The 115343-nt window shown below is 35.9% G+C and carries 105 protein-coding genes and 4 pseudogenes (2 of these 109 cut by a window edge); 16 read left to right on the top strand and 93 right to left on the bottom strand.

The features are described from left to right. From RTW14_RS04350 to RTW14_RS04445, 21 genes and pseudogenes are all read right to left on the bottom strand, one after another. Window positions 1–194: the 5' end (the start) of a hypothetical protein gene (locus RTW14_RS04350; protein WP_312648472.1), read on the bottom strand. 901 nt of this gene lie to the left of the window's left edge; 194 of the gene's 1095 nt are visible here — the first part of the coding sequence; the start codon lies at window positions 192–194; the stop codon falls past the left edge of the window. A 174-nt stretch (window positions 195–368) separates the two neighbouring features. After that, window positions 369–983: an RNA polymerase sporulation sigma factor SigH gene (sigH, locus tag RTW14_RS04355; RefSeq protein ID WP_312648473.1), complete on the bottom strand. Its 615-nt coding sequence runs from the start codon at window positions 981–983 to the stop codon at window positions 369–371. Continuing rightward, window positions 967–1722, bottom strand: a complete 756-nt coding sequence (gene rlmB, locus RTW14_RS04360) for a 23S rRNA (guanosine(2251)-2'-O)-methyltransferase RlmB (RefSeq protein ID WP_312648474.1) — start codon at window positions 1720–1722, stop codon at window positions 967–969. The genes sigH and rlmB overlap by 17 nt, the downstream gene beginning before the upstream one ends. A gap of 1 nt (window position 1723) precedes the next feature. Next, entirely contained in the window at window positions 1724–2209 is a 486-nt protein-coding gene (locus RTW14_RS04365; RefSeq protein WP_312648475.1) for a dihydrofolate reductase, read from the bottom strand. A gap of 114 nt (window positions 2210–2323) precedes the next feature. Beyond that, complete coding sequence (locus RTW14_RS04370) at window positions 2324–3229, bottom strand: ribonuclease Z (RefSeq protein ID WP_312648476.1); 906 nt, start codon at window positions 3227–3229, stop codon at window positions 2324–2326. A gap of 47 nt (window positions 3230–3276) precedes the next feature. Next, a complete protein-coding gene (locus RTW14_RS04375; RefSeq protein ID WP_312648477.1) occupies window positions 3277–3423 on the bottom strand; it encodes a hypothetical protein in 147 nt (48 codons plus the stop codon). Between the two features lie 218 nt (window positions 3424–3641). Continuing rightward, window positions 3642–4472, bottom strand: coding sequence for a thymidylate synthase (thyA, locus tag RTW14_RS04380; protein WP_312648478.1), 831 nt, complete (start codon window positions 4470–4472; stop codon window positions 3642–3644). Window positions 4473–4518: 46 nt separating this feature from the next. After that, on the bottom strand, window positions 4519–4716 hold the full coding sequence (locus tag RTW14_RS04385; RefSeq protein WP_312648479.1) for a hypothetical protein: 198 nt from the start codon (window positions 4714–4716) through the stop codon (window positions 4519–4521). Continuing rightward, a complete protein-coding gene (locus RTW14_RS04390; RefSeq protein WP_312648480.1) occupies window positions 4691–5125 on the bottom strand; it encodes a Mini-ribonuclease 3 in 435 nt (144 codons plus the stop codon). Before RTW14_RS04390 ends, RTW14_RS04385 begins: the two co-directional genes overlap by 26 nt. Window positions 5126–5202: 77 nt before the next feature. After that, the gene (gene cysS / locus RTW14_RS04395) at window positions 5203–6600 is read right to left on the bottom strand and encodes a cysteine--tRNA ligase (protein ID WP_312648481.1); all 1398 of its coding nucleotides are present in this window, start codon (window positions 6598–6600) and stop codon (window positions 5203–5205) included. Between the two features lie 104 nt (window positions 6601–6704). Continuing rightward, the gene (locus tag RTW14_RS04400) at window positions 6705–8000 is read right to left on the bottom strand and encodes a peptidoglycan DD-metalloendopeptidase family protein (RefSeq protein ID WP_312648482.1); all 1296 of its coding nucleotides are present in this window, start codon (window positions 7998–8000) and stop codon (window positions 6705–6707) included. A 339-nt stretch (window positions 8001–8339) separates the two neighbouring features. Further along, window positions 8340–8828, bottom strand: coding sequence for a peptidylprolyl isomerase (locus RTW14_RS04405; protein ID WP_312648483.1), 489 nt, complete (start codon window positions 8826–8828; stop codon window positions 8340–8342). Window positions 8829–8845: 17 nt separating this feature from the next. Then, window positions 8846–9361 (bottom strand): NUDIX hydrolase, encoded by a 516-nt coding sequence (locus tag RTW14_RS04410; RefSeq protein WP_312648484.1) that lies wholly within the window; start codon window positions 9359–9361, stop codon window positions 8846–8848. Window positions 9362–9377: 16 nt separating this feature from the next. Then, window positions 9378–9983 (bottom strand): trimeric intracellular cation channel family protein, encoded by a 606-nt coding sequence (locus RTW14_RS04415; RefSeq protein WP_312648485.1) that lies wholly within the window; start codon window positions 9981–9983, stop codon window positions 9378–9380. 3 nt (window positions 9984–9986) lie between these two features. After that, a complete protein-coding gene (locus RTW14_RS04420) occupies window positions 9987–11717 on the bottom strand; it encodes a proline--tRNA ligase (protein WP_312648486.1) in 1731 nt (576 codons plus the stop codon). A gap of 21 nt (window positions 11718–11738) precedes the next feature. Continuing rightward, entirely contained in the window at window positions 11739–12215 is a 477-nt protein-coding gene (ispF, locus tag RTW14_RS18730) for a 2-C-methyl-D-erythritol 2,4-cyclodiphosphate synthase (protein WP_334308162.1), read from the bottom strand. 9 nt (window positions 12216–12224) lie between these two features. Continuing rightward, window positions 12225–12875 (bottom strand): annotated as a pseudogene (gene ispD, locus RTW14_RS18735) (2-C-methyl-D-erythritol 4-phosphate cytidylyltransferase); the annotation flags it as partial. 4 nt (window positions 12876–12879) lie between these two features. Continuing rightward, on the bottom strand, window positions 12880–13983 hold the full coding sequence (locus RTW14_RS04430; RefSeq protein ID WP_312648488.1) for a PIN/TRAM domain-containing protein: 1104 nt from the start codon (window positions 13981–13983) through the stop codon (window positions 12880–12882). Between the two features lie 83 nt (window positions 13984–14066). Next, complete coding sequence (locus RTW14_RS04435; RefSeq protein ID WP_312648489.1) at window positions 14067–14540, bottom strand: CarD family transcriptional regulator; 474 nt, start codon at window positions 14538–14540, stop codon at window positions 14067–14069. A 135-nt stretch (window positions 14541–14675) separates the two neighbouring features. Continuing rightward, complete coding sequence (locus tag RTW14_RS04440; protein WP_312648490.1) at window positions 14676–16112, bottom strand: HAMP domain-containing sensor histidine kinase; 1437 nt, start codon at window positions 16110–16112, stop codon at window positions 14676–14678. 3 nt (window positions 16113–16115) lie between these two features. Then, entirely contained in the window at window positions 16116–16787 is a 672-nt protein-coding gene (locus tag RTW14_RS04445; protein ID WP_312648491.1) for a response regulator transcription factor, read from the bottom strand. A 239-nt stretch (window positions 16788–17026) separates the two neighbouring features. Between RTW14_RS04445 and RTW14_RS04450 the strand changes: the two genes are divergently transcribed. After that, on the top strand, window positions 17027–18376 hold the full coding sequence (locus RTW14_RS04450) for an APC family permease (protein WP_312648492.1): 1350 nt from the start codon (window positions 17027–17029) through the stop codon (window positions 18374–18376). A gap of 105 nt (window positions 18377–18481) precedes the next feature. Here the strand turns inward: RTW14_RS04450 and radA are convergent, their stop codons facing one another. From radA to RTW14_RS04495, 9 genes are all read right to left on the bottom strand, one after another. Further along, window positions 18482–19870, bottom strand: a complete 1389-nt coding sequence (gene radA / locus RTW14_RS04455; protein ID WP_312648493.1) for a DNA repair protein RadA — start codon at window positions 19868–19870, stop codon at window positions 18482–18484. A gap of 140 nt (window positions 19871–20010) precedes the next feature. Next, window positions 20011–21969 carry an elongation factor G gene (locus RTW14_RS04460; RefSeq protein ID WP_312648494.1) on the bottom strand — a complete coding sequence of 653 codons (1959 nt, stop codon included), beginning with the start codon at window positions 21967–21969 and terminating at the stop codon, window positions 20011–20013. Window positions 21970–22107: 138 nt separating this feature from the next. Then, window positions 22108–23115, bottom strand: a complete 1008-nt coding sequence (gene ansA / locus RTW14_RS04465; protein WP_312648495.1) for an asparaginase — start codon at window positions 23113–23115, stop codon at window positions 22108–22110. A gap of 12 nt (window positions 23116–23127) precedes the next feature. Further along, a complete protein-coding gene (gene asnS, locus RTW14_RS04470; RefSeq protein WP_312648496.1) occupies window positions 23128–24525 on the bottom strand; it encodes an asparagine--tRNA ligase in 1398 nt (465 codons plus the stop codon). 119 nt (window positions 24526–24644) lie between these two features. After that, window positions 24645–25562: a hypothetical protein gene (locus RTW14_RS04475; protein ID WP_312648497.1), complete on the bottom strand. Its 918-nt coding sequence runs from the start codon at window positions 25560–25562 to the stop codon at window positions 24645–24647. A gap of 127 nt (window positions 25563–25689) precedes the next feature. Beyond that, a complete protein-coding gene (gene lysS, locus RTW14_RS04480; protein ID WP_312648498.1) occupies window positions 25690–27231 on the bottom strand; it encodes a lysine--tRNA ligase in 1542 nt (513 codons plus the stop codon). A gap of 69 nt (window positions 27232–27300) precedes the next feature. Next, window positions 27301–27774 (bottom strand): transcription elongation factor GreA, encoded by a 474-nt coding sequence (greA, locus tag RTW14_RS04485; RefSeq protein WP_312648499.1) that lies wholly within the window; start codon window positions 27772–27774, stop codon window positions 27301–27303. A 78-nt stretch (window positions 27775–27852) separates the two neighbouring features. After that, complete coding sequence (dusB, locus tag RTW14_RS04490) at window positions 27853–28815, bottom strand: tRNA dihydrouridine synthase DusB (protein WP_312648500.1); 963 nt, start codon at window positions 28813–28815, stop codon at window positions 27853–27855. Window positions 28816–28901: 86 nt separating this feature from the next. Next, window positions 28902–29696: a type III pantothenate kinase gene (locus RTW14_RS04495; protein ID WP_312648501.1), complete on the bottom strand. Its 795-nt coding sequence runs from the start codon at window positions 29694–29696 to the stop codon at window positions 28902–28904. A 230-nt stretch (window positions 29697–29926) separates the two neighbouring features. Here RTW14_RS04495 and RTW14_RS04500 point away from each other — a divergent pair, with 230 nt between their 5' ends. Further along, window positions 29927–30328 (top strand): ferritin-like domain-containing protein, encoded by a 402-nt coding sequence (locus RTW14_RS04500; RefSeq protein ID WP_312648502.1) that lies wholly within the window; start codon window positions 29927–29929, stop codon window positions 30326–30328. Window positions 30329–30471: 143 nt separating this feature from the next. On the opposite strand, the gene RTW14_RS04505 is transcribed toward RTW14_RS04500, so the two are convergent. From RTW14_RS04505 to RTW14_RS04575, 16 genes and pseudogenes are all read right to left on the bottom strand, one after another. Further along, on the bottom strand, window positions 30472–30864 hold the full coding sequence (locus RTW14_RS04505; protein ID WP_312648503.1) for a biotin/lipoyl-containing protein: 393 nt from the start codon (window positions 30862–30864) through the stop codon (window positions 30472–30474). Window positions 30865–30966: 102 nt separating this feature from the next. Continuing rightward, the gene (locus RTW14_RS04510; RefSeq protein ID WP_312648504.1) at window positions 30967–31380 is read right to left on the bottom strand and encodes an OadG family protein; all 414 of its coding nucleotides are present in this window, start codon (window positions 31378–31380) and stop codon (window positions 30967–30969) included. Between the two features lie 11 nt (window positions 31381–31391). Then, window positions 31392–32933 carry an acyl-CoA carboxylase subunit beta gene (locus RTW14_RS04515; RefSeq protein ID WP_312648505.1) on the bottom strand — a complete coding sequence of 514 codons (1542 nt, stop codon included), beginning with the start codon at window positions 32931–32933 and terminating at the stop codon, window positions 31392–31394. Window positions 32934–33034: 101 nt separating this feature from the next. Beyond that, a complete protein-coding gene (locus RTW14_RS04520) occupies window positions 33035–34765 on the bottom strand; it encodes a hypothetical protein (RefSeq protein ID WP_312648506.1) in 1731 nt (576 codons plus the stop codon). A gap of 20 nt (window positions 34766–34785) precedes the next feature. Further along, entirely contained in the window at window positions 34786–36363 is a 1578-nt protein-coding gene (locus RTW14_RS04525) for a PucR family transcriptional regulator (protein WP_312648507.1), read from the bottom strand. A 9-nt stretch (window positions 36364–36372) separates the two neighbouring features. Further along, complete coding sequence (gene ftsH / locus RTW14_RS04530) at window positions 36373–38454, bottom strand: ATP-dependent zinc metalloprotease FtsH (RefSeq protein ID WP_312648508.1); 2082 nt, start codon at window positions 38452–38454, stop codon at window positions 36373–36375. A 111-nt stretch (window positions 38455–38565) separates the two neighbouring features. Continuing rightward, on the bottom strand, window positions 38566–40140 hold the full coding sequence (gene tilS, locus RTW14_RS04535) for a tRNA lysidine(34) synthetase TilS (RefSeq protein ID WP_312648509.1): 1575 nt from the start codon (window positions 40138–40140) through the stop codon (window positions 38566–38568). Window positions 40141–40162: 22 nt separating this feature from the next. After that, entirely contained in the window at window positions 40163–40738 is a 576-nt protein-coding gene (locus RTW14_RS18790) for a hypothetical protein (protein ID WP_442871561.1), read from the bottom strand. Then, window positions 40712–41992: pseudogene (locus RTW14_RS04540) on the bottom strand (ABC-F family ATP-binding cassette domain-containing protein); the annotation flags it as partial. The pseudogene RTW14_RS04540 and the gene RTW14_RS18790, both read right to left, overlap by 27 nt. Before the next feature lie 226 nt (window positions 41993–42218). Next, entirely contained in the window at window positions 42219–44609 is a 2391-nt protein-coding gene (locus RTW14_RS04545; RefSeq protein ID WP_312648511.1) for a M14 family zinc carboxypeptidase, read from the bottom strand. 118 nt (window positions 44610–44727) lie between these two features. Continuing rightward, complete coding sequence (locus RTW14_RS04550; RefSeq protein ID WP_312648512.1) at window positions 44728–46551, bottom strand: SpoIIE family protein phosphatase; 1824 nt, start codon at window positions 46549–46551, stop codon at window positions 44728–44730. Between the two features lie 212 nt (window positions 46552–46763). Beyond that, window positions 46764–48812, bottom strand: coding sequence for an S-layer homology domain-containing protein (locus tag RTW14_RS04555; RefSeq protein ID WP_312648513.1), 2049 nt, complete (start codon window positions 48810–48812; stop codon window positions 46764–46766). 86 nt (window positions 48813–48898) lie between these two features. Continuing rightward, a complete protein-coding gene (locus RTW14_RS04560; protein WP_312648514.1) occupies window positions 48899–49729 on the bottom strand; it encodes a TatD family hydrolase in 831 nt (276 codons plus the stop codon). Window positions 49730–49787: 58 nt separating this feature from the next. Further along, window positions 49788–50189, bottom strand: a complete 402-nt coding sequence (locus RTW14_RS04565) for a hypothetical protein (protein WP_312648783.1) — start codon at window positions 50187–50189, stop codon at window positions 49788–49790. Continuing rightward, complete coding sequence (locus RTW14_RS04570) at window positions 50170–51123, bottom strand: phosphodiester glycosidase family protein (RefSeq protein ID WP_312648515.1); 954 nt, start codon at window positions 51121–51123, stop codon at window positions 50170–50172. The genes RTW14_RS04565 and RTW14_RS04570 overlap by 20 nt, the downstream gene beginning before the upstream one ends. Before the next feature lie 14 nt (window positions 51124–51137). After that, a complete protein-coding gene (locus tag RTW14_RS04575; protein ID WP_312648516.1) occupies window positions 51138–52205 on the bottom strand; it encodes a bifunctional glycosyltransferase family 2/GtrA family protein in 1068 nt (355 codons plus the stop codon). Window positions 52206–52397: 192 nt separating this feature from the next. Between RTW14_RS04575 and RTW14_RS04580 the strand changes: the two genes are divergently transcribed. Beyond that, window positions 52398–52880, top strand: coding sequence for a flavodoxin family protein (locus RTW14_RS04580; protein ID WP_312648517.1), 483 nt, complete (start codon window positions 52398–52400; stop codon window positions 52878–52880). Window positions 52881–53044: 164 nt separating this feature from the next. Here RTW14_RS04580 and RTW14_RS04585 read toward each other — a convergent pair whose 3' ends face one another. The 7 genes from RTW14_RS04585 to RTW14_RS04615 all read right to left on the bottom strand — a co-directional run bounded on the left by RTW14_RS04585 (window position 53045) and on the right by RTW14_RS04615 (window position 60913). After that, entirely contained in the window at window positions 53045–53776 is a 732-nt protein-coding gene (locus tag RTW14_RS04585; RefSeq protein ID WP_312648518.1) for an MBL fold metallo-hydrolase, read from the bottom strand. Window positions 53777–53967: 191 nt separating this feature from the next. Continuing rightward, on the bottom strand, window positions 53968–54795 hold the full coding sequence (locus tag RTW14_RS04590) for a hypothetical protein (protein WP_312648519.1): 828 nt from the start codon (window positions 54793–54795) through the stop codon (window positions 53968–53970). A gap of 14 nt (window positions 54796–54809) precedes the next feature. Further along, window positions 54810–55364, bottom strand: a complete 555-nt coding sequence (locus RTW14_RS04595) for an RNA polymerase sigma factor (protein WP_312648520.1) — start codon at window positions 55362–55364, stop codon at window positions 54810–54812. A 153-nt stretch (window positions 55365–55517) separates the two neighbouring features. Beyond that, entirely contained in the window at window positions 55518–56732 is a 1215-nt protein-coding gene (locus RTW14_RS04600; RefSeq protein ID WP_312648521.1) for a DEAD/DEAH box helicase, read from the bottom strand. A 91-nt stretch (window positions 56733–56823) separates the two neighbouring features. Next, entirely contained in the window at window positions 56824–58800 is a 1977-nt protein-coding gene (metG, locus tag RTW14_RS04605; protein WP_312648522.1) for a methionine--tRNA ligase, read from the bottom strand. 52 nt (window positions 58801–58852) lie between these two features. Next, the gene (locus tag RTW14_RS04610; RefSeq protein WP_312648523.1) at window positions 58853–59467 is read right to left on the bottom strand and encodes a cytidylate kinase-like family protein; all 615 of its coding nucleotides are present in this window, start codon (window positions 59465–59467) and stop codon (window positions 58853–58855) included. Between the two features lie 114 nt (window positions 59468–59581). Beyond that, on the bottom strand, window positions 59582–60913 hold the full coding sequence (locus RTW14_RS04615) for an MATE family efflux transporter (protein WP_312648524.1): 1332 nt from the start codon (window positions 60911–60913) through the stop codon (window positions 59582–59584). Between the two features lie 206 nt (window positions 60914–61119). Here RTW14_RS04615 and RTW14_RS04620 point away from each other — a divergent pair, with 206 nt between their 5' ends. Both RTW14_RS04620 and RTW14_RS04625 read left to right on the top strand, forming a co-directional pair. Further along, window positions 61120–61668: a biotin transporter BioY gene (locus RTW14_RS04620; RefSeq protein WP_312648525.1), complete on the top strand. Its 549-nt coding sequence runs from the start codon at window positions 61120–61122 to the stop codon at window positions 61666–61668. 14 nt (window positions 61669–61682) lie between these two features. Continuing rightward, on the top strand, window positions 61683–62672 hold the full coding sequence (locus tag RTW14_RS04625) for a biotin--[acetyl-CoA-carboxylase] ligase (protein WP_312648526.1): 990 nt from the start codon (window positions 61683–61685) through the stop codon (window positions 62670–62672). Window positions 62673–62784: 112 nt separating this feature from the next. On the opposite strand, the gene RTW14_RS04630 is transcribed toward RTW14_RS04625, so the two are convergent. The 5 genes from RTW14_RS04630 to RTW14_RS04650 all read right to left on the bottom strand — a co-directional run bounded on the left by RTW14_RS04630 (window position 62785) and on the right by RTW14_RS04650 (window position 66659). After that, window positions 62785–63504 carry a 4Fe-4S binding protein gene (locus tag RTW14_RS04630; protein ID WP_312648527.1) on the bottom strand — a complete coding sequence of 240 codons (720 nt, stop codon included), beginning with the start codon at window positions 63502–63504 and terminating at the stop codon, window positions 62785–62787. Continuing rightward, complete coding sequence (locus RTW14_RS04635; protein ID WP_312648528.1) at window positions 63501–64067, bottom strand: PadR family transcriptional regulator; 567 nt, start codon at window positions 64065–64067, stop codon at window positions 63501–63503. Before RTW14_RS04635 ends, RTW14_RS04630 begins: the two co-directional genes overlap by 4 nt. A 155-nt stretch (window positions 64068–64222) precedes the next feature. Beyond that, a complete protein-coding gene (locus RTW14_RS04640) occupies window positions 64223–65254 on the bottom strand; it encodes a histidine phosphatase family protein (protein ID WP_312648529.1) in 1032 nt (343 codons plus the stop codon). A 19-nt stretch (window positions 65255–65273) separates the two neighbouring features. Beyond that, a complete protein-coding gene (locus RTW14_RS04645) occupies window positions 65274–66089 on the bottom strand; it encodes an adenosylcobinamide-GDP ribazoletransferase (protein WP_312648530.1) in 816 nt (271 codons plus the stop codon). Continuing rightward, entirely contained in the window at window positions 66090–66659 is a 570-nt protein-coding gene (locus RTW14_RS04650) for a bifunctional adenosylcobinamide kinase/adenosylcobinamide-phosphate guanylyltransferase (protein ID WP_312648531.1), read from the bottom strand. 124 nt (window positions 66660–66783) lie between these two features. Between RTW14_RS04650 and RTW14_RS04655 the strand changes: the two genes are divergently transcribed. Then, window positions 66784–67716 carry a DMT family transporter gene (locus RTW14_RS04655; RefSeq protein ID WP_312648532.1) on the top strand — a complete coding sequence of 311 codons (933 nt, stop codon included), beginning with the start codon at window positions 66784–66786 and terminating at the stop codon, window positions 67714–67716. A gap of 4 nt (window positions 67717–67720) precedes the next feature. On the opposite strand, the gene RTW14_RS04660 is transcribed toward RTW14_RS04655, so the two are convergent. The 10 genes and pseudogenes from RTW14_RS04660 to RTW14_RS04705 all read right to left on the bottom strand — a co-directional run bounded on the left by RTW14_RS04660 (window position 67721) and on the right by RTW14_RS04705 (window position 78596). After that, window positions 67721–70375, bottom strand: a complete 2655-nt coding sequence (locus tag RTW14_RS04660; protein ID WP_312648533.1) for an EAL domain-containing protein — start codon at window positions 70373–70375, stop codon at window positions 67721–67723. Window positions 70376–70522: 147 nt separating this feature from the next. Further along, a pseudogene (locus RTW14_RS04665) lies at window positions 70523–71371 on the bottom strand (nucleoside recognition domain-containing protein); the annotation flags it as partial. An 11-nt stretch (window positions 71372–71382) separates the two neighbouring features. Further along, window positions 71383–72987, bottom strand: a complete 1605-nt coding sequence (locus RTW14_RS04670; protein ID WP_312648534.1) for a recombinase family protein — start codon at window positions 72985–72987, stop codon at window positions 71383–71385. A gap of 26 nt (window positions 72988–73013) precedes the next feature. After that, complete coding sequence (locus RTW14_RS04675) at window positions 73014–73166, bottom strand: hypothetical protein (RefSeq protein ID WP_312648535.1); 153 nt, start codon at window positions 73164–73166, stop codon at window positions 73014–73016. A gap of 221 nt (window positions 73167–73387) precedes the next feature. After that, window positions 73388–75133, bottom strand: coding sequence for a methyl-accepting chemotaxis protein (locus RTW14_RS04680; protein WP_312648536.1), 1746 nt, complete (start codon window positions 75131–75133; stop codon window positions 73388–73390). A 216-nt stretch (window positions 75134–75349) separates the two neighbouring features. Continuing rightward, window positions 75350–75706, bottom strand: a pseudogene (locus tag RTW14_RS04685) (GNAT family N-acetyltransferase); the annotation flags it as partial. A 15-nt stretch (window positions 75707–75721) separates the two neighbouring features. Then, window positions 75722–75880 (bottom strand): hypothetical protein, encoded by a 159-nt coding sequence (locus tag RTW14_RS04690; protein ID WP_312648537.1) that lies wholly within the window; start codon window positions 75878–75880, stop codon window positions 75722–75724. A gap of 58 nt (window positions 75881–75938) precedes the next feature. Next, entirely contained in the window at window positions 75939–76559 is a 621-nt protein-coding gene (locus RTW14_RS04695) for a DUF2238 domain-containing protein (RefSeq protein ID WP_312648538.1), read from the bottom strand. Between the two features lie 81 nt (window positions 76560–76640). Continuing rightward, window positions 76641–77447: a hypothetical protein gene (locus tag RTW14_RS04700; protein ID WP_312648539.1), complete on the bottom strand. Its 807-nt coding sequence runs from the start codon at window positions 77445–77447 to the stop codon at window positions 76641–76643. A gap of 27 nt (window positions 77448–77474) precedes the next feature. After that, window positions 77475–78596 carry an anti-sigma factor C-terminal domain-containing protein gene (locus tag RTW14_RS04705; protein WP_312648540.1) on the bottom strand — a complete coding sequence of 374 codons (1122 nt, stop codon included), beginning with the start codon at window positions 78594–78596 and terminating at the stop codon, window positions 77475–77477. 199 nt (window positions 78597–78795) lie between these two features. On the opposite strand from RTW14_RS04705, the gene RTW14_RS04710 reads away from it, so the two are divergent. Further along, window positions 78796–78969, top strand: coding sequence for a hypothetical protein (locus RTW14_RS04710; protein WP_312648541.1), 174 nt, complete (start codon window positions 78796–78798; stop codon window positions 78967–78969). 132 nt (window positions 78970–79101) lie between these two features. Here the strand turns inward: RTW14_RS04710 and RTW14_RS04715 are convergent, their stop codons facing one another. The 4 genes from RTW14_RS04715 to RTW14_RS04730 form a co-directional block, all read right to left on the bottom strand. Continuing rightward, window positions 79102–79539, bottom strand: a complete 438-nt coding sequence (locus tag RTW14_RS04715; protein WP_312648542.1) for a DUF3955 domain-containing protein — start codon at window positions 79537–79539, stop codon at window positions 79102–79104. Further along, on the bottom strand, window positions 79536–80012 hold the full coding sequence (locus tag RTW14_RS04720) for an RNA polymerase sigma factor (RefSeq protein ID WP_312648543.1): 477 nt from the start codon (window positions 80010–80012) through the stop codon (window positions 79536–79538). Before RTW14_RS04720 ends, RTW14_RS04715 begins: the two co-directional genes overlap by 4 nt. 714 nt (window positions 80013–80726) lie before the next feature. Continuing rightward, window positions 80727–81851 carry a FeoB small GTPase domain-containing protein gene (locus RTW14_RS04725; RefSeq protein ID WP_312648544.1) on the bottom strand — a complete coding sequence of 375 codons (1125 nt, stop codon included), beginning with the start codon at window positions 81849–81851 and terminating at the stop codon, window positions 80727–80729. A 78-nt stretch (window positions 81852–81929) separates the two neighbouring features. After that, window positions 81930–82190 (bottom strand): FeoA family protein, encoded by a 261-nt coding sequence (locus tag RTW14_RS04730; protein WP_312648545.1) that lies wholly within the window; start codon window positions 82188–82190, stop codon window positions 81930–81932. A gap of 161 nt (window positions 82191–82351) precedes the next feature. Between RTW14_RS04730 and RTW14_RS04735 the strand changes: the two genes are divergently transcribed. Then, a complete protein-coding gene (locus RTW14_RS04735) occupies window positions 82352–82867 on the top strand; it encodes an O-acetyl-ADP-ribose deacetylase (RefSeq protein WP_312648546.1) in 516 nt (171 codons plus the stop codon). An 8-nt stretch (window positions 82868–82875) separates the two neighbouring features. On the opposite strand, the gene RTW14_RS04740 is transcribed toward RTW14_RS04735, so the two are convergent. Genes RTW14_RS04740 through RTW14_RS04755 form a run of 4 tightly spaced genes read right to left on the bottom strand, consistent with a single transcriptional unit; the run spans window position 82876 to window position 86261 of the window. Then, the gene (locus tag RTW14_RS04740; protein WP_312648547.1) at window positions 82876–83601 is read right to left on the bottom strand and encodes a succinate dehydrogenase/fumarate reductase iron-sulfur subunit; all 726 of its coding nucleotides are present in this window, start codon (window positions 83599–83601) and stop codon (window positions 82876–82878) included. A 1-nt stretch (window position 83602) separates the two neighbouring features. Next, entirely contained in the window at window positions 83603–85297 is a 1695-nt protein-coding gene (locus RTW14_RS04745; RefSeq protein WP_312648548.1) for an FAD-binding protein, read from the bottom strand. A gap of 12 nt (window positions 85298–85309) precedes the next feature. Next, a complete protein-coding gene (locus tag RTW14_RS04750) occupies window positions 85310–85855 on the bottom strand; it encodes a hypothetical protein (RefSeq protein ID WP_312648549.1) in 546 nt (181 codons plus the stop codon). 22 nt (window positions 85856–85877) lie between these two features. Next, window positions 85878–86261: a VOC family protein gene (locus RTW14_RS04755; RefSeq protein ID WP_312648550.1), complete on the bottom strand. Its 384-nt coding sequence runs from the start codon at window positions 86259–86261 to the stop codon at window positions 85878–85880. Window positions 86262–86425: 164 nt separating this feature from the next. Between RTW14_RS04755 and RTW14_RS04760 the strand changes: the two genes are divergently transcribed. Then, on the top strand, window positions 86426–86878 hold the full coding sequence (locus RTW14_RS04760) for a putative ABC transporter permease (protein WP_312648551.1): 453 nt from the start codon (window positions 86426–86428) through the stop codon (window positions 86876–86878). Here RTW14_RS04760 and RTW14_RS04765 read toward each other — a convergent pair. Next, window positions 86832–88229, bottom strand: a complete 1398-nt coding sequence (locus RTW14_RS04765; protein WP_312648552.1) for an alanine/glycine:cation symporter family protein — start codon at window positions 88227–88229, stop codon at window positions 86832–86834. The two genes, RTW14_RS04760 and RTW14_RS04765, sit on opposite strands and share 47 nt — an antisense overlap. 266 nt (window positions 88230–88495) lie before the next feature. Here RTW14_RS04765 and RTW14_RS04770 point away from each other — a divergent pair, with 266 nt between their 5' ends. The 5 genes from RTW14_RS04770 (at window position 88496) to RTW14_RS04790 (ending at window position 93362) form a co-directional block, all read left to right on the top strand. Continuing rightward, window positions 88496–89734 carry an ABC transporter substrate-binding protein gene (locus tag RTW14_RS04770; protein ID WP_312648553.1) on the top strand — a complete coding sequence of 413 codons (1239 nt, stop codon included), beginning with the start codon at window positions 88496–88498 and terminating at the stop codon, window positions 89732–89734. Window positions 89735–89859: 125 nt separating this feature from the next. Further along, the gene (locus RTW14_RS04775) at window positions 89860–90747 is read left to right on the top strand and encodes a branched-chain amino acid ABC transporter permease (RefSeq protein ID WP_312648554.1); all 888 of its coding nucleotides are present in this window, start codon (window positions 89860–89862) and stop codon (window positions 90745–90747) included. A 2-nt stretch (window positions 90748–90749) separates the two neighbouring features. Beyond that, a complete protein-coding gene (locus RTW14_RS04780; RefSeq protein WP_312648555.1) occupies window positions 90750–91826 on the top strand; it encodes a branched-chain amino acid ABC transporter permease in 1077 nt (358 codons plus the stop codon). Continuing rightward, a complete protein-coding gene (locus tag RTW14_RS04785; RefSeq protein WP_312648556.1) occupies window positions 91819–92658 on the top strand; it encodes an ABC transporter ATP-binding protein in 840 nt (279 codons plus the stop codon). The genes RTW14_RS04780 and RTW14_RS04785 overlap by 8 nt, the downstream gene beginning before the upstream one ends. Further along, complete coding sequence (locus RTW14_RS04790) at window positions 92658–93362, top strand: ABC transporter ATP-binding protein (RefSeq protein WP_312648557.1); 705 nt, start codon at window positions 92658–92660, stop codon at window positions 93360–93362. The genes RTW14_RS04785 and RTW14_RS04790 overlap by 1 nt, the downstream gene beginning before the upstream one ends. 329 nt (window positions 93363–93691) lie before the next feature. On the opposite strand, the gene RTW14_RS04795 is transcribed toward RTW14_RS04790, so the two are convergent. Beyond that, the gene (locus tag RTW14_RS04795; RefSeq protein ID WP_312648558.1) at window positions 93692–94120 is read right to left on the bottom strand and encodes a hypothetical protein; all 429 of its coding nucleotides are present in this window, start codon (window positions 94118–94120) and stop codon (window positions 93692–93694) included. Between the two features lie 896 nt (window positions 94121–95016). Continuing rightward, a complete protein-coding gene (locus RTW14_RS04800) occupies window positions 95017–96648 on the bottom strand; it encodes a phosphomannomutase/phosphoglucomutase (RefSeq protein WP_312648559.1) in 1632 nt (543 codons plus the stop codon). A 212-nt stretch (window positions 96649–96860) separates the two neighbouring features. Here RTW14_RS04800 and RTW14_RS04805 point away from each other — a divergent pair, with 212 nt between their 5' ends. After that, window positions 96861–97667, top strand: a complete 807-nt coding sequence (locus tag RTW14_RS04805; protein WP_331654397.1) for a hypothetical protein — start codon at window positions 96861–96863, stop codon at window positions 97665–97667. A 125-nt stretch (window positions 97668–97792) separates the two neighbouring features. On the opposite strand, the gene htpG is transcribed toward RTW14_RS04805, so the two are convergent. The 7 genes from htpG to murI all read right to left on the bottom strand — a co-directional run bounded on the left by htpG (window position 97793) and on the right by murI (window position 103998). Beyond that, complete coding sequence (gene htpG, locus RTW14_RS04810) at window positions 97793–99712, bottom strand: molecular chaperone HtpG (protein ID WP_312648560.1); 1920 nt, start codon at window positions 99710–99712, stop codon at window positions 97793–97795. A 193-nt stretch (window positions 99713–99905) separates the two neighbouring features. Next, on the bottom strand, window positions 99906–100775 hold the full coding sequence (locus RTW14_RS04815; protein ID WP_312648561.1) for an MBL fold metallo-hydrolase: 870 nt from the start codon (window positions 100773–100775) through the stop codon (window positions 99906–99908). Window positions 100776–101023: 248 nt separating this feature from the next. Continuing rightward, entirely contained in the window at window positions 101024–101419 is a 396-nt protein-coding gene (rpsI, locus tag RTW14_RS04820) for a 30S ribosomal protein S9 (protein WP_312648562.1), read from the bottom strand. A gap of 19 nt (window positions 101420–101438) precedes the next feature. Next, window positions 101439–101867, bottom strand: coding sequence for a 50S ribosomal protein L13 (gene rplM / locus RTW14_RS04825; RefSeq protein ID WP_312648563.1), 429 nt, complete (start codon window positions 101865–101867; stop codon window positions 101439–101441). Between the two features lie 226 nt (window positions 101868–102093). Beyond that, the gene (locus tag RTW14_RS04830) at window positions 102094–102408 is read right to left on the bottom strand and encodes a cysteine-rich small domain-containing protein (RefSeq protein WP_312648564.1); all 315 of its coding nucleotides are present in this window, start codon (window positions 102406–102408) and stop codon (window positions 102094–102096) included. Between the two features lie 42 nt (window positions 102409–102450). Beyond that, on the bottom strand, window positions 102451–103203 hold the full coding sequence (gene dapB / locus RTW14_RS04835) for a 4-hydroxy-tetrahydrodipicolinate reductase (RefSeq protein ID WP_312648565.1): 753 nt from the start codon (window positions 103201–103203) through the stop codon (window positions 102451–102453). Between the two features lie 15 nt (window positions 103204–103218). Further along, window positions 103219–103998 carry a glutamate racemase gene (gene murI / locus RTW14_RS04840; protein ID WP_331654398.1) on the bottom strand — a complete coding sequence of 260 codons (780 nt, stop codon included), beginning with the start codon at window positions 103996–103998 and terminating at the stop codon, window positions 103219–103221. 289 nt (window positions 103999–104287) lie between these two features. On the opposite strand from murI, the gene RTW14_RS04845 reads away from it, so the two are divergent. Then, on the top strand, window positions 104288–104908 hold the full coding sequence (locus tag RTW14_RS04845) for a hypothetical protein (RefSeq protein WP_312648566.1): 621 nt from the start codon (window positions 104288–104290) through the stop codon (window positions 104906–104908). Window positions 104909–104954: 46 nt separating this feature from the next. Here the strand turns inward: RTW14_RS04845 and RTW14_RS04850 are convergent, their stop codons facing one another. The 7 genes from RTW14_RS04850 to RTW14_RS04880 form a co-directional block, all read right to left on the bottom strand. Further along, the gene (locus RTW14_RS04850) at window positions 104955–106964 is read right to left on the bottom strand and encodes a methyl-accepting chemotaxis protein (protein ID WP_312648567.1); all 2010 of its coding nucleotides are present in this window, start codon (window positions 106962–106964) and stop codon (window positions 104955–104957) included. A gap of 170 nt (window positions 106965–107134) precedes the next feature. Then, on the bottom strand, window positions 107135–109150 hold the full coding sequence (locus tag RTW14_RS04855) for a methyl-accepting chemotaxis protein (protein ID WP_312648568.1): 2016 nt from the start codon (window positions 109148–109150) through the stop codon (window positions 107135–107137). A gap of 148 nt (window positions 109151–109298) precedes the next feature. After that, window positions 109299–110699, bottom strand: coding sequence for an MATE family efflux transporter (locus RTW14_RS04860; protein ID WP_312648569.1), 1401 nt, complete (start codon window positions 110697–110699; stop codon window positions 109299–109301). Next, the gene (locus RTW14_RS04865; RefSeq protein ID WP_312648570.1) at window positions 110680–111147 is read right to left on the bottom strand and encodes a YbaK/EbsC family protein; all 468 of its coding nucleotides are present in this window, start codon (window positions 111145–111147) and stop codon (window positions 110680–110682) included. The genes RTW14_RS04860 and RTW14_RS04865 overlap by 20 nt, the downstream gene beginning before the upstream one ends. A gap of 113 nt (window positions 111148–111260) precedes the next feature. After that, complete coding sequence (locus RTW14_RS04870; protein ID WP_312648571.1) at window positions 111261–112208, bottom strand: bile acid:sodium symporter family protein; 948 nt, start codon at window positions 112206–112208, stop codon at window positions 111261–111263. A 4-nt stretch (window positions 112209–112212) separates the two neighbouring features. Continuing rightward, entirely contained in the window at window positions 112213–113055 is an 843-nt protein-coding gene (panC, locus tag RTW14_RS04875) for a pantoate--beta-alanine ligase (RefSeq protein WP_312648572.1), read from the bottom strand. A gap of 285 nt (window positions 113056–113340) precedes the next feature. Next, a protein-coding gene (locus tag RTW14_RS04880; RefSeq protein WP_312648573.1) for a heavy metal translocating P-type ATPase crosses the window boundary here: on the bottom strand, window positions 113341–115343 show its 3' portion. It continues 574 nt past the right edge of the window; 2003 of the gene's 2577 nt are visible here — the last part of the coding sequence; the start codon falls outside the window, past its right edge; the stop codon is at window positions 113341–113343.

Genomic DNA, 115343 nt, shown 5'->3' on the forward strand with positions numbered 1-115343 from the left:
ACAGAATTTGCTCCATACCATTCTGCCCAAATTCCAGTAGACATTCCTAAGGTTAAAAATGCAGTATAAAGTCCATAAAATAGTCCTGAAATTATGCCAATTATAATACCTCTTTTAAAAAAACTTGATGATAACTTGTTTTTGGCTTCCAACAGATTTGCATCAGCTGTTCCAGCCATCAAAACATCCTTCATAAAAATCTCCCTTCATATCTTTTATATCTTTTTTAATACAAAAGTTATTTTAAGCCTTCCCCTATAGGGTAATGTCAACATTTTTTTTGCTTTTTTTCAAATTTCGACATTTCCTTATTTTGCATACAAAAAAATCTCGGAAAGTAATATTACTTTGCGAGATTTTCGTCTTTTTTATACCCCATTTAAATGGTTTTCTAATTTTTTCCTTATTCTCTGTAATGCATTATCTATTGATTTTGGAGATTTATCCATCAACTTTCCAATTTCATAATAATTTTTCCCTTGAAGAAATTCCACCAGCACTTTACTTTCTAACTCACTAAAAAAGCTTTTCCCCTGGTTTTCCAACCTCTCCATTTTTTCTTTCATTATTATAATAGATTCAGGATTTTCTTCAAAATTTGAAGGCAATGTATCTGCAATGCTTAAATCATTATTCTCATTAGAACTGTTATTGTCTATGGAAATTGACGTGTTCAAAGGGGAATATTTCATCCTAGTTGCTTGTTTAACTGCTGTTAAAATCTGCCTGTTTATACAAAGGTCTGCATATGTTCTAAAACTTGCATTTTTTCCTTCCTTGTAACTATGAATAGCTTTAAAAAGCCCAATCATACCTTCTTGCATCACATCTTCCGCATCAGCACCTGCAACAAAATAAAAATGAGATTTGTTCTTTATAACCGTCTTATACTTTCGAATCAAAATTTCTTCAGCAAGGTCATCTCTAGCCTGCGCTAATACTACAAGCTGTTCATCACTTAATTGACTATAATCTTCCTGCATCTCTTTGTTTTCTTACCTCACACATTAAAACCGCAGCAGCATTAGAAGCATTTAAAGATGTAATTTTGCCTACCATAGGTATGGACACAACAAAATCACATTTTTCTTTAACTAACCGACTTATGCCAAAGCCCTCGCTACCTATAACTATGGCTGCCGCACCCTTTAAATCCGTTTTATAATAAGAGTCACCATCCATATCACAGGCATAAATCCAAATACCTTTTTCCTTTAGGCTGTCTATGGTTTGTGCTATATTAGAAACTTTAGCACAAGAAACATATTCTACAGCTCCTGCAGATGCTTTTGCAACCACGTCAGTAATGCCCACCGATCTCCTTTTCGGAATAATAATTCCGTGAGCTCCACAAACTTCTGCCGTACGCATAATTGCGCCTAAATTATGGGGGTCTTCCAAATTGTCCAGAATCATTATAAATGGTGGTTCACCACGTTTTTGGGCAGTCTCAAGGATGTCTTCTACTTCACAATAACTATACAAAGATACATAAGCAACTACCCCTTGATGAGGACTACCATTTGAAAGCCTGTCTAATGTAGATTTATCCGCCATAGTAATGGGAATTTTCTTATCTTTTGCCATTCCCACAATTTTCTTTATAGAACCTTCAGCACCTTTACCTACAATCAGTTTCTCTATTTCTCTATCATTTCGTAATGCTTCCATCACAGGATTTCTTCCTACAATAATGTTGTTGTTTGTGTTATCTGTTTCCACACTATTTTCTCCTATATTCTGTAAATTTGTATTGTAAGCCCTTATGCTCCTGCATATCACTTTCCCAAACCAGTTCAACATCCTGACGTTTGTCAAGGTTTTCAAAATGTCTGTCAGCATCAAAAGTATTAAAGATCTTCGTTATAAAATATGTATCACACTTTTCCAGCATATCAGCATAAACCTTTGCTCCTCCAATAATGTACACATCATTTGAATCATATTGCTCTAATTCTTTAAATAGCTCCTCTTCAGAATGGCATACAGTGCAATCTGCAGTATACTCTTTATCAGAAGATAAAACAATATTTGTTCTTCCTAATAAAGGTTTCTGTCCAGGCAGTGACTCTAAAGTTTTTCGCCCCATCACCACAACTTTCCCAAATGTTTTTTCCTTAAAATATTTTAAATCATTTGGAATATAAGTAAGTAAATTATTATCCTTACCTATACCCCAATTGTTGTCCACCGCTACAATTATCCTCATGTATATTGCTCCTTTTATTTATAAATATATTCATATCTTGAAAATGCTATATTTATATATCTTATTTTTTAGAAGTATATCAACAAATGAGCTATGCGTCAAGTTGTCATCGCTTTAAAGGGTTAAGCGTATGCCATCATATGCTGCAATAGTTTTGGGGAAAATTTTACGTACATTATCAATGTATATTTCTGGTTTCGTCAAAGCGGGACTATAATGGGTGAGCCATAACTTTTTTACTGCTGCTTCTTTTGCAAGCTCTGCACTATCAGAATATATCATATGTCCTTTTTTAGATATCACATCATGCTTGTCCGTCTCGCCATACATTCCTTCGCTTATGAGTAAATCTGCGCCATATGCAAAAGGTATCATTGTATTCATAAGTTGCGTATCTGTAAAGTAGCAAACTCTAATAGAAGGTCTTTCACCATCCAATACTGCTTCAGGGCTTATGACACGGCCATCTTCTAATCTCACGCATTGACCTTCATGAAGAGTTTTATAATATATCTTTGGTATTCCAAGCTCACTGGCCTTTTGAGGATTAAATATTGGTTTACGTTTTGCTGTAATTCCATACCCAAAACAGGGAACACCATGATTTAGAGGTAAGTAAGAGATTGTTAATCCACTTTCCTCAAAATCTCCCGCTTCTTCTAATTCTTTTATTTTAAGCGGATATGGAAGAATCGGTGCAATTACAGTTAAAGACCTTATTATTCTTTCTAAGCCAACTGGCCCTACTATGGTAAGCGGCGTTGTTTTGCCGCTATTCCCCAAAGTAAGCAACAGACCCGGTAAACCTGCTATATGATCCGCATGAAAATGGGTAATCAGTAGCATGTGTAGATGACTGAGTTTGCATCGGGCTTTTTTAAGCGCTATCTGCGTACCTTCCCCACAATCAATTAAAAAACCTTTACCCTTATACTCCATCCAGCAAGAGGACAGCCATCTATTTTCCAAAGGCATCATCCCACCTGTTCCGGGTAAACACACATCTAATATTTTGCTCATCTACTGGCTCTCCATTTTAAACAATTCATCGCAATAAATTACTTTTACTATTTACTTTTTTCATTTTTACCGTTATGAACACCTATTTTATGTCCATTTATTATCCCTAGATCTTCATTTTCCTTCGGATTAATCTTTCTTAGCTCAGGATTGCTTTTTGGCCTGTCTTTCATTCTATTTTTGTTATTATCCATGGTATCTTCCTTTCGTATTATGACCTATCCCAATTTGTGAAGCAAATTGTCGGAAGGACAAATATATTATTAATATATACCCTTATTATTTATATATATATATAGATTTATTCAACCAATATGGCTCGCCACCTTGTGTAACACATGCTGGTATTTCTCTTTTGTAATGAAGGGAAATAAATAAACCGGCTTGTCACTAAGCCGGTTTATAACTAATCTTAAATCGCAATGGGTATATTTTTAATTTGAGGATTTTTTTCGTAATGCTCAATTTTGATATCATCTATTGTGAATTTATAAAAATCCTTAATCTCTGGGTTCAACGAAAATTTAGGTGCTGAAAACTGTGGTCTATTTATCATTTCTTCTATAACTGGCACATGGCGGTCATAAATATGTGCATCTGCAATAACATGTACCAACTCTCCAGCTTCAAAGCCACATACTTGTGCCAGCATATGTACTAAAATAGAATATTGGACAACATTCCAGTTATTTGCAGCTAAAATATCTTGGGAACGCTGATTTAATATAGCATTTAACTTATTTCCCGTGACATTAAAAGTCATGCTGTAAGCACATGGTTCTAAATTCATTTCAGTTAAATCGTGAAAATTAAATATATTAGTCAGTATTCTTCTTGAATATGGCGTATTTTTAAGTTGCCAAATAACGTTGTCTACCTGGTCCATTACCCCTTGAGCAAACTTATATTTCTGGGCCAATTGATAGCCATAAGCCTTACCAATGGTTCCTTGCTCATCAGCCCATTCATCCCAAATGTGACTGTTTAAATCTTCAATTTTATTTGATTTTTTCTGCCAAATCCATAGTAATTCGTCAAAAGCGGATTTTATAGCTGTTGGTCTTAAGGTCAGTGCAGGGAACTCCTCCTGCAAGTTATATCTGTTTACTACCCCAAAGCGCTTTATTGTATGTGCAGGGGTTCCATCCTCCCATTTTGCTCTAACAATTTGTCCCTCTGAAGAATATCCATTTTCTAATATGTCTCTGCACATATTTACAAATAATCCATCTGCTTTACTCATTCTTTTCACCTTTCAACATACTAAATCTAATTTTATTCTCTTGTTTCTACATTATAAAATATTTCACAATAATGCCGACAACTCCAAATACTATTATTGCTAAATATACTTTGGCGTCGGTGCTCCAGCCTCTTTGCGGATGCTCCCGATTGTATTCATCATTTTGTTTTCCGATTTCTCGATTAGTTAAGTAATAGTCCCATATGAAATCTTTAAACTTATTTCTTACTTTTTTTCCTGACATCACTAATCTCCGCCTTGTCTATCAGTGCTATTGCCTGATCAATTACCTCTTCCTGTCTTTCTATATTTCCTGACAAATATAGAAAGCCTACAAGAGCCTCAAACGCTGTTGCCAGTTTGTATGTAACAGGATCAGCATTTTGGGGCTTAGACGTTATTTTCTTATTTCTTGCACGTTTTACAAGAGTTTGTTCACTTTCAGTCAACGATCCCATCATCTTCTTTATAGCTAAAGCCTGCCCTTCAGCGCGAACAAACTTTACTGCCAATTTATTCTGTTTGTTTACATTAACAGAATCCTTTTGCAAAACGTATTTACGTACATATACCTCATATACTGCATCACCTATATAGGCTAGGGCTGTTGTGTTAATTTTATTTACTTCCATCTGTAAATCCTTATTCTTCACTTGCGCAAAATACCCTTTCTCAATATATCAAAAGGGTATTCTGGTTAATAGTCTTATTTGTTTAGTTCTACTGTCTACTATTCCTTTATAATCTGTACACCCTGAGGAGTATCTTTAAGCACAATTCCTTTTGCCTTTAAAATATCTCTTATTTCATCCGCTCTTCCAAAATCCTTATTCTTTCTAGCTTCCTGTCTTTGGTCAACTAGCGCCTGAATTTCCGAATCAACACTATCATCTGTTTCTTCCTGAAGCAGCCCTAAAACACTAGTAAGCTCTGTAAGCATATTCGATGCTTGTTTCGCAAATTCTTTTGAAGCACCATCCTTTACTGTTGTGTTAATTGATGTAATAAGCTCAAACACAGCAGTAATCGCATCTGCAGTATTTAAATCATCTTCCATTGAATTAATAAATTCCTGCCTGTACTTTTTAAAGTTTACAACTGATTCTTTTTCTGAATCAGTCATCAAATCAGCACCAGTTTCCATTAAATGCTTTAAGTTTGCCTTTGCATTTTGCATTCTTGCTAATCCATTCTTCGCCTGCTCCATAAGAGTATCGCTAAAGTTAATAGGATTTCTGTAATGCCCAGATAATAGAAAAAATCTCATAACTTCACCACTGTAAGTAGCTAAAATATCTCTTACCGTAAAGAAATTTCCTTTTGATTTAGACATTTTTTCATTATCGATTGTAATATATCCATTGTGCATCCAATAATTTGCAAAAGCTTTACCATTGTGTGCCTCAGATTGCGCAATCTCATTTTCATGATGAGGAAAAGCTAAATCTTGCCCCCCTGCATGTATATCAATCGTTTCTCCTAAGAACTTTTTCGACATAGCAGAACATTCAATATGCCAGCCTGGTCTTCCCATGCCCCACGGCGATTCCCATGCAATTTCATCATCTGTTTTTCTTGCTTTCCAAAGAGCAAAATCAAGTGGGTCCTGCTTCTTTTCACCAATCTCAATTCTGGCTCCTGACTCTAAATCCTCTATATTCTGCTTTGAAAGCTTACCATAATCTTTAAATTTTCTTGTGCTGTAATAAACATCACCATCAACTTCATAGGCATATCCTTTTTTAATTAAGTCCCCGACAAACTGGATAATATCATCCATTGTTTCCGTAACCTTTGGATGTACAGAAGCCTTCTTAACATTTAAAGCAGCAGCATCTTTATAATATTCTTTAATATACTTTTCGCTTACTTCTCCAGCACTTACGCCTTCTTCCCTGGCCTTGTTAATTATTTTATCATCAACATCCGTAAAATTCTGAACAAATTTTACGTTATTACCCCTATATTCCAAATACTTTCTTAAAGTATCAAATACTACAAATGGTCTCGCATTTCCTATGTGAAAATAGTTGTACACTGTAGGTCCGCAAACATATATTTTAATTTCATTTTCATCAATAGGCACAAATTCCTCTTTTTTTCTAGTTAATGTATTATATATTTTCATAGTGGCACTCCTTTTCATAATAACATAGGGCAGGTAAACCTGCCCTAAAATTATACAATATTCTTTATAAGTTGTATACCCATTTCACCACAATTAAAACAAGTTTAAATATAATTCATTGGGTTTTGCGCTGCACCATTTACTCTGACTTCAAAATGAAGTACATTACCAGTCGCATTGCCTGTACTGCCTACCGTTCCAAGCGACTGCCCTTTTACTATCTTATCTCCAGCGGAAACATACATGCTGTCACAATGTGCGTAATAAGTCTGAAGTCCACCACCGTGGTCTACTTTAATGATATTTCCATAAGATCCTGAATAACCTGCAAAAGTAACTACTCCATCAGCAGCAGCTCCAAAAGGTGTTCCTGCTGGATTACGCAAGTCCACTCCGGCATGTCTTCGGCTGCCTCTGCTTGCGCCATAAGCTGAAGAAACTTCAATATGACCCATAGGAGCACTCAATACATCACTACATTTTGCAGTACTTGCTGTATAAGCTGGAACAGCTGCTGTTCCTTTTAATGAAACCTGATTCTGAGGCTGAGTAACAATTTGTTCATTTAGAACATTAGAAGCTACGAGAATCCCATTTTGCTTAACTACTTGCGAAGTTACCTGCTTGCTGCCGCTTATACCCGCTGCCTTTACTTTTGACTGTCCAGTATACATAGAACTAGTTTCTTCGAAAGTCGTCTCATATGGTATTGTCTCGGTTGCTACTACAGTTTCTGTTGTGGTAATAGCCATAAATGGTTTTGATTCATACAGATTAACTACAGAACCTATTTGTAAACTTGAAGAAGTTATTCCGGGATTCATCTGTTCCAGTTCTTCAGGTGATACTCCATTTTTAATAGCGATATCCCATACTGTATCTCCACCCTGAACGATATACGTCTTAGGTGTTGCCGTTCCTTTTAAAATATAATCAACAGCATCAGCAACATTCATAACCCAAGCTGGGTCACCACCTACCGCCTTAGCGTCATATGGGTCCCATCTAAATTCTTTATCAAAAACAACATTTGCATTAGGGTCAGTTTTATTAGTTAAATAGTATTCTTTTACGCCTTCAAAAACTGCATTGGCATCTTGTTCAGTATCCACTGCTAATATTGTCTTGCCTCCAATGCTTATAAGCCACTGTACATCATTTGTACCTTTTTCAAGTACAATACTTTGCTCTTGAACGACTCTGCCATTTCCTGTCTCTGCAGGTGTTCCTATATTCACCATAGGTGTTACAGAAAGAATAGTAGCAAGTGCTAATACTCCAACAACACCACCGGCTGTTATCTTTTGTTGTTTTGAAAAAATCTTTGTTGTCTGCTTTATTTTTTCAAAAGTAAAATTATCCTTCATCATACTAATAGTATTCCTTATTTTTCTATTCATATTCTAAATTCCTTTTTTCCTTGCTAGTTTCAGCGAGTTTTATCTATTATCCCCTTTCAAAAGAGATGTTTTTTGTTTAATCTCCAATAGCATATTATTTTTAGCTACTTCGTAATGTTACAGTATTGTTACAGAAAAGTCAACCCATATAGGTATTTCTTCACATAAGCTTCAAATTAACAAACCCATAACTGTGTTGAAATTCCAACATAGTTATGGGTTTGTTAATCAAGAATTATTTAATTTTGTAATGTTGCTTATAATACCAACATATTACAATATTGTAACAATTACATCACTTATTTGCGGTATTTAACGTTTTGGCACTATAGAATATTTTTATTCCACATCTTCAACAGTCACTTTTTTCATCATTTGTTTTTCTTTTGGCTTATCCGAAAAGTCTCTTTTCACACTTACTATTTTATCAGCGACTTCAATTCCATCTGTTATTTTTCCAAAAGCAGCATACTGTCCATCCAGATGAGGTGCATCTTCAACCATGATAAAGAACTGTGATCCTCCTGAATTAGGATCCGCTGCTCTTGCCATAGATAAAACGCCCTTCGTATGTTTTAAATCATTTTGAAAACCATTACCTGTAAATTCACCCTTTATCGTATGTCCTGGGCCGCCCATTCCTGTTCCTGTAGGATCTCCTCCCTGAATCATAAACCCAGGAATAACTCGATGGAAAATAACACCATCATAGAATCCATCCTTTGCTAAAGTTTCAAAATTTTGTACAGTCTCTGGTGCTATCTCAGGGTAAAGTTCCCCCTTCATGATATCCCCATTCTCCATTTCAATTGTCACTACCTTTTTCATACATTTCTCTCCTTTTATTACCTTAATTTAAAGCTATCATTATTTTGGTCTCGCTTTTTTAAAACTGATAATACTTTTGTTTCTATATGTCCCTCAAACTTTTCTAAACCAAAAAAATAATCCATAAAGTCCCAAAGTTCTCCCCTTAAATAGTCAGGATACACATTGTTTAATTCCTTTAGTTCTTCTTTCGAAACAAATTTCACTTCCTTCATAACCTGTTCCTGCCCAAAAAGTTCTGGATCATATCCAAGTTCCAGAGCCCCTCCACAGACCTTGGCAAGAAAGAAATTAACAAATCGCTGCCCTCGAGTTTCCGAAACTTCCTCTACATGCCAAATCATTTTTTCGATTTCCACATCAAGTCCAGTCTCTTCTTTTACTTCACGTACAGCAGCCTGACGTGCATCTTCGTTTTCCTCAATAGCTCCGCCAGGTACCATCCAGATATCCTTATCTTCGTGATGTTGCCTAACCATTAGTATCTTCTTTTCATCATCAAATATTACTACACGCACTCCGCCAGCCCACATACCTGCACTCCTATTCTTACTTTGCAACCTTTTTAAGATGTAAATTAAATTTCATAGATATTAATCTTGTAGCAAATGTTACACCAAAGGAGGTATATACTGCAACATATTTTCCAAAATAAGGGTATATTATCATAAAAATTATTGCCCCTAGAATAGATGCCACTGCATAAACTTCCTTCCTAAAAACATAAGGTACATCTCCACACATAGCATCTCTTATAACGCCGCCGCCTGTTCCCGTTAAAACGGCTAATGTAATAACTACAAAAGGCATATAAACATCATTTACCAATGCTACTTCTGCACCTATGGCCGTAAAAGCCGCCAGGCCAATCGCATCACAAAACATAACTACATTCTGATATTTTACAATCTTTCTATAAAAAGCTATTACAATAGCAGTTGTTACTAAACTAATGATAATATAAAGAGGATTAGCTAAAGAAACCGGCACCGGGACATTTATTATAACATCTCGGACTATTCCCCCGCCAACTGCTGTTATTACTGCAAAAATTGCTATACCGTAATAATCCAGTTCTTTATCGATAGCGACTAATGCTCCTGCTGCTGCAAATGCAACAGTCCCAATTAATTCCATTAGAGAAATGAATTCCATTCCTTATTTCTCCTCATTAACCATTTTAATTGCTCTAGCAATAGCATCGTCAGAAGAAATTTCTTCCTTATCTGCTTCCCTTCTAAGCTTATATTCAACCTGCCCGTTAACAGCGCCTCTACCTACTGTAATCCTAACTGGAATTCCTAGCAAGTCAGCATCTTTGAATTTAACTCCAGGTCTTTCATTTCTATCGTCAAGAAGTACTTCCACTCCTTCACGCAATAATCCTTGGTAAATACCCTCTGCGACCTCAGCCTGTACTTTATCATCAGGATTAACTAATGTAACAATTACATGATAAGGGGCAACTGACATCGGCCAGATAATACCATGTTCATCGTGATGCTGCTCAACGATTGCGGCTAAAGTTCTTGTAACACCTATTCCGTAACATCCCATTACAATAAACTGGTCCTTCTGATTCTCATCCTTATAGTAAGCGCCCATAGATTCACTATATTTTGTTCCTAGTTTAAAGACTTGTCCAACTTCAATGCCTCTGGCATGCTTAACAGGCGCGCCACATACTGGACATGGGTCTCCAGCCTTAAGCATCTTAATGTCTGCAACGATATCCGCCTTATAATCTCTTCCATAGTTTACATTCTTTAGATGGTAATCCACTTTGCATGCACCTGCGCAAAGATTTTTAAGTCCTGGTAATTCACTATCCACTACAATTTTACAATCATGCAGGCCTACCGGTCCAGTAAATCCACCTACGCATCCAGTAACCTGTGCCATCTTAGCTTCATCTGCAAATTCAATTGCATGCTCTGGAATGTTTAAAGCATTTATAAGTTTTATCATATTTAATTCTCTATCGCCTCTTACAAAAGCTGCAACATAACCATTTTCATCGCCATTGTCATCATAAGTTACAAATAAAAGAGCTTTTATGGTCTGGTTCTGATTCATCTTCAAGAAATTTGATACTTCTTCAATAGTTTTTGTCCCAGGCGTATGAACCTCTTCAAGTTGCAATTCTGCTACATTTGCTTCAGAAGCGGCATCTACACACAAAGCTTTTTCAGTAGTTGCTGCCATATCACAATTCTGGCAATAAGCAATTTCGCTTTCTCCAACTTCTGACAAAGCTGTAAATTCATGAGAATTGCTGCCTCCTATAGCTCCTGTATCGGCTTCAACAGGTCTAAAGGTCAATCCACATCTCGTAAATATTTTTTCGTAAGCATCATACATATCATCATAACTATTATCTAAATCTTCATAAGTCTTATCAAAGGAATAAGAATCCTTCATAATAAATTCTCTGCTTCTCATAAGTCCAAATCTTGGTCTTGCTTCATCTCTATACTTTGTCTGAATCTGATATAGATTTAATGGAAGCTGTCTATAAGAATTTACATCCGTTCTGACAACATCCGTAAAAATTTCTTCATGGGTTGGTCCCAGGCAGAAATCCCTTCCATTTCTATCTTTTAATCTCCAAAGTTCAGGTCCATATTTAAACCATCTGCCAGATTCCATCCAAAGTTCTGCTGGTTGAACTGCGGACATGTGTATTTCCTGTCCACCTTTTGCATCCATTTCCTGTCTGATTATATCTTCGATCTTTCTTATGGAACGCCAGCCAAGAGGCATAAATCCATAAACTCCTGATACCAGTTTTCTGATCATCCCTGTTCTTAGGAGCAATATATGACTAGCAATCTCAGCTTCATTTGGCACTTCTCTTAAAGTTTTTAAATGCATTTTAGATAGTTTCATTTTCTATAAGCTCTCCTTCAATTATTTATTCAATATGCATACAGCTTCTGAAGCAATACCTTCTTTTCGTCCAGTAAAGCCCAGTTTTTCTGTTGTTGTTGCTTTTACATTCACTTTATTATGACTTATTTTTAAAGTTTCAGCAATATTTATTTTCATATCATCTATAAAAGGTGATAGTTTAGGTGCTTGTGCTATAATGGTTGCATCTATGTTACCAACACTATATCCTTTACTCTCTAAAAGTTTTGAAACATACTCCAATAGCTTCATGCTGGAAATTCCTTTATATTTTTCATCTGTATCAGGAAAGTGCCTTCCGATATCGCCTAAAGCCGCGGCACCTAGCAATGCATCCATAACCGCATGCACCAAAACATCCGCATCCGAATGTCCAAGCAAGCCTAACTCATATGGTACTTCCACACCACCTAAAATCAATTTTCTATTTTTCTCAAATCTATGTACATCATATCCCGTACCAATTCTAACTTCCATAGGCATATCCTCTTTAGTGGTAATTTTAATATTACTGTACTCCCCCTCCACTACATACACAGGGATTCCAACTCTTTCTACTAAGACAGCATCATCTGTACCATAGTAATTTTCTTCAAAAGCTTTCTGATATGCTTTTAAAATCAATTCTTTTTTAAAACCTTGAGGGGTTTGTATGCTTCTTAGCTGATTTCTTGGTAATGTGGTTTCAAATACCCCATTTTTTTCAACAGTCTTTATGGTGTCTTTAACAGGCACAGCAGCAGCTGCTGCCCCTTTTTCTATAGTCTTTTCTATAACCATATTTATAATCTTTTGAGTTACAAATGGCCTTGCCGCGTCGTGCACTAAAACATAGTCAATATCCTCAGGCAGTATTTTCAATCCATTATATATGGAATCCTGGCGCTCTGCTCCGCCAACGGTTACTCCCCTATACTTATCTATGCCCTCCAGCAGTTCCCTTGTTCTATCCATATAGTCTTTTCCTGTAACGACAAAAAAGCCGTCAATATACTGATTCTGGCTAAAAGCTAAAGCAGTCTTAACAAGCACAGGCTTACCTTCTATTTCTAAAAATTGTTTTGGAATACCGCTGCTCATCCGTTTTCCAGATCCAGCAGCGGCTATTATGACAACTATTTTTTTATTTTTATACATACATTTATCTCTTAGGTTTTGCAAAAATCATACGTCCCGCTGATGTCTGCAATACGCTGGTTACAGTAACAGTTATAGTCTGTCCAATGTATTTTCTTCCTTCTTCTACAACAATCATAGTTCCATCGTCAAGATATGCAACAGCTTGGTTGCTCTCTTTTCCTTCTTTAACCAGAAAAAGCTTCATATCCTCTCCCGGAAGAACAACTGGTTTTAAAGTGTTTGCCAGTTCATTAATATTTAAGACCTTAACACCTTTTATTCCTGCAACCTTATTCAAATTAAAATCATTTGTTACAACTTTGCCATTCATAATTTGTGCAAGCTTTAAAAGCTTAACATCAACTTCTGGAATCTCATCTAGAGATTTTTCTGCAGTAGTATTGTAAATTTCAATACCATAATCCTCTTGAATCTTATTTAAGATATCAAGACCTCTGCGTCCCCTGTTTCTTTTAAGTCCATCAGAAGAATCCGCAATATGTTGCAGCTCCAGTAATACAAACTCAGGTATTACGATATTTCCTTCAATAAATCCAGTTTTCATAATATCTGCAATTCTTCCATCAATGATTACACTTGTATCAAGAATCTTAGGAGTTGCATCTGCCTGCTTATTTTTTGATTTTGATGATTGTCCACTTTTGCTTTTTGCAAGCCACGCACTTGTTACATCCTTAAATCTTTTAGTAGCAACAATAACACCCAAATAACCCATAATAAGATAAGTGATAATGGTTAAAATAGTCCCCATATAAAAGAACTGTATCGTTGCATAAATCTGGCTTACTAAGAAAGCTATAATCAAGCCTACAATTAATCCAAATGTCCCCGATGCAATGTCATTTGTTGAAACCCCTTGCAAATCAGACTCAATCCCCTTTGCAACCTTAATACTGTGTTTTCCAAGACTTGGTGTTGCTCTAAAAAATATAATTCCAAAAATAATAGCAAAGCATAACGCAGTTATTGCTAACTGTGTTTCTGTGAATTCACTTTTTAAAGAAGTTCCTGATAAGCCATAAATAAATTCACTCAATAAGAACACACCATATCCCACAATGGCACCAATAATAGTTAATATTATCCTTATTAATTTCTTCAACATTCTTTTCACCCCCTTTCAAATTTGTTTTCCCCCACCTAAATTTTAAGGGTTATATAGCTTAAGATATTATTAATAAGCGAAAATTAAATTGCTTCATTAATAATATCATTAGCTTCATTTTGTTCAATGTCTCTAACCAAAATAATTTCACTAAGTAAAATCTGTTTTGCGTTAGACAGCATTTTCTTTTCTCCCGTAGACAGTTTCTTTTCTCTATCCATACGAACCAAGTTTCTAACCACTTCGGCTACTTCAACAATATCGCCTGTCTTCAGTTTATCCATATTTTCGCGGTTTCTACGGTTCCAATTGCTAGGCATATCGCTAGAGTCCTCTCTTAAAATAGAAAGAACCCCCTTTAGCTCCTCTTCAGAGATAATCTCGCGCACACCAACACTGCTGCATGATTCTATAGGAATCATTACTTTCATATCCCCACAAGGCAGCTTCAAGATATAATATTTTCTTATTTCCCCAAGAATTTTCTTTTCTTCTATTTTTTCAATAACTCCTGCACCGTGCATTGGATACACGACTTTATCTCCTATGGTATACATAACATTCCCTCCAATATATGCTTCTAGTATATATTAAAAATTCGGTTAATGTCAAGTACACAAATTTTTTAGTTTATCACACTGCTTTTTTTATGTCAATAATAAAATCGTTAATTTTTTTGCAAAATTTTAGGTTCACTTATCCAGCTCAAAATAAAAAGTACTGCCCATCCCTTCTTGGCTTTGTACACCATAACGTCCATTATGAAGCAGAATAATCTCTTTGACAATGGACAATCCCAGTCCAGTGCCTTTTGCTTCCCTTACATGATGTGTGCTGGCTTTGTAATATCTATCCCAGATTTGATCAATCTCTTCAGCCGCTATTCCCATACCATGATCAGATACTTCGCATCTTGCTACTCCATCCATTTCTAGTATCCTGATTACAACTTCTTTATCTTTGCCACAATATTTAATGGCATTATTTAGCAGGTTTGATATAACTCTTTTAATCTTATTTTCATCCCCATTCACTTCGACTTCATTTTCCGGGCATTCAAGGATAAACTTATACCCATCACGGCTTTCATAGATACCAAAAGCACTGATGATACTTTGTGCTGCCTCTGAGAGATTAAATTGATCCTTCTCAACGGGTGTAACATGGGTCTGCAATCTTGAGAGAGCAAGCATATCACTAACAAGTAAATTTAATCGGTCTGCTTCCTCAATAATCACCTCCAAGTGTGCCATTCTTTTTTCAGGGTTATCACCTGAAAGATCTCGAATCATTTCTGCATAAGATTTAACCATCGTCAGAGGTGTTCTTAAATCATGAGAAACATTTGCAATTAAGTCTTTTCTTAAGGCATCTGTCTTCTGTAATTCTACTGATGTCATGTTTAAAGTATCCGCTAATTGCATGATTTCTGTGTAATGCCCACCTTCAAAGGATACGCCATACTCCCCTGCGGCCAATTTTTCTGCAGACCTTGTTATATTCCGTATAGGTTTAGATATCCTTTTGGACAAATAAAGAGAAATACAAAATGCCAAACATAGAGAAATAACAGTGACATAGATCAACTGATTTCTCAATATTCCTACAGTAGAATCCACTGGGAACAATGGGGAGAAAATATACAAGATTACCGTTTCATCTTCTGAATTTTCCAGATAACTGGCATATGCCAAAGTTTTCCTTTGTCCATGCCCATCAGGACTCTTTTCTGGAATAATAATAGAAGTGCTTTTTCGGTTACCTTCAACTAACAGTTTTCGTACAGTATTCATCTCAGGTAAATACATATAAGTTGGCATTCTAGCCGACTCATTACCAGGTGAAAACAATATGGCATCATTTGTTTCGATTTGAATGTACATATCGTTTGTAACAGATAAGGATCTTATCGTTTCTATGAACCCTTCCTTGCCGTATTCTTCTGTGATTTCATTTGCTACTCTGTTGGTCTGTGCAATCTTCATCTCTTGATAATACGTATTTAGAAACAAAATTTGCAAAAGCCATAATAGGGATAATAGAAATGCAGCAAATAAGACAAAATACGCCCACAATTTAAAATTAATGCTGTTTTTATCAAATTCTATTCTTGGTATTTTTACGTTCATAATTTATGCCTCAAATTTATATCCTACACCTCTTAAAGTAACAATAAAATCGCGGTATGGTCCCAAATTATTTCTCAGATTTTTTATATGTGTATCTATTGTTCTATCATCGCCAAAGAAATCATATCCCCAGATGTCAGATAGTAATTTATCTCTTGACAAAGCTAGATTGCAGTTCTTTGTTAGATAGAATAACAAATCATATTCCTTTGGTGTTAATTCAATTTTTTCGCCATCCACCAAAACTGTTCTTGCTGGAATATTAATAGCTAGCCCCTTAAAATTAAGTACATCTTGTTCAGCAAGCTGAACAGAAGCTTTTCGTGCAAGTACCGCATGCACTCTTGCCATTAGTTCCTTTGGACTAAAAGGTTTTACCACATAATCATCTACCCCCAGTTCAAATCCAAACAGCTTATCATATTCCTCTCCTCTGGCCGAAAGCATTATTACCGGTGTATCCTTAAATTTTCTAAGTTCCTTACAGGTTGAAAATCCATCCAGCTTAGGCATCATTACATCCAGAATAATTAAATCATATTCATTCAATTTACAAAGACCTATAGCCTCCATTCCATCTGCTGCTTCATCAACTTCATATCCATTGAATTCAGCATATTCTCTTATTACTTCTCTAATTTTTATTTCATCATCGACTATTAATAGCTTACTCATATTATACCTCTTTTATTATTTTCACTCATTTATTTCTTTCACGTCATACTTTTAAAATACATTACTAATATACTAAACACAAAAAGTGATAGCTATGTGATAATAATGAATATATTATATGTAATTTTATCATATCTTCTAATTAAATGTATAAGATTTTTATTGTTTATTTAACCTTATAGTGCTAGAATAATTTTTGTTATTATAACTATTTTTCGAATAGAAAAGAGAGGTTGAAAATGGGAACTGAATTAAAAGAGAAATATGGGCTTATTACGGCTATAGCTATGGTTGTAGGCATAGTAATAGGTAGTGGTGTTTTTTTCAAAGCAGAAAAAGTGCTTAATGCCACAGGCGGGAATCTTCCTCTTGGTATTTTAGCTTGGGTAATTGGAGGTCTAATCATGATTGCCTGTGCGTATACTTTTGCAGTTATGGCAACCCGATATCAATATGTAAACGGAATTGTAGACTATGCAGAAGCTACTATGGGGAGCAAATACGGTTATTACGTGGGTTGGTTTATGGCATTAATTTATTACCCTACATTGACCTCGGTTTTAGCCTGGGTCTCTGCCCGATACACATGCGTATTATTTGGATTTGATATTGTTGGCGGGGAATGCATGACGATTGCATGTTTCTTTTTAATTGCCAGCTTTGCTTTAAATTCATTATCACCTGTAATTTCTGGTAAATTTCAAGTTTCAACAACAGTTATTAAATTGATTCCATTATTCTTAATGGCTATTGTTGGTACTATTGTGGGTCTTACAAATGGTATGACTGCCCATAACTTTACTACTGTCGTAAAAGAGGTAGATACCTCAAATGCACTATTTACAGCAGTAGTTGCTACCGCTTTTGCTTATGAAGGGTGGATTATTGCTACTAGTATTAATGCAGAATTAAAGAATTCTAAAAGAAATCTTCCTATTGCTTTAGTCTGTGGAACTTTCATTATCATGGCAGTATATATCCTTTATTATGTAGGTCTTGCTGGAGCTGTCACTAATGAAGTAATGATGGCTGGTGGTGAAGCTGGTGCCAAACTAGCATTTGAGACAATATTCTCGGATATTGGTGGAACTCTTATCTTCATCTTTGTAATTATTTCTTGCTTAGGCACATTAAACGGACTTATGCTTGGCTGTACAAGAGGTATTTATTCAGTTGCTGCTAGAAATCAGGGGCCTAGGCCAGAAATTTTCAACCAAGTTGATAAAGTTACAAATATGCCAACAAATTCATCTGTTTTAGGTTTACTTCTGTGTGGTATTTGGTTACTATTCTTCTATGGAGCAAACCTTACAACTCCTTGGTTTGGATTTTTCTGCTTTGATTCATCAGAACTTCCAATCGTAACAATTTACGCGTTGTATATTCCTATCTTCTTTATGATGATGGTAAAAGAAAAAGATTTATCTGCATTTAAGCGTTTTATTATGCCATCCCTTGCACTTGTCGGATGCGTATTTATGATTATTGCTGCATATTTCTCGCATGGCAAAGCTGTCTTTGCATATCTAATCGTGTTTGCTGTCATAATGGTTATAGGTGCAATATTTAGTAAACAAAAAAATATTTAAATAAAATATTCTACAACAAAAGTGCCATCTTTAATACAGATGGCACTTTTCCGTTGTAATCCTTAGGTCACATACATCGTCTATTTGCAATGTAATGCTATTTATCTATGAGAACTGAGCAATAGCCTCTCTAATGTTTGCCACACCAACAAGCTTTATATTTTGTGGTGGTTCTTTAATTGCCCGTTCATTCTTCTTTGGTAATATCACCCTTGAGAACCCCATTCTACTAGCCTCTCTTACTATTTTGTCACAGTTCTGTACCGATCTCAAATCTCCAGTAAGACCAATCTCTCCTAAGGCTAACGTCTTCCCTGAGCCAGTCAGCCCTTTATAGGAAGAGTATATGGATAGAGCCACTGCTAAATCTGTTGACGTTCCCTCAGGTTTTAACCCTCCAACGACATTAACATAAACATCCTGATTTATAAGAGACAGTCCCGCTTTTCTCTCTAAAACAGCAAGCAGCATGTTTAGCCGGTTGTTGTCAATGCCAATCGCAGTCCTTCTTGCAAAACCAATATTGGTAGGGGCAGTTAGCGCCTGGATTTCCAAAAGTAATGGTCTCGTACCTTCATAAACTGCTGTAGCTACCGCTCCTTCTGCTCCATCCTCCATTCCCTCTAGGAAAGTCTTTGATAGATTCTCAATCTCTATTAATCCATCTTCCATCATTTCAAAAGCCCCAATTTCACTGGTAGTCCCAAACCTATTTTTAAATGATCTGAGTATTCTCAGTTCCTGATTTCTTTCTCCCGAAAAATTCAAAACACAGTCAACTAAGTGCTCCACTATTTTAGGTCCTGCTAAGTCACCTGACTTTGTTACATGAGCCACTATAAAAACCGGAATATTTCTTACTTTTCCTAACTTCATCAGTTCATTTCCACAGGCCCTGACTTGTGAAACGCTGCCTGGTGCAGAATCAAGTTGTGCAGAATACATAGTTTGTATAGAGTCTATAATTATAAATTCTGGTTTTAATTCATCCGTAACCGCTAAAATATTTTCTATATTCGTTTCTGCTAATAAAAATAAATTCTGTATATCACATTTGCATACTCTGTCGCCACGCATTTTTATCTGTTCTTCAGATTCTTCACCAGAAACATATAAAACTTTACCATATTTATCAGCAATATTTGAAGCCGCCTGTATTATAATGGTTGACTTACCAATACCGGGCTCTCCTGATATTAACGTGAGGGAACCTTTAACAAGTCCGCCGCCCAAAACACGGTTTAGCTCACCTATACCCGTGTCAATTCTTGAGAAATTTCCTGATTTAACCTCAGAAAGTTTTGTAGCTTTTACTCTTTGAACAGCATTACCATCCGCTGACAGCGCCGCTCTGCCTCTACTGTCATTTTCATTAATAGGTACAATTTTCTCCTCTACCATCGAATTCCATGCCCCACAAATACATTGTCCCATCCATTTTGCACTTTCATATCCACATTCCTGACATATAAATACAGTTCTTGCTTTCTTCATCCTTTTTACCCCTTTGTCTTTCTCGTCAACCTTAGTAATGTTTTTAATATTTTATTATTTGCATAAAATTATATTCAATATATTGGAATAAAAAGGGAGCAAATACGATTTGCTCCCACATTTTATTTAATTTATATAGGCTAAGCTTCTGCTTCTGCTTTATGTTTTGCAATAATCTTTTCAGCTAAATGAGTAGGTACTTCCTCATACCTCTCAAATCTTTGTATAAATGAACCCCTAGCCTGAGTCATTGCTCTTAGCGATACTGCATAATCAAATATCTCAGCTTGAGGTGCCTCAGCAAGCAGTTTTTGTCCTCCACCCTGAAGTGGTTCCATTCCCAAGATTTTGCCTCTTCTTTTGTTCATATCCCCCATTACATCACCCATATATTCATCTGGAACTGTAATTTCCAGATGAATTACAGGTTCAAGGAGACAAGGTTTTGCTTCCACTATACCCTTTTTAAATGCTAAGGAAGCTGCAATCTTAAATGCCATTTCATTTGAATCAACATCATGATATGAGCCATCATAAAGTACGGCTTTTACATTTACAACTTTGCAGCCAGCAAGAGGGCCCTTTTGCATAGATTCAATCAATCCTTTTTCAACTGCAGGCACATAATTCTTAGGAATCGATCCTCCGAATAGCTCTTCAGCAAATTCAAATTCTTGTTCAGATGGTAAAAATCTAATATGAACATCACCATATTGACCAGCTCCACCTGACTGTTTCTTATGTTTTCCCTGAACATCTGAATGGCCTTTAATGGTTTCTCTATAAGCAATTTTTTGCGGCACTGCCTTTACAGTAACACCAAATCTATCCTTAAGTTTTGCAATAATAATGCTTAACTGAATCTCACCCTGTCCACCAAGCAGTGTCTGATGGGTTTCTATATTTCTTGTTATGATGAAAGATGGATCTTCCTCTCTAAGTTTATTTAAACCGGTTCCCATCTTTTCTTCATCAGCCTTATCCGCTGCCTCTATCGCAATGAAATATGAAGGCTCTGGAAAGTCTAACGGTAAGTATCTAATAACATCGTTTTTATCACATAACGTATCACCAGATAATGTGTACTGCAGTTTGGCTACAGCAACTATGTCCCCAGCTTCAGCATAATTAAGTTCTAGCTGGTTTTTTCCTCTTAGGAAGAAAAGTTTTCCTAACTTTTCAACTTTACCAGTTCTCTCATTTAAAACTTCAGTACTGGAATTTATCTTCCCTGTAACAACCTTCATAATTGAAATCTTACCTACAAATGGGTCAACAATTGTTTTAAACACAAAGGCAGACATAGGAGCATCAACTATAGACGTTCTTTCTACATGTTCATTGTTATCATTAAAGCCAAAATATGGGCCATGTTCAAACGGCGTAGGAACATAGGTAATTAATAAGTCCATTAGCCCTTCTATTCCATGCCCCAGTGAAAATGCTGAAGAACATACGGGAACGATAACTCCATCAGCAATGCCATGTCTTAAACCTCTTTTAATTTCATCATCAGTAAAAGCATCTCCGTTAAAATACTTGTCCATTAAGGCGTCATCCGTCATAGCAATGGCTTCCTTAAGACCCTCATCTATTTCTGCAGTAACAGGCCAGCTAAATGGAATGAGTGTATCTCCAAATTTTGCTTTTAATTCATCAAAGGTTTTGTAATAATCAAACTCGTCTTTATCTCTTTTATTTATAACAATAAATCTTGGTTTCTTATATCTTTCGCAAGCTTTCCATGCCTGTTCAGTTCCTACCTGAATACCCGCACCTGCATCTACTAGAATTACAGCAGCTTCTGCCGCTCTTAATGCAGCATTTACTTCACCTACAAAATCCAAATATCCTGGGGTATCAATAAAGTTAATCTTGCTATCTTTCCATTCAATAGGAACAACAGAAGTGTTAATTGAATAGCCTTTTTCAATTTCCATTTTGTCGTAGTCAGATACTGTATTTCCGTCTTCAACTTTACCTAATCGGTTAATCACGCCTGTCGCCAATAAAGCTGATTCCAGAAATGTAGTTTTACCACATCCACCATGTCCAACAAGTGCAACGTTTCTAATAGTATCGCTCGTATAGCCCTTCATAAATAAGCCCTCCCAAAATTATTTTTTGATAATGCATTGCCGTGTATACACGGCTCATTACATCCTCATTATAACATTGGAGTTTATATATGGCAAATAAAATCGTCAGAATATTTGATTTGTCTGACGATTCGACTTTTATCGAGTTAATTCTCCTCGAATATCACTTTCCATTAACAGTCTTATTTCTTTGGGTTCATAATGTTTGCTTAATAAATAATATAACTTAGTAACTGCAGCTTCTACAGTCATATCGAAACCACATATGGCCCCTGCTTCAGCAAGATGTTTGCTGGTCTCATATTGACCAATTGTTGCTGCTCCTTTATGGCACTGTGTACAAACTATTATATATGTTCCGTTGGATTTAGCCTTCTGAAGCATTCGAATCATAGAATCATCGTTTTGTGGTATATTTCCTGCACCAAAAGCCTCAATAACAATGCCCTTCAGCTTTTCTGTCATAATATTTTCAAAGATTTCAAACTGTATCCCAGGAAAAATCTTAAGAACTGCAATCTGATTATTTTTGAAGGTACAAAAATTTAATTCTTTTGCTTCTGTTCTAACTCGTTCCTGATTAACTGAAATGTTTACACCAGCTTCTGCTAAAGGCCCATAGTTTGGAGAGTCAAAAGCTATAAGCATATCAGAGCTTACCTTCGTAGAGCGGTTGCCTCTTATGAGTTTTCCGCCAAAATAAATGCAAACTTCTGGAATATTATAATCTGCTGCTATAATCATGGAAGTTATGAGATTTTCTCTTGCATCACTTCTAACCTTACATAGAGGGATCTGAGACCCCGTCAGCACTACAGGCTTTGACAAGCCCTGCAGCATAAAAGACAAGGCTGATGCAGTATAAGCCATGGTATCCGTTCCATGCATTACCACGAATCCATCATAATCACAATAATGTTCTCTTATATCTTCTCCTATCTGGTTCCAGTTTTCAACTGTGATATTAGAGGAATCCAAAAGCGGCGTATATTCAATGAAATCATAATCCGGCATCTCTGGCTCTTTGAACTCCTGTATACCTCTCAGTGTTTTTTCCATATATCCAGGAATAGGAGCATACCCAAATTCTGTTTCTTTCATTCCAATGGTTCCGCCTGTATAAATAATACAGATTTTCTTCTTCAAAGTCTTTCTCCTTTAGAATTCAGCCGTCTTTGGAGTTCTAGGGAATGGCAGTACGTCTCTGATATTGCTCATACCAGTTACATACATAATAATTCTTTCAAATCCTAAACCGTATCCTGCATGCTTAACTCCACCATACTTTCTTAGATCCATATACCACCAATAGTCTTCTTCCTTAAGTCCGAGTTCCTTCATTCGAGCTGAAAGTACATCATATCTTTCCTCTCTCTGGCTTCCGCCGATAATTTCACCTACACCTGGAACCAGAAGATCACAAGCAGCAACGGTCTTGTTATCCTCATTCAATCTCATATAGAAAGCCTTAATTTCTTTTGGATAGTCTGTTACAAATACAGGCTTCTTAAATATCTCTTCTGTAATATATCTTTCATGCTCTGTCTGTAAGTCAATCCCCCATTCCACTGGGTATTGGAATTCCTTGCCTGATTTAAGCAATAAGTCAACTGCCTCAGTATATGAAATACGTGCGAAATCATTGTTGACAATATTGTTTAATCTGTCAGTTAGACCCTTATCAACAAAGCTATTGAAGAATTCCATTTCTTCAGGTGCATGCTCAAGAACATAATTAATGATATATTTAATCATAGCCTCAGCTAAATCCATGTTATCTGTTAAATCTGCAAATGCTACTTCTGGCTCAATCATCCAAAACTCAGATGCATGTCTTGCTGTATTGGAATTTTCTGCTCTAAATGTTGGTCCAAAAGTATAAATATTTCTAAATGCCATAGCAAAAGTTTCTGCCTCTAATTGTCCACTTACAGTAAGGCTAGTTTCCTTACCAAAGAAATCCTCACTGTAATCAATTTTTCCTTCTTCTGTCTTTGGAAGATTGTTCATATCTAAAGTGGTAATTCTGAACATCTCTCCTGCCCCTTCGCAGTCACTTCCTGTAACAATTGGAGTATGAACATATACGAAATTCTGGTCCTGGAAGAACTGGTGGATAGCATAAGCAACTAAAGATCTTACTCTAAATACTGCTGAAAAAGTGTTGCTTCTAGGTCTTAAATGTGCAATTTCTCTTAGAAATTCAAGACTGTGTCTCTTTTTCTGAAGTGGATAGTCCGCTTCAGAACCGGCTTCCACAACAACTTCTATTGCTTTAACTTCAAAAGGCTGCTTTGCTTCTGGGGTTAATGTTAATACACCTCTAACCATAAGTGCAGCCGCAATAGGTGCTTTAGCCATCTGGTCAAAGTTATTAATGATATCCTGTTCATATACAACTTGAACAGACTTAAAAAATGAGCCATCGTTCAGCTCTATAAATCCAAATTTATTTGAACTTCTATTTGTTCTTACCCAGCCTCGGATTACCACTTCTTTTCCAGCATGTGCATCCGTGTTTCTGTAAAGCTCTCTTATCTGTATATCTTTTCCCATTTTCTCTAAACTCCTCGTTCTTTCTCGAGGCCTTAAGGCCCATATAAATCTATTGTAAATGAAAAAAGCCCCTTATGCAAGGGGCTATCATTTTAAACTTTAAAATTAATCCTACTGCGCTATTTTGTTTTGGTTTCTTCAGCCACAACTTTTCCTGTGCCTAAATCGATTTTTAATAAGACATAACTTTCTCCATTCATATCCAGTTTCCTACATCCGATTGAAAAGATGTCACCAGCTATAGAGGGTTCTGAATCTACAAAAGCTCCCACGCTGTTCTTTTTCATATTGAAATAGTAATCCCCCTGAATTTGATTCTTCAAACTGTATTCACATTCCGACTGTCCACGTTTTCTTATAACAATTCTATAATTATTGTCGAAAGTAGTTGTGGGGTACCCCACATAGTATTCTTTCCCGTAATAATAATCCATGCCTGTCGCCCGAGGCAATGTGGTGCCAATTACTTTGTCGGAAATAACGGGTCGGAAAGGATGCCCGCTTTCAATCCGCAAACCACTCTTTTTATCATATGAGTATTCCCAGCCGAATTCCTCGACAGCAAACCTCCATGTCAGTGGGAAATAGGTTACACCACGAAAATTAAGAATAGGATATTCTTCTTTCTGATTATTAAGATATTTCTTTGGATTTGTAGTATTTAACGCAAGACCATATTCAGCAACTGTAGCAGTACAGCGTTTTTGATTGGAAGTCTTAGTTGAAATAATTTTCAATTCCTTAGCCTGCTCTTCTGCTACACCAACAAACAAAACACTTTTATTACCATAGCCACGGCTTTCTTGATACCAATTGGCTTTGATCCCTAAAAACCTTGCATAGTCATATTCCATTGGAAAATACGTAATATCCTTATATAGAAGCAGAGGATATTGGTTATACTTACTCTCCATCGCCTGCCCATTGACGGTAATCAGAAACTCTGGAATCGTAACTGTCGCAGACTTTGCATATGATGCCGTTGAGAACAGTATCATGCATAAGATGCACATTAGTAAAATGCGTTTCTTTTTCATTGTGTATCCCCTTCCTCTAATGCTTAAAAATGTCGATGCAATAGGTGATTGTGAAACATCAGGAGCCACTTACATCTACAATTAAAACGAGCCTGCATCATCAAGATTGCAAGCTCGTTAGGGTTCGTTATTTATCTATTGGTTTCATCGTTGGGAACAGAATAATGTCCCTAATTGATGGAGCATCTGTTATAAGCATAATAACTCTGTCAATACCAATGCCAAGACCGCCTGTAGGTGGAAGACCTACTTCAAGAGCGTTTACAAAATCTTCATCCATTGGATGTGCTTCGTCATCCGTACCATCGTCAAGCTGAGCCTGTTGCTCCTTAAATCTTTCGTACTGATCGATTGGGTCATTTAATTCAGAAAACGCATTCGCAATTTCCCAACAGTTTACATAAGCCTCAAATCTTCTCGTAATTCTTGGATCTTTAGGATCTCTCTTTGCTAATGGTGAAATTTCAACTGGATGTCCCGTAATGAATACAGGTCCGTCAAGATATCCCGGTACATCTTCACAGAATTCTTCAAACATTTCTGCTAAAATCTTACCTCTTGTCATACTCTTAACGTCTTCCTTATCCATCCCCTGCTTGATTGCTGCCGATCTTGCTTCTTCATCCGTTGCAATTGCAGCAAAATCCACACCTGTAATTTCTTTTATAGCATCAGCCATATTTAATCTTCTCCAAGGAGGTGTCAAGTCAAATTTCTTCCCCTGATATTCAATGAGCATGCTTCCAGTCGCTGCCAAAGCTGCCTTTGAAACAACCTGTTCAGTAACTTCCATCATAGTGTCCATATCAGCATATGCCATATAACATTCCATAGAAGTAAATTCAGGGTTATGGTTTCTATCCATTCCCTCATTTCTGAACATCTTACCCATTTCATATACTCTGTCAAGCCCACCAACGATTAATCTCTTTAGGAATAATTCGTTTGAAATACGCATCTTCATATCTAAATCAAGCGTATTATGATGAGTGTCAAATGGTCTTGCATTTGCTCCACCAGCAATAGTAGTCAAGATTGGTGTATCTACTTCAAGATATCCATAATCATTTTCAAGAACGTCTTTGATTGCGTGGATAATCTGTGAACGTTTTACAAAAGTGTTTTTTACCTCAGGATTTACAATAAGATCCACATATCTTTGGCGGTATCTCTGATCTTGGTCCTTTAATCCATGGAATTTATTAGGAAGTACCTGTAATGATTTTGAAAGTAATACTATTTTTTCAATCTTAATGGAAATCTCGCCGTGCTTAGTTTTGAAAATTTCACCTTCAACACCAACAATATCACCGATATCATAAGTTAAGAATATTTCGTATTCCTCAGGTGTAATAGCATCCTGTCTAACATATCCTTGAATTCTTCCCTGTTTGTCCTGAATGTCAATAAAGGAAGCCTTCCCCATATGTCTGTTAGCCATCATTCTGCCAGCACATGATACTTTTTTGCCTTCCATTTCTTCAAAGTTGTCTTTGATGTCCATGCTATATGCCGTTACATTCCAGTTTTCAATTAGAAACGGATTTCTGCCCATATCCTGAAGTTTTTTAAGTTTTTCTCTTCTTATTAATCTTTGTTCATTAAGCTTTTCTTCTGAAAGTTCTTCTTCAACTTCCGGATTTACATTTCTGTTTTCTTCTGTACTCATAGTATACCTCTTACATCTTCTCTATATTACGAAGCCTGATATTCAGACCCCTATCTTATAATATTTGAATTACTTATATATATCTAAAATTTCGTAATGCATAAGGCCATCAGGAACCTGAATTTCAACTACTGTGCCAAGCTTTTGTCCCATAAGCGCACCGCCTACAGCAGATTCGTTTGAAATTTTCCCCTCGAATGGATCTGCTTCTGTGGAACCAACTATTGTATACTCAGTTTCGAGGCCAGATTCCTGGACCTTAATTTTGACTTTTAGTCCAAGGTTTACGTGATCTTTGGGCATTTCATTTTCATCTATAATTTTTGCTTTACGAATCATTGTTTCAAGCTTATGGATTCTTTCTTCCAGATCTGCCTGTTCATTTTTCGCAGCATCATATTCCGCATTTTCAGATAAGTCACCATAGGAAATGGCTTCCTTTAATCTTTCTGAAACCTCTTTACGTCTTACAGAAACTAGCTCTTCATGCTCTGCTACAATCTTATCGTAGCCTTCTTTGGTTAGCAATATTTCTTCTGCCATATTTCCAATCTCCTTTCGACCTATTGTCGTATCGTAACATTATACTCTGTAGCGTATGAAAAGTCAATAAAAACCACCTCAAACCAACTGCTCCAAAAGATTATTTATTTCTTCAAAAGTATTCTTTTGATTTATTTCCGCACGCAAATGAGCCGACCCTTTAATCCCCTTTAAATACCATGCAATGTGTTTTCTCATTTCACGAACGGCAACATACTCTCCTTTTTCTGCAAGTACATATTGACATTGTTTGTTTATTATGTCCAATCTTTCAATTATGCTAGGCGGTCCCGGTTTTTCATGTCCATTCCAAAGTGCTGATGCCTCCCGGAAGATCCAAGGATTTCCCTGAGCACCACGGGCAATCATGACCATATCACAACCAGTTTGCTCAATCATACGTAAAGCATCCTCTCCAGAGAAAATATCACCGTTTCCAATTACAGGAATGTTTATGGCCTGTTTAACTTTTGCAATCATGCCCCAATCAGCCTTACCCGTATAATATTGCTCCCTGGTTCTTCCATGAACAGCTACCGCTGCTGCTCCTGCGGCTTCAGCTGCCTTTGCAACCTCAACTGCATTAATCGATGCATCATCAAATCCAATTCTAATCTTGACAGTAACTGGTTTCTTTGCTTCTGCTGCAGTAACTTCAATCAGCTTATAGATTAGTTCCGGATTCTTAAGGAGAGCCGCCCCCTCCCCATTTCTTACAATCTTAGGCACTGGGCACCCCATGTTGATATCTAATATAGCATTAGGTCTATCTGCTAATTTCCTTGCAGTATAAGCCAATATTTCTAGTTCGCTGCCAAACACCTGGTATGCCACAGGCATTTCATCCTCATAAGTTTTTAATAAATTATCCGTATTTTTGTCTTTATAATAAAGACCTTTCCCGCTAACCATTTCTGTATAGACCATAGACGCACCCATTTGCCTGCAAATTCTTCTAAAGGAAGAATCTGTAACCCCTGCAAGCGGTGCAAGCAGAAACGGATTTTCAAGCTTCACGTTTCCAATAACTAAATCTTTCAATTATTACCTCTCTAATTTAAAAGGCTGACCCAAGATGATTGCAACAAACCACATTAAGACAGCCCCCTTTTTTCATATATATCTAATTACTTTTTATGACTCTTATTTTTTTCATATATTAATTCTAAACCTTCAAGTGTAAGCATCTTGTCTACATGATCAATACAATCAATGCCCTGCTCAATTAAAGTAGCAAGTCCACCTGTTGCAACAACCACAGCTTCTTTATTGTCTTTAGATAAAGCTGCCAATTCTCTTTTCATCTTCTTGGTAATATATTCAACCATTCCCATATGCCCATAAACCAAACCTGACTGCATGCTCTCAATCGTATTCTTACATATGACATGACCAGGTTCTTCCAGTTCAACTTTAGGCAATTTTGCTGTTTTTTCAAATAAAGCATCTGAAGCAATCTTTACTCCAGGTGCTATGGTTCCTCCCAGATATTCTGCATTTTCTGTTATGGCACAAAATGTTGTAGCGGTACCAAAATCAATTACTACAAGCGGTCCACCATACTTAGCATATGCTGCAACAGCATTTACTATTCTATCAGCTCCCACCTGTTTTGGATTATCATATTTAATGATTAAGCCTGTCTTTATACCAGGCCCAATAACTATTGCCCTTTTATTAAAGTACTTCATCGATAAATGCTGAAGTGTGTACAACACTGAAGGAACTACTGTAGATATGATTACATCCTTTACTTCCTGAGTATCTAGCCCCTCATAGGTAAATAGTTGGTTAATCACCATACCATATTCATCAGCACTTTTGTTATTATCTGTTTCAAGTCGCCAGTTCTGAATTAATTGTCCATCTTTAAATACACCTAATACTATATTTGTGTTTCCTACATCGAATGCTAGTAGCATGGTCTTTCTCCTTTGCTCATGCGTCAATTAGTCCGGTTTCCCTAAGGCGTAATGTCCTGCCACATCAGGATAACCACGGCTTTCTATTGGTAAAATTTTAACTAGATTAGTATACATTTAAACGACTAAAAATACAACAAATTTTGATAAAAAATGTCTCCTGCATGAAAATACTTTTCATTCATATATTGTACTGTATGTTTATGCTCTAAAAAAAAGGAGGGATTTTTTTGGATACAACATTAATTGAAGAACTACAAACTTACATAAAAGCTGAGCTTGGAGATGCTGAATTATACCGTGAGTTGGCGCAAATGGCCCCTGATGAAATGGAAATGAACTTGATTATGGAAATGGCTGCAGATGAGCAAAGCCATGCTGATGAATTTAAACTCATTTATAAAGATTTAACAGGGGAGATTTATCGTCCTAATATACCACCTGTAAAATTAAATATGCCTTACGCTGATATTCTTCGAGACCGTATTATTGACGAAAGTGGAGATTTCCGAAAATATATGCATGCACACCAAGAATACTTTAACAATGAAGCACTGAGAGAGGCCTTTTTCAACGCTGGAGTAGATGAAAATGTTCATGTAGTAAGATTATTGAATTTTTTAAACCAATAAATCTAATTACAAAAAACAAGCATAGCTCTTTTCTTCTTTTAAAAGTTATGCTTGTTTTAATTTTTACCCCATTTGTTATCGTCTAGTTGTGGGTAGCACCACCACAGCTAACCGTTTACAACTTTAAAATTTAAGTAATATACTTATTTAATTGTAACTAAAATGTCACTTGTATTGACTGAAGCGCCCTTTGTAGTCTGGACTGTATCGATCGTTCCATCTGCTGGAGCTAAAATCTCATTTTCCATCTTCATTGCTTCTAATATAATAAGAATATCTCCTGCTTTTACTACCTGACCTGGTGTAACTTTAACTTCAAGAACCGTTCCCGGCATTGGTGCAGTTATTGTCTGAGCACCAGCTGCAATAGGAGCTGCTGCAACGGTCTCTTTTGGGGCTGTTTGAACTGCTACAGGAGCTGGAGCCGCAGGTGCAGGTCTCACAATTGGTGAAACAACAGGAGTTTCACTTACCCCTACTTCCTCAACTTCTACCTCATAAGTAGTCCCATTTACTTTTATATTATATTTCTTCATTTTATAATCTCCTTTAATGACCTTCCAACAATTTGTATAACAAATTGTTGGAAGGTCAGATGCTAAAAAATCATAAATCTTATTTCATAGATTTTTATCTGCTTAATAAACCTTCCTGCTTTCAAGACATTCAGCCATTCCTGCAGTTGCCCATGCATTCCCAGCAATTCTTGTAATCCTTCGCACTACAAAGTTACCGGAGGAAAGTCCTAAATTCCCTTCATATGCAGCAATAGCTGCTGTAATAGCTGCAACCAATTCAGCATCGTTTATAATTTCATCCTGACCTACAATTGAATCCGCCACATTTGCAGAGTTTCCTTTAACAGTTGTTTTTTGTGCCTTATTCATAAACTTTGACATTACAACTATAACTGCCCATAATAAGACTAACACTATAAAAGTAATTCCCATCCCCATACAGGTAGTAATTAAAGAGCCCATAGCTTTTTCACTTGTCGTTAATGACTCAAATAAAGCAGGGTCAGCAAACTTCTCCATTAATGATAATTCCATCATGCCACCTCCTAAAGCGGGATATTTCCATGCTTCTTAGCAGGTAATGATTGTCTCTTGGAACTTAACATATCAAATCCGCTAATAATCCTCTGTCTAGCAGTTGCTGGTTCAATAATATCATCAACGTATCCCATTTCAGCCGCTCTGTAAGGATTATTAAACATTTCTTCATATTCAGCAATTTTTTCTTCCCTCTTTGCCATAGGATCTTCTGCATTCTTGATTTCTTTCTTAAATACGATATTGGCAGCACCAGCAGCACCCATAACAGCAATTTGTGCAGAAGGCCAAGCCAGAACTAAATCTGACCCTAATTCCTTATTGCACATGCCAATATAAGCTCCGCCATATGCTTTTCTTAAAATCATAGTGATTTTCGGTACTGTAGCTTCGCAATATGCATATAGCATTTTTGCTCCATGTCTGATGATTCCTCCAAACTCCTGATCTTTGCCAGGCAGGAATCCCGGAACATCTTCAATAGTAAGTACTGGAATATTAAAAGCATCACATCTTCTAATAAATCTTGCAGCTTTATCTGATGCGTTAATATCAAGGCAGCCTGCACCAAAATTAGGCTGATTTGCTATAACACCAACTGTACTTCCGTCTAAACGGATGAAGCATGTAATAATGTTCTTTGCGTAAAGAGGCATTACGTCATACAGCTTTCCCTCATCAGCAAGCTTATTAATAATTTCATACATATCATAAGCCTTATTAGGATTCTCCGGAATTATATCATTAAACTCTGGAATTAATCGGTTAGGGCTATCATTTGTTGCATATATAGGCGCAGTTTCTAAATTATTTGATGGCATGTAGGATAGTAATTCTCTAACTTGCAGCAATGTTTCAGTGTCATCTTTTCCAATAAAATGAGCAACACCACTAATTGAATTGTGCGTCATTGCCCCGCCTAAGGTTTCTGATGAAATATCTTCACCTGTTACAGTTTTTATTACTTGAGGTCCAGTTATAAACATCTGGCTGGTTTGATCTACCATAAATATAAAATCTGTAATTGCAGGCGAATAAACAGCACCACCTGCACATGGGCCCATAATGACTGATATCTGAGGAATAACCCCAGAAGAAATTGTGTTATTATAGAAAATCTTACCAAAACCAGAGAGTGCATTTACGCCCTCCTGAATTCTGGCTCCGCCTGAATCGTTTAACCCAACAATAGGGGCCCCCATTTTTAAGGCCATATTCTGTACTTTTACAATTTTCTCTGCATGATATTCTCCAAGTGATCCCCCTAGTACAGTAAAATCCTGTGCATATGCAAATACAAGTCTTCCATCTACCATACCGTAACCAGTTACAACTCCGTCTCCTGGGGCTTTTTTACCTTCCATATCGAAATTGTGGCATCTGTGGGACACAAATACATCCATTTCAACAAAACTATTTTCATCAAATAAAACGTTTAGTCTTTCCCTTGCAGTCAATTTTCCGCTTGCGTGTTGGGCATCAATTTTTTTCTCCCCTCCACCCATAGCGATTTCTGCTTTGAACTTTAACAGTTCATCAAGCTTGTTCATATATATTTCCTCCTTAACGAATAAAAGTAGGCTTTTTTTAATAGTAGCGCAGTATACACCAGAATAAATATATCTCATATTTTGGTTTTTTGCAATAGGCTTTAGTCTTTATATAATAAGTCTGCCAATTCGATTAATTTCTCTGTTGTTTTTTCAGATACTTTACAATTTTTGGGCAATATTATAAGTATCCCATTTTCTTCTGCAAAATCTCTACCGGAGGCAACACCAATAATCTCTCCTCCTGCCATAGCCTTACCTCTATATAGAGAAATAGGCACCGATATTTTAGTATTATATGTATCTTTTCTCACGAAATTACTATAAACTTGGCTAACCGTCCTAGAATTATTCATGGCAACATAAACATATCTTCCAGAATCCATAGTTATAGTACTTGCTCCCAGTTTTTTTACAGTCTCCGCCAATGGAACTATTACATTGCCGCTAACTGACTTCTGAGGAGACATCAGCTCGTCACCAACAGAATAACTTCCATTCATGCCATTATTAAAATAATAATATTTTCCTGCTTTTGCTATGAAGGATTTTGATAGAATTCCAACCATTTCTTCATAGTCTTTTTCTTTCTTCATTTGTGACATGACAGCTTCAAATTCAGGAAGCTTCTTCAAAGACTTTAGCCTATAATCATATTTCTTATCTAAAATCCTAACTTTTCCTGCATTTTTCGTAAGAGTATAATTCATGATATGTAGTGGTTGTAAGGCTTTCTCAACTGACGTTCCTGAGATATCCCAAAGTTCTATGGTAAGCTCATGAGCTTCAGATGCAGAATCTTCAATTTCGGCAAGCCTCTCTTCAAGTCCCTTTCCATCCAGTTTATACTTCAATGCTTTATAATCAAGATTACCATGAAGTTTTATGCTTCTTACTTGATTTGTTTGTAATGTGGCATCAGTAAGCTTAATTTTTTTGCCAGCCTCATCCGTCTGCATTAGATAATATTCAGCTTCATACCCTTCAATTTCAGACGGCTTTAAAGTACTGGAGTATATGCCATAGGCGCCTTTTGAAAACTCTTCTTTTGCCTCCTCAACGGTATACACAGGGTGAGTATACACCTTGATACCCTCCTTTGACAGTTTCTGAGTCAACCCCTTTACCCAATAATCTTTTCCAATCGTAACTGCATATATATCATTTTCCTTTATAAACTTTAGAAGCTTATTATAGTCAATTTTATCTTGCATATATAATGTAAATATAATATCGTCATATCCAAGAGCTGATACGGCCTCAAATTCACTATAATCGTAAATTTGAGGAATCATGCGGTCTACATAATCAGGGTACTTATTAGCAATGGTTGTAAGTAACTTTATATTATCCCCCTTCGTATCTGTTACAATCCGTACTTGTGGGTTATTGTCCAATATCTTTGTAAGCTTATCAAATGTTAGCGATTGAAATTTGCCACAAATCAGTTGATCATTGAACTGTTTTTGGGTCAATTTTATGTCAAATTTTCTTCCCAAATAGGTTGTTACCGTTCTATCCCAGTCATGTAGCATGATTATTTTATTATCCGATGAAAACTCCATGTCTAATTCTATTACTTTAAACCCATTGGCTATGGATTGCATGACTGCATCATAGGAACTGGAGGTGTCAAAGCCTTCTACTGTACCCCCACCATGAGCAATCATTTTTTCATAAATTCTTTGAGGTTTTTCAACTTTTGATGGAGGCTGCACGCCTTCTTCATTAGATTGTCCAAACGCTAAAGTAGTAGCCATTGCCAGGGCAACAGCTACTACAGTAATTTTAGTTAAATATTTTCTTGATATTTCTAAGATTCTACTACTCATTTTACTATATTTATTCCTCGTTAACGAACAACTCGTTCCAATCTCTTAAGTGCTAGTGCAATGGTTAATCCTGGAATTACACGATTACCTGTTATTTCTACATCAAGCACTTCGTTAATCTTTTTCAATCGGTACTGTACTGTGTTGGTATGTATGCCCATAAACTCTGATGTCTTAGCACTATTCATACCTGCATCAAGTACAAAGGTTTCCAAAGTTTCAAGTAACTGTCTGCCCTTGTTTTCTTTTGCTTCTTTAAACGGTTCTAAAAGTTCAATATAATTCTTTTTAACATACCCACCCTGAAGCTGTATGTTGATGCAATTGCTTACAAGCGCAAGTTCGTATTTTGTAAATACTCTCTTATAGGGAAATACATTCTGAACAAATCCCCATGATTCGCTAATTAAACGATAAGCATCGGCTGCTCCTTCTATTCCGTCTAACCCAGTTACATGAAAAATTCTTACTGTTTTTTCTTCCTTCAACTTATTAAACAAGCTAATACAGCTGGCTCTTTTTGCTGAAGTTATTTCTTCACCCTGTATTTTTCTGTTTAAGATCATACCATAGGTTTCTTCACCTTCAGTAATCTTCATAATTCCTAAATCTTGTTCCTTCTCGAAGTTCATTAGGACTCTAAAGCCTTCCTCATTTTCTATGCCACGGGCAAAGAAAACACTTAAAATATCATCACTGTTGATTCCAGCCTCTTCTTTAAGTGTATATGCCAGACTCTTATTGCCCCGTCGTAATGCTTTGATAAATTCTGCCCGTGCATCTCTTTCTGGCGTATATTTCCACATACCCATAGCTAGTTCAATAATTTCAGCTAACTTTGTAATTTCTCCCGCAGAGTAAGAATCTTCATTATCAACAATAAACATAAAGTATTTCTCGCCGCCAATCATAACTGGACCCCAGTATGTCAAGACACCATTTACATCTATCATGGTGTATACGGCTGAACGTTCAACATCTCTTTCCCTGCCCAAATTAATTGCATCTTGTATAGTAGCTTTATGCCTTGTTTCAATAGAAAGGATTGGATTAAAATCCTCACTGAGCAAAATCAATTGAAAGTCATTATTAATAGCAGCTTCTCTGACTGCTGACTGGAAATTGCTATGCTTTTCAAAATTTAACAAGTGAAATATGGTATTGCTGATAAGTCTGTTTCCAAAATTATCTCCATAAAGGATATTTTCCATTACCTGCTTTATAACATCAGCATATTTAAGCTCTTTGTCATTTGGCATTACAATAATTGGAAGCCCTACCCTGTCAGCGGTTGCAAGTACTTCCTTTTTTAAATCAAGTTCAGGCGATTCAATATAGAACAATACCAGTGCTGCAGTTCCCGCTTCTGACAGGGTTCTAATTATCTCAATCTGCTTATTTTCGTCAGCCTTTAAATTAAAGAAACCCGATAGAACCATTTCGCTGTCATGAGCAAAACAACTCCTTACTTCATCGATTTCAGTCGTTTCTAATACGGAAACCGCTCTAACTCTTCCTTCAATTTTCTTGGTTCCTGCTACTATTCTTGCATTTTTAAAGATTTCTAAAGCAAGACAATCTTTTACTGTAACCTTCATAATATTTACCTATTTCTTTTCTTCATCTTTATCTTCGGATTCAACTTCAGATTCTTCTTTGGATTGACCTTCAGGTTTTATTTCAGATTCATCTTCCGTTTGTGTTTCTTCCTCAGATACATTATCATTCATATAGTCAGTATCAAAGGCTTCAAGCAAAGCTTTTTCCCTGTCGTCCGCTTCCTTTAAAAGCCTTTCTGTTTCTGCAGCTTCTACTGCATTGGCCTGTTTCTTTACTTCTTCTTTTTCTCTCACGTTATTTAACAATTCTTCTGCTGTAAATTTACCTGTGTAAAGCTGTTCGAACTGCTCTCCGTCAAGAGTTTCAATTTCAAGCAATGCCTTCGCAACCACATGAAGTTTATCCATATTTTCTGTTAGTATTCTTTCAGCTTCTTCAAAAGCATCCTCGATAATTACTCTGATTTCATCATCAATTTCCCTTGCGATTTCTTCTGAGTAATTTTTCTTTGTCTGATAATCATTTCCTAGAAATACTTCATCTGTAGAACTATAGTTAATAGGTCCTAATTTTTCACTAAATCCATATTTTGTTACCATGTCCCTGGCAATTTCTGTTGCCCTCATAATGTCATTGCTTGCACCTGTACTAATATCGTCCAGTGTAAGTTTTTCAGCAACACGACCTCCAAGAAGATGAACAATCTGTTCCCTCATAGTTATCTTTGTACCATAAGATCTGTCTTCCTTTGGCAGAATCATTGTGAAACCACCAGCTCTTCCTCTTGGAATAATTGTAATTTGGTGAACTGGGTCCGTCTTCGGAAGTGATCTGGCCACAATTGCATGACCAGCTTCATGGTATGCTGTAAGCTTTCTTTCTTCTTCATTAATAACTCTGCTTTTCTTTTCTGGACCCGCTATAACCTTTGTAACAGCTTCTTCAATTTCATCCATACGAATCTTTCTGCCATTTCGCCTAGCTGTCAGTAAGGCTGCTTCATTTAACAGATTTTCAATATCAGCAGGAGTAAATCCTGGTGTCCTTCTAGCAAGTACTTTTGGATTAACCGATTCATCAAGAGGCTTATTCCTTGAGTGAACTTGAAAAATAGCTTCTCTGCCCTTAATATCTGGAATTCCAATAACAACCTGTCTGTCAAATCTTCCTGGTCTTAACAAAGCAGGGTCAAGAATGTCAGGTCTGTTCGTTGCTGCCAGAATAATAATGCCAGTGTTTTCTCCAAAACCATCCATTTCAACCAGTAACTGATTAAGCGTCTGCTCTCTTTCATCATGTCCGCCGCCTATTCCAGCGCCTCTTTTTCTACCAACAGCATCAATTTCGTCTATGAATATGATACAAGGTGCGCTCTTTTTAGCCTGCTCAAATAAATCTCTAACTCTGGAAGCACCAACACCAACGAACATTTCAACGAAATCCGAACCACTGATACTAAAGAAAGGTACCCCTGCTTCTCCCGCTGTGGCTTTTGACAAGTACGTCTTACCCGTTCCTGGAGGACCTACAAGTAAAATACCTTTTGGTATTCTAGCCCCCAAATCACGATACTTTTTAGGATTTCTAAGGAAGTCAACAACCTCTGCGAGCTCTTCCTTTTCCTCATCCAGACCTGCAACCTCTTTATAAGTCACTTTCTTTAGTTCATCGTCTTTGTGTAGTCTAGCTTTGCTCTTGCCGAAAGACATAACCTTTCCGCCGCCTCCGCTCTGGTTCATCATAATAAACCAAAAGAAAACGAGTGCAAGAATCATAATTAGTGTAGGAAGCATCGATATATACCAAGGAGTCTCCTTTGGTTTATCGCTATTGTAAATAACTCCCTTTTCAATCTGTGGGTAAATGTAACTTTCATCAATCATGCTTATGTCCATAATTGAAGGGGCATAAGAAATGATTTTATCCCCATTTTTCAAAGTAGCCCTTACAGTATTGTTTGTAATGTTTACTTCTTTCACATTTTCCTTTTGCAGTTGGGTTACAAAATTTGAAAAATCTACTGTCTTTACTTCTTTTTCCTGAGGAACTCCCTGGTATGCCCATGCCATGACCAGCACAATAGCGAAGATAGCTACATAAATCCCCATATTTTTTGCTAATTTTTTCAACGGTCTAAATTCCCCCTATATGTCTTTTGTATATTTGCAATTAAAACTATACCTAAATTGTGTATTATAACCAAATTTATTGTACATTCACAAGATAGTTAGATTATTTTATCATAATTTCTCTAAATATTCAAGAAGAACTATATCCTTTGTGTCGTTATCTAACTTGTAATTTTCGCTAATCCTGCCCCTTTTCATACCAGTTTTATAACCACTTACATCATCTCCAATAATCCAGATTACTTCATCACCTATACAAACCATTGGAACCTGATCACGGCATTCCTTATATACTTTCTCATCTACAAACATATCTTGAAGTTTTTTTGTGCCGCTCATACCTAAAGGTATCATCCAGTCTCCCTGTCTTCTTGTTCTTATTTGAAGCATTACTTGGATTTCATCTATAAGCTGTTGTTCAAAGTCCTTATTTTTTTTATTTTTATCTTGATTTTCGATATAGTCGAAATACGGAGTATCCTTTCTCCATAGTTTTTCTAATAATTTGGATAAATCTAATGCAGCATATCTTTTTGTCCCATTTTTAGATATATCTTTTAAGTTACCCTCATTCTTTACTATTCTTATCATCAGTTTAGATTTTAATTCAATATTTGATACATAACCTAATGTTACAGGATCATTCTTAAAAAATCTTACTTCGCCATAAGATACAGCTACCCCATATCCCTTAGGGAAATCTGCACTAGCTGAATCATTATTTCCATCAATAATTTTGTCTGCAGATTCTAAATGCGCTGCTGTTATGCCTTGATCTAACCCTATGGTTTCAAAAGCTCTTTTTACTACTCTATGTCTGATAGCAAGATGCATTTCCTTAAGCTGCACCAAACTAAAAGATATTCCAGAAATATCTTCCTGTAAGCCCTCTGCTTTATCATTCACCACAACCGCAGCCTGCTCCATCGCCTCCTGCACCTGCATATCAAAATAGTCCTTATCGTCTTTTGCAATTCTGCTCAAACGGTTTAAGCCCTCTATAACATTGACATTAAATTCTTTCTCTAATTGAGGAATTAAGTTTAATCTTATTTTGTTTCTCGTGTAAATAGGCTGGCTATTGGTGTGGTCAATTCTTGGTCTTAAATTATTTTCCTGACAATAAGCTTCTATATCTTTTCTGGATACATCTAACAACGGTCTGATTATGGTGGTACCATAATCCCCTTCTCTGCTGTATTCAATCCCTGCTAAGCCACCTGTTCCAGTGCCTCTGATGATTCGCATAAGCAATGTCTCTGCCTGATCATTAACGTTTTGTGCAACTGCAATCTTAATCTGTGTCGATTTATATCGTTTATTATCAATTAACTGTTTTGCCACTTGGTAAAAAGATTGGTACCGCACAAACCTTCCGGCTTCTTCACTACTCATGCCCTTTTCCTCTGCTATAGAATTGCAGTCATATTCAAAGCTATGGCACTGGATATTTCTCTGTCTACACAATTCCTCAACGTATGCCTGATCCTCCTCCGCTGCACCAGGTCTAAATTTGTGATTCACATGTACTGCCGAAATTGTAAATTGAAATTCATCAGATAGATTCATTAACGCATTAAAAAGGCACACCGAATCAGGGCCGCCTGAAAGCCCAATGATGATGTGCTCATTTTTCTCGATTAAATTTTTATCTAAAATTGTTTTTTTTATTTTATTCTCTACCATAGTTTTAGTATATCACAATTGTTTACTGATTAGCAATCTGCTCTGCTAAATCATTTAAATATACCCATCTGTCCATTTTTTCTGTCAACTGTTCTTCAAGTGTTGATTTTTCATTCATTAGTTCCTGTAACTTAGTATAATTGCTGGTTTCTTTAGAAATTTTTTCTTCTGTTTCACTAATTTTTTGTTCAAGCTCTGCTATATCATTATCAATCGTATTAAATTCACGCTGCTCATTATAAGAAAACTTTAATTTCTTCAAATTATTATTGCTGTTATTGTTAGTCGGTTTATCTTGTGGAGAGTTTGTTTTTGAAGATGCATTCTTAACAGATAAAGCTTTTTCCTGTTCCTTACATTCTGCTTCCTCTAACTTTCTAATTTCCATATAATCAGTATAACCACCTGGGTAGTGCCCGATATGACCATTTTCTTCATAGGCAAATGTTCTAACTGCTATGCGGTCTACAAAATACCGATCATGGGATACAACAATTACTGCACCTGCGAAGCTATCTAAATAGTCCTCTAAAATCGTTAATGTATCAATGTCTAAATCGTTTGTAGGCTCGTCTAAAAGTAATACATTTGGAGCCATCATCAGTATACTAAGCAGGTACAATCTTCTCTTTTCTCCGCCAGAAAGCTTGTTTATCCTCACAGAATGTATTTGCTTTGAAAACAAAAACCTCTCAAGCATTTGAGCTGCGGTTATGGTCCCGTCCGCTGTCTCTACGTTGTAAGCAATACTTTGAACATAATCTATCATTCTCATGGATAAATCCATGTCTTCACTTTCCTGTGAGAAATACCCAATTTTTACAGTTTCGCCGATTTCTACAGACCCATTATCCGGAGTTTCCTGTCCCATAATCATCCTTAATAAAGTAGACTTTCCACACCCATTATCTCCGATTATGGCAATCCTGTCATTTCTAAGTACTGTATAGGTGAAATCGTCTATTAACAATTTACTATCATATGCCTTTGTAACGTTCTTTATCTCGATAACTTTCCTACCTAATCGACTGGACACAGAACTCATTTGAACTTTAAATTCGTCAATCATCAACTTGTTTTTAGCTAATTCTTCAAACCTTTCGATTCTGCCCTTTGCCTTTGTGCTTCTAGCCTGTGCACCTCTTCTAATCCATTCCAGTTCACGCTTATACAGCGTCTTTCTTTTACGCTCTGTGGCAAGTGCCATTTCTTCTCTGTCAGCTTTGTTTTCAAGGTATGAAGAATAGTTTCCCTCATGCCTATAAAGTTTCCCATCGTTTAGTTCTATGATACGGTTAGATACTCTATCCAAGAAATACCTGTCATGAGTAACCATAAAAATAGCTCCTTTAAAGTTCTTTAAATATCTTTCCAGCCATTCTATAGTATCACTATCCAAATGGTTAGTCGGTTCATCTAATATTAATAGTTCCATATCTACAACTAAAACCGCCGCCATGGCAACTCTTTTTTTCTCACCACCAGAAAGATATTTCACTGGCACATCAAAACTTGTAATACCTAAATCCATAAGCATGGCTTTACATTCATACTCTGAAGCCTCACGCTTATTTTCTTTTAAAGTTTCTAACACTTGTTCAAAAATCGTATTCTCTGAGTCAAAAACTGGCATCTGTGGCAAAAATCCAATCCTAGTGCCTTTTGTCTTAGTGATTGTTCCTTGATCTGCCTCTTCAATTCCTGCAGCTATTCTCAATAATGTGGACTTACCGGTTCCGTTCACACCAATAAAACCAATTTTATCTCCCTCATGGATGCTGAAGGACAAATCTGTTAGAAGCGGATTTTCTGTATATGATTTTGAAATATTAGCAGCATTAAGTAATATCATTCTTTTTCCTCATTATCTATATCTATTTAAAAAGTTTTAATTTATTGTACTTAAAATAAGCCCATTACGTTTCCTAGTTTACAGTAGTGTCACAAATTTTGCAAGCATCCTAAATTGTAATTACTCAGCCCTATAACAAAATATGGCTGCCACAAAATAGATTCATCCTTTTGCAGCAGCCATACTTATCATGTCATACAAAACATAGTACCGTATGATTCAATCTTTATTTACCATCATACCCCAAATAGTATATTGCATTGGCCATCATCCCATTTGTTGCATGGTTATAGTATCTAAAAGTTGGAACAATGCCAAACAATACGGCATCATAATCAGGTGTATTATCATGAACAATAGCATAAGCCCCTGCTATTTGCTGAGGTTCTGCCCAGAAACCTGCCTTATACATGCCTTCACCTTTGCCATAGCTTCCGCTTACAACGACCTGGCTATTATTAATAGCAGCAACCCACATAGGCTTGAAGGCAAATACTATTTCATTCTTTCCATAGGTGTAAGTAATAGGATCAGATTTTTTAGCGTCAAATGTGCAAATGCCATTTTCTGCAGTTTGTGAATCGTCTTCTCCAATATAACTCATTACAACATCAAGCTTGTCAATTTCTTTATTTAACATAGCACCTGCATAACCTGCACCAATATAATCATGATTCTTTGCAAAGCCAATCAGATTGGCTATTCCTCTTGAATCTAATGACCAAGTTGTGCCAGAAGCGTCATAACTGTCTTCCCATAAAGCCTGGCTTCCTGATAGCACTAATGCTTGAAAAGCATTTTTCTCTAAATCATAACCATGATTTACAGCATTGTATGAAATTTCTGTCACATCAAAACCAAGTTCCCTCATAGCAGAGAAAGTTCCGCCATCTTCTTCAATTACAGCAATTTTCTTAAGCATTAAAGGTTGAAGTGTTGCCTTCGTGTTACCAATTCCAGCAATATTAACCATATTTTTACTTGCTAGGTCTTTCAGCCTTTCTACAAGACCCAATTGTTCAGGAATGACAAAGGTACCTGAAGGATATTTAGAAACCATGTCCTTTGATCTGTAAACCTTGAAATCCTCTTTTACAAGAGTATTTGCCACAAGGTATGCAGCATCATTTTCAACAGGCATTATATAGTTTACACCTGCACCTTCGTTAAAATTTCCAACTGGAGCTAACACTTCCGTTACGTTTTTAGTTTCTGATTTAAATTCAGACTGAACTGCTGGTGCATCGAATCCATTTAACAAAGGGAAGGAATACGCTGAAATATCATACATTTGACCTGCCAGCTTCGTTACATCTTCGCCCTGCCAAAGCATGGTATTTGCAAGTCCTCTAAGTCCCTGATGCATAGGTACAATAAAAGTTCCCGCTGGATATTTAACCCCGCCAGCTGTAAAAGCTGCTGATGCCTGCTGTACAATAATACCGTTATCCAGTAAATGCTGAACCATTTCATAAGCTTCATAAATGTCCTTCTGTTGTTCCTTGTTTACAGGAATTATATACGCATAAGGAAAACTTACATCATGCTCAACTTCTGCGCCCTGAACACCTCTATTAAAAATTTCAAACTGATTTTTCATTAATGTTGCTTTGTTCTTAGCTGCATATTGCAGTGATGCATAACAAGCTGCAAAATCAGCATTTATGCTATCTTGATCAGCATACTTAATTTCGAGAGTATGACTGATTGTTCCAAAATACATAAAATATTGAGGAGTAAAAATTGGTGGATAATCATCCCAGCCATCGTCCCATATTTCTGATGGTATGTCAACATCCCACCCAGTTGCTTCCTTCATTGCTGCAGCCATATATTTAGCATGTGGTAATAAGCTTTTTGCTAATAAATCATATTCATAATTAGGATTATGCGGAATAGTACATGGTTCAAGTAAAATATTATCTGTTGTCATAAACCCGTGTAAGTCAAGCATTGTTGTTGGATACCAAGCGGTAGCAACATTCTTAACTATAGCCCGGGTTTCAGGCTGGCTTTGTGTTATGTAGTCCCGGTTCATGTCAACACCAGCTGCATTTTCGCGGACGCCTGAGGCTCTTCCGTCAGGATTCTGAACCACGTTAATCAAAACCACGCAATTCTTTAAAATATCCTGTACCTCAGCACTTTTGTCCGTAGTAAGTTTTTCTATAAGTTTTATAACTCCATCAACACCAGGAGTTTCATTGCCATGAATAGATGCGTTGAAAAATACAGGTACCTTGTAATCTGTATTTTTCTTTATATAGTCTATAGCTGTCTGAGGATTTTTTACTGCATTCTTCATAAAATCTTTATGTTTCTGCAGATTTTGCATCCCATCCGCATCTGTTAAAGTTACTAGATAAAGGTCCCTGCCCTGATTGGTCTGTCCGATTACTTGGTAATCCATAATGTTGGAGTTTTTATCTTTTATCTCTTTAAGTTTTGAACCTATTTCTGAATACAGAATTTGATTTCTTGGTAGCGGCTTTTCATAAGAATCACCTTGGTTGGTTGTTATCGTAGATGATTCTGCATAGCCAAAGCTTATTGTGCCCATTATTAGTGTCAAAGCTAGTGCTGCTGCAAATAATTGGGATAATCTGCCTCTGTTCATTGATTCTCACACTCCTTTTTTATTTTGTCTGTATACAATATTCTATTATGAATGCTTTTATTCTGCCATATCAAGGAGTAGTTGTCAAAGTTTTCTTAATTTTTAATTATTTTAATAACTATTCTAAAACAGCAGTTATTATAGTCATATCATCCCTTTCCCTGATTCCATATGCTTCGATAGCTCTATTCATAATTAAATCAGATATGGTTTGAGGATCCGTTGACTTAATACTGCTAATAACTTCTTTCAACCAGTTCATTTCCAGATCAAGTCGGTTTGCATCGGATACTCCATCGGAAATCATAATAATCTGGTCACCTGGGCGCAGCCGCACATTAATAAAGTCAATATGCAAACCGTCAACAATGCCCATTGGCAGAGCTGCCATCTTAACGGCGGCCACCTTATCCCCTCGTTTGATAAAGGTGGCTGCAGCGCCTATTTTAAATAATCTGAGCTTTCCACCCAGTTTGTCTATCAATGCCAAATCTACAGTTGAAAAAATTTCATCATCTTCCTGCTGTAGCAAAATATTATTAACTGTTTTTAACGCTAATTTCACATCAAAACCTGAACTAATTAAATCCATTAATGTAGATACTGCCAAACTGCTTTCTGCTGAAGCGGCCTTTCCTTTACCCATGCCGTCACTAATTAATATACCATACTCATTTTTAGAAATATCTTTATACTGAAAGCTATCTCCTGAAACCCCTGCAGTCTGCCCATAAGCAGAATGGCCAATTTTAATGTTAAACCTGGGTTGCGGTTCTATCCAGGACGTTCCATGGTTAACGGATTCCATTTCATTTTTTAAACTTTCCGTGACCTGAGCCATTCCCCTGAATTGATAGGATATGATTGACCGATTACTTCTGGCATTTCCATAAAGGTTTGCTAATCGGTCAAAGTTACGATAGTGCTCGTCCAAAACCTTTAGAATTTGATCCTTTGCCTCCATTTCAGAATGAGCACTCTCTTTTTTAATTACAGAAAATACTTTTCTTATCTCCATTAAACTCCTTCTTGGAATTAGAGCCATTACAGCAGATGCTGCAAGTGGCTCATAAGGAGGAATAAATAATTCAGGATAAGTAGTTATCATGCCTAAAACTAAACAGGCACCACTAAAGCAGACTGCTGCCATAGCTTTGCTCTCCTGTGAAAATACACCAGCAGTGAATCCTCCTGCCAAAAATACCATTACAATAGCAGGTGTAAATCCTGTGCATAATATCACACAAATTGCAGAACTTGTCCCAGCTATAAGTCCTGCCCCTATACCACCACAATAACCAAATAACAATGTCAAGAACAGACCTCCCATTAGAGGCAGTGATGCCTTTGATGGATCTAATCCCCACACTCCAGTTCCGCACAGTATCAGAACCATTACCGCTGCTGTGGATCCTATAGCTTTTTCTGCACTAAGTTCACTTCTTTTATGTACCTTTATTTCACTATGCTTAATAAGCTTAGCAAATGAAAAGAAATTATTAAACGTGAAAATAAGCACAAAAATTAAAATCACTTCTGCTAATAGCATAAAAATACTTAATCTATAAAACATGTGCTTTAATATGTAATATGAACAATTACAGCTTATTGCTATTATAGCTGCTATTACTGCTCTTGCTGGTAAATCAATTCTACGATTTCCAAACACTGTGAATACTATAGCGCTTACCAACAATGCCGCTATGTCACCATAAAATAAATAATTACTGCCATAATAGGTTATACTTCCTAATAGCATTGGTATCACTAAATATAGATTCAGTCTATTTCTATACATAAGCACCGTCACAAATGCGATTCCACAAGGAAATAAACTATTTAAAACCACTACCCTGCATATAAGAAATGACATAGCCACCAATCCAGCTATTTGAGCCAGTCCAGTAGCCACCCTCTCTCGTGACCTTACCATTTCCATCATTACACCCCCGCCTATCTGCTCCCGCAATAACATGTCCAATATTGACTTTATTGTTACATTATATCTGTGAGGAAGAGTAAAATTTGTCCAAACATGTAACGAATACTTTAAAACGTTCTATTTTTTTGCCTATTTTCCGACAGTTAATGAAAAAAAAGACTTGTTTGCGAGTATTTTTACTCGAAACAAGTCTTATCCCTTTATTTTGTTCTCTATTTTTTATTCAATATATTATAGATTACAACAGCTGTCTCCGAATGAGATAAAGTATTACTACCATTAAATCTTCCTTTTGGGTCCCCCTTCATTATGCCAAGTGCATACACTGCTGAAGCATAACCTAGATAAGCTTTATCAACTTTATCTGTATACATATTTTTAAACACAGATGACTCTTTTGCCAACTTATCCACGCCAAGATATCGGGCAATATACTTTGCTGCCTCTTGTCGTGTTATTTTTGCGTTTGCATTAATTTCCGCTTTGGTGATAATATCACCGTTTACTAACATTTTATAGAATTCTTCATCATCTGTATAATAGTTCTGTTCAGGCGAATATAAATATCTAAAAAACTCAATCTGTGTTGTAGCCGCCTTTGGTGCAAATTTATCACCTTTCAGATAATAACCATTATTTTTTAGTTCTTTTATAGTCTTTTCTGCCCAATTCCCAGCTATATCCGTATACTCTCCGGATTCTGAATCACTAAAAGCTTCTCCCCTATAATCCAGACGTACTCCTTTAAACGCATCAATAATATAGGTTCCATCTTTTAGGAAGTCATAGGCTAAAGCAACTTTCCCATCCAAATCTTTCGTGTATATTAATCCAAAGTTTCCAAGGTTAGCTGCTATATCAAAAGCTTTCTCTTTTCCTATAGCTCCGTTTAACTTAGGAAAAGTTACGTTTTCATACCAAGTCCTTGAATAGGAAATCACGGTTCCATTTGACTTGTTAACTGAAATAAAAACTGAATTATCGTCAAAGTTTATACCATTGTCCTGCCTTGTATATACAAAATTATAATCGCTGTATTTGTTATCTATTGTGTTTTCATTTGTCCAGACAAGCTGTTGTTTTTTATCTGCGCAAACTTTATCCAAAAAACTCTCTGCTATTGTTTTTGCTTTTTCTAATCCAATGTCGTTCTTTGAATTATCATCTACGCTGCTGTTAAAACCAATTAAAGTTCCAGATTTTGCATCTAAAGTTACAAAATCCTTTTCGTAATTTAAATGCCACATATATTCTTGATTGGGTCCCCAATCCTTTCTTAAGGTTGATGACACAAGTTTTTGGCTGCCTATAGAACTAAACAGATTTCTAGCAGTTTTATCTGCCTGATTTTTATCAATTAAATTTTGAGTTTTTTGAATTTCCTTTAATTCCTCTTCCGAATATTCTATTTCGCCTGCCTGGCTATCCGTCGCCAAAGCCTCTTTCCCTGCACCTTTCTCAACAGCATTTCTATATATCACATAATCATTGTAAAGCTTTATGATTTTTCCAGTATTAGCATCTATCGCTCTATTGGATCCGTCTGTTTCATAAGCTGCAAATAATTTTAATGTTTTTTTAGAATAATTATAATCTGCAAAATATTTTAATTCTGGGCCAAGTTCTGAAAGATATATCTTCTTTGCTTCTTCCTTAGTAATGGCCTTTTCTTTTGAAGGATACTCCGTAATTGATAAATCCTTCAAGTCTGAGTTGCAATTATAATTTGAAAGTTTCCCTGCATACTTATTTATCCCTATGCTTGCACTGACAAAATCGCAAGGTATATCGTTCACATATAATCTATAGGTAAACGTATAATCCAACCCGTAATCATTAGCCAAGTTATCCTCTAGCTTATAGCTGCCCATCGTATTCGGAATTAATTTCTGTAGATAACTAGTTGCAATTTTTTCTGCTTGTGCTTTTGTTATTTTAGCTAATCCCTTGGCTTCAAATTCTGGCCCATAAGAGTAATAAGAAGTAATAATACCTTTATCCGACACAGTTGCTGCAACATTGGAAGAATGTTCTGCATCAGACCAGTTCAACTGCATCATACTGCCCTTATCGTTTCCCTCATCATAATAATATTCAAATTCACTTAACGTCTCCGGTATTTCTATCACTTTTTTAACCGCTGCAATAGCCTTTGTTAATTGTGTGCTATCAGTAGTTCCAGCAAAAGTTACCGCTGATGTAGTAGCTACGGTTGACAAAATCAAAGTAAATACCATAATCGCACTTAATAATTTTTTCATATTCCCCTCCTGTAATAATTATTTAGATACTATTATGACATTATTCTTTTCTAATTTGTTCCATAATTTAATTATTTTTTTCCAATTTATTTAATTCCAAAAAATCTTTTAGAATTTTGGCAAGTAATTGCTCCTACAGCTTCGTACTCCATCCCCTTAATTTCTGCCACTTTTCTAGCAGTGTACTCCACATAAGGAGACATATTCTGTTTCCCTCTAAAAGGTTCTGGGGTTAAATATGGTGCATCAGTTTCAACCAATAAAAATTCAATCGGAATATGTTGAACTACTTCGACTCCCTTTCTTGCATTTTTATAAGTTATTGGACCTGCCACAGATAGTGTAGCCCCTAGCTTTATATATTGCTGTCCTATTTCCTTGCTCCCTGAGAAACAGTGAAGTAAAACTCGGGCATCTGGCAGCATTTCACCGTCAGGGCCTGGTCTCTCAGGAAACCAGCTTAATCGCTCATTGGAGAAGGCACCTTCTTCTTTAAGGATAGTCATAACTAATTCATCTGCTTCTCTGGAATGTATTACGATTGGCATCTTTAATTCATTGGCAAGCTGTATCTGTCTTCTAAACCACTCCTCCTGAACATCTCTTTCAGAAAAATCATAGTGAAAATCTAGTCCAATTTCTCCAATTGCCATAACTTTATTTTTCTTTGCTAATCCTTTTATCATCATTAGCTGCATATCATCCATATCTTTTGTATCATGTGGGTGACATCCCACTACAGCATAACACCATGGATATTTTTCTGCGTGTTTCACAGCTAATGCAGAGCTTTCTAAATTAAAGCCCACGTCCATTACATAAGAAAGCTCTGAGGCTTCTATTTTTTCAACTAAATCTTGTCTGTCTTCCTCTGTAAGGGTTTCATTGTTTATATGTGTATGTGAATCAAATAACATGTTTACCTCCATCATGTCGTTAATTATAAAATCTATCTCCCTATATTACCACTTTTGCCTATCCATGTCTTAAATCATTTAAAAAATATGTAGTAAATCCTATTGCAAGCATTGTACTTCCAAGTACTCCATACGCTATTACATATTCAGAGGCTGTTCCTGCAATCTCAAAAATACCCATTAACATACTTCCTATAGTCAGTGTGGCAACTCCAGAATTGTAAATATTAAATGAAATACGAGATATATTTTTGGCTTTTGGAATGAATAGAATGGCTCCATAAAACATCATTCCTAAAATAAGGGGACATAAAAACATATATGTCATATAAAAGGACTGAACTCCATGACCAAAATGGTTGTATGTAACAGCAAACAATACACAAAAAACTGTTGCTATTGTCATGCCATAAAACCCTTTAATTAGGTTTGTTTTTTCCTTAATATCCAATATATACAATATCACTCACCTCACGTTCGCCTGATTTTCTTCCATCTGTGGGATTATTTATTACTTTTCCGTTAAAATACATGGTTGAAGAACCTCCACCATCTAAATTATATGCTTCAGTGCAGCCATAATTTTTCATTAATTCTCCAAGCTGGTAAAGTGTTAGCCCTTCGCTTTCTTCCGTTCTCCCATCAGAAACCACCATTATGTAATGCAGGGGAGTAATCATTCCAATTGCCGTTCGGGGATTACTTGTTTTAGCCTGCTCAACTTCCTCACTTTGGCTGACAACCAGATTTCCATTCTCAATTAATCCCGGTCCAAAAGAAAATATCTGTACTGCACCTGTCTCTAGTAAATTATTGGCATCTTGTTGACTTTCAGTTATAATATCACAATGGCCATCATTGTAAATTACAAATGACTCGTCATCAGAATCACCATAAGTATTGCGGTACAAAGTCCCATTGCGCAATACATATCCATAATTTCTAAAGCCATAGTAATCGCCATTTATTGCAAGAATGGCATTATTTTGTTCTGCCATGTCAGAAGTTGTTTCTTTTATATTTCTTCCGTAGGAATTATCTGCAAATGCAGACTTTAAATAGGCTACGTTGCTCACTTGAATATCTGCGACATATACGGTAGTATTCTGCACCCGTTGTTGTGCCACGTTAATGCTAATATTATCATCCTTGTATTGCGTTTCTTCAATAGCTGCTGTCGTTGGCCTTGTTTCTTTAATTGTCACAGCACTTTTCTTTGTTTCTGGATTGCTATTTGAATATACACCACCGTCTTTCACGTTAGGAATTTGTGTGGACTTTATAACAAAGGTGTTTAGTAGTACAAACGCTGTAAAACTTATTAAAATTATCCCATATGTAATGGCCCACCAATATGGTGGTTTTTTGCTTTTAATATCTAATCTGTTTTTCATATTTTTCCAACCTTCTAGCATTGCTCTTTTGCTATTTTATTTTTAAAAATTACTTTTTTCTGAGCAAAACAACTAAAAAGAAATAATATGATCTCCACAATAATTTTTGCTATAAAACGGTTTGGTATAATAGTATCTACTAAAAGTGATAGGAGTAAAGTATTTAGAACTAAAATGACAACCGCAAGAATTGCATATTGTGTAGCTGTTTTCAAAACATTACCATCGTCTTTAAAAACAAACTTCCGATTAAGAGAATAATTAATCATTGCACTAACAATTCTAGCTGAAACATTACTTATTCCAATACCTAAATTTACGGGCATCCCCTGTGTAATTATAATTAGAACAGAGTATAAAATGTAATCTACTAGAAATCCGATTCCAGAAGAAAAACTAAATTTTATTATGTCTTTGTAGATTTCATATGAATCTTTAATCGGATGAAAATGCGATCCAATATTTTTATCTAGATATATGGTTTCGATGGGTTGTTCATAGATTGTTCTTTTATCCTTTGTCCAATTAAGCAGCATATTCATTTCATATTGGTACCTATTTCCACCAATTTGCAGCATATATAATAGTTGTTTACTTTGAAACGCTCTTAATCCGGTTTGCGTATCTCCTACTTTTATCCCTAAGGATAATTGAAATACTTTTCTTGTAACTGAATTTCCAAAACGGCTCTTCAATGGTACTTTACCTGCAAATTCTCTGCTGCCAAGTATCAGTGCGTCTGGTCTGGCTTGAGCGGCTTGTGCTACTGCTACAATGTCCTCCACCTTATGCTGTCCATCTGAATCTGCTGTTACTATTATTGCTTCATCCTTACAAATACTTTGAATATATGAAAAAGCAGATTTTAAAGCGTACCCTTTACCATGATTTGCTTTATACGATATTACATATGCATATTGTTTTGCTTTCACAAAAATCGGTGTGTAGGCTTCTCCACTGCCATCATCAACTACAACAATTTTGAATTCAGTCTGAGAATTTACATTCTGCAGCAACTGAATCATTTCCTCATCTGGCTCGTATGCTGGGATTACTAAAATAACATTTTTTCTATCTGCCATAAAATCGTCCTCACTTTCCTCTCTCACTTTTTAATTTAAACTTAAAAGGTGAAGGGTTTATAAAAGTCTCATGACAATAGTATGGTAATTATTTGTTTTATTATTGCTATATAGCAATAATACATATAAACTATATGGAGATAATTAGTTATTATCCGAGTAATAAATTTGTTTAACAGAAAAGGGGAGATTATGAAAAGTATTATAGTTTATTATTCTTTAGAGGGGAATTGCAAATTAATTAGTAATACCATAGCAGCAGCTATTCATTGTGATGTCTTGGAATTAAAACTAAAAAAGCCTGTACCTGTAAAAGGGCCTATGAAATTTATAACTGGCGGCAGAAGTGCTATGAGAAAGGCATCTCCTGAGTTAGCTACCACCATACCAGATTTATCTGATTATGAATTAATCATTGTAGGTGCTCCGGTTTGGGCAGGTACATTTGCACCTGCTATCCGTACGTTTGCTTCGAAAGCTCATGTTGAAAATAAAAAAATGGCCTTTTTTACCTGTTGTGCCAGTGGTCCAACAGAAAAATGCATTAAAGATATGAAGGCTGTCTTTGAAGGAAATACGGTTCTCTCTGATATCAGTTTCGTCAACCCATCTACAAAAGATACCGAAAAGTGCATTGACAAGGCCAAAATCTGGGCCCAACAATTTATCAGTTAGTAAAATCGTATATAATGAGTAATACTTGATAAAATATTGCCTTTTTATTTCCAAAATTTGTATCGTATATAGTAGCAAGCTTGGAATTGCTACTATATTCTTTATTAAGACTCTTTATTAAGTTATAGGAGTTTTTTATCGTTATAATGGCAATTGCAACTTACCTAGAATTTATTACAAATCTTCAAATTCTGCCTATGTATTTTTTCCATATGTTGTGACTGAAAATTCATTTCTTTTTTTGCTAATAAGTTATTCAAATAATCAATAGTATCTTCTATATCAGCCTCTGTCAGATATAAGGTATGGCTTGCAACTATTTTACTAGGCTTATAATTTAAATAATTTTGCAAAGTTTTTACATATGAACCAATATCAGAATCTTCGACATGAATAATTGGTTTTTCTAAATTATCTCCAACATATAGTATCTTTTCTTCTTGGTCAAATACAGAAATGCTGTCTTTGGTATGCCCCGGACTGTGAAAAACTTCAATCCCCTCATTATGAAAAATTATTCTCTCTTTAAATGTTATATTGGGTAAATGTTTCTCCGCTTTTCCTAATATATACTTTCCATGTTCTCTTATTTGCTCATCCCATGATTGGTTTATCAATTCTCTGCATAATTCATGACTTATAATATCATTTTTTTTAAAACTGCAGTTTCCCCAAAAATGATCCCAATGGGAATGCGTATTGATAATCACTACTTGTTTTTCTATTGAACTCTCATTTATTCTTTCTAGAATCGGTTCCATACGCTTAGTCCCACAAAAAGTGTCAATTATAAATATTTTCGTCTCACATTCAATAAAAAAAACACTTGTTATATAATCATCAAGATCGTCATAAATATATGCCGTAGCATTATGACTAATCCGCTTAATATCCATTTTCTTTTTTCCTTTCAATCTGCATTATTTTTTATACCATGCTTTAATCCTATCACACCTACTGGGTTAATAATAGTCTTGCTCTTAACTCTAATTATATTAAAAAAGCTTGCAATGCAGTATTTTACTGCATTTACAAGCTTTTTTGTTAATATTCCTCTGTCTCTAACTGTTATATTGCCATTCTGAAATCATTTGTTTTCAACGGAAACCTGATATTTGATAATATCTCCTACTGCCTGTTTCATGATGTCGTAAGAAATGTTTTCCCCCTGATCTCTTAGTTGATAGGTTATCCCTTCGTACTCCCATGTAAACATATGATCGGTTTTAATCTCAGTGGGAGGCTGAGTCATATCATACGTCCAAAGGCCATCGGAATCCTTCACAAGCGGATATTCCGGGCTGGCCTCTTCATAATAATACACCTTAGTACCCTCAATATTAAGTTGCTTCCTGTTATCACCATTTCTTTCAGCACAATAAATCAGATAATCTTCATTTGTCATTGCCAGAACAAGTGAAGCATCACCGTTACGGTAAAACAGTGAACACGTATTACCAGTTGCATCTCCAGAAATCATTTCTCCTGTAGTATAATCTTCCGCAATGATATTAGGTGTTTTGTACTTAAATCCGATATCTTTATCCTCTAGCAGCCTAATAGCCTCCCCTTTCTTTACTTCAGTTTCAACCTGCACGGTCTTGTACTTACCATCTTCTCCTTTGACCACATCATAAATCAGCTTTGTTATCCCTTCCTGTCCCCACGCCCTAACCGACGGGTTAACCGCACATAACACTGTTAATATCAGAGCAAAACAGCAGATTGAAACAATCGGTCGTCTCATTTTACTGCAAGTTCTCTCTTGATATCGTTTTATAATCTCTATATTTCCTTCCCCCTCTGATAATCTTCCTTTAATTAAATTGAAACCTCCAGCTGTGGGCTGAATCCCTTCTACCCTTCTAAACAAAATTTTTCTAATTTCTGAATTTAATCTTTCATCACTCTTCAAAACCGTCACCTCTTTCAAATATATCCTGTGCCAAAAAATTCCGTGGACTGTGCTTTTAACTCTTTTTCTAGTATTTTTCTGCTGTTATATAGCCTTGATTTTACTGTCCCCTGAAAGCAATTCATGATTCGGGCGATTTCCTTGACAGATAGGTCGTTATAATAATGCAGAATCACTGTTGTCCTCATGGGCAGACTCAGCCGATTAATTACATTAAGTAGGTCATTGTTCTCAATATCTTCAAAACAGTTGTGAGGATCTTTCATACTGCTTTCATAGGATTCTAACTGATCATGAGAAAACTTTTTTTCACTATATATCATTTTCCAGCTATTTCTGACCAATATCCTATAAAACCAAACTTGAAAGGCCTCCGGAGCACGAAGCGTATTTATATCCCGAAAGCACTCATAGAAAGTTTCCTGAAGAATATCTTCCGCTAAATCATATCTGTTTACAATCGAAAACGCTGTTCGAAGAGCTTTGGTCGAGCAGGTTTCATAAAGTTGTTCAAATGCGGACAGGTCGTCCCCCTTTTGGCAGCGGATAACTAAGTCAATATCAACCATTGTGTTATAACTCCTTTCATTTGGTGCACCATATATAAAGGGAATTTTTATATCAAAAAGGTTCATTTTTTTATGTTTAAAGAAAGTGGGGCTTTTCCCCTGGAAAAAAGCCCCACTCCCTTTTAAACATCTATTAATTTCATTATCTTTATCTTATTTTTTTTTACTTGCAATTTTCTTAGTTCTTGGTGGTTTTGGTGGTTTTGGTGCTTTAACCGTTGCAAAATTGTTTACTAACGGATAAGGATGTTCCTGAATTATCGGTACACGCTTTCCAATCAGCTTTTCAATATCAGCGAGAAGTGGCTTCTCATCAAAATCGCAGAAAGATATAGCTACCCCTCCAAGTCCAGCTCGTCCAGTTCTTCCAATACGATGAACATAAGTCTCTGGTACATTTGGAAGTTCATAATTGATTACATGTGATAATTCGTCAATGTCTATACCTCGTGCTGCAATATCAGTTGCCACCAGCACCCGTAGTTTCCCTTCTTTAAAATCATTTAGTGCAGTCTGCCTTGCTCCTTGCGATTTACCGCCATGTATAGCCTGTGCAGAAATTTTGACCTTTGCAAGCTGTCTGGCAACTTTATCTGCTCCATACTTTGTTCGTGTAAATACAATGGCAGATACTATAGACTTGTCCTTTAAAATGTGTACTAGCAAATCTTTTTTATTTTGTTTATCTACGTAGTAAAGTCTTTGTTCAATAATGTCTACAGTTGAAGATACTGGTGTTATCTCAACTTTTGCTGGATTGGTTAAAATGGAGTTTGCCATATTAGCAATATCTGGAGGCATAGTTGCAGAAAAAAGTAACGTCTGTCTCTTTTTGGGAATTAAAGCTATCAGTTTCTTTATATCATTAAGAAAACCCATATCCAACATACGGTCTGCTTCATCCAAAATAAATATTTCTATATGCTTTATATCAATAATCCCTTGATTTATCAAATCATTAAGTCTGCCTGGTGTTGCCACCAAAATATCTACTCCCTTTTTTAACTGAACCTCTTGCGGTTTTTGAGAAACTCCTCCAAAAATAACGCAAGCGTTTAATTTTGTATATTTTCCATAAGCACAAAAGCTTTCATAAATTTGTAATGCAAGCTCCCTTGTAGGTGTGACAACAAGCCCTCGAATTTTTTTCTTTCCTGACTGTAGTTGTTTTTCCTGACTTAATAATTGTAGAGTGGGTATAGCAAATGCTGCTGTTTTCCCTGTGCCAGTTTGCGCACAACCCAGCAGATCCTGTCCATTTAAAATTTTGGGGATTGCTTGTTCTTGTATTGGTGTCGGTGATTCATATCCCTCCTCACTTAAAGCCTTCATAATTGAATGCATAATATTTAATTCTTTAAATTCCATTTTATCTCCCTAACCCTAAGGTCTCACTAAAAATAGCTTCCGATTTAAGAGCAAATCGGAAGCTATTTTCTATTGCTTTAATTTATATTCTTTAACTTACGGTGTTTCCGTCTTCTGCATCTGTGCTTACAAATTCAAGTTTTTCCCCATTGTCTGCAAACATAATCATCCCTTTAGATTCTAATCCTCTAAGGGCTCTAGGTTTTAAGTTAGCAACCACGATAACTTTTCTACCTACACATTCTTCAGGCTTGAAATGAGCCGCTACACCTGAAATAATCTGGCGGATTTCTGTTCCCATCTTAACCTTGAAAACCAGAAGTTTATCTGCTTTAGGGTGCTTTTCTGCTTCAAGAATTGTCCCTACCCTAAAATCAATCTTATCAAAATCTTCAAATTCGATTTCAGGCTTTAATTCAAGTGGAATATTTTCAGCTTCTCCACTGGCAGCTTTCTGCATTTCTTCCAACTCAGCAAGTTCCTTTTCGATATCAAGTCTAGGGAATATAGCATTACCCTTCTTAACCTGTTCGCCACTCATCATTTCAAATTCAAGTGCATCCTCCCAGATAGGGTCCGCAAACCATAATCCCATCTGTTTTCGAATTTCCTTTGAAGTAGTATGCATAAATGGATAAATTAAGACAGACACGATTCTTATTGTCTCTGCTAAGTTGTGCATTACAGTATTCAGTCTGTCCTTAGCTTCTTCATTCTTTGCAAGAACCCAAGGAGCATTCTCATCAATGTATTTATTGGCTCTTCTAACTACAACCCAAATTTCTTCAAGTGCAAGGTTAAACTGGAACTTATCCATGTATTCTTCCACTTTTTTAGCTGCTCCTGTTGCAATTTGTTTAAGATCTGCATCATAAGCAAATCCTTCTTTGCCTGCTGTGCAATTTTCATCACCACAAACAGGGAAAGTACCACATAACGCATCCGGAACTACTCCTTCATTATATTTTTCAATCATGGAAACTGTTCTTGAAACTAAATTTCCAAGGTCATTTGCCAAGTCATAATTCATTCTCTTTAGCATTACTTCGTTAGTAAATACGCCATCCTGCCCAAAAGTATATTCACGAAGAAGGAAATATTTTAAGGCATCGACGCCATATCTTTCAATTAATTTAACAGGGTCTACCACATTGCCCTTTGACTTGGACATCTTGCCGCCTTCGAGCAATAACCAGCCGTGCCCTAGAACCTTCTTGGGAAGAGGAACATCCATTGACATAAGCATTGCAGGCCATATAACCGAATGGAATCTTACGATTTCCTTACCTACGAGATGAACATTCGCAGGCCAGTATTTGTCATAGAGTTCCGTATCATCACTACCATAGCCAAGAGCTGTAATATAGTTCGAAAGTGCATCAAGCCATACATAAATAACGTGTTTTTCGTCAATCGGTACGGGTACTCCCCAATCAAATGTTGAACGTGATATACATAAATCTTCAAGCCCCTGCTTAACAAAAGCAATCATTTCATTTCTTCTTGTATCTGGCTGTAGAAACTCAGGATTATTTTCAAACAAGTCAATTAGTCTGTCCTGATATTTCGAAAGTCTGAAGAAATAGGCTTCTTCCTTTGCTGGTTGTACAGGTCTGCCACAATCTGGGCACTTTCCATCTACCAGCTGACTTTCTGTCCAAAAAGACTCACAAGGTGTGCAGTATAACCCTTCATATTCTCCTTTATAAATATCTCCCTTTTCATAAAGCTGCATGAAAATCTTCTGCACTCTTTCTACATGGCGGGATTCAGTAGTTCTAATGAAGTCATCATACGATATTTCCATAGTTTTCCATAAATCTTTTATGCCTTCAACAATCTTGTCCACGTACTGCTGCGGCGTTATACCTTCTTTATCCGCAATAGTCTGGATTTTCTGCCCGTGCTCATCTGTTCCTGTCAAAAATCTCACATCATATCCCTGTAGTCTCTTAAAGCGTGCCATAGCATCTGCCATTACTGTGCAGTAAGTATGTCCTATGTGCAAGTTGGAGCTTGGGTAATAAATAGGCGTTGTAATGTAATATGTGCCTTTATTCGTCGTCATATCTAAACTTCCTTCCTTAAATCCGATTCGAATGAGAATCGGTAATTAATAACTAATATTTTCTACGTTCCAAGAACTCTTCAATTAACGCAATGGTGTCCTCTACCCCAATATATCCGCTATCCAATGTCAGATGATAGTTCAGTACATCTCCCCACTTACGTCCTGTATGATGGGTATAATAATTAGTTCTTGCCTTATCAATTTTTTTAATCTCACCCTCAACAGTACTTTCATCCATTCCATATTCATTTATAGCTCGTTGTGTTCTGTTATGCATTTCTGCACATATGAAAATATTTGTAACATCATGCATATCTCTTAAAATATAATCTGCGCAGCGTCCTACAAGAACACACGGGCCTTCTTCCGCTATTTTTCTAATTACATTCACCTGTGCTAAAAAGAATTTATCATTTAATGAAAGTCCTTCAATTCCAGCTTCACCGTTGCCCCCAAGACTTGTTGCAAGAGTATATAAAAAGCTATTTTTTGCTTTCATTTCCGCATTTTCAATCATTTCTTTAGAGAAACCAGTTTCTTCTGCAATTCTATCTATAAGAGCTTTATCATAAAAAGGTACACCCATATCTTCTGCCAATTTTTGTCCAATTATTCTTCCGCCACTTCCATAAGTACGGCTTATAGTAACTATTTTCTGCTTCATTCAGCACCTCCACCTATAATAATTGGTAACAAGCATTTTTTATGAACACACCTTTACACACCAACTACTATATTTTACATAATTATATATTTTACCATAAATTTAAGACAAAAACTACTCCGAAATAAGATTTTTACCCTTCCACCTTCCACTTTTCCACCTTATTATGAACATTACAGCACGTATGCATTCATCACACCCCATTGCTATCCAAAAACCAGCCAGTCCCATATTGAAAATTACACCTAGCATAAATCCCCCCCATGTAGCAATAATCCACATACAGGTAATCCCCAGTGTTATAGGGAAAGCAATGTCGCCTACTGCCTGCAGATCTCTGACCATTACCATGTTTACGGATCTTCCCAATTCTACAAATATATCCAGAAACATGATAGTATGTCCAAGTTCAATAATAGCCAGGTTATCAGTAAAAAATCCAAATATTGGCCTACTGCACAAAAAAATTAAAATAGATATAACCATTGAAACCGTTATTGAAAGAATTAACGTTCTCTTAACCTGTACCCTGACATTTTTCTCATCTCCAGATCCCAGTAAATACCCCACTATTATCTGTGAGGCCTGTGATAAAGCATTGGTGTATAAATACGAAATCATAGCAAACATAGAGGCATAAGTCTTTGTAACTATTACTGCCTTGCCAAACCCATTTGCCATGGTCTGAATAGCAAGCTGTGATACAGTGTAAGACAGACTTTCTCCTCCCGAGGGTATTCCTATAAACAATAATTTCTTAAGCTGTTCCCATGGGAAAGGTGTCAGATATTTTAAGCTGATTCTACCATCCACTTTCAACTTAAATATCACAGCAAGAATTACTACGCCTGCGAGCCTAGCGGCAATACTGCTAATAGCCGCTCCTACAAGTCCCAGATGGGGGATTAGCAAGGCATTCCCACCAATATTTACTACATTTAATGCCAAAGATACCAGCATGGATTCCTTCATCATAGCATTGCTTCTGAGTATCGCTGTGAAAGTTAAATGTATGCCTTGAAGAGCAATAAAGCCACCTATCAATGATAAATATAATGCTGCCTGTGGTAAAACCTCTTCTGGTACATTCATTAACGTGAATATCCCTTTAGAAAATACGACTAAAATAATACTTACAACTATACTTAATACTAAATTTACGCATAATGATAAACTATACAGACTTTGCGCCTTTTCATTATCACCGTACCCTTTATATAATGAGATTCGAATCGTTGCCGCCACGCTTATAACACTAAAAACTATAATTACTATGTTTAATACCTGATTAGCATTGCCAATGGCCGCTACCCCTACATCTGAATACCGCCCAACCATAAATTGGTCAACATTTCCTACTAACATTTGCAGAAAAAGCTCTACAAATATAGGGCCTGAAAGCTTCACTAAGGCATTCATTCCTTTAAATTCTTCTAATTTATCCATCTATATATATTACCTCTTTATTTCATTGACTAATTTACCATTTTGGGCTGAACCTGCAAACTTCCATATTATACACTTTCTTTTCATAAAAGTATACCAAACAATTGTAAACCTTATCAAATTATATGGTTGACATTATTATTTTTTTGCCCTATACTCTTACTTGTATTATTAACAATGCAAATCTAAAGGATGAGGTAAATTTGATGCGATATTCAAAAACAACTAATTTTATACTATGTGCTATATTTGCAGCCATTACAGGTGCAACCGCTGGCATTATTATTCCACTGCCTTTTACGCCTGTTCCCATGACACTTGCCACTTTAGCGGTAATGCTTGCAGGCGGAGTTCTTGGAAGTAAGTATGGTTCTCTCAGCATGATTGTCTACGTACTATTAGGTGCCTTTGGCGCACCTGTATACCATGGATATACAGGTGGCTTTGACAAATTAATAGGACCTACAGGCGGATATCTGATTGGATATATTTTGACTGCTTTTATTACAGGCATTATAATAGAAATGATAAACAAGAAAAACAATTTGTATATTAATGTAGTTGCTATGTCTTTAGGCCTTTCCGCCTGCTATATTTTAGGTACGTTATGGTTTATGTTTTCTACAAGCACGCCTTTATGGACTGCTCTTGTTTCCTGTGTATTTCCATTTTTAATTGGTGATGTACTTAAGATAGTTATTGGAGCAATGCTTGTCACAAAGCTTAGATCAGCATTAGATAAAAGCATTACATAAATAAGGAGGCTTATATGTCTGTCAAAGACGAAGTTTTGAAAACGCTAGAAATAAATAAAGGGCAAAGTTTCTCTGGGGAAACCTTAGCTGGAACACTGGGAGTTTCGAGAGCTGCAGTATGGAAAGCCATTACTGCCCTTCGTAAGGAGGGGTATCCTATTGAAGCTGCCACAAATAAAGGGTATGCACTTATGGAGGATAGCGACCTTTTATCTGAACAGGGTATACGGCTGCATTTATCTAAAGAAGCATCTGCCTTACCATTGCACGTTTATAAAATTTTAGACTCTACAAATTTAGCTGCAAAGAGGCTGGCTCTGGAGGGCGTAGGTCATGGAACTGTGGTCATTTCCAATGAACAGACAAAGGGCAGGGGCCGACTGGGACGAGATTTTTATTCTCCCGCTTCTTCTGGTATTTACCTGACCATACTTCTAAAACCTAACTTTGATCTTTCCAAATCAGTTTTAATTACTACAGCTGCTTCTGTGGCGGTTTGCAAAGCCGTAAAGAAAGTATGTGGTGTAGAATCTCAGATTAAATGGGTAAACGATGTATATATAAACGAGGAGAAAATCTGTGGCATTTTAACAGAAGCCATTACTGACTTTGAAACAGGGGCGATTGAGTACATTGCCTCGGGCATCGGCATCAACTGCCATATTCCAGAGTCTGGATACCCTGATGAAATAAAAAATAAAGCAGGTGCAATCCAATCTTCTTTTTCTCGTAATGAACTGGCCGCTGAAGTTATTAATCAAATGATGGCGATTTATGAAGACATTGAAAGCCGGAATTTTATAACAGAATATAAGCAACGCTCTATGGTTCTGGGAAAAACGATCCAGGTAGTTAAACATTATAACAAACAATCAACTTCTCAAACTCCTGACGCTCAAACAGCCGTCGCTCTAGATATCGATAATGATGGCGGGCTTATTGTAGAATATGAGGATGGGAGCCGTGAAGTATTAAATACTGGTGAAATCAGCATAAAAATTTAACTTTTTACATTCATTGCTTTTTCATTGATTTATTTTTTATACTGAAAAGGAGCTAGCACTAATCACTTAGTAAGCCAGCTCCTTCAACTGTACATAATGTGATACCATCACCCTATTGAGTTTTATTTAGTCTGCTAATGCCACAGTTAATCGCTTTCTTAGGGCAGCTATCCACACATTCCAGGCAGAAAATACATTCTGTATTATCCATATTACCTGATTGAACCATTTTCTGAATATCTATACTCATAGGACACCTCTTACTACATTTTCCACAGGAAACGCAGGCTTCCGTATCAGCCTTTAATCGAAATCTGGGATTATGCAAAAAATCTGCTACCTTTTCACCAATCACCATAAATGGAGCCATCCAGCAGATGCTGTGACACATGCCTCTTTTGCCTGTGGCAAGTGCGAAAAAATAAATCAAGCTGACCACCGTAAAATAAACAATTACACCCATGATTTCCACATTAAACCCGTAGAAAAAGTTAATTTTAAGTGGACTATTTTTCACCCATAGAAAAATTATAAATGAAAACCATATCACCCATATTATGTATTTTGTTAAAATCTTAAATCTACCGTACCATGGTCTATTATTGGCATTTGCAGCCATATCCTGAATTGAACCTCCTGGACAAAGCCAGCCGCAGTATAACCGGCTTCCTACTATAGAAAATAGAAGCAGAAGTGCAAAAATAATAGCACTCCCATTAATAATCCCAGTCATCGCAGATATGATAATAACGTATGGCGACAAAAATATAAAAGAAATTGGAAATAAGATTGCACTGTATGCAAGTATGCCTCTGCGTATTTTTTGTCTCATATTCTTTCAACCTTTCTTTCATTAATTATTTTTTTTGCTTCAATTCCCCAGTTCCTCATGGCGGTATATAAATACTTTCCACTTAAAGCTGTTAATTCTTTGTAAGTATGATCCTCACCTTGCTCCTTAAGATTACCAAAATACGTAAGGAAGCCCTCCATGTCTTCGATATTTTTTTCATTTCTTTCAATAAAATCATCTAGATGTTTCAGTATAACCTCTGGTTCTGTGCTTTCTCCAAAAGAGACCTTAAGAAGGATTTCATAACGAAGCTTTTCCACATCTGGAGCCTCAGACAACCACTTAAACAATACTGTTCTACCTGCTTCCGTAATATGGTATGTTTTCTGTCCCCTCCCATTGCAGTTATCTGGAGCTTCCATGAATTCTGCCAGTCCTTCTTTTACTAACTGTTTCAGCGTGGGATATATCTGCCCGTAACTCTCTTGCCAGAAATGACTGTGTTCATATTCAATGGATTTCTTAATGGTATACCCTGTCTGTGGGCTGTGGGCCAAAAGCCCTAAAAGTATGTATTTTGTTTTTCCTGTATTTTCTTTCATAAACACCTCATGTATCATTATAATATATCATAATGATACATCTTATTAAAATAAATTTCAATACATTTTTTAAAATGAAATTTCTCAATTGTATGTTGCCGTAATAAAAAAACAAACTGGCCCTTAGTCCAGTTTGTATGATTCCTATTACATGATTAGAAAATGCTATAGGATACGGGTTTACCTTCTTTAATTTTTATTGTATATCCATGTCCAGGCTCAGGAATCCATGCAAAAAAATGCTTATCCTCTTCTGGAAAACTTTGTGACATGACCGCCGATATAACTCCCCCATGACATACCACTACCGAATGTGCCTCTTTACCTGCATGCCGTACTGAGAATTCTTTTAGCTTATGCAGTCCCATTAGCTGCTTTAATCCCTTGCCAACCCTTGCTCTGAAAACTTGAGGGCTTTCACCATTTGGTGGTGACGTGTTACCAGTTTCATCACTTATCCATGTTTGATATTCTGGAATATCCTTCAGTTCCTCGTAACTGTGCTTTTCATAATCCCCAAAAGACATTTCCCTGAAATCCTCTAAGATGCCATGTTCCTTGTCTCCAAAAATAATACGAAAAGTTTCTTCTGTTCGAATCAATCCTGAGGTATAAAAATCTGCCTCTGGTACTTTTGGATAAATATTTTCTTTCTTCAAAGATGCAAGTAATTCTTTACCTTCCTCCAACAAAGGTAAATCGGTATGCCCGTAATACCACCGCTTTAAATTTCCTTCAGTAGTACCATGTCTGATAAAATGAATATACGATTCAGCTTTATCGGATTTTTTAGTATCTGCACCTTTAATAACCTGTGGTAACCCACAAAACATTCGAATTACATGATTTGCCTGGCTGGTAAGGTAAATCATCGTCCTTCCATTCATTTCCCGCCATGCGCGGATTTCCTTGTCCATAGGCACTATCCCTTGAGAAACATCAGCACAGATTATAATCTTGTCTTCCAGTTTCAAACGATTTTCTTTAAGATAATCCTTTGCTTCAATCCCCTTTTTTACGCAAGCCAATGTGAATTCTTCTAACTTATATATCACCGTTTTTGAAAAATCTATTTCCAGCGTTTCTGTTTCTTTATCACAAATATATACATCCTGTTCATTCAGGTTAAAATGTTCCATGACATATTCTAATTTCCCTTGATATACTCCACCAAATATAAAGTCCATGTTTGTATTCTTCCCTTCATTATAAAATTGCTAACACCAATACTCCTGCACATTCGGATATGGTTAATGCATAACCAGCAATGTCACCACTCATGCCGCCTAATTGTCTTCTTCCATAGAACATCATTACGTGATGCGTAATTACTGTAGTCACTATTGCAGTTATTGCAGACTCTGCACCAATGTCGCTGTAACTATAACTTGCAATTGCAGGAATAATTGCCGCTATTGTTATAGTAACAAATATCATTAAATTTAAAATGAATCCATACTGTCTGTTTATTTTTTCATCATAACTTGCCTTATATTGGCTGTGCCCAATTGGAACAAAGTTGAGAACCCCATATCCCGAGCATGCTCGTGATACAATAGGTATCAGAACCAGTCCCCATAGTTGAGAAGATTTCAACCCAACAGAATTAGTTAGATCATTAGGCTCTATTGCAGCCCACATAGCAGAATAAAAAACAAGGAACAGTATAACAACACTTATAACTGCAAACGCTCCAACATGCGAGTCCTTCAAAATTTTCTGCCGCTCTTCTAATTCCCGTCTGGACATAATTGCATCACAGCAATCCATAAAGCCATCCAGATGAATAAACCCACTTATGGCAAACGGGTATATTGTCATTACCGCTGCCTGTAGCTGCAATGGAATGTTAATCAACGCCATTCCTCTATATAAAAGATACCATAACGCGCCCATTAAAATTCCAATAAGCGGGAAAAAAACTAACTGCAATCTCCTTAAATTATTATCCCACAACTTACAGGGGCAAGGCACAGCAAAGAAATTCCCCCATGCCATAAAAAACGCTGTTACATATTTCATCTAAAACTCCTTATATTCTATTACAGTTCCAAAAGAAACTTCAATCACTCTGTCACAAATTCCTGCTAAGGTCTTATCAATAAAAGCAAGTCCCTTTCGATACGATTCTGTTAAAGGATCATACTGTCCCGCATCCCCATAGATATAATCTGATACGAATACTGTATTTCCTGTTAATTCAGCAAATTTCTTTAGTTCCGCAGCAACCCTGTCAGAGGCATCATAATCAATGCTCCCATCCGCCTTAAACATTTCATTTGAAAGAAGTGCTGTCACACTATCCAGCAAAAAAACACCTTTTGGGTTAACTGTTCTGCCATCTGAACCTTTGCAGCAAGAATCACTAGATAAACATTGACATATATCTTCGCTTTGTTCTACTGTAGTAAAACCCCAGCCTGCTCTTTCTTTTATATGTCTTGCGATTCTAGCCAGATCCTCTTCATCAACCGGTCTCATGGTTGCTAGGTAATAAAGTTCTATATCTTTTATGCGTGACATATCTCTGGCAATAGTCTGTGCATACATAGATTTTCCATTTTTACATCCGCCGCTAATAAAAACATTCATTTTCCAACTCTCCTACTCTAGGTCTATGCCCAATTTTTAGCAACTCTTATTGTATCACAAATGTCCCTATGATATAATAAATTTGTTTGTTGGTATTATATTTATTTAGTAAAGGAAGTGTATCATGAGTAAAAAATTAAGAGCCAATATTTTACTTCTACTGACTGCCCTTATATGGGGTTCAGCATTCGTCGCCCAAATAAAAGGTATGGATAATCTAGGTCCATTCTCTTTTGCATGTGTTAGAAATATGGTGGGTGCAATTTTCCTTATTCCAGTTATCTTCTTGCTCGATAAATTAGACAAGAAGAATCAAAAGGATTCTATCTATGAAAAGACGGAAGAAGAAAAAAAGGCTGAAAGAAAAATTCTGATTACAGGGGGGATTGCTTGCGGCATTGCGTTATTTGTGGCAGGTTCACTGCAACAGGTGGGTTTAATGTACACGACAGCAGGAAAAGGTGGATTTATCACAGCTCTGTACATCGTAATTGTTCCAATCTTGGGATTATTCCTAAAAAAGAAAGTAAGGCCAGTTATCTGGTGTTGCGTAGTAGTTGCCGCTATTGGTCTTTATATGCTTTGTATTAAAGAAGGTTTCAGTATTGGGATGGGGGATTTATTAATTCTTATCTGTGCCTTTGGTTTCTCTATACATATATTAATTATAGACTATTTTTCACCTAAAACAGACGGTGTTAAAATGTCTTGCATACAATTCTTTATTGTAGCTATTCTCTCTGGAGTTGTGATGTTTGCAATAGAAGCGCCGACCATTAATGCTATTTTAATATCATGGATGCCGATACTTTATTCTGGTGTTTTATCCTCTGGTGTCGCTTATACCCTTCAGATTGTGGCACAAAAAGATACCGACCCAACTATCGCATCCTTACTGCTAAGTCTTGAATCGGTATTTGCTGTTCTATCTGGTATGATTGTACTTCACGAAGTATTATCAGGCAGAGAAGTCTTTGGTTGTGTATTAATGTTTGCTGCAATCATCGTTGCACAGCTGCCTTCAAAGGAAGATAAGATGAAACGAAAATTATTATAGCAAATTAAAAAATATTAATATACTCATCAAGGGAGATGTTTTTAGCAAAAGCATCTCCTTTTGCTTCATCACAATCATTCTGTGCTAAATATGATATTTGCGACTGTTTAGAAACTCCCGTAAAGATTGCTTTGGCTTTTGCACCTTTTGCAACTTTTATTAATGCCACTATCATTTCATTTGGCAAACTTTCTATCAATAACTTTGAATCGAATTTTATAGCATCAATTTGGATTTTACTAAGAAGCTCTAGTGATAAGTAACGTCCACTACATTCCCCTATAATGCAATTAGCCCCCATTTCATGTATGCACCTGATAATTTTATCTATCTGATATATTTTTTCTTGTAGAATCTCCTCTGAAATCTCAAAAGACAAACATTCTCCTTGTATCCCATATCGCTCTTTAATTCTTTTTAATTTACTGATAAAATCTGCAACATTAAAATGATTTCTATGTAATTTTATGGATATATGCATGCAGGTCTTTTCCTTTTCCAAATGTTCTTGTATTTTTTTACATATCTCCTCGAAAATAAAGCTATCCAGACACATACTTAATCCTCTTCGTTCGAATACTCCAACATATTGTTCAGGAAGCAGTGCACCTTTTTCAGGATGCTCCCAAATCGCATATACATCCCCATTGCATAAAGCTCTTGTTTTAAGATCATAACGGGGCTCTACATAAATTTTAAATTCACCATTTCTAAAAGCCCTATACATGGTATTTTCAAGTTTCTTTTCAAACAGTACTTTTTCTAAAAGTTTAACATCATAATAAGATATAGTAATATTATCTTTCTGCTTTTGAGATTCATTTCTTAAAGCCATACCCGCCCGTTCTTTTGCGACTTTCAAATCCATAGTCAAATCTCGTATGATACAAACTCCGAATTCCAATTTTAAATTTATATCAAAGATACCTTTTCCTATTCTCAACAGACGATCTTCAAGCTGGTTCTCTCCTTCATATTTCATTAAAATCATCATGCGTTCTGCATAGTCTCTGCAAACTAATTCATCATTATCTATATATCTTGAAATGCCAAGGAATAGCCTTCTTATAAGTTGATTTCCTCTTACATTGCCATATTTTGAATTATACAAATTAAAATTATGCATATTCGTAGCGACTAAAGCATAGTGACACTCCATTTCACTAATAATACTCTTTGCCCTTTTATCAAAATAGTTACTGTTCATGCCACCTGTGACTTCGTCACCATATGCGATATTTTCTAAATAATCTTTTTCTTCTTTAATCCTTCTTTTTTGAACCCATAGGAGCATAATCGGAAGTATTAGAACTGTAACCCATGTAATAATAGAGAATATCAATAGATTTATACCACTCATACTTATGCCTTTGGATTTAGATAAGCTAATAAGATACAAGTCTTGAATCCCTAGCGGAGTGTACGCCACAAACTTTCTTTTTCCATCAACACTAAAATTAAATACTCCCGACTTTTTCTGTTCTAAATTTTTAGCTAAAACATCTACTCTATCTTGGAATTTAATTTTTACATAACTCTTATTTAAGTAATCAAAAAAATTCTGTTGGTTTATAAGCTTTGATATTTCTGAACTTTCACCCCATAAAATATTGCCTTCAGCATTAATGATCATTGAGTCATGGCTACTGAAATTTCCGTTAAGAAAAACTGGATAGCAAATTTTATCTAAATCAAAAATGGTCACTATTTCTTTATATTTTACTCCATCAATAATCAAGCCTTCTACGGGTGCAATATAGTTTATTAATGCACTACCATCTAAATAATCCCCTGTAACAAAAAAGGTTTCTTCTGTTTTATAATCAAGGCTGTTTTCTATATAGGGTATATTACTAAGCTCCTTGGTGCTATCCGTATAAAGGATTTGCTGCTTTTCATCAACAAAAGCCATAGCCTCATACCCGTACTCTCGCTCCTCTTCTTCTACATAATCCATTAATTCTGATTTAGTAAGTCTCGTTCCTCTGCTAGAAATTAGGTCTCTAAATGTTTTCTGATTATGAGAAATACCATCTAACTGCTGTGCTATACACTGATTAACGATTTTGCAATTATTAAGTGTTTCTTCAGCAGATTTATTATTATTTTTAGAATAAATATCTCGAAAAAAAACAATGGACATAATTATACACAAGATTAACATTATGATTATTGCATATTTATAATGCTTGTGGTTTTTTATTTTGCTATTTTTTTGTTCCTCAAACTTTATATCAAATGGCTTTGCGTAAGATTTATGATTATGTTGCTCGAAATGATTTTTTATGTAGACAAGCTGCTGAACTCTTTTATGCGAAATATCTTCTAACAATATTTTCACAATGTTACTGTTTTGACTTTCCAGAAGTTTTATTTTGCACTTTAGGATTTTATAATCCTCACCTACAAATTGAACACAAAACTCGAAGGTTTCATTATTCTTTCCTGTAACTAGCATACTCTGAAAGTAGTCAAGTGAAAAATGTTCTTGTAGTTGAACCACGTCTACTTTTCTGACTCCATATTCTACAAAATATTGAAAATATTGATTTGCATCATAGGTCCTGCCCTCTTTTCCGTCCTTTATCAAGATTACTGTCATACTATCTATATCTACTTCAAGCGTTAAGAAAAACCTTTCTGCAACTTTCAAAACCATACAAAACCTCTCTCTGCATATCACTCTCTTACGTTCATAAAAATAATGTCGAATTTTGGGTATTTATGTAAATATATTCCATGCTCTGTGCAAGTATCAATATAGCACGCAACCATTGCAAAGTCAAGATTTTCTGCATGTTATTTTCTATAATATAACTGTATAAATAAAGTTAAATCCCATACATAAAACAATCCCACACACTGTTGGTATAATGAAGCCCAATGCCGTCCATTTTATACTCTGAGTCTCTTTTCTGATCGTTAAAAGAGTAGTTGCACAAGGCCAATGCATCAGTGAAAATAGCATCATGCTTACAGCAGTCGCCCAAGTCCATCCATTATTGATTAATAAACTTTTTAACATTTCTAAATCATTTATCTCAAATATACTATTCCCGTTCATATATGACATAATTATAATTGGCACTACAATTTCATTTGCAGGTAACCCAATGATAAATGCTAGCAATATTACACCATCTAATCCCATTAGTTTTGCAAAAGGGTCAAGAAAATCTGCAAATGTTAATAGGAGAGCTTGACCCCCTACCGTAATATTTGCAAGCAGCCAGATTATGACACCCGCCGGTGCAGCAACAGCAATAGCCCTTCTTAATACAAATATGGTTCTATCAAAAATTGATCTTACTAGTATCTTTCCGATTTGAGGTCTTCGATAAGGCGGCAATTCTAAAGTAAATGAAGAAGGTATCCCTTTAAGTAAAGTCTTTGAAAGCACATAGGACACAATTAAGGTCATAACAATTCCAATTAAGATAACAAACATAAGGAGTACTGCAGCTGTGAAGCTTTGAAGGGCCCCAGAATTACAAACAAAAAACATAGTTAAAATAGAAATTAATGTGGGGAATCTACCATTACAGGGTACAAAATTATTGGTTAAAATGGCAATCATTCTTTCTCTTGGTGAATCAATAATCCTGCAGCCTGTTACTCCTGCTGCATTGCAGCCAAACCCCATGCACATGGTTAGAGAAATTTATGCTACTCCACTATATTCCCAGTAAATTTATAATAGATTCTCACTACTTGATGCTTTCTACCTTTTTCATCATATGCTCCCTGACCTATTTCTATCCGGTCAACTAGCTTAAGTAAAAGTGCTCTTGTCAACTCTTTTCCTTCAGTAATATTATCTACAAGCTCAATAAAATTTTCAAAGGAGTTCTTTTTACTTTCATCCAACTCTTTATGTAAAGCATCTAACTTGTTTTTAATTTGCCCTTCCTCTAACTGATATGCTTCAACCATTCTATCTAGTCGGTCATTAGTAAGTTTTCCTGAAATATTATCCTCATATAATTTATCAATTATCTTATCTAATTGTTTTTGTCTTGAATTAAGCTCATATATATGTTTTCCCCTTATTTCGCTATATTTATTTTTCTTTTCTGCTTTATAATCTTCCTCGAATGAAGTTATAATATCCATCTTTTCTTCTTTTGTCAGGCCTATTTGATTGCGGAGTTCCTCAAGCACAATATTATACAAAGTTTCATAATTAATAAAGTGATTGCTGCATTCCCTTTTTCCATATAGCTTATATCCACCACATACAAGATTAGCAACAGCGCTTTTTTTCCTTATCCCTGTTGATGACATATTCCTACCACAATCCATACACTTAGCAATACCTGAAAATATGTTAATAAATCCATTTTTAGTTTCATTTCTTCTAGCTATACTTCGATTCCGGACTACATTAAAAATTTCCCTGGCAACCAATGGTTCATGTGTATTTTTAACAATATACCATTCTTCTTTCGGCTTGGAGATAATAATTGTGCTCTTAAAAGATACCTTTGATGTTTTGCCTTGTGCCATATCTCCTACATAAACCATGTTATTTAATATTTTACAGATCATGGATGACGTCCATTCTTTTCTCTTAGAATAATTATCTGCATTTAAATGTGGTTTTTTTATACAACGGTATACCGCTGGGGTTAATACCCCACGAGCATTGAATGATTCTGCTATCGCTTTTGGCCTACAACCGCTTGCTGCCATATTAAACATTTCTTGTACTATAGGAGCCGCTTCACAATCTACAATCAAATGATTCTTATTTGTAGGATCTTTTTTATATCCATAAGGTGCAAAACTACTAATATACTCCCCCGCCTGCATTTTTGTTTCAAAAGAAGATTTAATTTTTTTAGAAGTATCTCTAGCATACATTTCATTTATCACGTTTCGAAAAGGTGCAATATCTGTATATGCACTATCCGAATCATATCCATCATTAATAGCAATAAATCGAACTCCTTTTGATGGAAAATATATTTCTGTAAGATTACCTGTACTTATATAGTCCCTCCCCAAACGTGATAAATCTTTAGTCAAAACAAGATTAATCTTCCCTTCCTCTATGTCTGCTTTCATTCGCAAAAACGCTGGTCGTTCAAAGGTTGTTCCAGAAATTCCATCGTCAATGTATTCATCATATACTGTAAAAGTATTTTTACGGGCAAATGCACGGAGCATTTTTCTTTGAGTGGCTATACTTGAACTTTCACCACTGCCTTCATCCTCTTTTGATAATCGCATATATAAAGCTGCTCTGTAAATTTTGGTTGTGGTTTCCAAAGCCTACCCTCCTTACATACTGGAACTTAAGATGTGCCTGCTTTTAAAGGCTTACTTTGTAAATATTCTTTTAGTACATCCTTTACCTTTTTTTCTTCTATGTAATACCTTTCAATTGTAATAATGTTGTTTTTGATGTCATATTCTTTGATATTTTTTGTCTGCTCATCAGAAATCATTTCTATCACCTCTATTTTTATTCTTCTATATAAATATTCAAATTAACAAACACCCATTACATATTACGTAATTAAGAACTTAATATCTTCCTACACTTGACGCACGGCCCGTGGCTACAGAACTAATTATAAGAAAAGGAGAAATATATAAAAGACCCCTTCTGCTAGATCTTTGTCTAACAAAAGGGGTCTCTATCATTATATGCCTTGATGGTCTTTCCTCACTGTTGTATAGTACTGCCTTCACTATATTTGAAGTGTTGTATCAATTCTTTCAGCATATTGGCCTGTGCGGACATTTCTTCACTTAATGCAGCACTTTCTTCTGCCGTAGCACTGTTTAACTGAATAACCTCAGATACTTGTGTAAGCCTAGAGTTGACCTCATTTATGGATTTTTCCTGTATTATTGCTGCATCTGCTATATGTTGAATCACTTCCGAAGACTTTTCAGAACTTGAAATAATATCATTCAAAGATTCTGCTGTTTGTGAAACGATTGTAGTTCCGTTGGAAATTGCAGCCATGGAGCGTTCAATCAGTTCAGATGTATTTTTTACACTTTCCGCTGATTTACCAGCGAGGTTTCTAACTTCATCAGCTACAACAGCAAATCCCTTACCTGCCTCTCCAGCACGTGCTGCTTCCACCGCTGCATTTAATGCAAGAATATTTGTTTGGAACGCAATATCCTCAATATTTTTTATAATTTTTTCAATTTCGCTGGAAGCGTAACCAATATTGTTCATAGCTTCTATCATTTTCTGCATTTGCTGTTTTCCCTGTGCTGAAGATGTGCTGGCCTCCTCCGCAATCTTTTTGGCTTGTTCCGCATCCTGGGAGGTTTGTTGGATATTGAGTGCCATATCACTTACGAAATCGGACAGTTCCTGTATCGCTGCCGTTTGTTCCGTAGCGCCTTGAGCCAGAGTCTGTGAACCTGCAGCCACCTGCACAGATCCACGAGCCACTTCATCTGAAGATGTATTGATTTGGGACAAGGTGTTTGAAATATGAACAGAAAACTTGTGAATGGAATCATTAATTCCAGACAAATCACCTTGATATTCTGTAGTTGAATCTACAATGAAATTTCCATTAGAAAAATCCTTCATCGTGTCATGGATATCATCAAGAATCTCACTTAAATTATTAACAGTTTGTTTCGTTGCCGAGGCCAAAGTTTGGAACTCGTCTCCGCTTGTGACTTCAGGTACAGGCGCGTGTAAGTCCCCCTGGCTAATCAAAACTAAGCGCTGAGTAATATTATTTAAGTGCTTTGTCATCCTTCCTGCAATGATAACCATAGACGCGATACCCAGAACCCCCATAAGAATACCACATATAATAATGCCGATTAAAGAAAGTTCTTTTGCCATTTGATACTGACTTATGATTTTTTCAATGTCTTCATAATAATTACCGGTGCTGATATACCATCCATACGGTTCATACTTTTCAGTATATGCACGCTTTTTAAAACTGCCTTCCTTGTCTGGTTTTGTAAAGTAAAATTCTGTAAAACCTCCGTTTTTATGGTTGCCAGCTTTAATAATATTCTGAATGAAGTAATTGCCTTCTAAATCTTTTTCGTTATACCTCTGCTTGCCCTCATATTCGGTTTTCATATGTACAGCACAAGTGCCGTCTTCCAAATCCGCCCAGAAATATCCGTTTCCATCATTATATCTGGTATCGCGTACAATCTTCGTAGCGGCTGCCATTTCCTCATCGTGTGTAATCTCTCCGTTTAAATATCGTTGGTGGTTTACATCCAATACACTGATCAGATTTTCTGTACTAGTTTTTATCACCGAATCGAACTTTTGCTGCTCTGCTATAATTGCTGCGTTATGAGCTTTCGTCAGTTCAACAAATGATACGAGTCCTTGTATAAAAACCGTTATCAAAATCAGAATCCCGAAAATAAGCACTAGCTTTGTCTTGATGTTTGCTTGTTTAATCATTGCTACATTCCCTTCTACTCAAATCAAATTATTTAATGCTAAAAAAATACTATGGCAATATTTAACTCCATACTTTACTATAAATTAATTACCCATCAATCAAAGATGTAAACACTACGCAAAGTAAAATCAGAGTATAAGAATTAGCTTAATTGCAATTCCTACACTCTGATTTTTGATTTGTTATAATTCAAGTCTATAATGCTTTTATAAATCTCAGATAATTTTTTCGTATATTTTAAACCATTTTAACCCATAGTTTTCTAATCCTAAATCAATTGTGCCGACATATTTGAATCCACATTTTTCGTATAATTTGATTGCTGGTAAATTGTTTTCGTAAACATCTAAGCGAATGGACTTCACATTTTTTGATTTAATGCTATGTTCCGTAGCAAATTGTATCATTGTTTGCCCTACACCCTGACCTAAATAAGAAGGATGGACAACAAGTGTATAAATCACATATACTTGTTCATAACTTAATTCCCTTAGCCATTTTGCTTCAAGATATGCCGGTTCAGGCTTATGTCGCAATATGATTGACCCCACAATCTTTTCATTATATATCGCTACGTATAGGCATTCTTAATTTATTCCATTTATAGCATCCTTACGAGTAGGATAAACACCCTTTTTCCATCCTGGAAAATTTATTGTGCTTTCCAAATAGTCATTCAGTTCATCATAGAGCTGCTCTAACTCATCAATATCATGATTGCTTGCTTTTCTAATAGTTAGTTTCATACTTTTCATCCTCTAATTTGTATTTAAATTGTTTGCTTCTGTATTCCTGTATAATTCCTTAAAATTTGTGTTGCCCACGGGCCCTTAACTGATCTAATTTCTTATTATGATACCTTCCAAGAAAAGTTAAAGATACTATAGTTCCACATAGTGCAAACAGCATATCCCATTGCGTATCCCATACATCACCCTGTGTTCCTAAAAAAGCCTCGGCAGCTGTACCTGTAAACATAGCAACCATAAATTCTATCAGTTCATAGGCTGCACTAATTGCAAGACACATACTTACTACAATATAAAATAACCATATACCAGTTTTGGTTACATTTTTCCTTATTAATACTTCACGAATAATCAGAGCAGGTATGAATCCCTGCGCAAAATGTCCTAATCTATCATAATAATTTCGACTAAGATCAAAGGCATCTTGAATCCAGTTAAAAACTGGCATTTCTGCATAAGTGTAGTGCCCTCCAATAATCAATATAACAGCTTCTAACCAAATCAGACTATAAACTAAATTAGTGAATTGAAATTTGGAATAAATAACAATTAATACCGATATACCCAATATTGCTGGTGTAACTTCTAAAAACCACGTAAACATATCTTTTGGGTTAACCAAAGACCAAATTAAAATACCTATTATACTAAATAATAAAATTAGATGAAACTTCATTTTTGTTCGTTATCCTTCCTTTTGCTGTGTCGTGGCTTTGGTCTAATAATTATATTAAAATTATCAATTTTTATATAATTGTCATTTCTTATTAAAGTAGCCCCTTGCACTTTCATCAGAACCAAATCTTTTTAACAAAACAAAATTTGCAATGCTCTCTCCACTTTTGTTACTCTTACCTAATAGAGATCCGGTTACGTGAATATTGCCAAACTGAAATTTATTCTCATCGTTAACCTGATACTCAACAATGCACGTTTCATTTTTCTTTAGTTTAATTGGTCTTTCTATTGATACATCCTCTAAAGGTCTATCATTAATCGTTATATTGCTAATAATATTCAACAGCTCATCCGGATAAGGAAATTTTAATCCTGTAATTTCAGTATCTTTCGTTAAAGTATATGTTGCTTTTCTCGTGTCGCCATGCTCTGTAATATCCATATAGTTGTTACCCTGCTTATTTCTATTTCCTCCCACGATTGTAATGCGACCTATGTCTTCAGTGGTTTGGCTTCCATCATTCCAAGTAACAAGTACTCTATTTAATTCTAAATCATTGCCTATACCAGTTTCCTCATTCCAATAATCACAGTTAACACCAATATTTACAGTACTAACAGTATATTTGCCTTCCGCCTCTTTTTCTTCTCCGTATACTACGCAATCAATGCCTTTAGGCGCATTGGGAATCTGGACTTTTTCTACACTTTTGTTAAACCTTCTAGGTGCTATGTAATTTAAATCAATATCCATATCTTCTGAATATATTAAAGATTTGACAAAAACAGGAGCATCTATTTTCGGCCCGAAGAGATTACTTTTGCCTAATCCAAACAAAGTAAACAACAACACCATCACAACTAATATCACTAATCTTTTATTCATCTCTAATCCCTTTCTTTTTAGCTGGCTTTATTTCAATGGCTCCGTATAGATTTCATATATCTGGCTCATTTTATTCAACTCAAGTAAGGTTTCTTTATCTGCCATAGCTGCAAATCCATAAACGGTAATGCCATGATTTTCTACATAATCTGCTGCGTTAGAGAATTTTTCGGGGTTTTCGTCCATCATTTTCAAGAACTTTTCCTGCTTAGACACATACTTTAGCATGCTTACAAAATGTGTTTTCATATAGGTCTCCGTTTTCATTTTTTGTTTTAGTATTTCTATATCTTTATCACCTTCATCCCATAATAATAAATTGGGGTACTTATCTTTATCCCATGTTAATTCAGTTGATTTAGTCAGGCCGCATTGAAATCCTATATTATCCGCACGGAACATAGAATCTACACTCGTATCTTGTTGTTGCCCATTTGTAACAACTGCACACCATGTTGAAGTAAGGTGATCTTTATTACTGATAAATTTCATAAACTCTTCATAAGACATCATTCTATCTAGTGTAACATAAGCAACATACATTTCTTTTTCATTAAGCTTGTTAAGTGCTTCTGTTGCCATTTGAGTATCACCTGCTGCACAAAAATTTTCTTTCCCTTCTGTTATTAATTGTGTCAAGGATTTTGATGTATTCCCATGCATTTGGAACCACGCAAATAGATTCCCTGTAGGGCGCTTTAATGAATTCATATCATAAAGTGTTATTTTGCCTTTTTCAATTTTGCCTGCTATGTTTGTAAACCTACCATTATAGCTTACATCCTGATATATTCTAATATCATACTTTCCATAGCCCCCTGCGTCCACCCGGATATCATCTCTGACATAAGCTGGAATGACCAGTTCTGAATAAACAGCCATATCTCTGCTTATCTGATTACAATCCTCACTAATTTCTTTACCTGGATCATAGTAAAAATATGAAACAATATCGGGTAATGCTAACTGTACAAATACTACTACTGCAAGTGTTACAATACAAACGATTACTCCCATTTTAACAAAGGCTCTCCTAATCAATTTATTTATATCTGCCTCTATCTGTAATCCCTGTTTTTCATCCAGTTCTCCCTTTTTATATAACTCTAATAATTCGCCATAAGACCTTCTCGTTTTCTCCAATACCATCTTATTGTCCCCCTTATTTATCTCTTTTCCCTGAAGCTTTTGTTATTATAATATATCATATCTAACCCAAAGTTAAAACTTTATTGCATCGTTTATCGGGATTGGAGTAAAATGAAAAATCAAAAATGTATTAATGGCGGTCATAAATCTACTGATAAATTCATACTACTTGTACATACTATAAATAGAGGTGATTAATATGAATGATTTTAATGTAAACTCATCTAGCTATTACTATGATAATCCAGATTTAAGAGATTACTATTTATCCTGTTCCCAAGGAATCCGTAATAGATTAGATGAATCCGGCGTAGAAATCTCAACATTAGGTGAACTTAAACAAGTTGTTGAGAAAATGAAAATTAATTTATAATTCACAACTACTGAGTATTTCTCAGTAGTTTTTAAATGATTTTAGCTCCATAATAAGAAAACTACTAATTCATCCTGGTAATTAGTAGTTCTTACTTTCTATTCATTAATTATATTTTATATTATGCACATTCTATTTTTTTTTAAGTTTGGCTATTACTAAAAATATAAGATTGAATACCAATGAAATGATAAAGAATAAAATAAACAAATATCCAATTGGTATCAGGGCAAAGGGTTCGACCAGTGTTCCATCTGGCAGAAGTTTTGCACCAATTATATTATAGGAAACAAAACAAATAATAGCTGCTAATGCTGAAATTAGCATAGCACCTCTTGTAAATGAAACTCTTTTATCTTTTTTCCACTTTGCTGAAATATTTTCCATTAATTTCACCTCCTGATTTGAAATAGCCGGACTCTCTAAATTCACATTAAGTTTCTGTAACTCATCTCTGCATTGCGGACAGTCAGCTAAATGCTCTTCTACTAACAAAGAGCTATCTTTACTACACACTTTGTCATAATACAAGGGCAACAGATCTTTAATGACTTCACATGATAATTTCATTTCAACTCCTCCTTTAACTTTATTCTCGCACGATGATAAGTGACTCTTGACCAACTTTCTGTTTTACCGAACAATTCAGCTATTTTAAAAAATGATAAATCTCCAAAAAAACGCAGAGTAAATACTTCTTTATAAGGTTCCTCTAGATTATGGAGTAATTTATGAATTTCAAATGCGCTTTCATTACCCGCTAATATTTGTTCAAAACCATCGTCAGAATAATGTGCTATATCATCAATGTTTTCGAAATTAATTTTTTCTTTCTTTAAATATGAAAAGTATGAATTTTTTGCTATTTGGCAGAGCCAAACACTCATCTTACAATTTCCTTTGAAACCATCAATACTTTTTAATGCTTTGAAAAATGTTTCTTGTGTTATATCCTCTGCAACATTTTCATTTTTAGAAAGACATAAAACATATCTATATACATCCTTAAAATATTTGGAGTATATCTCTTCAAATTCCGTCACATTCTCACCACCTTTCATATATAAGACTATCATAGTCGAATTTCGTTACAAAATTCTACAAAACTTTCTTACATAAATTTATTAAGCGGCATATAAAAGTATAAAAAAATACTAACCAATACTGATAGTTAGTAGTTTCTTAGGTTACTTTAATTTTTTTAGCCTCTTATTGCACTCATTTTCTTCGGTATGCTTCATATCCGCAAATGTATAAGCCTATTAACATTACAATCATAGAAATCCTAAATGGTGCCAGCAAATCTGCACAAAGCAATGGCGATTAACTGTCCTATTGCACACTTTTATTTAATTCGGATATTTTTCTTCTATTTTTATTGCTATTTTCTCTAATATATAAAGATCTACAATGGACCAAAAATATCCTGCATTAAATTTCAAACAATCTATTGTTATAGACTTCAAAGTATCATATTGTGGATCATATGAAAAAATTAACAATATAGAAAACAAGACATTCCATAAAATCAAACCTATTATTATATACTTTATATACTTTTTCTTTATAGTTATCCACTGGTCTCTCACTGTTGAACTCCTTGTTTTACTTTTACTCTAGCAAGCAAATAATTTTCTTTTTACATATTATCTTATCATAATCCATACCATAATAATAAACGCGTATATGACATTATTAGACAATAGTCGACAATATATTCCATAGTAATTATTTATTTTATTCCAAACTTATATGAACTAGCTTATATTAAAAAGGTATGAAAACATGAATACGAATTCCACTAAATTATATATTTTTTCTCGTATTTCCCCTTGTGATAGCATTAATTTCCCCATGCACATGGTCAATGCCTGTTTGCCACATGCACTACATTTTTTAAAATATTTATCTAAATTAAATGCAATTCGCGGCAGATAACCCAAATCCTCTAACAAAGTGAATAATGGAAAAAAGATTGCCATAGGCGGTAACATTACAGCTATAACCCATGCAACAACTCTATAAACTCCTAGAATTAACACCTCATAAAAGAACTTGGGTATTTCTGTCGTCATACAAAACTCAAGCATTTTATCTTCCAGTGCAAATAATCCTGTGCTAAGCAATTGGGATGGATAATTTGCACCTGTTATGGTAATCCAAAAGATTCCCAACAGAGTTGCAAGCATAATAGGTATACCAGTAGCTTTATTCGTTAAAACTGAATCAATTTTTCTATCCCTGGCAGAATATCCACCACCCTGAATATTAGCCTCATCAACTACTCTTGCTACCCTTTTCCAAATATCCTCTGGACTTAACTGGATATTATTGCACAGCTCACTTGTATTTTCCTCTGAACAAACTATTTCAGCCACTTTTCCGATTAGCTGTTCTATCCCTTTTCCTTGTGCTGCAGTAGTCCCAATAACTGGTATCCCTAAGCATTCAGATAGTTTATCCAAATCAATTTTTATTCCTTTTCGCTCTGCTTCATCCAATAAATTTACACAAGCAACCACTTTTCTAGTAATGCCTAATATTTGTAATAGTAAATTTAAGTTTCTCTCTAAACAAGTAGCATCGCAAACTATCACTACAGCGTCCGCTTCTCCAGATTGTATGTAATCTCTTGATACTTCTTCTTCAGCAGATCTGGCACATAACGAATAGCTGCCAGGCAGATCTATTAATTTGTAGGTATCGCCATTGAACCTATATTCCCCCTGTGCGGTTGCCACCGTTTTTCCAGGCCAGTTTCCGGTATGCTGATGCATTCCTGTAAGTGCATTAAATATGGTGCTCTTCCCTACATTTGGATTGCCTATAAGCGCAACTGTTTTTGTCACACCATCGGCAGCTTCATTTTTTATATTATCCATAACAATAACCCTCTTTTTATATAGTTGTAATGTTATAGATTATGTTTTCTTTTATTTTTTCGTGCATATATGATTCTCTTATTTTGATTTTATAATATGAACTTTTGACGCATCTTCTACCCTAAGAGCCATTACTGCCCCTCTAATTAGATATGCCGTTGGATCTCCTCCTGGACTTTTTTGTACACATTCAACAGTAGTTCCCTCAGTCAGCCCAATGTCCTGTAATCTACGTTTTATGTCTTCATCTAACAACATTTTATGAACACATCCACATTGCCCCTTTTTTAAACTGCTCAGTACATTGTCTCTTTCCTGTTCTTTATGTTTACTACGCATTTCTTCTTTCACCTTTCTAAAAAACGTATTTTTTATCTTCTTGTTATACACTATGCTTAAAATAATTGCACGGTTCCTCTCCTTTTCATTTACACATGATTCAAGTTTTAGTATAATTATTTTATCTGAAACTTGTTGTCCCTATATTCAGGAGGATTCACATGAGTACCATTAAAATTATCAAAGGAGATATAACTACAATTACTGTAGATGCTATAGTTAACGCTGCAAATACTACACTTCTAGGAGGCGGCGGGGTAGATGGCGCTATTCACAGAGCCGCGGGCAAGGAACTTCTTGAAGAATGTAAAAGTCTCAATGGCTGTGAAACAGGACAAGCAAAAATCACAAAAGGGTATAATCTACCCGCAAGATATGTTATTCACACACCAGGTCCTATTTGGCTAGGCGGCACTAGCAACGAACCTCAACTGTTAGAAAATTGCTATTACAATAGTTTATTGCTTGCAGAAAAATATGGTTGTAAAACCATAGCTTTTCCTTCAATCAGTACAGGTGTTTATTGCTTTCCATTAGATAAAGCCGCACCCATAGCCTTAAAAACCATACAAAAATTTTTAGAAAAATCAAATTATGTTTGTGAAGTTCAGATGGTATGTTTTAATAATCAAGTAAAAGCAGCTTACTCCAATGCATTGGCAAAGTTAAAAAGGTAAAGGACAGACTATTTTGTAAATAGCCCTTTTATATATAAACGATTCATTTTAGAAGTTAATGCTCCAACTGGAATATTCATTGGGCACACTTTTTCACAAGAAAGTGATTTGGAGCAATGCCCTTGTCCATTTTTAACGTTCTCCCTTATAAATTGTTTTCGGTTACTTCCCTGCCGCTGTTGAGTAGCCACCCTATAGGCTCCATTCATTACAGATGCCCCAACAAAAGAATTATTTAAAGAATAATTGGTACATACCTCCAGACAGCATCCACACATAATACAAGTTGCCGATTCATATTGGTGTTCAAGTTCTTTATTGTTAACAACAGCATCAGAGTTTAACCAAATCTTCATCTTTTTCATATCCTCAAACATTTGGCTTCTGTCAACTCTTAAATCTCTTATAACAGGGAACTTACTTAAAGGTTCCAACTGAACTACTACATTCTGCTGACCCTCTTTGCACAAATCTTCTAAGAATGTAGAACATGCTAACCTTGGTATGCCGTTAATAATCATCGCACAGGCACCACACATTTTCTGCTTACAACTACACTCCCAGTCTATAAATTTAACCATTGTTCCCTCAGCATCCATTAAAGGTCTTCGTTCATTCAATCTGGTTAATACACTAGTAATAGTAGCATCCAATGGTTCATCTACTATAAAGTCTTGGAAATAGCTTTGAGACTGTAAAGAATCATATCTTTTTATTTTTAATCTAAATTCCATCTCAATGTACCTCCTTAAATGCTATGTCGATAGTTCCATCATCAAAATATGATGCTACAGTAGTTTTTCTGTAATGATTGTCATCCCTTTCCGGATAATCTTTTCTAATATGAGCGCCTCTTGTTTCTTTCCTTTCTATTGCACTTAAAAGCAACGCCTTTGCGGCATATAACATATTTTCAACTATAACAGGCTCCGTTTCCGTTAGTTCTCCTGCCCCCATATTCTCTGCCTTGGCTGCTAACACATTTAAATTTCTAAGGCCATTAAAAATTTGTATTTCATTTCGTTCAATTCCCATAGTACTGTTCATTATTATTCTAAGTTCTCTTAAAATAACTGACGGTGGTATATTTCCAGCTTTATATTTTGCCATTTGAGCTTCTCTTTTTATAATTTCATTCTCAGCACAAAGAAGCCTGCTCTTGGTTTTCTCTGCATTTATCAGCGCATCACTGTTTTTTTCAGCTAGGTTAGCCTTATTTACCGCACTTGTGGCAGCTACCGTTCCTCCATAAATTGCACCTAGCGTAGAATTGCCTCCCAATCGGTTGGCACCATGATACTGACAAGCACACTCTCCCGCTGCAAATAAGCCTTCAATTGAGCTTTGATGCTCTTTATCTACATAAATTCCACCCATAAAATAATGAATCCCAGGATAAACTGGTATATATTCCTTTGATGGATCAATTTTTAAATAAGTCCTGCATAATTCCCATATTTCTTTTAATTTAGTCTCTATTTTATCTTTAGGCAAAAATGTTATATCCAGATATACTTGGTTGTCTCCTGATATTCCAAGCTTCAAATCATTGCAAACTCTATATATACATTTTGAAACGATATCTCTTGGGGCTAGATTCCCCTCTTCGGGGTACCAATCTTCCATAAAATACCATTTTTTATTTTCTTTATATGTAAATAGTCTTCCACCTTCTCCTCTGGCTGCTTCAGATATTAACATACGTTTACCGTTTATTTTCACTGTAGTAGGGTGATACTGAATCATTTCGCCATTTCCCAATTTAGCACCTTGCCTAAATACTGCTGCCGTCCCACTTCCATCGGAAAGTAACGAGCCTGTAGTATCACCAAAAATTCCGTTCATTCCACCTGTTGCTAATATTAAAGCGTCACCAGTTATAGCGGTCAGTTTTCCTGTAATGTTGTCTGCGAAAACACCACCCAAACATACTCCTTCATCTATTATAAGTGAAAGGAACTTATAGTTTTCTTTCACTGTAATACTTCCTTTTACGGAAAGTTTTCGTGTCTCTTGTGACAATCCACACATAAGCTGTTTCCCAATGCCTGAGTTTGAAAAAGCCGTACGCATTTTTTTCTGCCCGCCAAAATATCTGAGGTTTATATTACCATTATCATCTCTTGAAAAAATTACACCTAGGCAGCTTAATGTTTTTATGATTTCCGGAGCTGCTTTTGTCATATTCTGTACTGCCTCTGAATCTGCCAGTCCACAACCTGACTTTAAAGTATCTTCATAGTGCTGCTGTTGAGAATCTCCTTCGCCTTTCGTATTTAATGCCGCATTAATCCCTCCGGCTGCCATTACTGATTGAGAGCGTTCTGGTGGATTCTGTGAAATTAACGTAACCTTTGCCCCAAGATCTGCTGCGGTAATCGCCGCAGAAAGACCAGCCAAGCCATTTCCAACTACAATTATTTTAGCCATTATTTATGCCCCCTATCCTAAAAAGTACTTATATAAACCATACAAAGACACTGATTCCACTAGAAAAAATATAGTATATGCCAGATTTCTTTGATTTTTCATTTCTTCTTGTTTGGTTATAACCCCTAACGTAATGGCTGCTTTTGGCAGGCTTAAAACAATATGTGCCCCTACAACAATGGCCATTAAAACTTCACTTATAAAAGTCGTTAATGTAGGCTCTTTAAAAATATATATTCCTGCTTCATTCACATATCCATATGCTGCCATATGGCGATAAATTAGCACTGCTGCTATGATTCCAAGTATTCTTTGAGAATGGGCCCCTGCATTTTTTTTTAAATAAGCCAAGTGCTTACGTTTACCATCTGCAAAAATAACTAACATCATGCTTAAAATTCCATGCAAAATAACACATACCAAAAGTGCATATCCCCAGTATTTTCGAGTAGGTGAATAATCTAAATACCCTGCAAGAAAGAGTCCCATAGTTATTCCATGAATAACAAATAAGATCACCGCTGCCACACCAAGCAAAGAATTAATATAGCGAATCATGCACAATACCTCCTTATATTACTTATCTCGTTGGTACAATTTCCATCCAGTATCCATCTGGATCTGAAATAAAATAAATTCCTATGTTAGGATTTTCAAAGCAGATAGCACCCATTTCTTTGTGCCTTTTATATGCAGATTCATAATCATCCACTCTAAAACCAATATGAATTTCATTATCTCCAAGATTGTATGGTTCTTTTCTGTCTCTATACCAGGTGAGTTCTAAAAGCATTGCTTCCTGTTTGCCTTGTGAACTATCCGACCCTAAAAATACAATTACATAAGAACCATCTTCTGCATCAATTCTTCTTACTTCCGTAAGTCCTAAAGCTTCTTCATAAAATTTCATTGATTTATTTAAATCTAAAACAGTTATGCATGAATGATATGCTGTAAATTTCATATGTTACTCCTCCATTTGTATTTTATTTTTATCATATTATATTTTAACATTTATTCAATTAAACTTAAACCTGAAAACAATAAATAACCATAGAAGGGAAAAAGTGATAATGAACTCCATTATTAACCACGGTTAAAGTTTTTTTGCTTGCAGATAATATGAACATGGAAGGTAAATTTGCAAAAGAAAAACTGAATTCTGATATGAGAGTATCATTCCTGCCAAATGAAGCATTAAAAGCAGTTATAATATTTGCAATAGGCTTTGTGGGTTATGGAGTAATAGAGATTTTATTTAGAGGATATACTCACTGGTCTATGCTTTTAACCGGCGGAGCCTGCCTTCTTACTCTCTACTATTTAAACTTTCAATATAAAAACGCCCCCCTAGTTTTAAAAGCCCTGGGGGGCGCAATTGTCATCACACTCTACGAGTTTACCGTAGGTGTAATTGTTAATCTCTTGTTTCATTTTAATGTATGGGACTACTCAGCCCTGCCTATGGATTTTTTAGGCCAAATCTGCCCATTGTTTACATTTCTATGGTTTTTGCTATGTTTAGCGCTATTGTCTATTTCCAAAGTTCTGTATCGTGCAAGCCGATATTTGATGCCTTAAAAACAGGATCTATACCCTGTTCTTTCTGTTTTTGGTAATCTTTAAGAGCGCCAACAGCAATTCTGCCAAGAAGAAGTATAGCAATAATATTTACTGTAGCCATACAGCCCATAAGAATGTCCGCTAAATCCCAAGCAGTCTGCATGGAAACTTGAGCACCAACAAATACCATAAGAATAGCAAGGATTCTGAATACAAACATAACAACCGGATTTTCACTAATAAACTTAATGTTTGCTTCTGCATAGAAATAGTTGCCAATAACAGAAGTAAAGGCAAACAGACAAATAGCTACGGTTACAATATGAATACCTATTTCCCCAAACTGTGCTGCGACAGATTGTTGAACCAAAGGAATCGCAGTTAATTCCCCACCTGGTACAAACTTTCCACTAAGAAGTACAATAAAGGCTGTAGTTGAGCAAATGATTAATGTATCAATAAATACGGATAATACCTGTACAAGACCTTGCTTAACTGGGTGGGATACATCTGCTGCTGCTGCTGCATTTGGAGCAGAACCCATACCTGCTTCATTACTAAACAAGCCTCTCTTTATACCTATTACCATACAAGAACCTGCAAATCCACCTACAATAGATTGAAAGTCAAAAGCTTCACTAAAGCACACAGATAAAACTTCTGGCAATTTACTAATATTCGTGAAAATAATGATTAATCCAATCAGAATATATATTGAGGCCATAATAGGAACTAGTATAGATGAAACTTTACTAATTCTATGAGCTCCTCCAAAAAACAATACTGCAGAAATAAGTGCAAGAATAATTCCGATTGTCATTGGAACATATGAATCCGAAAAATCAGGTACATAATATTCAAAAGAAGATGCAATATTGAAGGCTTGAAGCCCATTAAAACCAAAGGCAAAACATAATATTAAAAGTATTGAAAAAATAATTCCAAGCCATCTTGCATGAAGTGCAGTTTCAATATAATAAGCAGGGCCGCCTTTAAAAATGCTTCCATCCTTACGCTTATAAATCTGTGCAAGAGTGCTTTCAATAAATGCTGAAGCGCCACCAATAAGACACATAATCCACATCCAGACTACTGCTCCTGAGCCACCAAGCACAAGTGCTGTTGAAACCCCTGCAATATTACCCGTTCCAACTCTAGATGCTGTGGCAATCATTAGTGCTTGAAATGATGATAAACTACCTTCTTTTCCTTTTTCCTGAATAACTCGTATCGCTTCAGGTACCATACGGATTTGGATAAATCCTGTTCTAATAGTAAAGTACAAACCCGTTAAAATAAGTAATACTATTAAGAATTTACTATACAAAAACGTATTAATCTCGCCTAAAAAACTAGTAAACAGTTCCATATAATTTCCTCCTTATTCCTTTATCAGATTAATGTAAAAAACAAAATTAACTTGTGTATTATATCATAAAATATACAGCGTGCAAATAAAAACAATGCTGCCAAATAAAAACAATCCCTTCAAAAAAAAAGAATAATCTGAAATTTATTTTTAAAAACAAAAAGTACATTGTATACTTGTTGTTCAATACCAAAATTGACTTTACTTTTATAAAAAAACAGGTAGAATGAAATGTAACTGAATAAAATTTTGAGGAGGAAATTAATATGAAGAAATTATCATTACTGTTGGTACTAGTTTTAGTAGTATCAGCATTTTTAGTTGGCTGCGGCAGTAAAAGCGGAGAAGAAAGCCAGGCAGCAGCCCCTACTGGAATTACAGTAGATGGAGATGTGATTAAAATCGGAGTTTTTGAACCAACCACTGGAGAAAACGGCGGTGGAGGTATGCAGGAAATACTAGGTGCACGTTATGCAAATCAAATTATGCCTACCATTGATATTAATGGCAAAACATATAACATTCAATTAGAAGAAGTCGATAACCAATCCGATAAATCAGCTGCTGTAACTGCTGCTCAGTCATTGATCAGTAAAGGTGTGGTTGCTGTAATCGGTTCATATGGTTCAGGTGTTTCTATTGCCGCTGGTGAAACCTTTGCAGGCAGTGGAGTTCCTGCAGTTGGTGCTTCCTGCACAAATCCACAGGTTACATTAGGAAATGATTTCTATTTCAGATCCTGTTTCTTAGATCCATTCCAGGGTACAGTTATGGCTTCTTATGCAACAGATACAGGTTATAAGACTGCTGCTGTTATTAGTCAGAATGGTGATGACTACTCAACTGGTCTTGCTGGATACTTTAAGAAATCTTTTGAAGAACTAGGTGGAACAATTGTTGCTGATGAAACTTATCAGACAAATGAGTCAGATTTTAATGCGATCTTAACAAAAATTAAGTCATCTAATCCTGATTGCATTTTTATTCCTTCCTCAATCAATACTGCAACTTTAATTTTACCACAGATTTCTGCAAACGGTATTAAAGCCCAGATCTTAGCTGGTGACACTTGGGAAAATGCAGCAATTATCTCTAAAGATGGCGTTGGCGTTGCATTCTCAACATTCTTCGATGAAAATGATGCCAGCAATCCTGTTGCAACCCAATTTGTTAAAGGATTCAAAGAGTTCTTAAATTCTGATCCTAAAAACATTACTTTCAATGCCAACACAGACACTGTCGCTGCAGTATCAGCTCTAGGTTATGATTCATATACAGCAATTTATGAAGCCTTAAAGAGTCTTGATGGTAAAGATGGAGCACTTACTTCAGTTGCTATCCGTGATGCACTTGTAGCTGTAAGCTTTGACGGCGTAACTGGCCACATTTCATTTGATAAAAATGGTGATGCTATAAAAGATACAGCTTATATTAAAACAATTGATCAAAATTCTCTTACTACTAAGGAATTCAAGTTTATTAAAACTCAAACTGTAAAAAAATAGTAATTTCTTAGCAATATTTAGTCGTTATATCATTAATAGAACTATTTGTTACACAAATCTTATGCGGTAGGGAGGCATTTGGTCCTCCCCCCGCTTTATTTCTTTATTAGGAGGCTTTAAAAACAATGACAGCAACAGCTTTTTTTTCATATTGCTTAGCGGGTATGTCCATAGGTAGTATTTATGCGCTGATTGCCATTGGCTATACTATGGTATACGGAATTCTCAGGCTCATAAACTTCGCTCATGGTGATATCTTTATGATGGCCGCATACTTCATGATATTTGCAATGGTAGATCATAACATTCCATGGTACTTCTCCATGGTTATCATGATAGTCAGCACAGTTCTTCTGGGTGTAGTAATCGAAAAACTTGCCTATAAACCACTGCGAAGTGCACCAAGAATGTCCATTATGATTTCTGCAATTGGTGTTTCTTATTTATTACAGAATCTGGCTACATACTTATTTTCTGCATTACCTAAGCAGTATCCATCCATTCCAATTCTAAATAAAACAATATACCTTGGTGATGTTTCCACTTCACTTGTAACTTTTATTACTCCAATTATAACCGTTCTATTTGTAGTTTTACTTATGCTGTTAATTAAGTACACAAAGATTGGTATGGCCATGAGAGCCGTATCAAAGGACTTCGAGGCAGCACAACTTATGGGTATTAAAATTAACAGCGTCATCAGTTTTACATTTATAATTGGCTGTTTTCTTGCGGCATTAGGTTCCATGCTCTATTTCACCCCAAGACCATCTGTATTTCCTCTGGCAGGTTCCCTTCCAGGGCTTAAGTGCTTTATAGCTGCCGTATTTGGTGGAATTGGAAGTATTCCTGGTGCTGTGGTAGGTGGCTTTATCATTGGTTTTTCAGAAACTTTTATTAAAGCAGCAGGATACTCTGAATTTAGTGATGTATTTACATTTGTGTTATTAATTGTAGTATTGATGTTCAAACCTACTGGTTTGTTCGGTGAGAATTTAGCAGAGAAGGTGTAATTATGACAAAGAAATCAAAAATAATTTGTACCATAATTGCATTATTTGTAATGGCAGGTCTTCTATTTTCTGTAAATGAATTTACCACACAGTCCTCCATGCTTCGCACAATATTGCAATTAGGTTCAATCTATGCTCTTGCTGCAGTATCAATGAATCTGCTGAACGGTTTCACAGGTTTATTTTCACTAGGTCAGGCAGGCTTTATGGCCATAGGTGCTTATGCTTTTGCTATATTTACAATCCCAGTAGATAGCAAACCTAGTGTCTACTATTTATATGGCGTCTCCGATTCACTTGCAAATATACAATTGCCTTCATGGCTTGGTTTAATTATTGCCGGTCTTATAGCTGCATTACTTGCTTCTATAATCGGGGCTCCTGTACTAAGATTGAAAAGTGACTATTTTGCAATTGCAACTTTAGGTTTTTCAGAAATCGTACGTATTTTAGTAGCAAGCTCCATATTTAACAGAATTACAAATGGTTCTCTTGGATTAAAGGAAATACCAGGTTATAGTTCTTACTACACACCATTTATTGTAGTATTTATTTGTATTGTCATTATCGCATTACTTATAAGGAGTTCTTATGGCCGGGCTTTTAAAGCTATCCGTGAAGATGAGATTGCTGCTGAAGCCATGGGGATTAATCTTGCAAAGCACAAGCAGATGTCCTTTATTATAAGTTCATTCTTTGCAGGTATAGCTGGTGCACTTTTAGCCATGTACCTTGGAGCAATCACTTCAACTACATTCCCTATTATGCTCACTTACAACATTCTTCTTATCGTTGTAATAGGCGGTATAGGAAGTATTACCGGAAGTATTATCTCTGCTTTTCTTGTTACTGCTGCTAAAGAATGGTGGCTTCGCTGCCTTGATCAGACTATGATTATTGCAGGTGTTCAGATACCTTTTCTAAGAACAGGTTTCAGAATGGTAGTGTTCTCTATTATATTAATGGTAGTTGTTCTTTTCTGGAGAAAAGGAATCATGGGACAGAAAGAATTATCCTGGGACGGTATCTATCATTTCTTTACGAGAAAATCCCGCAAAGGAGGTGCTGCAAATGAGTAAGCAGAACCTGCTTTATGTTTCAGATGCAACGATGCAGTTCGGTGGTGTTGTTGCTCTAAACAATTTGAATCTTGAAGTGAATAAAGGTGAAATTATTGGTCTTATCGGTCCTAACGGAGCTGGTAAAACAACTGCTTTTAATGTAATTACAGGTGTATATGCTCCTACAAACGGTGAAATCAGTTTTGATGGTGAAATCATAGCCTCTAACTTTCCTCATGGTAAAATGAAGGAACTTTATTCTGGTTTAAACCCTGGTAAATATACCAGTTCTATCGTTCCAACACCAGATAAAATTACTAAAAAAGGTATTGCGAGAACATTCCAGAACATTAGGCTTTTTAAAGATCTTACTGTTTTTGAAAATGTTCTTATTGCAAAACACTTAAATATAAAATCTAATATTTTTGCTGCGACTTTTATGTTTAATCGCAAAGAAGAGCAGAAAATGCGGGAAGAAACCATGGATCTATTAAAGATTCTTGGTCTTGAAAAAAATAAAGATGATATCTCTACTTCACTGCCATACGGTAAACAGAGACATTTGGAAATAGCCAGAGCTCTTGCAACGAAACCTAAGCTATTACTTCTTGATGAACCTGCTGCCGGTATGAACCCACAGGAATCAGACGACTTAATGAGATTTGTATCCCGTATCCGCGATGATTTTGATTTATCCATTCTTACAATCGAACATCATATGCAGTTTGTTATGGGTATCTGTGACAGAATTTATGTTTTAGACTATGGTACTTTAATAGCAGAAGGTATTCCATCAGAAATTCAAAATAACCCTAAGGTTATTGAGGCTTATTTGGGGGTAGACGAGTAATGTTAAAAATAGAAAATTTAAATGTATTTTATGGCGGTATCCATGCCCTTCGCGGAATAAGTCTTGATGTTCCTGACCAAAAGATTATTTCTTTAATTGGAGCAAATGGTGCAGGCAAAAGTACTACACTTAAAGCCATTATGGGACTTGTTCCTAAAACGGAAGGTGCAGTTCACTTTAATGAAAAAGACATTACAAACGCACAGACAAAAGACATCGTGGGTGCAGGGATTGTTCTTTGTCCTGAAGGCCGAAGAGTTTTTCCTGACTTGACCATTGCTGAAAATCTAACTCTTGGTGCTTATCTTAGGAAAGATAAAGAAGGCATAAAAAAAGACAGAGAATGGGTTTATAAACTATTTCCAAGGCTTCTTGAAAGAGAATGGCAGCTTGCGGGTACTTTGTCTGGCGGTGAACAGCAAATGCTTGCTGTAGGCCGTTCTATCATGAGTAAACCTAAACTCCTTATGCTTGACGAGCCTTCACTAGGTCTTGCACCACTTGTTGTTAAAGACATTTTTTCAATCATAAGGCAGATTAATGAAGCCGGCGTAAATATCCTGTTGATTGAACAAAATGCTAAAGCAGCACTGGAAATAGCGGATTATGCATATGTTATGGAAACGGGCAACATCACCCTATCTGGTACAGGTAAAGAACTTCTTGCCAGTGATTCCGTTAAAAAGGCTTATTTAGGAGAATAATGTACAGGGGGCGGTTCAGAATATTCGTCCCCCGCCTTCCCCCTAGTGTTATCTCATCAAAGAGGGATTTAGGTACTTTTTTCTTATGCCTGATTGCTCTCCTTTTAGTTCTAAAATCCTCTTTTAAAAAGTTGCCCTTTATCTTATCCAAAATGGTAGCGAATTTACCTATGCACTGATATCGTTGAAAATATCCTTCTCCATACTTTTAACGAACCTAATCTATAGCTAAGTCTGCAAATCTAGAACTATATAATAAATTATAAAAATAAGCCCATACAACTCATTATGTGTAAGGGCCTATATTAAGTAAATTTACTATCAATTTTTTAACACTGCCTTATTGCTCTTGATTTATAAATTAGCAGTATGCTGAATGAAAGTAATAAAACTTGAGGTAAAAAAATAGCAAAATCCCAGTATGACGTAAACCCCATTAACATGCCTATTTGTGTTAAAAGGGCTATTACTAAAATGACTGACATTATTATTTTTAAAATAATATTCTTATATAACATAAAAATAGCTAACCATGCCACCATTGTAATATAAGGTGCTGCAAAATACAAATCTGTTAAAAAGAATAGTCGTTCACCCAGCTTTAGTATATACGCATCTTGAATTTTCGCTGGCAAGGTAATAGACCATATTGGAGAATAATATAAATACGGTAATAAGACTAAAATCATTGCAATTGCGTTTTTTAAAAACATCCTATTCCGATACCAATTATAAAAACTTTTAAAGCTTTCTGTCATTTGCTTATACCTCCTTTCTTTAGTCATTAAAACCATAATTTTACATATCATTTAATGCTCTTATAATATAATCCTCAATCATCTTTAAATGTGCTAAAAACTATACTCATTTTATAATTTCTTTCTTGTATTATAACTATTTATAATCACTGATAAAAATATAAACAATAACAGATCAGTATCCATGTCATAATTACCGCAATATAAAATTTATGTCATAATTTTATCATGAACCCACAATCTCCCCTGAAACACTCATTATGTAATAGTCTACTTTTACCCCCTCTTTAGGCATCCCCTCTCGCCTATATACAATAATGCTCTTTAAAAATAATTTTTCAAGCCTTTCTGTATGAAATGTTGTCTGGAGGCCATGAAATGTGGTTTTTTATTGTGAAAGCTGCCCTTTAGTTATTTAGCAAAAGAATTACTTAATATTTCACACATAATAAGTACTATATCAGATGATCCATCTGATTTTTTGCAAAATCCATCAAAGGACTTTACAAGGAATAGAAAACTACCATTTCAAGCAATCATTAAAATGATGATTGGCATGGGTGGAAATAGCTTATGTAAAGAAATATATGATTGGTCAATTATGCAGAGGATACAGCATTTGTTTCTGCTTTTATTCCAAAACATTAAAAATGAAGTCGGGTTTGAATATAGAATTTCCTAACAACAACTTTTCATATCTGCATATCATACAGACAGCTTAAAACGTCATCTGCTTTTGGCATGTTTAAATCATAAAAATAGTGAACACCTATGATAGCGTTCACCATTTTCGATATATTAACCTGCTCTTGACTACTTAACTTAATGACATTGACTTGACAGGGCTCAGTTCAAATTTTTAAACGCTGATGTGATGCCCCTTTTATTATATATATTTATAATTTACTGATATCCAATTGTTTATAAGCACTTAAGAACGGGCGCAGCTTTTCCGCAATCTGCTTGCAGCCACCCTCAATATTGGATTCTATATTCAGCGGCATGATTGGATCATGAAGTGACTTTCTAAGAAGACACCAACCATCACCATGGGTCTCATCAAAATTGACACGAACACCTTCATAGTTTGGTTCTACTGTACTCATTCCACAATGACATAAACAACAGCCACCTTCCTCAACAGGCACAATGTTTCCATCCTCATCGCGTTTTGCACAGTCCTTCATAGACGCCCATAATTGAAGATCCTCAATAATTCTGTCTCCATAAGCTGCAAAATCTTCACAAGTAATAGGTAGTCGCACTTCCATAGCCTCTACTGGTTCTTCTAAGTCTGAAATAAGACTGTCTAGGGTCTTTCCTTCAGCCGCCATCTTTGCTGCCTTAATAACGATTTTAGTAGCCAGATAAGCCCCATCATCAAGGAAATGATTTTCTTTTAATGCCGCATGTCCTGAAGTTTCAATAGCCAGCTGACTATCTGTACCTTCCAAATTAAGTTGAATAGCTTCATTAATCACATTTTTATATCCTCTCTTAAAACGTTTATGCTTTAGTCCTAATTTCTCTTCCAGGAAAACTGTCAACTGGTCACTTGTTATACTATCCGTAACGATTGTTGTACCTGGATGTTCTTCTGCGACCAAAGCTGCAGCCATAGCCACAATGCCATTTCTGCTAATTTCACGGCCCCTATTGTCAACCGCTGAAGATCGATCTACATCCGTATCGAAAATCAACCCTAGGTCTGCCTGATTTGTTATAACCTGCATGCAAATTGACGCCATAGCCGCTTTATCTTCAGGATTTGGCGCATGGTTAGGGAAAGTTCCATCTGGTTCAAGAAACTGGCTTGCAGATACATCGGCGCCTAAAGGCTGAAGAACCTTTTTGGCATAAAACCCTCCTCCTCCATTGCCTGCATCAACAACTATTTTTAAACCCTTGAGAGGTGTTTCATAATGTTTTGGATGTTTCACTCCATCCTTAATTTTATTTTTAAGGAAGTCGCAGTAAGCACCCATTAAGTCTGTTTTTACTGAATTATACGTCTTCTTTCCTAATATCATTTGAAAATTGTCTTCTGCAATGCGTCCACCTAATTCTGACAGATATTCATCTGATTGAGCATAATCAATAATCTGGCTTATATCTTTTTTATTTAAGCCACCATCTTTGTCAAAATACTTAAATCCATTTCTATTAAATGGCAGATGACTGGCTGTAATCATGATAGCACCATCACACTTAAACTCTGGGAAAACAGTTGTCATAAACATAGCAGGAGTTGAAGCCAGTCCACAATTTAAAACGGTCACTCCATAAGGCACCATTCCATTCAAAATGCCCTGTAATAAATACTTCCCTGAAAGTCTTGGATCAAACCCTACCGCAACCCTTAAGCTTTTCAGTGGTTTTTCAGTTTTTTTGGCAAGCCACAATAAAAACCCCGATGCTAAATGTTCCGCTTCAGGCTGTCCTAAGTTAGGCATTTCACCATCTACGCCGGTCAATGCAATACCCCTTATATCACTCCCATTTTGTAATTTTTTATAATCACGACTCATTTTATAGTGCCTCCTCTTATATAATTCAAGCAATCTATTTTCTCATTTAATCAGTTATAGTATACATGAATTCCTATTACAAGTCTAGCATTCCCCTTAAAGGATTAGCCCATTCAATCTGCATAAATGCACATATTTTTAATCTAGTATATCTATTTTCATATTTTGTATAATTATTGTATAATATCTGTGAAAGATGAGGGATGGAACAAATGGATTTGAAACAAAATATAACAGAAATAATTCAGAGCTTTGTATTCGAGTATGAAAATAAATCTGAAATAACATCAAAATGGGGTGAACCCATAGTGGGTTTTGCTGATGCGAAGCATCCAGGCGTAACCGAGTTAAAAAAGCTAGTATCTGACCAGCATGTCATGCCTGAAGAAATAATAAAAAATGCCACTATAATTATCGCTTATTTTGTGCCTTTTACCAAGGAACTCGCATTTACAAATAAAGAACCGGGTTATTTATCTTCTCCCGAATGGGCTAAAACCTATGAAGAAACCAACACTATGTTTGGTAAACTGAATCAATATCTAATTGCCCGAATAAAGGATTTAGGCTTTGATGCAGGTATTTCACCAGAAGCATCAACATTCAATCAGGAGACTCTTATAAGCAATTGGTCCCAGCGGCACCTTGCTAGATTAGCAGGTCTTGGGACATTTGGTGTTAACAACATGCTCATTACAAAGAAAGGCTGCTGCGGGCGTTACAGCACTGTTGTAACAAATCTACAGGTAACACCAGATGCACCTATTGATGAAGAATACTGTCTGTATAAAAGCAAAGGAACATGCGGTATATGTGTAAATCACTGTCCCTCTGGTGCGCTAACCCTTGATGGATATGACCGAGGAAAGTGTTATGAAGTGTGCAAGAGAAATGCGCAGTTATATAAAGACTTTGGCAGCTCCTACTTAACAGAAAATGGTTTGGATGCCAATAGCGCCGGAAGTGAAGTATGCGGTAAATGTGTAGTAAATCTGCCTTGTAGTTTTTTTAATCGCTAAATTTACATATAATAAATAAAAAAGCTGTCTCAAAACTATAACTTAGTAGGTATATGAGTCTTCAAATTACCCATATACCACTATTTTATTTTGAAACAGCCTCTTTTTTATTATATTAATATTATTTACATTAAGTTACAAATTGCATTGGAAAATTCAATTGGATCTTCTACCTGCATTCCTTCAATTAGAAGTGCCTGATTATATAAAAGTTTTGCATAATCCTTAACTTTATCTTTATCTTCCGCAAATGTTGCCTTAAGGGATTCAAATACCTTATGATTTGAATTTATTTCAAGAACCTTTTCAGCAGAAACCTTATCATTATTGGCTGGCATTGAATTAAGCACTTTTTCCATCTCAATGGAGATTTCACCATTACTTGTTAAGCATACCGGATGGCTCTTCAGTCTCTGAGAAACTCTAACTTCAGAAACCTTGCCAGCTAAAGCTTCTTTCATAGCTTCAAACAATTCTTTATTTTCTTCTGCCTGCTTTTCTAAAGCTTCTTTTTCTTCAGCAGTTTCTTCAATACCTAAATCATCGCTTGAAACAGATTTAAATTGCTTTTCATCAATTGCCCCAATAATCTTAATTGCAAATTCATCAATTTCATCTGTACAATAAAGGATTTCATACCCCTTATCCTTAAGCATTTCAGTCTGAGGCTGCTTATCCAGTTTTTCTCTGCTTTCACCACAAGCATAATAAATATACTTCTGTTCTTCCTTCATCCTTGAAACATATTCTGAGAATGTAACCAGCTTCTTTTCTGCCGATGAATAGAACATCAGCAATTCTTTTACAGCATCCTTGTGCATGCCATATTCATTGTAAGCACCAAACTTAAGCTGCATACCAAAGTCTTCAAAGAACTTTTCATACTTTTCTCTGTCCGTATTAAGCATTTCAAGGAGTTCGGATTTAATCTTCTTTTCAAGTCTGACAGCAATAGCTTTCAGCTGTCTGTCGTGTTGCAGCATTTCTCTGGAAATGTTCAAAGATAAATCCTGTGAATCTACAAGACCTTTTACAAAGCTAAAATAATCTGGCAGTAAATCCGCACACTTATCCATAATCAAAACACCGCTGGAGTAAAGCTGTAAACCTTTTTCGTATTCCTTGGTATAATAGTTGTATGGTGTCCTGGCAGGTATATACATTAAAGCATTATAGGTGGATACCCCTTCTACGTTTGTATGAATTACTCTTGCTGGGTCTTCAAAATCAAAAAACTTTTCCTTATAGAATTGATTGTATTCTTCGTCTGTAATAGCTCCCTTACTCTTCTTCCAAATAGGGACCATACTATTTAAAGTCTCATCTTCTCTATATGTTTCATACTCAGGGGTATAGTCCTTGTCCGCCTTCTGTTCTTCAGTAGCCTCTTTCATCTTATGTTTTTCAACATTCATCTTAATAGGATAACGGATATAATCCGAATACTTCTTAATAAGCCCTTTAATCTTGTATTCCTGCAAGTATTCATTGTATTTGTCATCTTCCGTATCTTCTTTGATATAAAGAATAATTTCTGTACCAACAGCATCTTTCTGACACTCTGTAATGTTGTATCCTTCAACTCCTGTTGATTCCCACAGATATGCCTGTTCTTGTCCGTAGCCCTTACTTATAACCTGTATTTTTGAAGCCACCATAAATGCAGAATAGAAACCCACACCAAACTGACCAATTATATCAATTTCATCTTTGCCTTCCATTTTATCTGCATTGTCTTGCTTAAACTGAAGGGAACCACTCTTTGCAATGGTACCTAAGTTATTTTCCATTTCATCCTTAGACATACCAATACCATTATCTATTATGGTTAAAGTTCTTGCATCTTTATCCACTGCAAGCCTGATGTAAAAATCTTCTCTTGAGATACCTGTGTTCTCAGTAAGAGTCAAGTAATATAATTTGTCAATTGCATCACTGGCATTTGAGATAATCTCTCTTAAAAAAATCTCTTTATGCGTATAAATAGAGTTAATCATTAAGTCCAACAATCTTTTGGATTCCGCTTTAAACTGTTTCTTTGCCATGTAATATTCCCTCTTTCTGTGTAATGTAATATTATATAGATAGTATATTAATACCTCTCATCGTTTTTTGGCACTCACCTTATCTGAGTGCTAACAAATATAATATACATCTCTATCAGCCAAAAATCAAGTCTAAAATCAAAAAATTTACCTTCATGAATTTGTATAAGTTAGTGCATTGTTGATTTTGTCTTTAATTTTTATTGTAATAATCCCCAGTTCTTGCTTTAAGTAACTTTAATTCTTTACCATCACTGACGAAAGACCTTGTACACTCTAGAGTGGTCAATACTAAAGTCTCTGATTGTGCACAAGCATCCCCTACGATATTATCCGCCGAATCAGATGTTACTACTGCATATCTTGCAGTACATTTTTCAATTAATTTGTCAACATTCGCACTGTATCTTCCGTGGTATGGAATTTTAAGCAGATCTATATTCCTCCAATTGATTTCTAATAATTCATTAATTCGTTCTTCCTGGGCATCTCCTGTAAATAACTGATTTACATTTCCATGATTTATAAGAATGGCAAGTGAATAGTTATTATCCAGCTTATAATTTTTTTTGAGAGGTGGATAAATTAATAAATCAATTTCTCCTACTTCCAGTTTTCTGGTCCTTGTAGGATAAATAATGTCTACACCCAAATCCTCACACTTTTTATTGATTTCATCTAGCAATTCATTATCTTCTGGATAATAAGGCTGGATAACCCTTTCAACTTTAAAGTTTTTTAACACCTCTAATGCTCCGCCAATATGATCCTTGTCCGGATGGGTAAGAACAAGATACTGTAAGGTTTTTATGTCTTTCCCTTGTAAAAATCTTACAATCCGTTCAGAATCTTGCTTTTCCCCAGTGTCAATTAAAATGTTTATTCCTTGCTGATTAATTAATGAACAATCGGCGTTTTCCTTGGTTTTAATGCAGTAAGTATAAACAGGTACTCCATCCTGAGCCAGTCTCTCTTTATTTTCATCCAAAATTAAATAGCAGGCCACTGATATTCCAATAAATAGGAGAAATGCCGCTGCCTTAGTTAAAATATTTCCAATCATTTTTCGTCCTCCTTATTTAAAGGAATCTTAATCTGTTTATATAAACCTCTGCGAAACTAGTGTTATCCATATACATACATTATATCTAAAGTACTGCAGATTGCTATAACAAAATATGCTGGCTTCCAACCTCACATTTAAAAATAGATTATCTCTTGTTTTATAATGAAACTTACCTTTTATAAAAGAATAACCCCGCAAATTTAATATTTGCGGGGTTTTGTTCTTGTCTTTGAATAGGTCTAAAATTAACGCTTGGAAAACTGTGATGCTTTTCTTGCCTTCTTTAAACCGTACTTCTTTCTTTCCTTCATACGAGGGTCTCTTGTTAAGAATCCTGCAGCCTTAAGCGGAGCTCTGAAAGCTTCCTTGTCAACTACTAAAAGTGCTCTTGAAATACCATGTCTTAAAGCACCAGCCTGACCAGTGAACCCACCACCATTTACAGTAGCGATTACGTCAAACTTACCTTCACAGCCAGCAACCTCGAAAGGTCTTCTAACTTCTCTCTTAACGATTTCCATTCCAAAATAATCTTCTAGCGGCTTCTTGTTAACGATGATTTCACCTTTTCCAGGGATTAATCTAACTCTAGCAACTGAAGACTTTCTTCTGCCTGTTCCTTGATATTGAATCTTTGCCATTGTCTATTTCCTCCCCTTCTTAAAATTCCCAAACTTCAGGTTTCTGAGCTGCATGATCGTGTTGAGGACCAGCATAAACCTTTAATTTTTTGTACATCTGTCTACCAAGCTTACCGTTTGGCATCATGCCTTTTATTGCATGTCTTATTATTTCGTCTGGCTTCTTAGCCTGTAACTTTTCAAAAGTGATTTCTCTAAGACCACCTGGATATCCAGTATGTCTCTTATAGATTTTTTCTTTTCTCTTCTTACCTGTTACTTCTACCTTTTCAGCATTGATAACGATTACATAGTCTCCGCAGTCAACGTGTGGCGTGTAGATTGGCTTTTTCTTACCTCTAAGGATTGCAGCAGCTTCGGATGCAAGTCTACCAAGAGTCTTACCCTCAGCATCAATTACATACCACTTATGTTCTACTTCCTGAGGCTTTGCGATAAATGATTTCATTCTTTTACCTCCTCACCTACTAAAATTGGCTTATAACCAATCACTTTCGGCAACCTTTACTATAACTTTGCGGGCCACGGCCGGTCTTTCCCAGCCTGCACCCTTATGAAAAAAAACGTAAAACGATTTTTGACATTCTTAATTAGGCGCTGTAACACACAACGCACGATTAGTTTACACTTTTTCAAGGTTTAAGTCAATAAAAATTTATCTAAGCTAAATGTTTTTATTTTATTCTAGTAATTTCGATCAGCTCAGAAAATTTTCCCATGATATATCCGTAGTTTTCTTTAACATGGGGCAGCTTGCACTGACTGCAATCCTTTATTCCATCTTCAGTATATCTAAAGTTTCCACCACATTTGTCCTTTAACGCATACAATGGGCAGTAGCAGAATAAGCAATTAAACTCTTCCGGCTTGTCTGTTTTATGGCAGGGAAAATATTCACACATACTATGGTTAAAAAATGAATATTCCTTTCCTACCCAATACGGTTGTTCTTCTTTACTTTCTTTAAGCTTCTTCTTTTCCTCTTCCATATTTAGCCCTCCTTTTATATTTACATAAACATAAGTAATATTCTAAATACCTATAACATCCTCCATGCTATATAATCCAATTGATTTTCCCTCTAAGAACAAAGCCCCTTCCACTGCACCTCTTGCATAACATCCAAAATTATAGGCATGGTGTGTAATTTCAAGACGTTCACCGATACACCCCAATATCACACTATGGAAACTGGAAACATCTCCTGAACGCACAGAATGATGCGTGATTTCAGTAATATTCTTGCCAGAGGCTTCAGCCATTTCTTCTGCAAACTCCTTTGAGGTTCCGCTTGGGGAATCTATCTTTTTTTCATCATGCATGTCAATGATATCTATTTTAGCTTTATCTCCGAGAGCTCCTGCTGCCAAAACAATCAGTTTCTTCATCAGATTTGTCACATAAGAGGTATTTGCAGCTCTTAGTAAAGGAATTCTTCTGCCTGCGTCAACGAATTGACCTTCCTGCTCTTTGGTAAAACCTGTAGTTCCACAAACCAGCGCTTTTTTATGCTTGATACACACTGAAAGGATTTCCATTGATAAGGCTACTGTAGAAAAATCAATGACTACATCACAGTTTTCGATGACTTTTTCAATGTCATCATAAACGAAAGCTCCAAGCTGGACACCAAGGCCTGTGACTTCGCCTATATCCTTACCAATATATCCTCTTCCTTTTGATCCAACTGCACCAATAATCTGCATTCCCACTTGTTCATATGCAGCCTTTACTATTAGGCTCCCCATTTTACCTGTTGGCCCTGTAACAATTACTTTTACCATACTCCCTCACTTACATTATACTTTTATCAGTAATGCTTCGGATAGCTTTATGATACTTTCCCTGCCCAGTGAATTCATAACCACAACCTTCCCAGGTTCAGTACTTTCTCGTTGCAATTTATCCCTGACAAGTCTCCTTTGAAGCTGCTTAGCTGTGCCTTCTCCTCCATCATAAATTTGTACGTTATGTCCTATAACCTTAATTATGCTTTCCTTTATAAATGGATAATGGGTACATCCTAAAACTACTGCTGTGGCATTTTCACGTAATTTCTTAGTTAATCGACTGTCCAAATATTGTTCTAGTTCCTCCCCTCGAAGAATCCCTTCCTCCACAAATTCCATCAACCCCCCACAAGGGACTGGAATAATCTGTGCAAACTCTTCATATTTTGACATTAAATTTTTAAACTTTTTTTCTGCTAATGTCATTGGAGTTGCCATAACAAGGATTTTCCTGCCCTCATTATTTAAAACGGCTGGTTTAAGTGCAGGCTCAACTCCGATAATAGGAATATTCTTATACTTGTTTCTTAAATATTCCGCGGCTGCACTTGTTGCGGTATTACAAGCTATCACAACTGCCTTTGCCCCTTGTTCTAATAAAAATTCAACATTTTTTTCTGTTAAACTGCGAACTTCGGTTGTTTTCTTTGTTCCGTATGGAGCATTTTTTGAATCTCCAAAATATATATAATTTTCCTTTGGCATCATTTTAATAGCTTCATTAAGCACGCTGATACCGCCAACTCCCGAATCTAAAAATGCAATCGGGTTATTATTTTTCTCTATCATACTAGTCATACCTGAATTCTTAATGAATTTAAATCTTTAAATTACCTTTATACTTTATAAGTGTTCCATTCATACTATCTAAGTATACAATTGTAAAACGGACATATTACCATAATATACTTTATCAGCGGAAATTTCACTAAGAACCTTCTTATTTTATTAAAAATTTTTTCAATTTAGTTATACACCATTTACAATATCCCCCATTTCTTCTTATTTCCTTCACAGAATCTTTGCATACATGAAATATAATGCCTTCATCAACTAAATGTATATCGGAGGTAAATTTATGAAAAAAATTACTATATTTCTGTTAATTGGTTCACTAGCTGCTGTACTTAGCTTAACAGGTTGTGGATCATCTAATGTAAAAGAACTTGACGAACCTTTAGAAAGTTCTACAACAGTTCAATCTGACGACGGTCAGGAGCTCCAGGTTGGTCAAATCCTATCCATTAAGGATGACCAAGTTACCATTACCCTGGGCTCCATGGAATCTGGTCAAATACCTAATGAGCAGAATTCTAAAAAAACTGCAGCTGCTGTGACGTCCGCTGGGGTTCAAACTTCGCCAGGCGGTGAGACCCCGCCTGATGGTCAACCCCCTGAAAAACCTGCCGGCCAAACGCCGCCTGATGGTCAGCCACCTGAGAAACCTGATGGTCAAACCGCTCCCCAGCACCAGACTCCACAACGTGATAAGGCAGCAAATTCTACTTCTACAAGTAAAAGTGCGATAGTGCTTACAGATGAAACCCTTACCTTAACGATAGATGATTCAACCGTTATCAGCTACATGGATAATAAAACGTCTACAGCTGCTATTTCAGAATTAAAGGTAGGTACAACTATAGCGGTGCAGTTAGATCAAGATGGTAAAACTGCAAAGCAAATACTTATTATAGAATAGAAAAAAGACCTCGGCTCAGCCGAGGTCTTCCTTATGTTATTCATTATCAGATTTTAAATCTTGATGCTACATTCTGTAATGCATTGGCCTGTTTTGAAAGTTCATCACTAGCAGCTGAGCTTTCTTCTGCAGTCGCCGCATTAGTCTGAACAACTGAACTAATTTGTTCAACTCCTTCTAAAGTCTGCTTCAAAGCTGAAGCCTGGCCAACTGAAGCAGAAGAAATTTCATTTATCAGTTCAACTGTCTGGGATACTCCCTCAATTACCTGTCCAAGCATTTCTCCTGTTTTATTGGCAATTCCTGTTCCATTTTCTACCGCCTTTATTGTTTCCTCAATAAGATGAGTTGTATCTTTTGCGGCTTCAGCAGATTTGCTTGCAAGGTTACGAACTTCGTCTGCAACTACTGCAAATCCCTTTCCAGCCTCTCCAGCCCTTGCTGCTTCAACTGCCGCATTCAGCGCTAGTATATTGGTCTGGAATGCTATATCTTCAATTACCTTAATAATCTTTCCTATTTCTGCTGACTTTTCATTTATTTCTGCGATTGCAGTAATCATTTCTCTCATCTGTTCATTACTCTGGTCTGCTGTTCCACCTACAACTCTTACTTGTTCTGTAGCATTCATGGCATGATTAGCATTCTTTGTAACACGTTCAGATAATTCATTTATGGTTGCGGTTAACTCTTCTGTCGTGCTTGCCTGATTTGTTGCGCCCTGTGCCAACATCTGTGCTGCATTGGCAATTTCTCCAGAACCGCTGGCAACTTTTTCTGAAGTTTCTACAATTTGTCCTATGGTATTTTTAAATACCATTGATACCTGCATCATAGATTCTTTTATCTTTGCAAATTCTCCATCATAAGCCTGCTTCAACTGTATGTCAAGATATCCCGCAGCAAACTGGTCTAGTGCTGCCGCTACCTCATCTATGTAATCAATGTATTGTCTTAGTCTTACTACAAGACTCCTCATGGAATCCGCCAATCTCCCTGTCTCGTCTGAAGAATTAATGTCAATTGCCGCATCCAGATTTCCCTTTGCAAGTTCATCCGTCACATCGGTCAGTTTTCTTAATGGGGCTACTACACTTCTTGCTACAACAGCCATTACTAAGTAAAGTATGATTATTGCTGCAATATAAACAATCATGATATTTCGCTTTGTAGCATTTGTAACACTCATAAAATCTTTTTCAGGAATAATGTATGCTACTTTCCAGTCTGCATGTTCGGTGGTTTTTACAACACCAAAGCAAGCTTCACCATTGTCTTTAAATTTAATTACCTTATTCGAAGGCTTTGCTATCTCATCAACCATTTCTTGGCTGAATCCAACTTTATCTGCACCTTTTAATAAAAGTTTGGAATTCTTACTAGCTAAAACATCATTTTTTGCTGAAAACAGCATTTTATATGCATTGTCATAATTACTCTTAGATTGAGCTACCATATCACTTAATTCATTTATAGTAACGTCTACAGCTGAAACACCAATTATTTTTGAATCATCCATGTTATATAGTGGTACCGCAACAGTAATAATCATATTTCCTGTATCTGAATCCTGATAAGGTTCTGAAATAATATATCCCTTATCAATCTCTTCCTGTTTGTCAAAACAATATTCCCTTGTTTTTAAATCAAAACTAGAATCTGGAATCCAGCCTGCTCCATCTAATCCCACATTAGTATCTGCTGTTACTACATAAGTTGATAAAATTTCTTTGCTGTTCTTATCCGTAACTCTTTTTAGTGTATTATAGCAGTCTGTGTATAATGGATTTTCAGTTAACCCTTCAGTAGTAGTTACTTGATTAGTCAGCCTTTTAATTTCACTATTACATGCAATCTGTTCAGTAATAGCAATATACTTCGTAAAGTAGGCATCAATCTCAGATGTTACTGCTTGTGTCGATAATTTTGAAATCTCCTCTTCATTGGCAATTGCTGTATTTACTACAGTATTTATAGTAACAAAAGCGGATACAACCATTGCAAGAATTGCAACGCCCCCTATAGTTACCATGATTTTTGTTTTAAGACTTCTCATTGCTTTATCGTGCTCCTTTCAATCAGGTACCTATAGTACCCCATATAAATAAAAATTGTCAGCTATAGTAATATTAGCACCATGCTCCCCAAAAATCCAGCAAAAAAACCCTAAATTTTGGACACTTTAGGGTTTTTTGTAATAATTTGTCGGTTTATGTATTTTCTTTTTTAAAGCTTAAATTGTGATGCGACTCCTTTCAGCGCATTTGCCTGTTTAGAAAGCTCATCACTGGCTGCCGAACTTTCTTCTGCAGTTGCCGCATTAGTCTGAACAACTGAACTAATTTGTTCAACTCCATCCAATGTCTGCTTTAAGGCAGCTGCCTGCCCCACTGATGCGGAAGAGATTTCATTTATCAGTTCGACTGTCTGGGATACTCCCTCGATTACCTGACCAAGCATTTCTCCCGTCTTGTTTGCAATCCCAGTTCCATTCTCTACTGCTTTTATTGTCTCTTCAATAAGATGAGTCGTATCTTTTGCGGCTTCGGCAGATTTGCTTGCAAGATTACGAACTTCGTCTGCAACTACTGCAAATCCTTTTCCGGCCTCTCCAGCCCTTGCTGCTTCAACTGCTGCATTCAGCGCTAGTATATTTGTCTGGAATGCTATATCTTCAATTACCTTAATAATCTTTCCTATTTCTGCTGACTTTTCATTTATTTCTGCGATTGCAGTAATCATTTCCCTCATCTGTTCATTACTCTGGTCTGCTGTACCACCTACAATTTTTACTTGCTGAGAAGCATTCATGGCATGATCAGCATTCTTCGTAACACGTTCAGATAATTCGTTTATAGTTGCCGTTAACTCTTCAGTAGTGCTTGCCTGATTTGCAGCACCCTGTGCTAACATCTGTGATGCATTAGCAATTTCCCCTGAGCCATTTGCAACTTTTTCTGAAGTTTCTACAATTTGTCCTATGGTGCTCTTAAATACGGTTGATACCTGCATCATAGATTCTTTAATCTTTGCAAATTCTCCATCATATGAATGTGCTAATTGTATATCAAGATGCCCTGCTGCAAACTCATCTAGTGCAGCCGAAACCTCATCAATATAATCTATGTATTGTCTCAGCCTTACCACCAGGCTTCTCATGGAATCCGCCAGTCTGCCGGTTTCATCTGCAGTGTTAATATCTATATCGGCCTCCAGATTCCCCTTAACCAGTTCATCCGTAACATCTGTCAGTTTTTTCAAAGGTGCTGCTATACTTTTTGCTACTATTGCAATAACAATAAAAAGAAGAACGATTGCTATAGCATAAACTATAATGATATTCCTTTGTGTAGCATTTGCAACTTTCATAAACTCGTCTTCAGAAACTGAAAGTAAAACTTTCCAGCCTGCATCTCTGGTTGTCTTTACTATTCCATAGTAATCTTTTCCTTTATCTTCAAATTTTATAGTTTTGTTAGATGGTTTTGCAACTTCTTTAACCATGTTCTGACTCAATCCAATACTGTCAATTGACTTTAAAATTCTTTTTTCATCCTTTGCCGCAAGAACCTGACCTTGTCCAGAAACCAGCATTGTATAACAACCATCTTTCGAATATTCAGTATCCACATTAACAACCATATCGCTTAAATCATCTATGGTTACATCAATACCTGCAATACCTGTGATCGTATTTCCAGCCAAATCATATACAGGTACTGATACTGTAATAACCATCTTTCCCGTATCCAGATCCTGATATGGCTCGGTTATAATGTATCCTTTTTCTAAATCTTTCGCATTGCCAAACCAGTAACTTCTTGTTTTCAAATCAAAACCTGGATCCGAAACCCAGTCTCCACCATCAAATGCCACATCACAATTTGTCGAAGCCACATAGGCTGATAGAATATTTTTTTTATCTAATTCCATAATCTTATTTAAAGAATTATATGTACCTTCATAAGAAGGTAACTGTAAATAGGTTTCCCTTGCTGTTATTTCCGTCAAAGTTTTCTTAACGTTACTGTCAGATGCCATTTGTTGAGCCATTGTAATATACTTTGTAAAATATTCATTAACTTCTAAGGTTACTGTTTTTGTAGTAAGCTCTGAAATATGTTCCTCATCACTAACAACAGTGCCCACTACAGTATTTACGGTAACTAATGCTGAAACAATCATTGCTATTATAGCAATACCTCCGACCATTACCATAATTTTTGTTCTGATACTTTTCATGGCTGACTCCTTCTTTCCAAATAAATAAATAATAAAAAACAATAATTCCATTCTGCATGATTGCAAAATATTCCCTATTTCGTCATTTTATCATTATTCAGACTATTTCGAAAGGTCTTTTGCCCAAAAAGGTCGTTTTTTATTCGTCTTAATTCGACAATGACATGATTTGATTTTTCATCTTTGCATAATAATACGCTATAATACTTAAAAGGCTTAAAATCCACGAAATCCAGTATGTATAGTACACAACCATCAGATTACTTCCCCATAGATGCACCGACATAGGCAAGAATATAACTCTAAAAACGCACATAAATAGAATATTTATTAGCATCGGCGTAATAGAATTCCCCGCTCCAGATATGACCCCTATGTAGATTCGTGCTGCTGCCAGCATAAAATAAAAAGGAACCATGTAGTATACCATATTACATGCATAGGATATAACATCATCAGACTTAGTAAATATTTCAAAGCATGGCTCTGCAAAGATGACTATTAAAATTCCGACTGCCACTGTAAAACCGCAGCTCATAATTAGACCAGACTTTAGTCCTCCAAATATTCTTTCAGGTTTCTTCGCTCCAAAGTTCTGCCCTGTAAAGGTCATAACCGCTAAGCTAAAGCTCATAAAAGGCAGTATGATAAATCCATCAAGTCTACAAAATGCACTCCATGCCGCCATTACATCAGAGCCCAGACTATTGATATGGCTCTGAACAACTATATTGGAGAAGTTTATAACTACGCTCTGCATCCCTATAGGTAGACCTAATATGACTATACGTTTAAAGATCTCAAATAACCGCTCTTTTTCCTTTCCCTCTTGCTGACTGGTATTTATTCTGCCTTTTTCCGTATTTTCCTTTTTGTGATCTATTGTGATTTTCTTCTTAATGGCAATACACACTAAAAAGGCTGCAACAATCTGCGCAATGCAGGTAGCAATAGCAGTCCCTTCTACATCCATGCCTAATACTTGTATAAAAGTGAGATCTAAAATTACATTTACTATGCATGCAACACTAAGAAAATACAACGGGGTCTTAGAATCCCCCATTGCCTGCAGACTTGCGGCTCCCATATTATAAATAAGCATGGGTAACATTCCTGCAAAGCAGTAAGTGAGATAATTATCTGCCTGTATAAATACGTCGCTGGGAGTATCCATCAGTCGTAAAAAAACAGGTGTAAATAATACACCTAATACCGAGCAGATGATTCCAAATACTATGGTAAAAATTGATGCTGCACGGATAGTCTGCCCTAATCTGTTTGTATCTCCAGCTCCCACATATTGTGCCAATATAATGCCCGCACCATTGGCCATTCCAGAGAAGAAGTTTACCATTAATACTGTAATAGATGCAGCAGCACCAACTGCCGCTAATGCTGTACTCCCAAGACATTGTCCAACAATAATAGAATCTGTAATAAAATATAATTGCTGCAACATATTTCCTAACAGTAAAGGTATCGCAAATAAGAACAACTGTCTCGAAATCTTTCCTTCTGTTAAGTTGTTATCACCAATTTTTGCAAACATCTACCCACCCCACGTAATTAGAGTATGCTTCAAGTTCAGGTGTTGTTAATTCAATAGCACTATTACTGCTTCCACAGGCTGGGAATACTGTTTCAAAGCGTTTTAAAGACTCATCTAAGTAGACTTGTACCCCTTCATTTATACCAAATGGACAAACTCCACCAATAGCATGTCCTATATATTCAACAACTTCTTCTGCTGTAAGCATTTTAGCTTTTGTGTGAAACTGCCCTTTATATTTACTATTGTCAATTCTAGCATCGCCTGCCATAACGATTAGTATTGGATTCTCATCAATTTTAAAGGACATGGTTTTTGCAATCCTTTCCGGTTCACATCCTGCCGCTACTGCTGCTAATTCCACAGTTGCACTAGATACTTCAAATTCCAGAATTCTGTCTTCAATATTAAACCTTTTAAAATACTCTCTACATTTTTCAATAGCCATTTCCGCCTCCAAATATTATTATATTTCTATTAGTTTCTTCCTAATTCTACCACCCCATTCCAAAAAAGAAAACTATAGTTCACAATTACTTATAAACTATAGTTCTATTTTTATTATCTATTTAGTTCCCTAACACTGCCTCTTCTTCGAATGCTTGCGAAAATTGAGCCAGATATATTGTGCCAGATACTAAATATTGCTCCTGGCAATGTCGCTAATGGATTTAATGAAAAATTAACTGCTGCCAATGAAACCGCCAGTCCACTATTCTGCATAGCAACCTCTATAGCAACAGCGGTTACTTTTGAATACTCCATTTTCATCAACTTAGCTACGATTAATCCTAAAATCAATCCTCCTAGATTGTGGAGCGCTACTACAACCAGCACAAGTATACCACAGCCTAAGATTTTTGTTGTATTTTGTGCCACTATACCTGAAATAATCATGACGATGGCAACAACCGAAATTAAAGGGAGCAAGTTGCTAACTCTTTTAACATGATAAGCAAAAAACTTATTGAGTACAATTCCAAGCATTACAGGTATCAAAATAATTTTTACTACAGATAATAACATGGCCCAAAACGATACTTCTATCCATGCCCCCCCTAGAACTACAACTAATAAAGGTGTCATTAAAGGTGCAACTAAGGTCGAGGCAGTGGTCATCGCAACCGATAGAGCCACATCTCCTCTGGCTATGTAAGTAATAACATTACTGGCAGTGCCACCTGGACAGCAGCCTACCAGAATAACACCTATGGCTAAATCTGGTTCTAAGTTAAATACCACTGCCAAAGCCCAAGCACTTAACGGCATAATCGTATATTGGGCAATACAGCCTATTAGTATATTTTTTTTATGAGAAAAGACAGATTTAAAATCCACCCATTTAATTGTTAACCCCATACCAAACATAGCGGTTCCTAAAAGCCATGGTGTGTAGCTTGTCGCCCAGGCAAACCCTGTAGGATAGATAAAAGCCAATATTGAAAATATGATAATCACAACCCCTATATACCGGGATACAAAGGAGCTGACTCTAGCTATTGCGTTCATCTTTCTATTCCTCACCATATATAAAATTATCTATTAATCTGGTTTTACCAATATATACTGCCATAGCAACCACTACAGGCTTCTCAACATGATCTACCGGCTGCATAGTTAAAACATCTACCATAGATATATAATCAATTTTGGCTAAAGACTCTTTTTCTATTATTTCACGCATCTGCTCAAGAACCATTTCACTATCACAGCCCATAAAGATGATTTCCTGACCCTTCTTAACCGCCTTTGAAAGGCAAAGAGCCGCCTTGCGTTCTGTCTCATTTAAGTAGGTATTTCTTGAGGATTTAGCCAGTCCATCTTCTTCGCGGATAATCGGGCACCCTACTATCCTAATATGAAAGTTCAAGTCCTTTACCATCTTTTTAATGATGGCAAGCTGCTGTGCGTCTTTTTGTCCAAAGTACGCATTATCTGGTGTTATAATGTTAAAAAGCTTAGAAACTACTGTGCAGACTCCTTTAAAATGTGTCGGCCTTGTTTTGCCGCATAAGTTATCAGAAAGTGTTGTAATGTTTACAACAGTGCATGGGTTCTGGTACATTTCCTCTGCTTCTGGATGAAAAATCAAATCTGCTCCCATTTTCTCACAAAGTGCGGTATCCCGGTTAAAATCCCTAGGGTATGCCTCTAAATCCTCATTTTCTCCAAACTGAGTTGGATTAATGAAAACGGATACTACTACTTTATCATTTTCCTCACGGCACTTTTTTATAAGGCTTGCATGCCCCTCATGTAAAAATCCCATGGTCGGAACAAACCCAATGGTTAACCCTTCCTTCCTCCACTGACGGATAATGTCTCTGGTTTCTAAAACTGTTACTGTAACTTTCATTTTTCTACCTCTCTTCATAAATAAACTTGAAGATAGTTCTCTTAATTGATTCTAAGCAATCCAAACACAATAAAAAAAGCACTTTCCACGGCATAAAAAGTCTCGGAAAGTGCATACTGTACTTTTATCATTTGTGAAATCCGAGTCTTATTTAATCATTAATATAAGCTCATTCTCTAATAAAATTTAGTTTAAGTCTGTAAAATCAACAAGAGTATAGTTTCTTAACAAATACTATCTCTGTTTTGCATTATAGCATATAAACTACGTTCAGTAAAAAGTTTTTTATTGTATTATTTGTGTAACAGTATATCCAGCCTCTTCTACAGCGGCTTTTAACTCATCTGTAGATATTGTAGCTGGGATTTCAACTTTAGCTTCTTTATTGTCAAGATTCACCTCTACAGTTGCCCCTTTAAAGGATTCTATTGCTTCTCTTACATGTTTTACACAGTTATCACACATCATCCCATCAATTTTTAAAGTTACCATTTTATTCTCCTCCTGATTCTTTATTTGATTATTTTTATTTTCAACCATTATCTGGTCTTTATATAAGTTATTATCCCCAGCCTTGTCGGCTTTAAACATCTTTAATCGAAGCGCATTTGATACCACAAATACGCTGCTTAAACTCATTGCCGCTGCTCCAAACATTGGGCTTAATCTCCACCCAAGGACGGAATAAAAAACACCCGCTGCCAATGGAATTCCTAAGCAATTATAAAAAAATGCCCAAAATAAATTTTGTTTTATATTTCTAATGACAGCCTTACTTAATTTTATAGCAGTAACAACATCCAGTAAATCGTTCTTCATAAGTACGATATCCGCACTCTCAACGGCCACATCTGTTCCAGCCCCAATGGCTATGCCAACATCTGCTCTTACCAAAGCGGGGGCATCATTCACACCATCCCCAACCATAGCAACCTTTTTACCCTCCTTCTGTAGATCCGATATAACCCTTTCTTTATCCTGAGGCAGAACCTCTGAAATAATATGATTTAACTGCAGATTTCCTCCAATGCCTTCTGCCGTTCTTTTATTATCACCAGTCAGCATAGTAACTTCTATATTCATTTTTCTTAAGGCTTCAATTGCCCTCCTGCTTGAAGGTTTGATAACATCTGCAACGGCGATAATTCCAATCAAATCATTTTGTGCCGCAAACATCATAGGCGTTTTCCCCTCTGAAGCCAGCCTGTTAATTTTATCTTCATAAGCTGCTATAGAGATTCCATTCTCCTCCATCATTCTCTGATTGCCTGCTAGGTATAATTTATCGTCAATACTTGCTTTCAGCCCTCTTCCAGATACTGATTGAAATTCCTTTACTTGCTTTATAATGATGTTTTCTTTATTTACATATTCCAATATAGCTTCCGCCAAAGGATGTTCACTTCCTGCCTCCAAGCCTCCTGCAATTTCAAGCAGCCTGTCTTTAGGTACATTTATAGGTATTACATCTGTAACTACCGGTCTTCCTTCTGTAATAGTTCCCGTCTTATCTAACACAACACAATCTATGCTATGAGCCAGTTCTAAGGCTTCCCCTGATTTTATTAAGATACCGTTTTCTGCACCCTTGCCAGTGCCTACCATAATTGCTACCGGTGTTGCAAGCCCTAATGCACAAGGGCATGATATAACTAACACACTGATAGCTGACGATAATGCGAACTCAAAATCTGCCCCAATTAAGAGCCATGCAATAGCAGTAATTAACGCAATCCCTATAACAACAGGAACAAATATCCCTGCTATTTTATCTGCTAACTTTGCAATAGGTGCTTTTGTGGCACTGGCCTCTTCAACCAGCTTTATGATTTGTGAAAAAGTAGTATCAGCTCCTACCCTTACAGCTTTTACTTTTATAAATCCAGATTTATTTGTAGTTGCTGCAATTACATTCATACCAACTTCTTTATGCACAGGTATACTTTCTCCTGTAATTGCTGCTTCATCTATGCTCGTACTTCCTTCTATAATGATTCCATCTATAGAAACGCTGCTTCCAGGCTTTACAAGCACAATATCCCCAACTGCCACTTCTTCAATTGGCACTTGTACCTGCTGTCCATTTCTTTCGACTAATGCAGTTTTAGGTGCCAGATTCATTAGCTTAGTAAGTGCTTCACTGGTTTTTCCTTTGGATTTGGCCTCTAAAAATTTCCCCACAGTAATAAGTGTAAGAATCATTGCTGCCGATTCAAAATACAGATCCATGTGATATTTAGCCACAAGTTCCATATTAGCTGATCCCAAGCCGAAGCTCATTCTATATA

The organism is Aminipila sp. (genome assembly GCF_032051575.1).
Taxonomy (GTDB): Bacteria; Bacillota; Clostridia; order Peptostreptococcales; family Anaerovoracaceae; genus Aminipila.

Excerpts from the sequence above, each read along its gene's own strand:
- RTW14_RS04600 (WP_312648521.1), bottom strand. The coding sequence starts at position 56,732 with ATGGAATTTAAAGAATTAAATATTATGCATTCAATTATGAAGGCTTTA.
- htpG (WP_312648560.1), bottom strand. The coding sequence starts at position 99,712 with ATGGCAAAGAAACAGTTTAAAGCGGAATCCAAAAGATTGTTGGACTTA.
- RTW14_RS04650 (WP_312648531.1), bottom strand. The coding sequence starts at position 66,659 with ATGAATGTTTTTATTAGCGGCGGATGTAAAAATGGAAAATCTATGTAT.
- RTW14_RS04790 (WP_312648557.1), top strand. The coding sequence starts at position 92,658 with ATGTTAAAAATAGAAAATTTAAATGTATTTTATGGCGGTATCCATGCC.
- RTW14_RS04800 (WP_312648559.1), bottom strand. The coding sequence starts at position 96,648 with ATGAGTCGTGATTATAAAAAATTACAAAATGGGAGTGATATAAGGGGT.
- RTW14_RS04575 (WP_312648516.1), bottom strand. The coding sequence starts at position 52,205 with ATGGCAGATAGAAAAAATGTTATTTTAGTAATCCCAGCATACGAGCCA.
- RTW14_RS04450 (WP_312648492.1), top strand. The coding sequence starts at position 17,027 with ATGGGAACTGAATTAAAAGAGAAATATGGGCTTATTACGGCTATAGCT.
- RTW14_RS04620 (WP_312648525.1), top strand. The coding sequence starts at position 61,120 with ATGCGATATTCAAAAACAACTAATTTTATACTATGTGCTATATTTGCA.
- RTW14_RS04645 (WP_312648530.1), bottom strand. The coding sequence starts at position 66,089 with ATGAAATATGTAACAGCGTTTTTTATGGCATGGGGGAATTTCTTTGCT.
- RTW14_RS04420 (WP_312648486.1), bottom strand. The coding sequence starts at position 11,717 with ATGAAACTATCTAAAATGCATTTAAAAACTTTAAGAGAAGTGCCAAAT.
- RTW14_RS04375 (WP_312648477.1), bottom strand. The coding sequence starts at position 3,423 with ATGGATAATAACAAAAATAGAATGAAAGACAGGCCAAAAAGCAATCCT.
- RTW14_RS04740 (WP_312648547.1), bottom strand. The coding sequence starts at position 83,601 with ATGGAATTTAGATTAAAAATAAAAAGATATGATTCTTTACAGTCTCAA.
- RTW14_RS04795 (WP_312648558.1), bottom strand. The coding sequence starts at position 94,120 with ATGACAGAAAGCTTTAAAAGTTTTTATAATTGGTATCGGAATAGGATG.
- RTW14_RS04735 (WP_312648546.1), top strand. The coding sequence starts at position 82,352 with ATGAGTACCATTAAAATTATCAAAGGAGATATAACTACAATTACTGTA.
- RTW14_RS04615 (WP_312648524.1), bottom strand. The coding sequence starts at position 60,913 with ATGGATAAATTAGAAGAATTTAAAGGAATGAATGCCTTAGTGAAGCTT.
- RTW14_RS04775 (WP_312648554.1), top strand. The coding sequence starts at position 89,860 with ATGACAGCAACAGCTTTTTTTTCATATTGCTTAGCGGGTATGTCCATA.
- RTW14_RS04630 (WP_312648527.1), bottom strand. The coding sequence starts at position 63,504 with ATGAGACAAAAAATACGCAGAGGCATACTTGCATACAGTGCAATCTTA.
- RTW14_RS04690 (WP_312648537.1), bottom strand. The coding sequence starts at position 75,880 with ATGAAACTAACTATTAGAAAAGCAAGCAATCATGATATTGATGAGTTA.
- RTW14_RS04410 (WP_312648484.1), bottom strand. The coding sequence starts at position 9,361 with ATGTGGGCTGGCGGAGTGCGTGTAGTAATATTTGATGATGAAAAGAAG.
- RTW14_RS04550 (WP_312648512.1), bottom strand. The coding sequence starts at position 46,551 with ATGATGGAAATGGTAAGGTCACGAGAGAGGGTGGCTACTGGACTGGCT.
- RTW14_RS04570 (WP_312648515.1), bottom strand. The coding sequence starts at position 51,123 with ATGAAAAACAGATTAGATATTAAAAGCAAAAAACCACCATATTGGTGG.
- RTW14_RS04370 (WP_312648476.1), bottom strand. The coding sequence starts at position 3,229 with ATGAGCAAAATATTAGATGTGTGTTTACCCGGAACAGGTGGGATGATG.
- RTW14_RS04830 (WP_312648564.1), bottom strand. The coding sequence starts at position 102,408 with ATGGAAGAGGAAAAGAAGAAGCTTAAAGAAAGTAAAGAAGAACAACCG.
- RTW14_RS04625 (WP_312648526.1), top strand. The coding sequence starts at position 61,683 with ATGTCTGTCAAAGACGAAGTTTTGAAAACGCTAGAAATAAATAAAGGG.
- murI (WP_331654398.1), bottom strand. The coding sequence starts at position 103,998 with ATGATAGAGAAAAATAATAACCCGATTGCATTTTTAGATTCGGGAGTT.
- RTW14_RS04805 (WP_331654397.1), top strand. The coding sequence starts at position 96,861 with ATGGATTTGAAACAAAATATAACAGAAATAATTCAGAGCTTTGTATTC.
- rpsI (WP_312648562.1), bottom strand. The coding sequence starts at position 101,419 with ATGGCAAAGATTCAATATCAAGGAACAGGCAGAAGAAAGTCTTCAGTT.
- RTW14_RS04475 (WP_312648497.1), bottom strand. The coding sequence starts at position 25,562 with ATGAAAAAGAAACGCATTTTACTAATGTGCATCTTATGCATGATACTG.
- sigH (WP_312648473.1), bottom strand. The coding sequence starts at position 983 with ATGCAGGAAGATTATAGTCAATTAAGTGATGAACAGCTTGTAGTATTA.
- dapB (WP_312648565.1), bottom strand. The coding sequence starts at position 103,203 with ATGGTAAAAGTAATTGTTACAGGGCCAACAGGTAAAATGGGGAGCCTA.
- rplM (WP_312648563.1), bottom strand. The coding sequence starts at position 101,867 with ATGAAATCATTTATCGCAAAGCCTCAGGAAGTAGAACATAAGTGGTAT.
- RTW14_RS04860 (WP_312648569.1), bottom strand. The coding sequence starts at position 110,699 with ATGTTTGCAAAAATTGGTGATAACAACTTAACAGAAGGAAAGATTTCG.
- panC (WP_312648572.1), bottom strand. The coding sequence starts at position 113,055 with ATGAAAGTTACAGTAACAGTTTTAGAAACCAGAGACATTATCCGTCAG.
- metG (WP_312648522.1), bottom strand. The coding sequence starts at position 58,800 with ATGACGACGAATAAAGGCACATATTACATTACAACGCCTATTTATTAC.
- RTW14_RS04515 (WP_312648505.1), bottom strand. The coding sequence starts at position 32,933 with ATGAACAAGCTTGATGAACTGTTAAAGTTCAAAGCAGAAATCGCTATG.
- lysS (WP_312648498.1), bottom strand. The coding sequence starts at position 27,231 with ATGAGTACAGAAGAAAACAGAAATGTAAATCCGGAAGTTGAAGAAGAA.
- RTW14_RS04610 (WP_312648523.1), bottom strand. The coding sequence starts at position 59,467 with ATGAAGCAGAAAATAGTTACTATAAGCCGTACTTATGGAAGTGGCGGA.
- RTW14_RS04850 (WP_312648567.1), bottom strand. The coding sequence starts at position 106,964 with ATGAGAAGTCTTAAAACAAAAATCATGGTAACTATAGGGGGCGTTGCA.
- RTW14_RS04580 (WP_312648517.1), top strand. The coding sequence starts at position 52,398 with ATGAAAAGTATTATAGTTTATTATTCTTTAGAGGGGAATTGCAAATTA.
- RTW14_RS04640 (WP_312648529.1), bottom strand. The coding sequence starts at position 65,254 with ATGGACTTTATATTTGGTGGAGTATATCAAGGGAAATTAGAATATGTC.
- RTW14_RS18790 (WP_442871561.1), bottom strand. The coding sequence starts at position 40,738 with ATGGCTCCAAATGTATTACTTTTAGACGAGCCTACAAACGATTTAGAC.
- cysS (WP_312648481.1), bottom strand. The coding sequence starts at position 6,600 with ATGAAAATATATAATACATTAACTAGAAAAAAAGAGGAATTTGTGCCT.
- radA (WP_312648493.1), bottom strand. The coding sequence starts at position 19,870 with ATGAAGAAAGCAAGAACTGTATTTATATGTCAGGAATGTGGATATGAA.
- RTW14_RS04635 (WP_312648528.1), bottom strand. The coding sequence starts at position 64,067 with ATGAAAGAAAATACAGGAAAAACAAAATACATACTTTTAGGGCTTTTG.
- RTW14_RS04815 (WP_312648561.1), bottom strand. The coding sequence starts at position 100,775 with ATGATTGGAAATATTTTAACTAAGGCAGCGGCATTTCTCCTATTTATT.
- asnS (WP_312648496.1), bottom strand. The coding sequence starts at position 24,525 with ATGGGAAAAGATATACAGATAAGAGAGCTTTACAGAAACACGGATGCA.
- RTW14_RS04745 (WP_312648548.1), bottom strand. The coding sequence starts at position 85,297 with ATGGCTAAAATAATTGTAGTTGGAAATGGCTTGGCTGGTCTTTCTGCG.
- RTW14_RS04595 (WP_312648520.1), bottom strand. The coding sequence starts at position 55,364 with ATGGTTGATATTGACTTAGTTATCCGCTGCCAAAAGGGGGACGACCTG.
- RTW14_RS04770 (WP_312648553.1), top strand. The coding sequence starts at position 88,496 with ATGAAGAAATTATCATTACTGTTGGTACTAGTTTTAGTAGTATCAGCA.
- RTW14_RS04725 (WP_312648544.1), bottom strand. The coding sequence starts at position 81,851 with ATGGATAATATAAAAAATGAAGCTGCCGATGGTGTGACAAAAACAGTT.
- RTW14_RS04655 (WP_312648532.1), top strand. The coding sequence starts at position 66,784 with ATGAGTAAAAAATTAAGAGCCAATATTTTACTTCTACTGACTGCCCTT.
- RTW14_RS04855 (WP_312648568.1), bottom strand. The coding sequence starts at position 109,150 with ATGAAAAGTATCAGAACAAAAATTATGGTAATGGTCGGAGGTATTGCT.
- RTW14_RS04460 (WP_312648494.1), bottom strand. The coding sequence starts at position 21,969 with ATGAAGGGCTATACGAGCGATACTATTAGAAACGTTGCACTTGTTGGA.
- RTW14_RS04400 (WP_312648482.1), bottom strand. The coding sequence starts at position 8,000 with ATGAATAGAAAAATAAGGAATACTATTAGTATGATGAAGGATAATTTT.
- RTW14_RS04525 (WP_312648507.1), bottom strand. The coding sequence starts at position 36,363 with ATGAAGGTTACAGTAAAAGATTGTCTTGCTTTAGAAATCTTTAAAAAT.
- RTW14_RS04680 (WP_312648536.1), bottom strand. The coding sequence starts at position 75,133 with ATGATTAAACAAGCAAACATCAAGACAAAGCTAGTGCTTATTTTCGGG.
- RTW14_RS04845 (WP_312648566.1), top strand. The coding sequence starts at position 104,288 with ATGAAAAAAATTACTATATTTCTGTTAATTGGTTCACTAGCTGCTGTA.
- RTW14_RS04785 (WP_312648556.1), top strand. The coding sequence starts at position 91,819 with ATGAGTAAGCAGAACCTGCTTTATGTTTCAGATGCAACGATGCAGTTC.
- RTW14_RS04435 (WP_312648489.1), bottom strand. The coding sequence starts at position 14,540 with ATGTATACCATAGGAGATAAAGTCGTGTATCCAATGCACGGTGCAGGA.
- RTW14_RS04555 (WP_312648513.1), bottom strand. The coding sequence starts at position 48,812 with ATGAAAAAATTATTAAGTGCGATTATGGTATTTACTTTGATTTTGTCA.
- RTW14_RS04560 (WP_312648514.1), bottom strand. The coding sequence starts at position 49,729 with ATGTTATTTGATTCACATACACATATAAACAATGAAACCCTTACAGAG.
- ispF (WP_334308162.1), bottom strand. The coding sequence starts at position 12,215 with ATGGAAGTTAGAATTGGTACGGGATATGATGTACATAGATTTGAGAAA.
- RTW14_RS04715 (WP_312648542.1), bottom strand. The coding sequence starts at position 79,539 with ATGAAATTATCATGTGAAGTCATTAAAGATCTGTTGCCCTTGTATTAT.
- RTW14_RS04780 (WP_312648555.1), top strand. The coding sequence starts at position 90,750 with ATGACAAAGAAATCAAAAATAATTTGTACCATAATTGCATTATTTGTA.
- tilS (WP_312648509.1), bottom strand. The coding sequence starts at position 40,140 with ATGGTAGAGAATAAAATAAAAAAAACAATTTTAGATAAAAATTTAATC.
- RTW14_RS04675 (WP_312648535.1), bottom strand. The coding sequence starts at position 73,166 with ATGATTTCTGATGAGCAGACAAAAAATATCAAAGAATATGACATCAAA.
- RTW14_RS04365 (WP_312648475.1), bottom strand. The coding sequence starts at position 2,209 with ATGAGGATAATTGTAGCGGTGGACAACAATTGGGGTATAGGTAAGGAT.
- RTW14_RS04765 (WP_312648552.1), bottom strand. The coding sequence starts at position 88,229 with ATGGAACTGTTTACTAGTTTTTTAGGCGAGATTAATACGTTTTTGTAT.
- RTW14_RS04415 (WP_312648485.1), bottom strand. The coding sequence starts at position 9,983 with ATGGAATTCATTTCTCTAATGGAATTAATTGGGACTGTTGCATTTGCA.
- RTW14_RS04585 (WP_312648518.1), bottom strand. The coding sequence starts at position 53,776 with ATGGATATTAAGCGGATTAGTCATAATGCTACGGCATATATTTATGAC.
- RTW14_RS04510 (WP_312648504.1), bottom strand. The coding sequence starts at position 31,380 with ATGGAATTATCATTAATGGAGAAGTTTGCTGACCCTGCTTTATTTGAG.
- RTW14_RS04695 (WP_312648538.1), bottom strand. The coding sequence starts at position 76,559 with ATGAAGTTTCATCTAATTTTATTATTTAGTATAATAGGTATTTTAATT.
- RTW14_RS04405 (WP_312648483.1), bottom strand. The coding sequence starts at position 8,828 with ATGAAAAAGGTAGTGACAATTGAAATGGAGAATGGGGATATCATGAAG.
- RTW14_RS04660 (WP_312648533.1), bottom strand. The coding sequence starts at position 70,375 with ATGGTTTTGAAAGTTGCAGAAAGGTTTTTCTTAACGCTTGAAGTAGAT.
- RTW14_RS04520 (WP_312648506.1), bottom strand. The coding sequence starts at position 34,765 with ATGAGTAGTAGAATCTTAGAAATATCAAGAAAATATTTAACTAAAATT.
- RTW14_RS04755 (WP_312648550.1), bottom strand. The coding sequence starts at position 86,261 with ATGAAATTTACAGCATATCATTCATGCATAACTGTTTTAGATTTAAAT.
- RTW14_RS04760 (WP_312648551.1), top strand. The coding sequence starts at position 86,426 with ATGGAAGGTAAATTTGCAAAAGAAAAACTGAATTCTGATATGAGAGTA.
- RTW14_RS04495 (WP_312648501.1), bottom strand. The coding sequence starts at position 29,696 with ATGCTACTAGCATTCGATGTAGGAAACACAAATATAGTATTAGGTGTA.
- RTW14_RS04730 (WP_312648545.1), bottom strand. The coding sequence starts at position 82,190 with ATGCGTAGTAAACATAAAGAACAGGAAAGAGACAATGTACTGAGCAGT.
- RTW14_RS04430 (WP_312648488.1), bottom strand. The coding sequence starts at position 13,983 with ATGTTGAAGAAATTAATAAGGATAATATTAACTATTATTGGTGCCATT.
- RTW14_RS04865 (WP_312648570.1), bottom strand. The coding sequence starts at position 111,147 with ATGGCTATTGAAAAATGTAGAGAGTATTTTAAAAGGTTTAATATTGAA.
- RTW14_RS04710 (WP_312648541.1), top strand. The coding sequence starts at position 78,796 with ATGAATGATTTTAATGTAAACTCATCTAGCTATTACTATGATAATCCA.
- RTW14_RS04545 (WP_312648511.1), bottom strand. The coding sequence starts at position 44,609 with ATGAACAGAGGCAGATTATCCCAATTATTTGCAGCAGCACTAGCTTTG.
- RTW14_RS04505 (WP_312648503.1), bottom strand. The coding sequence starts at position 30,864 with ATGAAGAAATATAATATAAAAGTAAATGGGACTACTTATGAGGTAGAA.
- RTW14_RS04705 (WP_312648540.1), bottom strand. The coding sequence starts at position 78,596 with ATGGTATTGGAGAAAACGAGAAGGTCTTATGGCGAATTATTAGAGTTA.
- RTW14_RS04440 (WP_312648490.1), bottom strand. The coding sequence starts at position 16,112 with ATGAACGTAAAAATACCAAGAATAGAATTTGATAAAAACAGCATTAAT.
- RTW14_RS04385 (WP_312648479.1), bottom strand. The coding sequence starts at position 4,716 with ATGTCAGGAAAAAAAGTAAGAAATAAGTTTAAAGATTTCATATGGGAC.
- greA (WP_312648499.1), bottom strand. The coding sequence starts at position 27,774 with ATGGCAGAAGAAATATTGCTAACCAAAGAAGGCTACGATAAGATTGTA.
- RTW14_RS04870 (WP_312648571.1), bottom strand. The coding sequence starts at position 112,208 with ATGAACGCAATAGCTAGAGTCAGCTCCTTTGTATCCCGGTATATAGGG.
- RTW14_RS04445 (WP_312648491.1), bottom strand. The coding sequence starts at position 16,787 with ATGAGTAAGCTATTAATAGTCGATGATGAAATAAAAATTAGAGAAGTA.
- thyA (WP_312648478.1), bottom strand. The coding sequence starts at position 4,472 with ATGAGTAAAGCAGATGGATTATTTGTAAATATGTGCAGAGACATATTA.
- RTW14_RS04700 (WP_312648539.1), bottom strand. The coding sequence starts at position 77,447 with ATGAATAAAAGATTAGTGATATTAGTTGTGATGGTGTTGTTGTTTACT.
- RTW14_RS04750 (WP_312648549.1), bottom strand. The coding sequence starts at position 85,855 with ATGATTCGCTATATTAATTCTTTGCTTGGTGTGGCAGCGGTGATCTTA.